We start from the raw sequence: 115,343 nt of genomic DNA, 5'->3' as shown, positions 1-115,343 counted from the left end.
TCGCCCTCGCTGGCCTCCAACAGTAAATAGCCCTTCTTTTGAAGTGCGCTCACGACCGTATGAACCGTCTGTTTTTGCATACCGAAATTCTCTGCGATCTGCTTTTGCGTCAGTTCTCCCATGGATTCCAGCGCATACAGCACCATCATTTCCGGGTATCCGATGCCAAGTACTGAAGCTGCTTTTGTATATAGCGCAGTGCTTTTCTCCCACGCAACGTTAAAATGATTGTTTTCCATAAGTCCTCCTCTTACAAATAGTATTTACAAATACTATTATAGTATATTGTAAGGACTATTGTCAAGGGCGTATGGAGCAAAAAATTCTTATTTGTCATAATCATTCTACCATACCGTTATGAATAAATCATCTCTTGCAAAATAATTTCTTCTGCCCGGTTGTGAATGTTATTGCAACGCCGCACCCATTCCATTTGTTGGGTTCGTTTCAATTCCTCGGTCACGCCCTCGGCATCTTTCATCTGCTCCATGATGGTGTCTAACCGTTCCTGTGCCTGTTCGTTCAGGTCTGCAAGGTATGTCCATAACTCCCCTGTCAAGGTCAAGGTGTTCAATTTGGCTGGGTGGACTTCTCTTAAATACTCCCGGTGCATCCGTCCGTACTTTCCGATAGGGCGATGTTCCTCCGGCAGCTTCAAATCTGGGATATAGTAATCTCCGACAAGGATATAATCAATTCCGTTTTCCGTTATTCTTGGTTTCAATTCGCTCATGCTCCTTACCTCCTGTGGAAGCAGGCTCGTCTGATACTAACTCAATCACATCGGTAATCTCACAATTCAGCGTTTCGCAGATACGGGCTAATGTGTCCATGCTGATGTGCTTTCCCTCTTTGCTCATGTTGGCAATCATATTCGTTGTCATACCGGCGGCAAGCCTTAAATCTTCTTTTCTCATATCACGCTCTAACAGTGTATGCCAGAGTGGTTTATAGCTGATGTGCATATTGCTTTCCTGCCTTTCTATCCATACCACCGGGGCGGCTGCCCCGGCAGGAACTTTTCTCTTATTATAGCACCAATCTTGTGAAATCACAATTTATTCTTGTAGCCTGCCGCTGATACCGTCTGGATTGTGCTTTTCCTTTCTTTTTGTTCCCTTTAATTAGCCATAAACTGCTTGATTCCCTGTGATTTTGCACCTGGATTATCATTTCCGTAACCTTCCAATAAGTTGATTACGCCCCATACTGCCACACCTGCTCCGATTGCGGTTACGACTGTTTTTAATCCGGTTACTGCTGTTGTAAAAAATGACATATTGTTTACCTCTTTCTTTCCTAAGATATAATTTTGTGCAAAAAATAAGGAGCATTGTATTCTCCCTACAAAACTCCCGTATTTCTGGACATCGTGTCCAAATGTTCCTATTCAGTTGTATCCGGGGAAAGTTCCCCGCAGTCAAAGGCTTCGTCCACCTTTGTCTTTTCCGTGACCTTCATGTGGTGCAGATGCTTCACATACTGCTCCATATCAAAGGCATTTTTCTTGTCATAGTCGGACAGCTCCTTGTACCGCTTGTGCTTCGTTATATCGAATTTGTCCGAGAAAAATGGCCTGACACCTCTAAGCTGCATAATACATTTCCCACCATCCATGACAGCAATCTCATCTTGGCTCATCAGTTCCTTTCCGGTCTTTTGGTAATTCAGACCGTAGGACTGGCTCGTTCCCCTCGTATCCGAGGTGTTGTACAGGTCAATGGTTTCTTTCCCCAATACCTCTGCTAATTCCTTTAAGGTGGTCTTTTCCTTTCCTCCGAGAAACAGCGTAGTGTCACAGTTGCCCTCTATGGTATCGGCATTGTCCCTGTAAATCGCTTTGAGCTGTGATTTTGACTGCAAAATAATAGAAGCTGATATTTCCCGGCTACGGATTGTAGCAATCAGCTTCTCAAACTGTGGAATCTGCCCGATGTTCGCAAACTCATCAAGGAGCATACGCACATGAACCGGGAGCCTTCCGTTATAAACATCATCTGCCTTGTCGCAAAGCAGGTTAAAGAGCTGTGAATACATGATAGATACCACAAAATTAAAGGTAGCATCTGTATCAGAGATAATAACGAACAACGCTGTTTTTTCCTCGCCCAGCGTGTCAAGTTCCAGTTCATCATATTCCATCAGGTCACGCAGCTCTTTGATGTCAAATGGTGCTAACCTTGCACCGCAGCTAATCAGAATCGACTTCGCTGTTTTTCCTGCCGCAAGCTTATATTTCTTATACTGCCTTACAGCAAAATGGTTCGGGTCTTTTTCCTCCAGCTCCTCAAAGAGCAGATCAACAGCATTTTTGAAGTTTTCATCGTCCTCTCTTGCTTCACTTGCATCAATCATATCAATCAGCATGGCGAAATTCTGTTCTTCCTCCGGTGCTTCGTACCAGATGTATGCAATCAATGCTGTATAATAGAGTTTTTCTGCTTATAGTGATAGGTAATCCTTTGAAGTTATCGCCGGATTTTCCCCCACTCCACACCGGACGTGCGACTTTCACCGCATCCGGCGTTCCATCGGTTGTTTTCACAAGCATTTAATCAATCACCAAATGAAATGTTAGTTTTCTATTGCGGACAAACCAGCCTGCTGGCGCAGACTGTTCACTTTTAACATCAGTTCCTTTGTTGCCTTGAGCGTGTCGGCTATCTCTTTTAGCTCATTCTTAGGACACTCTTGCAGGAGTGGAAGAAATCTATTATGGAACAAAATCATATTTCGATAGCGTTCCTTGCCGCCCAATTCTGCCGGTGTTTTCAGCCAGCATACTATGTCAGCCGCATTTTCAAAGAGTTCCCCACTTAGCGCACATTTTCCACGTTGAGCCGAGAATAGTGAAATCCTGCTGTCAGTAAGTTCTGTGCTTCGCCCCATAGACGGTTGATTCCTCAAACCTGATAGAACAGATGAGTTCATACTTAGGTTCGTGTGTATCAATGCCCGTCCCTCTACCGTGTAACTGCAAACCGCCGCTTTCTTTGCCATCGGTATCTTGTTCTTGATGTATGCGATAGGGTAGATAGGTTGGTCGATTCCAGATACATACCGTATCATTGCCGACTTTCCAAACCGTTCTTTTTCGCTCTCGGTCATTGCGCCGCCCTCTCGAACAAGTCTGCACCCGGTTTCTGTATTGAGCCGATTTGTTAAAACTGTCATGACCTGTCTGTGGATTTTCCTGCAATCAATGCTGATGCAGGTGGCAAGTTGAAAATAATTCTGTATTCCCAGAACCATTGAATTGTACAGCCGTATTTCGTCCAAAGGTCTTTTTCCCTCTGAAGGTCGGGCAATTCGTTTCGCCTGTTCCACCAGTTTTTGCCTTTCCAGTTCCAACTTTTTGTCACAGATATGAGATTGCACGATGTACTTCCTGCTTTTCGGTCTGACTCGTATCTTAAACCCAAGAAACTCTGAATAGCGTTTTCTAACATTGACTATCCTTGTTTTCTCTGGCGATACCTCCAACCTCAGCCTCTCGGTTATCCATGCCGTTACAGCCTCTTTCGTTCTCAAAGCGTCCTCTTTATTCCGGCAGAAAATTCTGAAATCATCTGCATATCTCACGATATACATTTCTTTCAACCCTGTTTTCCTCATTTTGAGGAATGCCTTGCTCCGGTCAAAAGTAATCGAGTTTCTGATTTTCCTCTCATACCCGTATTCCTTTACAAGAGGGTGGTTCTGCCATTGGCTCTCAACCCATTTGTCCAGTTCATTCAGCACGATATTGGCAAGCAACGGTGAAATGATACCGCCTTGCGGAGTGCCTTTGTCTGGAATGAGTGTAGTGCCGTCTGGCATTCTAATCGGTGCTTTCAGAATCCGCTTGATAATAAAAATCAACTGTTTGTCGTGTATTCCCATTGCCCATATTTGCCGCATTAGCTTGCTGTGATTTACGTTGTCGAAAAATCCTTTTATATCAAACTCAATCACATAATGCAGGTTCATGCGTTGAAGCATGGTGTAAGTTTTCTGCACGGCGTGTTCCACGGAACGGTTCGGGCGAAAGCCGTAACTGTTGTCGCTGAATTTCGCTTCGCAGATTGGCTCTATGACCTGTTTGATACATTGCTGTACCAGCCTGTCCCAGATACAGGGAATACCTAACGGTCTGGTTTTTCCGTTTGGTTTCGGAATGTCTTTGCGTCTTACCGGCTTTGGGCGGTATCCGTGCTGACTTCCTGTGACAATAAACCTCACTTTCTCTGCAACTGTTTCGGGCGGTAAACACCCGATGTCACTGATGTTTTTGTTGTCTGTTCCTGCTGTGTAGCTTCCTCCGTTTGCTTTGATGTTCCGATATGCCAGAAGAATGTTGTCCCGGCTCAGAATTAAATCCATAAGGTCGGTAAAATTTTCTCCCTCCAAACTTCGATGATAGAGTTCATCAAAAACTGGCTGCATACCGTAATACTCGGCATGACGTAAGTCATCTACACATAGAGTTTTGTTTTTCTTTGGCATAAGGCATCACCTCCTTTTTGCGAAAGTGACCCTTTTGGTCTTACTCGAATCCTTATGTTGGATTGAATAATGCCTGCTTATCTCAACCGACTTGTGGCCATTCCTCCGTAGCTCACATAACGCAAGCACATCATAGGTTCGACCACTACTTTTCAGCAGCAGTTCGTCTGCTTATTGTTTTTCGTCAGACTATTCCTTACGGAATCTGCTGCCTTTCCTCGTTCCGATAGTTCTATCTGTTCATACATACCCATAGGTTCCTGCTATAGACCTGTCGGCTTGCCTGTGCCTGTAACACAGCATGGTCGTTCGTAGGATCAATTTCTACTAAACCACACCGACTGCGCATTAACGCACCCACACATTTCTGCGTGGTCTTCTTTTAGACCTGTACATTCGCAGGTTCGTCAGTCCGCCCGCCAAAGCGAACATTCTAACCATAGGTATCTTATAGACTCTCGGCTTATAGGTAACACAGTCTGCCTCCAGACCGCTTTCGACCACTTTAGGCAGTGGTTACGGTTACTCTCAGCCTTTGTCATGGGGCTTCGTACACCAGCCATTACAGCTAATGCACGCCCATCAAGGGTAGGCGTTTCAGGGCGTTACCCCGTCATTCCACCTATCAAACTACCAGTTCTCCGAACAACGGAAAACCGTTGCTCGTGCGCAGACTTTTTACCGTCTGCGAACGAGTCGCACTGACCCAAAAGTCCTCACCGGATTGCTGCCCCTCTCCTTTTGTGTTGACTATGATTGTGTTGACGAGTTTCAAAATGTCCTTTTCGCTCCGCAGATAAGCAAATGGATTATAATGCATGGATTTTGCAAAGTTTATGGTGTTGAGGACTTTAATCTTATACTTGCCCCGCTTCAGCATCTTCCCACATTCCACTAAGATTGTGCCTTTCGGGTCAGTGACGCAATAGGACGAGTGCATCTGCATCAGGTTCGGCTTCACGAAAAATCTTGTTTTACCGGAGCCGGAACCGCCAATCACAAGAATATTTTTATTTCTTGCATACTTCGGTTCTTTCGGTCTGCCGGACATCATCAGACGCTCCGTAGCGGTCAGAAGAATATTATTTTCAAATACAGAATCCATATATGGCTCTATATCTTTGGCATTCCCCCACCGTGCAGAACCGTATTCCACACCCTGCCGGAATTTCTTGGCATTCTTCGCCTTATAATAAACAATGAATTTTAAGGCAACGCCTCCGGCGATTCCAATCAGCAAATCACTCAGAAAAAAACTGGGGAACGGATTGGAAAACATCCTGTCCATTTGGCTCATTACTACCATCATCTTGTCAGACGCATTACTGCCCTCTGCCACTCTCCATAAAAATGCTGCCTTATTACAGAAGTACCCGGCAAGCACATAGGGAAGATTCAGCAGTATCAGCTTTTTAACATCTGCACTTTTTGCTTTTTCCTTCAGCTTTTTGGGGACAGCTTTTAAATCTTTGGTAATGCCTGCTATGATATTACTCATAGGCTCTGCCCCCTGTCCTTATTCTTTTCCCGGCTCCGTTCTTTGTTCTGATCCTTTGATACCACATCCCGGAAATGCTTTAATTTCTGCCTTACAGAAGTCCTACTGTTCTTTTTCTCATTTCCATAAACAAATTCCTTAAATGCCTGTGCCACAGCATCGGCATCCCTGCCCTTGAAAAATACCAGGTACTTCGGTGGCTCGGTGGTCTTATCCTTTTTCACAGCAAAATCAACATTGTATTTACGAGCTACCCGCTCAAAGGATTTGATATTGCCATCTGTGATTTCAATGGATGAAGCACCTGCACCCTCGCCCACCAATTCCTTAACCGACACTTTACCATGCGTTTTCTGTGCCTGTTTTCTGCGATGATTTAGATACATTCTCATAGCAGACTTTAGAATATTGGCATCCAGCTTTGCAGCCTTAATCACAAGAGCGATTGTTTTCTGCGTTACTTCTTCCTGCATCTGTACCTCCTTCTTTCCTTTTTACTGCTGTTCCTTCAGGGCGGAACAAGCAGCCGATGTAGTAAATATTTCATGTTCTCTCCGTTCCGCTTCTGGACATCGTGTCCAAAAGCAATAAAAAAAGGGCAGCTACAAATCTTTCGACTCATAACTGCCCTGACGCTGTATATGTATTTTATTACTCAATTTTATGCCTGCTACAATCTATATTTTTCAAATTAAACCTCATACATTTCAAGCAATTCATTTAACGTAATATGAATCCCAACCTTTTCCAAATAAGAATGCCTTTCAAGATATAATTTTTTTAACAATACATCTGCACCTTTTCCATAATGAAGCTGATTATGACAGTTACTACACAAACATACAATATTCTCCTCCACATCTAATGAAATATCTGGAAATTTATAAGAATATGAGAGCGGAACCAAATGATGACATTCCATATATTTCTTTTCCGAATTTTTTCTTATAAATGACGGATGTTCCTTATTGATTTCGCACAGAAAACCTGCATGTAATAAGGCATTTAATGCAATTTGTCTATCTCTGTTATAAACTAATACACCATTTACCAGTTTTGGTTTCTGCCTCTTTCTAGCCTTTCCCAAATATTCATAATTTGTTTTATCAATATTAAGATAATTTATTTCATGTAGCATCTCTTGATCCGCTATTGCATTTTGTAATTTTTCTTCATTCTGTTTAATTTTCTGCAATTCTTTATAATCTCTACCATAAGGAATCCAATACTTTTTATCCATTTGATATTTCAGTACTGGTAAAAGCGGAAATATCCATACATACCACCTATCTCCATTCTCATCATCTTCCTCAATTTGGTAAGGCTCATCATGCTGAATCATTGTATAACCATATTTAAATTCATTATTTTTTTCTGCCCAAAAAAGATGCACCCTTTTTTCATCCCTATCAAGATAAAAAAGTTTATAGTCTATCTCATTTAATTTTGAAATATCAAATCTTTCTTTATACTTTCCTGATCCCCTAAGATGCAAAATATTTCCCTCTTCCCACAGGTCAAACTCCCTAATTCCCTGTGAGTAATCCAAAAACACTACCAATTCTTCCAAATTAACAATTCTATCTTCAGAATAAGGTTGCAAATAATAATCCAATATTTCTTTTCGCTGAGCCTGTTTCTTAGGACCTAAATATGTATCTTTATAAGGGTTAAACCTCATATCATTCTCATAATAAAAAATTGCATCTTCAAAACTCAAATTTTCCTCTTCATCAAAATAATTATATGAAGTTCCCTTTTCATAGTATGGTGTTTTATCATCTTTTTCATTAAATAAATATATTTCCTCATCTTCGATATTGGTATCGTAATTTATCCTCACTGTCACTAACTCCCTCTCCATTTATCTGGATAGTATTCTTCATATTATGATTTTTCTTGTATAATTTTGTTCCAAATTCATTTCTATTATACATCCTATTTATGCTATTTTCTACCCCAACAGCATGACCGTACACATATCTGCACGAAACATACCGTTTTCCATTGATACATTATCCAGCAGCAATGCCTGAAACAGCACATCACGCACATTTTCAAGCCGGAGTATCTTCTGTTCCTCCTCTGCCAGATATTCATATTCCACACCAGACTCCACCACAGACTTCCTTGCAGCTTCACAATGAGTAAATAAACCGAGGATATATTTATTCGACATGGGAAAAGCGTAGGTTTCCTGTCCCTCATATTGTATTTTCCATTTCTCCGCTTCTTCCTCCGGCAGACGGAACACGCACTGTACTGTTTCCATACAAACCCTGCCTGCATAATCCGGCTTTAATTTATTTTTGTATCTTTGGATTTTCCGGTATATCTCGCTTCGTTCAACACCAGTACGGGTACGCTTAAACTGGATTTTCCTGCACATCATATCCAAATCCATATACACGTTGTTTCCCACAAGATGCACCGTATACCCGCTATATTCTCCCAACCGAAGCAGATAGAAAAGCACCTCATTCAGCCATTCTTCCGATTCAATAAAATGAAACGGTTTTTCTCCAAATTCCAGCCACTCAAACTGCAATGGGCAGCTCCCTTTCTCTATCTCCCGTTCCATAACTCTTTTTACATCTCGTAATGATTCCATTTTGCTCCTTTCCGCTTCTGGACATCGTGTCCAAAAGCAATAAAAAAAGGGCAGCTACAAATCTTTCAATTCATAACTACCCTGACGCTGTTTTATTTCAGTTCTATTTCTGCCATTTTTGCAAATACTGCTTTTTGCTCTAAAAGCTCTTTCTGTTTTTCCTCCGGCAGACATTTGAAGATTTCCTCATATCCCATTTCCAGCATCGGCGTTCCCTTTGCGAAGAGATAGAGCCGGGTATCAAGCCATTCCTGCCATAAGTCCTCAAACATACTCTCACTGTCTGTATAGGTTATAACATCATTAAATCCATACTCCGGTGTGTAATATTGCAGCTTCACAAAACCGTACCGTCCTACATCCAATACCAAAATGCTTTCCAGCTCATACAGTTCTGCATAGGCTGCGGCAACCTTTTTGCACCGTTCCCGTTCTATGTCTGTAATGTAACTTTTCTCCACAGTTGCAAACCTCCTGTTTCGAGGCATCGTGCTGCCTCTTATTCAATCTTCCGTGTTTCTATTTCAAAAACACTTCCGTCCCTTGTTTTTATTGTAAAAATATTTGCGGCATCAGAGGTATCTATATCCTCAATCCCTAAAGCCACATCATTTTCATCTAATACTTCGTATAGCTGATCCTTAAACTCATTATGTTCCATAACTTTTTTACTCTCCTTGTATGTTTTATGGTGTGTACACGCACCATATTATTATATGTTTCATGCACTTAGAATACAAGTGTGGAAAGGAGCTTTCAGTATGATTAAATACGACCCGCTTTGGCGTACGCTAAAGGAAAAAGGAATCAGCCAGTACCAGCTTATCAAAGATTATGGCATTGATAAAGCACAGCTTCAGCGGCTTCGGCAGAACCTTGTTGTAAAAACGCTTATTTTAAACAGGCTTTGCCAGATACTTAACTGCCGGATTGAAGAGATTATGGAATACGTCCCGGATGATAATTAAAGGTGTTGTTCTGATTGATGAACAATGCCTTTTTCATTTTCGCTTTTCATCTGCACCTTTGGACATCGTGTCCAGAAGTATCACTGATTATCTTTATTATCTCCATCAGCACCATAACCATTCTCAGAATTACAACCACACCGCCAATCAGACCACCTACAATACAGTTCAGTGCCAGTATTCCTATACTTCCTGCAATTCCGAAATTTTTTGGTATGAGAATCATACACATTTTTCTGATCCCATAAGGACAGCCGACCAGTACCCAATACAGGAAAAAATCAAATCCTTCTGCTTTTCTGCAAATCGGATAACAGGTTATCATCCAAACTGCCAGCAACGATACCGGAAGCACAATTTTAACCAATATTCTTTTCATTCCAGCCACCTCCGTACATATCATGCTGTACCTCCTGCTGATAATAATGATTCATCGTTGAGGGTGCATTATAAAGAGCTGTTACCATATATGCCTTGATATTTGCAATTTTCGTAGTTGTTTCCTGCATACATCCTATCACATATTCCAAATGGGAGCTATTCAGTTTGAGGAACTTTGATTTTACAAGCTCATATGGATAATCATTTCCACCGATTTTAACAGTCTTATGCTTCACACATACAATCTCACAGATTACCTCATATAATTCCTCATACAGCCCTTTGTCCTGCCATCTGCCATATTTCATGTGATGTTCGTACTCAATATTCTCTTTGATAATTTCCATATAAGCATTGACATCTTCCATCACATCAATCTCCCGTTCCGGCTCACTTCCGGATTGATTGATAGGATTGATATAATTCCTATCAGTATTACTCTGATTAGTATGATTATAGTTAGTATAATTAGGGTCTGCTTTTTGAACTTCCGCAGGTTCAGTTATTGTACTTCTTGAAGTAAAATTTTTAGACTTCTGGAAGTCTGCTTTTTGAACCTCTTGAAGTTCAATTTCTGAACTTCTGGAAGTATAACTTTTAGAACTCTTGAAGTTCAAATCCTGAACTTCTATGGAAACATCAGTATTTGCAGGCGTTTCTTCCTCTGCTTCTCCTATTGTGGCAAAATTTTTCACATAAATAATATCTGGTTTGCCAAGTCCCCTGCGTTTTTTCTCGATCAATCCTATTCCATTATCGCTGTCCAGTTCTTTCATAATCTTAACACAGGTTGCCTTTGCACATCCTAAATCCTCCATGATGTTATCAATCGTATAAATGATATACGCCCGGTTCTCACTGTCAAGCCATCCGTTTTTCATGGACAAAGACAGCCTGTCAAGCATCAGACCGTACAGGAGCTTGGCATCGCTGCTAAGCCCCTTGAAACGCTCGTCTTTAATCAGCAACCGAGGAACACGATAAAAGGAAAACTGTTCTGCTTCAATCCCATAGTAATAATCAAACTGTATCTGTTTACCCATTTTACCGCACCCCCTTTACTGTTTCTTCTGCCATTCCTCCAATAATTGCAGGATAATCCCCTCAATCTCTTCGCTGGAGTATTCCTCTGAAAAAAACTGGCTGATTTTTTCAGACTTGATTGTAACTTTCCTCTCTTTCGGCTTTTCCTCGGTCAGTATCAGACGCACCATCGGCAGCGTCAGTTCGCCGCTTTTCCCATATTCCTTCAGCTTGGCAGACTGTACTGTGGAAATATTTGCTCCGCTTTCCTCAAGGATTACCAGCACCCACTGTTGTGCATCTTCCGACAGAAAGGAAATGTCAACACCCTGTACCAGACCGATTTTCTTTCTGTCAACCAACTCTAGCAGCTCATCGGACAGCCTTGCAAGCCAGATATACCTTTGCACCGTCTTTCCGCTTTCTCCGGCAGCTTCTCCTACCTCGTCAAGCGTATTTCCGTTTCCTTTTCTGCCCTGATGCTTCATAGCCTCGTATTTCATGGCATAAGCTTTCGCCTTCTCACTTGGCAGAATGTCCTCACGCTGAATGTTGGAATCCACCATGATAATCGTAGCTTCATCGTCTGTATAATTGCGGACTATCACAGGCATATCCTCTTTTCCTGCCCGTTCTGAACCTCGTTTTCTGCGGTGTCCGGCTATGATTTCATAGCCACCCTCTGCCCTCGGTCTTGCAATTCCCGGTACGAGCACCCCATACTTACTGATGCTTTCCGTTGTTTCTTCCATTTTTTCATCGTCCAGTACACGGAACGGATGATTTCTAAACTCATGCAAATCCGTGAGCTTGGCTCTGATAATCTGCTCTTCGCTCCCTGTCTTTTCTTCTGCATTTCCAAATAAATCATCATAACTGCTTAATTTTACCTTTGCGGCACTTCCTGCTTTACTCATTCCCAAGCACCTCCTCCGTCAAAGACTGATAAGCAGCGGCTACTTTGCCTTTCGGATCATGTTCGTAGATACTGACACCCTCTGCGGAAATCTCTGCCGCACGGACGGAAATGGGAATACTGTTTTCAAATATCCGCACCTTGCTACCGTAATTCTCCACCAGTAATGCAGTAATGTCCTTTGCATAATTGGTTCTGGCATCCACCATTGTCAGCAGAATCCCCTCAATCGTCAGCTTTGGGTTAATCTGCCTCCTGACCTTTCCAATCGTCTTAATAAGCTGCTGTAATCCTTTTGCCGGAAGATATGCCGCCTGTACCGGAATCAGGATACTGTCCGCACAGGCAAAGGCGTTTATGGTAATCATGCCGAGGGAGGGCATACAGTCAATCAAAATATAATCATAATTATCCTTTACCAGCTCTATGTAGGAACGCATCACAAGCTCCCTGCTCATCACATTTACAAGTGATACTTCCAGACCGGAAAGCTCAATGTTTCCCGGCATCAGGTCAATTCCCTCTTTGTGTTTCAGGATACCATAATCCGCTTCCATATCTTCATCATTGATGATATTGCCAAGTGCTGTTGCAAGTGTTTCCTCTAGCTTGTCCGGCTCTGTGAAGCCAAGACTGTCTGTCAGACTGCCCTGTGCATCGGCATCAATCAGCAGGACTTTCTTGCCATGTTTTGCCAGTCCTATACCTAAATTACTGGTTGTGGTGGTCTTACCCACACCACCTTTTTGGTTTGCGATTGCGATTATTTTACACATGATAGATTCTCCTTTGTTTTCTGCTATTTTTCTGCTACGTTTCTTTTCTTTACTTCTACATACGCCCTGTAAAATTTCTTCGTTCCCTTATTCGGATACATCTCGGAAAACTCCGTTACTTCCACTTTCGGATTCCTCTGCAAAATCTTTCCGAACCACTTAATATCATTCTTTGTTCCCATCAATCTGACTTTTAACATTAGTCTGTTCCTCCCAATAAGGCATACAGCTTATGGTTGTATGTGGCATATTCCGGATACCGAATCTGAATTGCCTGCCAGAAATATGGTGCATAAGCACAGCAGAATATTTCCTCCACCGTGTACTGCCTGCACTCGTCCACCTGTTCTTCTGCATCTTCATAATCGGAAACACTTGGTGTTCCATTGCAATACAGATTGAATGCCATTCTGACCACTCTCACACTTCCACTGGTCTGCCAGCCTTCGTGTAAACACTCTGTTATTACGCATCCTGTTTTGAAATCATAAATTCTGTAAACATTTCTTCTGGTATCATCGCTGATCCCAAGACAATAGCAGAGTGCCTTGTGGTAAACATCCTGATACCGGACTTCCTTTAACTTCTCGTAGTAGAATTTCTCATGTGCATCGCTGATAAAAATAATCTTTTCTTCCTTTTTGGTTTCTGCTCCTAACGCTGTACTTGTCATAATAGAACCCTCCTTGTGTTATTTTGATTTTGTTTTGACCATAACAACAGAAAAAGGACACTCTCCGTTTTATTGGAAAATGTCCTTTTAATAGCATTCAACTATTAAGTTTTGAAAGGTTCTGATTTCTAAAACATCCCTTTTCAGTCCATATTAGTCCACCGAATGACACAAATTTGATGTCAATTTGATGTCAAACACTCGATAAACTCATAAAAGTCTATGGATTTTCTGATTCTTAGTACAGCTTCGCACCTGCCGGAATCCGGTCATTCACCATGAGAAGATTTAATCCCTCATGTCCATCTTCCTCGTGTACTGCTGAAATCAGCATACCCTCGGAATCAATGCCCATCATCTTTCTCGGAGGCAAATTTACGATTGCAATCGCTGTCTTGCCAATCAGATCTTCTGGCTCGTAATACTCGTGAATACCACTTAAAATCGTGCGTTTCCGGTCTGTTCCGTCATCCAGAGTGAACTTTAAAAGCTTCTTTGACTTCGGTACTGCCTCACATTCCAGAATCTTTACTGCACGGTAATCAGCCTTTGCAAAGGTATCGAAATCAATCATTTCTTCAAACAATGGTTCGATTTTTACGTTGGAGAAATCAATCTTTTCTGCAACCTTTTCCTCTGCCACAGCAGCATTTTCTACTGCCTTTTCAGCCTTCCCTTCGCCCTTCTTAGCGTCTAAGGACTTCATTGTCGGGAACAGGAGCACGTCACGAATTGCCAGACTATCTGTAAGCAGCATAACCAGACGGTCGATTCCGTATCCGATACCGCCTGTCGGAGGCATACCAATCTCCAGTGCATTCAGGAAGTCTTCGTCTGTGTGGTTTGCTTCCTCATCACCAGCATCAGCAAGAGCATCCTGTGCTTTGAAACGCTCTCTCTGATCGATCGGGTCATTCAGCTCAGAGTAAGCATTACACATTTCCCATGTATTGATGAACAGCTCGAAACGCTCTACCTTATTCGGATCAGAAGGTTTCTTCTTAGTCAGCGGAGAAATCTCAATCGGATGATCCATAATAAAGGTCGGCTGGATCAGCTCTTTCTCACAATATTCCTCAAAGAACAGATTGATGATATCGCCCTTCTTATGGCGCTCTTCATATTCAATATGATGCTCAGCTGCAAGCTTCTTAGCAGCCTCATCATCTGCAACTTCATCAAAATCAATGCCTGCATATTTCTTGATCGCATCATTCATGGTCAGACGCTCAAATGGCTTTCCAAGATCAATCTCGATACCATTGTAAGAAATCTTGGTGGAACCGCAGACCTTCTCCGCCAGATAGCGGAACATGGATTCCGTAAGTTCCATCATTCCTTCATAATCTGTATATGCCTGGTAAAGCTCCATCAGTGTAAATTCTGGATTGTGACGGGTATCAACACCCTCATTACGGAATACACGGCCAATCTCGTAGACTCTTTCAAGTCCACCAACGATTAGTCGTTTCAGATAAAGTTCCAGTGAAATACGAAGCTTAACATCTTCGTTCAGTGCATTGTAATGTGTCTCAAATGGTCTGGCAGCTGCACCACCAGCATTGGAAACCAGCATCGGAGTCTCTACTTCCATGAAGTCACGGCCAGCAAGGAAGTTTCGGATCTCTTTAATGACCTGGGAGCGCTTGATAAATACGTTCTTGCTCTCCTGGTTCATGATCAGGTCTACATATCTCTGACGATAACGCATATCTGTATCTGTCAGTCCGTGGAATTTCTCCGGAAGGATCTGCAGGCTCTTTGATAAAAGAGTCATTTTCTCTGCATGAATAGAAATCTCACCGGTTCTGGTTCTGAATGCAAAACCTTCCAGGCCGAAGATATCGCCGATATCAGATTTCTTAAAGTCTGCATAAGAATCTGCTCCGATAGCGTCTCTTGCAACATATACCTGAATGTTTCCCTGTAAATCCTGGATATTGCAGAAAGAAGCTTTTCCCATGACTCTCTTGAACATCATACGTCCAGCGATTGCCACATGGATCGGGCTGGCATCCATAATACTTCTTCTCTCTTCGTAGTCGTTCTTCTGAACTTCCTTCGCCTGCTCTTCATCAAGACCTGTTACATCCGGCTCTGTGCGATCCTTCAGCAGCTCTGCTTCATGTGCCTCATAAAGGTTCTTTACTTCCAGTGAATGATGGGTCTGATTAAATTTTGTTATCTGAAATGGATCCTTGCCATTCGCCTGAAGCTCTGCCAGTTTATCACGGCGGATTTTCAGAAGCTGATTCAGATCCTGATTCTTCTGTTCTGCCACTTTTGTGCCTCCTTAAATATTACGCTGGATTTCCAGCACTTTATACTTCATGATACCGGATGGCAGCTCTACTTCTACAATATCACCTGTGTGTGCGCCCATAAGAGCCTTTCCTACAGGAGATTCATTAGAAATCTTGCCTTCCAGGCTGTTTGCCTCTGTGGAGCCAACCAGCTTCAGTTCTATATCTTCGTCAAACTCGAAGTCATGTACTCTTACTTTACATCCTACACTGATCTTGTCAAGATCGACTTCGTCCTCAACTACAACCTCAGCGTTCTTCAGGATTTTCTCAATTTCTTCAATACGCGCTTCGATATCTCTCTGCTCATCTTTAGCTGCATCGTACTCTGCATTCTCGGACAGGTCTCCCTGCTCTCTTGCCTCTTTGATCTTACCTGCTACTTCTTTTCTTTTTACTACCTTTAAATCATGCAGCTCTTCTTCCAGTTTTTTAAGTCCTGCATAGGTTAGTAAGTTCTTCTTTTCTTCCATTATAGCCTTACTCCCTTTCATTCCGGCGGCTTGTCGCCCCGTATCATACATTTCTTATATGCTGTTTCTCCCGGAAAATTCCATTACTATAAAAGTCCTGAACAAAAAGCAGCAGAAATATACCAACGACAGATAATATTCATGCGCCAAACAGTCCACTTTTATAATTGGTAATGCCTGCAGAAGCAGACATTTCATTACCCAAAAGGGTACAAATTCACTAGGATATTCACAGTTTCACCATTATAGCTAAATCAACAGGCATTGTCAAGACAGAAAAATAGCGAACAAATGTAAAAAAAGATGCCACAGAACCACCATTTTCCGTGATTCTGCGGCATCTTACTTCTTAATTATGCTATTCTCTCAGAATGTGCTTCTGAAAGGGGAAAAGTTATCCTTCGATGGCAATGTGTTTCTTCTCTTCCACTGCTGGTTTCGCTTCTTTCTTCGGAACAAACAGTTTCAGAATGCCATGTTTAAACTCAGCCTTAATATCCTCCTGCTGAACGTCCTCGCCTACATAAAAGCTTCTGCTGCAGGCTCCTGCGTAACGCTCCCTGCGGATGTAATGACCGGATTCTTTCTCCTGCTCATCTTTGTCCAGACCCTTCTCAGCGCTGATGGTCAGATAGCCATTCTCCAGGGAAGCCTTAATCTCATCTTTGGTAAATCCTGGAAGATCAACTACCAGCTGATAACCGTTATCCATTTCCTTAATATCAGTCTTCATAACGTGGCTGGCTCTCTTGCCATAAAGCTTCTTCTCGGTATCTTTCATTGCTTTATCATCATAATAGAATGGAAAATCATTAAAGAAATCATCAAATAAGTTCTCTCCAAAAATACTAGGCATTAACATAAGTCATCTCTCCTTTTTATATATGCTGTTTACCTTGTTTCTTGGAACTCGGGTGGTAGGGAATTCATAAAGCCTTTTGCTTTTGCTTTCTTTTTATCCCCTTCCTTTGTTCTAGTTGTAATATAGCACTTGTTATTAGCACTGTCAATAGGTGAGTGCTAATTTCACATTTTTTTCACATTTTCCTACAGCATTTCCCTCAGCTGATAATTTGTATACACCTGTTCATAATCATATTCCGAATCATACCTGGTAAGTGTCACCATAGGATCTGCACCCGGAATGATCTGGTAGCTATAGGAAACTTCGTAATCCTCATCTATAAATTTCACAGCACCCTGGTTTTCAGAGCCTTCTGTGATTTCTGTCCTGTAGGCTGTGAAAACACGTCCGCTGTTTATGTCGTTTGCCATAGCTGTCATAACTTCGGACAGATTTCCAAGATCTTCATTTATCGTAAACTGGTTCCAGCGGTCTACCAGAACCGCACCATAGCATTTATCGCCATACTCACTGGTGGCCTCTCTCCAGCAAATGTTGATATAGTTATCATCCGTTATTCGGTAGCTTCCAACATAGTCCCTGGGATCATAATATTCATCTCCTGCCCAATGAGCTGTAAAGGTTCCATTGTCTTCATCCACGGAAACTTCATAACCTTTTTCCAAATTCGCAGCCCCAAGATAGCGGGCAATGATCTCCTCCGGATTGTCTGTTTCCGGATGATAAATGTAGGGATTCTCCTTTGGAATCTTAGCTTTTTCACTATCTTCCAGATCGTCCAGATTATCCAGGCTCTGAGCTTCTCCTGTCTGCACCAGTTCACGTCCAAAAATCACCTGGGTATCCTCATCTAAGCTCCCCACAAACTCTCCGTCCACTGTATCAAGATAAATGTCTCCTTCCTCCAGGGAAACAAGTATTTTCCCGCCCTCCAGCTTCCATGAGACCTTCAGAATTTCTGCCGAGTCTGACTCCTCACTATTGTAGGACATTTCCATGTAAGCACTTCCGTCTTCCATCAGCCTCATTTCCAAGTATTGGTTCAAATATTCCGCTACATTGTGGCGTTCGCTGCTTTCGTCGGAATATATTACATAATTGGCATACCAGATGCCCATATAGTCCTCCGGATTTTCGATTTCTGCATGGGCAATAGCAGGAAACAATGCGGCGGTTAACATTCCGGTAAATACTGCAGCAATTATTTTTCTTTTCATAAGCACCCTCCCTGAATCATATAATTTTTCTGAAAAATATAGTTTTAACTTTGCAGCCAGATACAAAACAGTAACCAGAAATTTTTTCTACAACTGTATCATTCTGCTGTAACTATATTATAAGAAATTTACCCAGGAAAAAGCACTATACTCTGGTTAGTATTTTTCTCATTGCTTATATAAAAAGAATCCAGCTTGCAGGATTCTCCGCCTGCGACAGGTCACCCCGAGCGACAGCTACCCTTTCCGACGTAACGCGTTCCTATCCAGTAGGTTTTTTCATGTAATAGGCAATTCCAACAGAATTTCCTATTACATAAAAAAGGCGTTCCCTGCAAGCTGAACCACTTACAAGAACGCCCTATACATCGAATATTAAGTAACTGCCATATTAACTTGTCTGATTTTTCAGACACACTCTACCGCTCTATACCATATTCTATCTCTCTAAAAGCTTCCCAATCAGGCTTGTCACCAGAAACGCCGCAATATCTACAGCCACAATAGTAGACCCTACCGGCGTTCCGCCCAGGATGGAAACAATAATTCCAAGAAATGCACACAACACAGATAAAATCGCCGAACAGATAATTACTGCGCTGAATCGTTTATAGATTCTCATTGCCGACAGTGCCGGGAAAATGATCAGAGCTGAGATCAACAGGGACCCCACCAGATTCATAGCCAGTACAATGATCACTGCTGTGATCACCGCAATCAGAAGATTGTACATATCTGTCCTGGTTCCAGTAGCTTTTGCAAAATTTTCATCAAAGGTAACCGCAAATATCTTATGATAAAATACTGTAAACAGTGCCACAACAATAACAGACACCACTACGCACAGCCACACCTCAGATGTGGTCAGGGTCAGGATTGACGTAGAACCAAACAGGCTGCTGCACACATCTCCGGAAATATTAGAACCTGTGGAAAAAACATTCATCAGCAGATAGCCAACTGCCAGGGCTCCAACCGAAATCATAGCGATTGCCGCATCTCCTTTGATCTTTGTACTCTGTCCTGTACGAAGAAGCAGCACCGCACAGATCACAGTTACCGGCATAACGAACAGCATATTGTTGCTGAAATTCAGCACCGACGCAACGGCCATAGCGCCGAATGCCACATGGGACAGTCCATCCCCAATAAAGGAAAACCGCTTCAGCACCAGCGTTACCCCCAGAAGAGAGGAGCAAAGTGCAATAAGCACGCCTACGATCAAAGCATACCACACAAATGGATACTGGAAATAAAATGCCAGTTTTTCAAAAATTCCGCTCATGCTTTTCCCTCCTCTCCAGCATCCACAAGCCGCTTTCCAATCTTGCTTTCCAGATATTCCTCTTTTGTTCCGAAGAAAACCTTCTGCCCAATATGCAGCACATGACTTGCATAAGTTGCTACTTCACCGATATCGTGAGAAATCATGATGATGGTTACTCGATCTTCTTTATTTAATTCGTTGATAATCTGGTACATATCCGCAGTTGCAACCGGATCCAGGCCAGAAACAGGCTCATCCAGAAGGAGGATTTTCCTTGTGGCGCAGAGAGCTCTGGTCAGAAGCACTCTCTGCTGCTGCCCGCCGGACAACTGGCGATAACAACGGTCAGCCAGATCCGTGATCCTGGTTTTCTCCATCAATTCGTAGGCTTCTTTTTTCTCTGCTTTATTGTAAAAAGGACGAAGCCCCATTCTTCCCAGGAAACCAGACATCACAATTTCATCTACCGAAGCAGGGAAGTCTCTCTGAAGCGCAGTCTGCTGTGGCAGATAGCCAATCTCGTTGATTTTTAAATCGTCTCCCAGAATGATGCTGCCGCTCATAGGGCTCTGAAGATGAAGAAGGGTTTTCATCAGTGTGGATTTCCCAGAGCCGTTTTCTCCTACGATACAAAGGTAATCACCGGAATTTACGCTGAAATTCAGCCCGGACAAAATCGCTTTTCCTTCATATCCCAATGTAAGGTTCTCACAAGTAATCAGACTCATAATGCCTCCTTCAGAATCTGGAGATTATTTTCCATGATGGAAAGGTATGTGGTTCCCTCTTCCACATCCTTTGTTGTTACGGACTGCATGGAATTTAATGTCAAAATCTTCTGATCCTTAGTGTTTGTATTTTCAATCACTGCTTTCGCCACTTTCTGATCGGAATTCTCGATAGTGAGAACAGCCGGAAGGTTCAGCTCATCCAGCTTGCCAGCCAGAAATGTAATGGTCTCGAAGCTGGCATCTGTTTCTGCGGAACAGCCGGCAAATGCAGCGTAGTAAGTAAGATTATAATCGTCAATTAAATAGCGGAACGGGAAACGATCCGCAAAAAGCAGGGTTTTGGACTGGGATTTCTCCACTGATGTCTGGTATTCCTGATCGAGAGCTGCCAGTTTTTCTTCGTAAGCCTCGGCGTTCTGCTGATAAAGCCGGGAATGCTCCGGATCAGCATCAGCAAGACTACTGGCAATGGTGTCGCAGAATAGAGACGCATTTTTCAAAGACAGCCAGACATGCTCATCGTATTCCAGCTCATCATCGTGGGTATGCTCTTCTTCGTGAGTGTGACCATCTTCATCCTGCATCCCCTCTACAATCTCTTCCTCCTTCACCTGGTCTCCCAACACGTCCATCAGGTTGATTGCTTTTCGGTCTGGGTTTCCGGCGCCCTTCAATGCATCGGCAACCCAGGAATCAGACTCACCGCCTACATAAATAAACAGGTCACAGGTGGATACTTTCAAAATATCTTCCATGGTAGGCTGGAAACTATGCATGTCTGTTCCGTTACCCAAAAGCAGGGTAAGATCAACATTATCAGCCTGGTCGCCCAGGATTTCCTTTACCCAGTCGTATTCTGGAAAAATAGTGGCTACAATCTGAAGCTTCTGACTATCTGAGCTGGCATTTTCCTGTTCGCTGCCATTTACCCCGCTCTGGCTTTCTGTTACACTGGAATTGTCAGTTCCTGCTGCCGCACCTGCACCGCAGCCTGCAAGAAGGCAGGCAGTACCTATTGTGGCAGCTGACATAAATAGCCTTTTGAATTTATTTTTTAATTTGTGCATGTTCAACCTCATTATTTTCCTCTACACTCCTCACAGATTCCATAAAACACCGTCCTGGTAAAATCCCACTGAAATCCATGGTCTGCCAGCATATGCTCGCCCAGATGTGTCATTTCCCCGCATTCCAGATGAATCACCTTTCCACACTTCTCGCATTTGCAATGAAAGCATATATGCTTATGACAATGCTCATCATGTCCCAGATACTCGAAGCATGCACTGCTGGTGCCGTCTACCACATATTTGGCAACCAGTCCCTGCTCCACCATCCGATCAAGCTGGCGGTACACCGTTGTGGTTCCGATAGAAATCCCCTGACTTTTAAAGTATTTGCATATATCGCTGACTGTAACATGTTTTCCTTCCATAGAGCACAGATAATTCTCCAGCTCTGTAATCTGTCTGGTACGATATTGTGCTTTTTCGCTCATTTCCCGCGCCTCCAATTTGAAAATCATTTTCATATTATAGCAGATTCTTTTTCAAAGTCAATATGAAAATCGTTTTCATTTTTGTCACTCCGTATTTTTTACAGTGCAATTAAAAATTCTCTTGTTTCTGCAGCACACAAGTGCTATTCTTATTCACAAAACAGACATGTCGTCTATCGGTGACATCACTATATATGAAAGTTTACATTTCTAAAGGAGCCTGACATCATGGAAAATATAAGTTATGGAAAAATTGTTCTGATCGGCGCAGGTCATGTGGGATCTGCAATTCTGGACTCTCTTCTGCGAATGAATCTTGCAGATGAGATCGTTGTCATAAACAGAAATCAAAAAAAAGCATTGGGAGTCGTACTGGATGCCAGCCACACCACCGCCTTTGCATACAGTGCCAACGCAAACATCCGGGTGGGTACCTACGAGGACTGTAAAGACGCCCAAATTATCATCAACACCGCAGGTCCCAGCATTCAGCCAGGTAACTCCCGTGACCGCATGGTGCTACTGCAGACCAATGTACAGGTGATGAAGGAGATCATGACACAGATCACCACTTACACCCGTTCTGCCATTATTATCAATGTTTCAAATCCAATGGACATTCTTACTTATATTGCACAGAAGGAATTCAACTATCCCCGAAATCTTCTGATCGGTACCGGTACTCTTCTGGACACCGCCCGCTTCAATAAAATGCTTGCCGACCTGTGCGGTGTAGATGCAAAAAATGTCACCGGATTCGTTCTGGGCGAACACGGCGGCACAAGCTTTATTCCATGGAATGCGGTTAATATTGTAGGAATTCCTTTCCATGATTTTCAGAAACAGTTTGGTCTGAAAGAGCCTGTTGACTGTGAAAAGCTGCTTCACGAGGTGAAGGTCAGCGGTCTGGACATTGTAGAATTGAAGGGCTACACAAGCTCCGGCATCGCCCTCAGCGTCTGCCGTCTTGTAGGAGCCATTATGCGAAATGAACGTGCCGTTGTACCGGCTTCCGTTGTTCTGGAAGGGGAATACGGATTAGAAGGAATCGCAATGAGCCTTCCATGCGTTATTTCACGAAATGGCGTGGAACGCACACTGCAGATTCCGCTGGATAAAGAGGGTGAGAAAAATCTTAAGATCTGCTACAATTATCTCCGTAATGTAATCGAGAGTATTTCCTGACACCATAAACAATAAAAGCTTACTACAACTTAGACATTTATTTTTTCAATGTCTAAATCGCAGTAAGCTTTTTTACTTATAAAACATACATAAAGTTAATCCCCATAAAAATGGTAAAAACATTCCTGTTATCTCTTGCACCCACTCGCAATGGCGTGTACCGGACATGCCTGCTTACACCGTCCGCAACGGATACATTCCGGACTGTTGGGGTTTTCCACAGGGTTGACCACCATCTGGCAAGCCTTTGCACATTTTCCACAGTGAACGCATTTTTCCATATCTACACGGTAGCGGTAAATGGAAACCTTATTGAATACGGAATAAAATGCGCCAAGCGGACAAATATAACGGCAAAATGGTCTGTAAATGATAATGGAAAGAACAATTGTCACGATCAGAATTGTATTTTTCCATATGTACAGCCATCCAATGGCACCGCGCATAGCCTTGTTCAAAAGTACCAGCGGCAGTCCACCTTCCAAAGTTCCGGCCGGACAGATCAGCTTACAGAAATAGGGAGCTCCCTGACCCATTATATCTGTGAGAAACAGGGGAAGCAGAATTACAAACACCAGAAAAATCACATATTTCAGCTTTCGAAGAAGTTTGTCTCCTTTGAAAGTACGGATTTTCTTTGGAAAAGGAATCTTATTCAGCAGATCCTGGATCAGTCCAAACGGACAGAGAAAACCACACACCAGCCTTCCCAGGATCGCACCTACAAAAATCAGAAATCCGATTACGTAGTAGGCAAATTTAAAGTTCCAGCTTCCAACCACAGCCTGTAAGGAACCAATGGGACAGGCTCCTGCTGCCCCGGGACATGAATAGCAGTTCAGTCCCGGAACACAGGCATTTTTCAGCTTTCCTGTATATATTTTTCCAGTTACAAATCCGGATATATGGGAATTTGTAAGTGCCGCCCAGAGTGCCTGTATGGTATGTCTGGGCCAGTTTTTTATGTTCATTTTCTTATCATCCAATTCCAATACACTCCATACAGATATTTACAGCTTTTGTAAAAACAACTTCCATTTCACCCCGGTAAATACCAAAGGCCATCATCAGAATCCCCACCGCTGCAAGGGCGATTCCTGTCCATTTGGACTGAGTGATTTTATTTATATAATTTTTCATCCTACATTCCCTAACCACTTTTTATTTTTCGGAATTAATTTTTTCCAGTGCATCCTCTACAGCTGTTTTCCAGTCTTCCAGATTTCTGCTGCCCATGATCGGATCTCCTACAATGTTTCCATCTTTATCTACAAAGAAGGATTCCGGGAAGCTGCTGAGACCGCTGATACGTCCATTCATGTTTCCTGCATCCGGAATCAGAAGAGGATAGGTAACTCCTGTTTTTTCCTTGAGAATCTGCGCTTTTTTCACAGTATCTTCATCTGTAGTTCCGTCCTCGCCTACAGAATCGATAACCATTCCAACTACGCCCACACCCTTTTCCTTCATCTCCTGATAAAGCTTGTCAAGGTCTGGCATTTCATTTACACACGGAGAGCACCAGGTTGTAAAGCAGTTTACAAGAGTCAGGTCATAGTCACTGAATACTTTTTCTGTATAGGCATTTCCATCAATATCCGTTGTCTCAAATGCGCCTACATTTCCTGCATCCGGGTTGGCATTTTCTGCAGGCATATCAAATACAGATTTGCTTGGATCAAAAGCTGTCATTTCTGTGATCGTAGTCTCAATTTTTTCGATCTCGTCTGTCAGGTCAGACTCTGCATCTTTATTAATGCTGAGATAGTACTTATAATTTCCATCCTCGCTTGTTCCCAGCTCTTTGTGCTCGTTACAGCCAGTGATAGAATCCAGATCATCAATCACGTCCTTGCTGTAAACACCAAGTGTACCAACTCTTTCGATGCTCTTGAGCCAGTCCTCATAGCCGGTTCCAAGAAGGTTTACATCTTCGTTTTTCTGCTCCTCAGTAAGCTTATTCCAGTGAAAAAAGGCATACTTGAAGCCAGTACTGTCATCATTCCATTCTTCCTCTGTGATCATAAGCATATCGGAGTTTTCGATCTGTTTCTTCAGTTCTTCCGGAAGGACTGCCTTTAAGCCAAGGAATGGGAAATCGTAGGAATCCTGCACCTTCATATTGATATCTGCTGCTTTTACTGTTTTTTTCACAGGTGTGCCATCTTCAGAGAAAACAGCTGTCTCAGAACCGTCACCGGCTACCACTGCGCCGGCTTCGTCTGCTGATACTGCTGCGCCGGCCTCATCTGCTGAAACTGCTGCGCCAGCTGCATCCGCAGGTACGCTCATGCCTGCTGCATCTGCAGGAACTGCCATGCCAGCTTCTTCTGCTGATACGCTTTCAGCCTTGATCATAGCCGGATTGAAAGATGTTGCTGTCAGAACTCCTGCTGCCAGAATTGCCATAAGTCTTTTTTTATTCATCATTTTTAATTTTCCTTTCAGCGTTTTTTATTTGTCTGAACGTATTTTAACATCTTTCCTATAAAATCTGTGTTAAGATTTTTATTTTTTTCAAAATATGATAATATTTAAATTATAAATACTCTCTTTTTTGCGAGTATCTGATCTGCGCAAAATCATATTACGAAAGGAGCAGTTATGCACATTTTAATTATAGAAGACGAAGAACAGCTCTGCCGCTCTGTTGCGGAGGGACTTCGCATAGATGGTTATGAAACAGATATCTGTTTCGATGGAGACGAAGGGCTTTGCCTGTGTATGACAGAAAATTATGACCTGATTCTGCTGGATCTGAATCTTCCCGGCACGGACGGGCTGGAAATTCTCCGCCAGTTCCGGGAACACAATACGAATACCCCGGTTCTGATCCTGTCTGCCCGGGATCAGATTGAAGATAAAGTAAACGGTCTGGATCTGGGCGCCAATGATTATCTTACCAAACCCTTTCACTTCCAGGAGCTGGAAGCCAGAATCCGAAGCCTTACCCGGCGGAAATTTGTTCAGGAGGATGTATGCCTGAAATGGAATCAGCTTACCTTTGATACCAGAACAAGAGAAGCTTCTGTAAATGGAGTGCCGCTTTCCCTTACCAGAAAAGAAAGCAGCCTTCTGGAATATTTCCTGCTCCATCAGAACCGGGTGATTTCACCGGAAGAAATGATTGAACATATTTGGGATGGAAGTGTAAATACCTTCAGCAATTCCATCCGTGTGCACATTTCATCTCTGAGAAAAAAACTAAAGGCTGCAATTGGATTTGACCCTATTCAGAATAAAATTGGCCAGGGCTATATATTGGAGGAATACAGATGACAAAAAAACGTTTCCACACCTCACTTCAGCTGAAACTCACTTTATTGCTGTCCTTACTGATGATTGTCTCCTGTGTTCTTATGTACTTCTTCATCAGCCATTCTGCCGTATCGGGAATGGACGGATTGCAGAATTATATGATCAAGGTGGATCCACAGGATGGAGATTCACCCATTACCTTTAATGTAGATCCCAAAGCTCTTTTTCCTCAGTTTGAACAGGAAATTCAGGAAACCAAGGAGGATTTTCTTCTCCGAAGTGTTATTGCCACCACGATCATTATTCTTCTTTCCAGCGTGTGTACTTATTTTCTTACAAAAAAGACCCTTACGCCGCTGCAGAAGCTAACCAGTGAAGTCAGTCAGATCCAGGCGCAGAACCTTTCCACCCAGCTGGCAGTTCCCAATTCAAAGGATGAAATTGCACAGCTGACCAGCTCTTTCAATGAAATGCTGGCCAGGCTGGACAATGCCTTCAGTACACAGAAACAGTTTTCTGCAAATGCAGCTCATGAGCTGCGGACACCACTTGCAGTATTGCAGACCAACCTGGAAGTTTTTGAGAAAAAGCAGGAACCGGAAATGGTTGAATACCGACAGCTTTTCACCATGATTAAAGAACAGACAGCAAGGCTTTCCCAGCTGGTGGGAACCCTTCTTGACATGACGAATCTGAAATCTGTTCCACGAACAGATCAGGTTACACTGGAAGAGCTTGTTGATGAAGTTTTCTGCGATCTGGACCCAGTTGCAGAAAAAGCAGGGATTTCAATTCATTTTGATGACAGCGCCAGTCAGGATTGGCATACTGATGTCCACACGCCTGATGCATCTGCACTTAATAACAATATTCGCAATATCACCGGCAGCTATGTACTTCTTTATCGTGCAGTCTACAATCTTGTAGAAAATGCCATTAAATATAACCGTCCCAATGGCTCTGTCACAGTTTCAGTGAAGGAAAAAAACAGCCAGGTCATGATCCTGGTAAAGGACACCGGCATCGGCATTTCACCTGAAAATCAGAAAAAAATCTTTGATCCTTTTTTCCGTGTAGACAAGTCCCGCAGCCGGGCTATGGGCGGTGCCGGACTGGGACTGGCACTGGTTGACTCCATTGCGCGGGAACACGGTGGCTCAGTAAAAGTATTAGAAAGTAATGAAAAAGGCAGCATAATTGCACTTATGCTGCCCGTTAGTAGTTCAAAAAATTAAATTTCATAATCCGAAAACGGCGCCGGATCCGTAGATACATCATAAAAATGCCACCATTCGCACTCATATGCCTGGAAGCCTACGGATTCCATTACTTGTTTCAAATACTCGCCGTTTCTTCTTCCGGTTTCGGAATGACCGGAAGAATTCAAAGCAGCGCGTTCGTCCATAGTGTCAAATGGAGATGGCATTTCGATTTCGTTGCCTTCTTTATCAGTCAGTGTGACGTCAACACACATTCCGTTCATATGAGTAGGACGGAATTTCTTAATTTTCGTCATATCCGGCGGACGGGCAATAAAGTCATCATTTGGCATTATCTCCCAGAACCGCTTCTGTGCACGAATGGGACGATAAGCGTCCCATATTTTCACCCGATAGCCATCTTTTTCGAAAATTTCCTTCGCTTTTATCAGAATCTGCGCAGTGTGCTCATCCAGCCAGCAGTCCGCTGACTGGTACACCTGCACGCCGGTGAAATTATCCGGCGTGGCATATTTCAGATCAATGATAAAATCTGAGGACAGGTCTGTAAGTTTAATAAGATTTCCTTTTCTTTCCATTAGATATACCATTTCTAAAAATCAAACACTCTCTAGAACCCAATTCCAGTTGCAATTCCCAACAAAATCGCCTGTGTCACAAACAAGATCAGAAACAGCGGTGTAAACCACTTATACCATTTCTGCAGGGAAATTCCACCCAGGCCACAGATGATAACGATATCTGCCGTCGGCCAGAAAATATTGGAAAGTCCGTCGCCAAACTGGAATGCAAGAACTGCTGTCTGTCTGCTCACACCAATAATATCTGCCAGCTGTGCCATGATCGGCATGGTTGCAGAAGCCTGACCGGTTGCAGACGGAATGAAGAAGTTGATCAGCGTCTGTACTACAAGCATTACCTGTGCAGAAACTGCATGAGGCGCATTTTTCAGCACGTTTGATAGGCCGTAGATAACAGTATCCATAATCTGCGCGTCCTGCATAACAACTGTGATAGCTTTCGCAATACCCGTCAGGATACATCCCCACATTGCAGTCTTGGCGCTGTCAATAAACTCACTGCACCATTTATTCGGAGACCACTTACAGATTGCTGCAGCAATCATGGACATAAGAAGGAACAAGCCACAAAGCTGCGGGAAATCCCATCCCCATTTGATCAGCCCCAGCATAAGAACAACCAGCACTACCAGAACATCCAGAAGAACCAGACCGTCTTTTAAGGTAAAGCTGTATTCATTTAACTCATCTCTGTCAAAGGCATGAATGTTTTTTTCACCAAATACAACGGATGCACCTGGATTTTTCTTAATTTTCCGCCCGTAAATCATTACATAGATAATGGAAATTGCCATGAAGATCACGAAGCAGATCGCACGGTATCCGGTTCCGGAATAAAGCTCTACACCTGAAATTGTCTGGGCAATTCCTACAGAATATGGATTCAATGTCGCTCCCATAAATCCAACAAACTCTCCAACTGCAATAATGGCAAATCCGAACATTGCATCATATCCAAGAGCAACTCCCAGACCTACGATCAATGGATAAAATCCATAGAATTCACTTGCCATACCAAACACAGAACCGCCCAGTCCGAAGATCATCATAATGATTGGAACAAGCAGAATTTCTTTTCCCTTCAGTTTCTTTAAAATGGTTCCGATTCCTGCATGGAAAGCACCTGTTTTCACCACAACACCGAAAGTTCCGCAGCAGCAGAGGATCATGAAGATTACATCAGCAGCCTCCACGCAGCCTCGATACAGTACACTGAAAAATCCAAGGAATCCGGTTGTGGTAACTTCGGATTTATCAATTGTGTGATAAGTTCCATCAATGGCTACGTTTCGAATTCTTCCATTGATGTTCATTTCCTGATAATCGTAGGTTCCGGATGGAATGATCCATGAAAGAATCGCCACCAGAAGTACAACGGATGCTACGATGATCAGGGTGTCTGGCATTGCCAGTTTTCTTTTTCTCTTTCCCGTCATAAATGACTCCCCCTTTAGATAGATGGATTATAAAAACTATTCGCTTTGCCTGAAGAGTTTTACACTTTTTTCTTATGCATACCCCATACATTTATCCACTCCGCAAACAGCAATTATAAATTCATAATACACTGCATATACTATGGAGTCAATCAAAATTAACGTGTTAAAGCGTTATTTTTCAGACTAAGTTGACATATTGTTTCAAATTTATAGACAAATTTCACTAACATTCCAGTCAACACTGTAACAAGATTAGTATTTCAAATAATCAAAATGCCCCGCCGGGGAAATGATGAAGCTTCCCTTTGACGAGGCATTTAAAACCTTATATTGAACTTCTGGTTCACGTGTCTTTCTCTTCCTTTAAGACTACCGGATTATGTTTGAAACAGGCTCTATGTTATTATTTTAGTGTAATCGCGTTATCCTTCAGATTATACCCGATCACATCATCCCAGTTTCTCCGAAGGGCAATCTCTGCGGTGAGATTGGTATCATCATAAACAATAGACCACTGGGTATTACTGGTAACTTCCTCCTCTGACGGCTCCTGTGATGCGGCCTTCAAAGCCTCCCATGCAACATCACTGTTGTAAACTTCCTCATAGTCAAAAATAGCTTCCATTTTGTCATACCGCTCTTTTCCGTGACCGTAAATGCCATTCTTCTGATTCGGAAGGACTTTATCCTCATAGAGTCCAAAGAAATTCGTAATGGAGCGAATTGATGTGGCAACCAATTCTCTGGTTTCACTTTCACAGTCATACTCCACTACTCTGCCATCACCGGAAGCATCTGTGATATAAAAATGATAATCTCTGCCGCTTGTAGCAAACATGTCATACTGATTCAGAAGCTCTACGGCTTCTTCTGTAGTTGCCGCACGGTCCAGAATCAAACGGATCACAAGCGTAGTTCCGATCACCGGCTTGCCTGTATTCTGGTGAACCGGTTCGCTGTCCAAAGTAAGGACTGCAATAGATACCCCTTTTTCATTCATGCCATCCAGGCAGATAAATGGTGCTGTTAATGTGGCAAGCTTTTTCTTCATACTCACATCCGGAATATTTGCAGAGATATTATCCAATGCTGCGAAAGCCACGGATTTGTAACCACCCTTCGGTTCACAGTAAACCAGCATTGCGGAAGTATCCCGTTTGAAATCATAGTTTCTGCCCATCAGCACATTTCCGTCTGCTTCCTGCAGGGTAAAAGCACTGCAGCCAAAATCCGGTGCTTTAATATGTACTGGCAAGATAGGAAGTGCCTCTTTCACAATGGCATCAACAAAGCTCTGGTTATCTGTTATGCCGTATTCGATCAGTCGATCCAGATCATAATCATATTTCACATCCATGCGATACAGATTATACTCGTCGTAATCTGTCACTTTCTGTATACTGCTTATGGTTTGAAAACGCCCCTCATACACTGAAATAAAACCACCCGCAGCCACTATCAGAAGCAAAAGAATCACCAGTAAAACCGTACGGATTATCTTATGTTTCTTCGATTGTGTCCTCATCTGCATACCCCCCTCCTGTAATATTTTTGATATAATCATTATACTGGATTAAATAATAGGTATGCAAGACAATTATTGGATATGACTTGTTTTTCTGTTGAATTAACCTGTTTTATTCATAACCTAACCCCTAACCATGGCGCGTTTAAAAACTGAAATCAAACGCGTTCTATGAATTTGGCTCACTACCTTATAAACAACAAAGAGCCGGATTTCTCCGACTCTTCGTTTAACTATTTCTAATTTATTTAATTTCATATTTTCAAAAACATTTTCCTGTTTCATTCCAAAACTTCATAAACTATTGTCTCATACGGTTTCATGCAGATTTCACCATTTGCAATTACATTATCATATAAGGACCGCATCTGCTTTTTCAGCACAATTTTTTGTTCTGAACCCATATAGTTCAGGACAAAGAAGTATTTCTTATTTCCTTTCACACGCTGAATGACTTCCACCTCCTGTGGAGCTTCAAGCATAGCCTGGAATGGTTCCAGAATTCCTGTGTATTCTAACAGCACCTTCATGCTTTCTCTGGAAAAAGTACTGCCAAAATGAATTGCATATCCCTTTCCTGTATTCTTTCTGATTACGGCTGGTTTTCCTGCGTAATAGCTATTGTCGTAGAAAGCCAGAGTTTCTCCCTCCTCTACAGGCTCCATAATGTCGTTAAATATTGGCATGTCAATCGTCTGACCGTCCCAGTTGGCGGTGACAGACGGCTCTGCTGGACTTGTGAATGTAAAATCTCTCACATCTGAACCAGTAATTTTCTGCAAAAGTCCGGGCTGCGGAAGCATAACACATTTGCCATTTTCCTGCTTATATCCGGAACGGCAGCCTATGATCAGGATTCCGCCATTTGCTACATATTCTTTAAGTAAAGCAGCTCTTTTTCCCGTCATAATAACAGGATGTGCATAGATGAGCACTGGATATTTCTGCAATTCCTTTATATCTGTATCCTCGCTCAGATATAACGTATTATATGGGGTGTGATAAATTTCAGAAGCAATGAAGATTTCTTCTGAGCTCTGCGCTTCCACCCTTCTATGCCATACATCCACATTCGTATCCCACATATTGTCGTAGTCTTTTAATACTCCAAATGCAGCTGTATAATCCGCTCCGCAAACTTCATCCAGACACTTTAATTTATTATAAAAGTCTTTTACCTCTGCCAGCTTACGGTTATCGCGATTGTCATAATCCAAAATTCCATGCCAGTACATTTCTGTACTAAAAGTACAGGTTCTCCACCTGAAAAAAGAAATATAATCTGCGCCATGGGCTACACTCTGCATTGCCCAAAGTGTAAGCTGACCAGGTCTTGGTGCCGGACCTTCCATTCTTGTAGTCCATCCACCTGCCCCAGACTGCTGTTCCATAATACCAAAATGAGGACATATGGAACGTACTTCCGTTAGATTTTTACTCCAATGACGGTCATTCAGGTCTTTCGCGGTCTTCGGATCTCTGTTCAACCCAAATGCAAAACTTGGATAGGAATCATATGTATAAACATCCAGGCATTCCTCTGCCATCTTGTGATTATCCAGATTCCAGAACATACCATTTGTGGTGATATAGTCTCCGTCTTTCTTATATTTCGAGATTATTTCTGCCTGCATTTTACAGAAAGAAATTGTACTTTCTGAAATAAAGCGGTAATAATCCAGCCTGAGATGTGGATTGCAACCATTATTTAACACCGGTCGCGGAACATAAATCTGCTCCCAGTCTGTATAGGTCTGATTCCAGAAAACAGTTCCCCATGCTTCGTTGAGGTTATCCAGAGTTTTATACTTTTCTTTCACAAAATTACGAAAGGCAACAGAATCTGCCTCTGAATAAAATTCATCCACCTCACAATTCAGTTCATTGTCAATCTGCCATCCCACAATTGCCGGATGTTTGCCGTAATGCTGCGCCAGCTTTTCTACGATCCTTGCAGATAATTCTCTATATTTTGGTGAATTGTAATTGTAATGTCTTCTGGCTCCATGACGATATGGAACTCCATCTTGACGGCAATTTAAAACTTCCGGGTATTTTTCCGTAAGCCATGCCGGCGGTGTAGCTGTAGGTGTTCCAAAAATCACCTGCATTTCTTCCAGTTTACATAATTTCAGAAATTCATCCCAGAAATCAAATACAAAAACATTCTCCTCCGGCTCCACTTTGTTCCAGGCAAACTCTGCCACGCGGATCACAGTAATCCCTGCCGCCTTCATTCTCTGTAAATCATCCTGCCATAATTCTCTGCTCCAATGCTCCGGATAATAACAGGTTCCCATGGTTATTTCTTTCCATTGAAAATTTTGTGGTTTTCTCATATTCTGCTCCTTTTTAATTCATTTCTTTTGAAACAAAGAGTCGGAATTCTCCGACTCTTCGCTTCGCTTAATTCACTTTATTTTATTCCATATTCATCCATCAGTTTTTCACGATATCCAGGATCGTCCAACGCCAGTTGCAAGTCAGCCATTCTATCAGCTTCCAAAAGCTTCTTGGTTAATGATGCCATTCTATCACTTCCTTCTATTCTTCCTTCACTTTTTCCAGCTTTTAATCCATCATCGTACAACATCTGACCTAATCTTGTCATCGCTACAACCTCCTTTATCTCTTCCAAATCACTTCCCTGCAAAAACTTATCCGCCATTGTATATAATATCGCTACGGTCTTTTCTGCGGTTACTCTGGTATCCTGTTTTGCAAGCAATATCGCTGTTTTTATTGTATCTTTCTTACCTTGTCCGCTGCTCATTAATGGGGTTAATGACAGCTTCGCATAGTCCTCATCTGTAAAGCCTTCTCCCTTTTTGCTCTTCTCCTGCAAATAGTGAAAAACTTCATCCGCGCTCTTCTGTGTCAAAAATATAGGAGATATTTTGTATGAGTAAGTTCCACAATCCAGTGTATCTCTGGCATTTTTAATGCCGCCAGAGTAAATCACATATGTAAGCACCTTTTTCCCTGTTTCATGAGAAAAAACAGCTTCATATGCATGGAATCTTCTCAGATCATCTTTCCCGGAATCTGTGGTCTGAAACTCCACATGGATATAAAAATCTTCTGTCGTCAGAAACGTAAAATCCATAAACATGGAATGAATGGTTAATTCCACAAGCTCTGTAGGTCCGATATCTACATAGTCGTAATCAATTCCCAGCATCTTCAGTATCTGATCACGAAAATACCGAAAACCCATTTTCATAATCGCATCTTCATGTTTTGTGTTTGACATGAGCATTTCCCTTCTTTAGATTCAGTATAGTCATCTCATGTACTTTATTATTTCTTCTGACTGTATTTTTATTTCTGAAAAAAGTCTTTTCATTTTTATCTTATGTGTGAAGTAAACTTCAGTCCACGTCACCCTCTTTCTGCCTTTATTTCTTATAGTTTATCAAAACACTCGTAAAATTACTATACTAATTTCCATTTTTATAAACTTTTCATCTATTTATGCAACAAAACAAAGAGCCGGATCACTCCGACTCTTTACAAAAACATTTATTCACAATAATTATGCACAAAAATTGCTTTATCATGGCAGATCATTTCCTGCTGCCAGGTATATCTCGTACCACTCTTTTTTACTCAACCTAACTTCCGTTGCTTTTGCTGCTTCACGAACACGAGTCGATTTTGTAGTGCCGATTACAGCCTGAGTTGCTCCAGGGTAGCGGAGAATCCAGGCAAGGGCAACAGCCATAGGAGTGACCACCTTTTCAGAAGCAATTCTGTTGAGCACAGTGTTCAATTCCCGATAATTATCAGATCCAAGAAAAGTTCCCTGAAAATATCCATACTGAAGGGAAGACCACGCCTGAACCGGGATCTTTTTCATACGGCAGTATTCCAGTACTCCACCGCCATCTCGCATGATTCCCTTATCACACTGCATATCCATGTGAAAACCAGCGTCAAAAACCTGGGTAACGGCACAGCTAAGCTGAATCTGGTTTGCACAAATTGGGAACTGTATTTCCCTGTTTAGCATTTCCATCATCATAGGCGTCATGTTGCTAACCCCAAAATTCCGTACTTTTCCAGCTTTATAAAGGCGGTCAAAAGCCTCTGCAATTTCATCTGGTTCCATAAGCGCATCTGGTCTGTGAAGAAGCAGGCTATCCAGATGATCTGTATGAAGTCTGGACAGAATTCCATCTACAGCCTCCAAAATATAATCTCTGGAAAAATCGAAATAGGTAAAATCCGGATCACAACGGATTCCGCATTTTGACTGAATAAAAAATTCAGTACGCAAAGAAGGATTCTCTGTAAACACTTTTCCTATCACTTCTTCTGATTTTCCGCCACCATAAATGTCTGCGAGATCCAGAAAATTAATCCCCTCTTCAAGACCAGTCTCAATCAAATCCAAGACCTCACCAGTGGACATCTCTGAAATCCTCATCAATCCCATAACAATTTCAGATACCTTATCTTTATCTTTTCCAAATTCAATATACTGCATACGATTTTCTCCTCTTGTACCAAACAGCTTCTTGTCCAGAAACCGCAATATTATATCTTATTTTGCAGAAAGCCTTTTTCAGACACGCTTTAGTTTATCACACTGTTAATAGCCTTGCAAGATTCCGCTTTTTCGCCATTAAACAGTTTTTCAATTTCATTTGTTGTAGTACAAAACAAAGAGCCGGATCACTCCGACTCTTCGCTCGTTTCAGCATATAAAATTTTTACAACCGCTTATTTCTCCAGCATATAATCCTTAATCACATCATGGTCTCTCAGCACCTTCTCCACCAAGGTTCCCTTGATTGCTTTCAGCAAAGGTTTTTTCACCAGATTCAGCGGTCCAGGAAGCTCAATTTCAAGTGGTGATCTGCCATCCATGAGTTTTACGCTGGCGTCAAGGAGTTCTCGTACATCGTAAACGCTGCCCCATACTTCCGGAACGCCACGGTCTACGCCCATAAGTCCGTATACAGCTTCCATTGCAGTACGTACGGAGTACTCTGTGGTGAAAATAGTGTCTCTTGGAGTCTCAGCGAACTGTCCAAGGAATGCGAAGTTCACGCAGCCGTCCGGGATAACGTCCGGTCTGTCGCCTTTGGCTCTTGGCATGAAGAATGCAGTGATGTAAGGCATCATGGTCGGTACGCAGACTGCGCTGTTTTCAGCCAGATCCTCGATCTGATCAGTCGGTACGCCCATATGGTACAGCCACTCTTCCGTGATTTCTTTACCGGTACACTCTTTCATCGGTTTCTTTACATAATCGCCAGGTACATCTGTGAAGAGACCATATACCCAGACACAAACCTTATCTTTATCCTGATCCTTGAACTGGCCCTGACGGTTGATGGTCCAGCTTAACAGCCAGCTGGAATCCTGGCAGCTTACAATACCGCCGGTGACAACCTTTCCGCTCTTCGGATCTCGCTTGCAGATGTCGGTAATATAAGGAATGATCTTGTCATCCAGTGTAGTAACAGTTGCAGATTCCCAGTTGGTCTTCGCAATGTCGGAGCAGAATTTCTCCGGATGTCCGAAAGACGGATCCTGTTTTGCAATATTTTTCCAAAGGCTCCAGCAACCGCTTGTACGAACCTCAGCATCTCCGTTTGGAGCGTGGTTCTGGTCACCGTAGATAGTTCCCTCTGTACAGCTTCCGTTGGTAACAAATACGTAGTCGTTCTCAGTAAGAAGGATTCCCTTCTCAACACCCTTTACCTTGCACTCAATAGCAGTTGCCACTTTTTTACCATCGTGAATATCGAAGATTACATTGGTAACCTCTGTGTTGAACTGGAAGTCAACACCTGCATCCTCCAGATATTTCTTCATTGGAAGGATCAGGGACTCATACTGATTGTATTTGGTGAATTTCAGAGCACTGAAATCCGGAAGTCCGCCGATATGATGGATAAAACGCTGGATGTAAAGCTTCATCTCCAGTGCGCTGTGCCAGTTTTCGAACGCAAACATGGTTCTCCAGTATAACCAGAATGTGGAATTCAGAACCTCATCATCAAATACATCCTCGATGGTCTTGTCGTAAAGATCCTCGTCCTTTGTGAAAAACAGCTTCATGATCTCCATACAGCCCTTCTGGCTCAGATTGAATTTTCCATCTGTGTGAGCATCTTTGCCCTGATTTACAGTAGCACGGCAAAGGGAATAGTTTGGATCATGTTTGTTCAGCCAGTAGTACTCGTCCAGAACGGAGGCACCTGGTTTTTCCAGAGATGGAATACTGTGGAAAAGATCCCAGAGGCACTCGAAATGGTTTTCCATCTCACGGCCGCCTCGCATGACGTATCCTCGCATCGGATCAAAAATACCGTCGCATGCACCGCCTGCAATGTCCATCGCTTCCAGGATGTGAATGTGGTCGCCAGGCATCTGTGCGTCTCTTACAAGGAAGCAAGCTGCTGCCAGAGAAGCAAGTCCGCTTCCTACCAGATATGCATGCTTGTCATCTACGCCTTCCGGTTTCTCTGGGCGGGCAAATGCTTCGTAGTTACCGTTTGTATAATAAATGCCCTTGCTGTTTTTCTCATTTTTGCCGCGCTCTGTATTGCGGTAATTCGGGTCTACGTGTGCTTCTGTGATCTGTTTCTCTTCGCGGCTCTTGTTTGCCAGAACTGCTGCTCCTGCACCTGCTGCAGCAAGTGCTGCCATACCTAATACGGAATGTTTTTTCTTTGACATAAAAATTACCACCTTTCTGAAATTTGCCGTTACATTATTTCCGGCTATCTGTGTTTATTCTTGTTTTAACTTTTCGAATCAGCTTCTAAGCTTTCTCAGTTTTGTTTCCTAACCTTCAGATAAAAAGCTTTTATTTGACTAATTCGAAATTCTGCTGCCTTTTATTTAGTATTTCCTGTTTCTGAGTGTATTCTACGTCAAAAAATAATTTTCCTCAATTTACAAAACAAGACGGATGACAAAAAACTTATCATCCGCCTTACTTTGTAAAGTTGATTTCGAAAACTTTATGTCCCGCCCTTTCAGGATTAAAGCTGCTATGCCATAGTTATCCCTTATTTTCCGGATAAACTTAATCTTTATTGCCCTTCCTTCTCCATATTCCGCAGGGAATTCCCAACATTTCCATGCATGGTCACGCAGACCATATTCGCGATTTCTTCCGGGGCTTCCTTCATTCCTCTCTTGATCCAGTCAAGCATGACACCTACGAAACTGTATTTGTAAAAATCCGCAATAAATTTCTTCTGTTCCTCTGTAACCATCAGATTCTTGCTCTGCTCTTCTACCACTCCTTCGATCAGCTGATAGGTCAGGCTGTACAGATAATTTTCCACCTGCTCTCGTTTCACAGAGCGATACACGTTCAAAATAAATGGTTTATTTTCCAAAACAGCCTCAAAAATCTGCTGAAGCCCTTCCTGCCAGGTGTCGTAAGTCTTTTTTCCCTGCAAAGCCCGGGAAGCGTCCTCAATACAGGACCATTCTACCAGGTCATAAATGTCTTTAAAATGATAGTAAAAAGCCATTCGGCTAATTCCGCAATCTGTAGTCAGGTCGCTGATGGTGATCTTGTCCAGAGGCTTCTGAAGGAGAAATTTTTTCAAAGACTCTTCCAGTGCATTTTTTGTGATATTGTTCATTCAGATGTGCTCCTCCTGATAATATTTATTTTGCAGTATGGCATCATGCAATACATGAGGTCTGTACAATTTCTAAATCATTCCCATAATCTGCAGGCTCTAAGGATTTTATAAAGCCTTTTTGAATTTTTGTCAACAGGAGCGCTATGGAAAAAAGCAGATATCCGCCTCCGAACTTATATATGCACATATTTTCTGAAATATTCATCGCTATTCTGGAATGTATTTGCTACGAAAATAAAAATCGCAGCCAAGACTTGAACCTTGACAACAAATGTTTTCAACAATTATGAAAGCATCACTATAAAGCAGTCATAATAATGGCTGCCAGCAGTGAAATATGATTTGTACAAAAGATGGATTATACTTGAGCTTCAACCGTATAGCCATGTTTTTCTAATTCTCGTATATAACGGGAAAGTTGTTTTTGCTCACAGTTTTTGCGCCTGACTTCAAAACAGTTTTCATCAAAATTAGTGCCTTGTTTTAGCATTGTATAAATGATAACAAGTAATTTACGAGCAAGAGCAACAATGGCTTTTCTGGCTCCTTTTTTCTGCTTGATTCTCCAATACCAGGCTGAAAGATATGTGTTTCGTTTGCCGGCAATTACCCAGGCAATCTCACAAAGCATACTTTTTATATAAGGATTGCCTTTTGTGATAGAGGTACTTTTTCTTTTTCCGGCACTCTCGTTATTGCCGGGACACAGACCGGCCCATGAACAGATGTGTTCTGCAGTTTTAAATGGTTTCATATCTGTACCGATTTCGGCAATGATTGCACAGGAAGCAGTTGTACTTATTCCATAGATAGTATTTAACTGTTCAATTTGTAAAGCGAATGGAAGCATATCTTCCTGAAGATGAGTTTCAATTTCAATAAGATGCTCTTTCATGGAATCATAATGACACATGAGGATTTTTAAGAAAGATTTTTGATGTTCTGAAAGAGTCCCATTTACAGACATGAGGATTTCATCAATGCGTTTTCTGGTTTTTGTTTTGAGATAAGAATCCAAAGATATTTTATCAATCTGTCCATGTTCCATCAAATGTAGAATAATGTTTCTGCCGGAAGCACCAAAAATATCAGAAATAAAAGAAGACAGACGAAAATCGGAACTCTGCAGGAATTTTTCAACCCTGTTTTTCTGGGAAGTAATATCGCGGATAATACTCTTGCGATAACGGTTTAAATCACGAAATTCACGAATCCTTTTTTCTGGAATAAAACTTGCATTAAGGAGTCCTGCACGTAGTAATGTAGAAATCCATTCAGAATCACGCATATCAGTTTTTTTGCCAGGAACGTTCTTCATATGGCGGGCATTAACAACTAATAAAGTGATATCTCCAGAGAAAGCATCTTCTAATATTTCGTAAATTGGAATCCAATAAATGCCAGTGCTTTCCATTGCAATATGATGGCAATTCTCTGAAATGATCCAGTCTCGTAAAGCAAGCATATCAGGAATTAAAGTGGTAAATTCACGAATTTCAGAGTGAGTAGGTTTACCTAATGGACCAGTTAGGATACATGCAACAATTTTTTCTTTGTGGATATCCAAACCACAGGAAATTTCTAAAAGATCTTTCATACAGACAGCCTCCTTTATAATAGAATTGACAGGAGATTTGCCCGAGATAATATGGACTTTGCTACTCGTGCTATCTGTAAAAGATGCGACAATATGCTGTACTCAAGGGCAAAACATTTACGTTGAAAAACGGGGTGAAAATCCTCCAAGGTACAATCAAACTTAATCCTGTCAATAACTATTGTAAAACAAGGCAGGAAGTAAAAAAAGTAGTGGAGGTCAATCCTCTATTTTCATTATAGGCTGTGATAAGCTTTCATGATTCGTTGAAAAATGTTTTCTAAAAGATGTGCATCACAATTTGTGGGAGAACATCCTCCACTTTACAAGAAAAACTCTCAATGCTACAATATTCCCCAGATATTTGACAAAAAAGACCCTGTGGGGGAATACATAAGGAGAACACCATGGAATTAAAGCTTGAAAACGGACGTCCCGCAGATACCACGGGCAGACTTGAAAAAGAGATACGTACTTATGATTTTCTTGATGCACTTCAGGTGCCTTATCAGAGGATTGACCATGAAACTCTGATGACCATTGAAGCTTGTAAAGATGTGGATAAAGTGCTTGATGCAGTAATCTGCAAAAACCTGTTTCTCTGCAACCGCCAGGAAACGAACTTCTATCTGCTGCTCCTGCCAGGCGACAAGAAGTTTAAGACAAAGGAAGTATCTTCCCAGCTTGGCGTTGCCAGACTTTCCTTCGGCAATGAAACTTATATGGAGAAATTCCTTGATATTACACCTGGTTCTGTCAGTATACTTGGACTTATGAACGATAAGGAAAATCACGTGCAGCTGCTTATTGATGAAGACCTCCTGAAGGAACCTTACATCGGCTGTCACCCTTGTATTAACACCTCCAGCCTGAAAATTAATATGAAAGATATGATGGAAAAAATTATTCCGGCTATGAAACATGAACCGATTTTTGTGAAATTGGGACAGGAAGAATAAAATTGCAATTAACTAATTTGTATGTTACCCTTTCTTCCATTATGCCCAAAATAAAACAGACAGATACACATTTCAATCATGTACCCGCCTGTCTCATTTCATTCTTTATTCAATTTTTATTTGCTCTTCCGCTCCTTTACCAGTGCAAATACACTCTGAAGTACAATGAAGAAGCACAGCAGGATTGCTGTTACAATGTTGGACCAGGAGCTGATCAGTTTTCCATTGGTTTTAACCAAAGTAGAAATCGTACCATTGATCAATACACCAAACAAGGAACCAAGTACATTTCCTACACCACCGGTAAGAAGTGTACCACCGATGACTGCGGAGGAAATAGCGTCCATTTCAAGGCCGGTTGCCTGGGTGGTAGTACCTGCCATGGTATTCAGACAGTAGCAGATTCCGCCGATGGAAGTAAGGAAACTGGAAAGAATATATGCTTTCATCTGTGTTTTCTTAACATCAAGTCCCATCAGGGTTGCAGACTGCTGATTGCCGCCTACTGCGTAAATACTGCGGCCGAAGCGTGTGTATTTCAGCATCAGATAAATAGCAAGAATTACGATCAATGCAACTACAACAGTTACACGAAGGTATGGAAACTGCATGATTCCCTTTTTGTTCAGATACCCTCCAAATGGAAGGGAAATCTTAAAGCTGGAAAGAGTGGTAAAAATCTTGTCAGAAACAATACTTACCTGCTCTTTACAGATCACGGCTGTCATACCTCTGGCAAAGAACATTCCTGCCATAGTAACGATGAAAGGCTGGATTTCCAGATAGGAAATACAGAAGCCCTGAACAATACCAAATATAATACCAATTGCAAGAATCAGAAGCATAAGTACCGGGCTGGACCATCCCCACTGCTCGATTCCCACTGCCAGGATCATACAGTCCATAGCAACCAGGGAACCTACGGAAATATCAATACCGCCAGTAAGCATAACGCATGTCATACCAGCTGTGATGCAGATCAGACCTGCATTGTTGATCAGGATGTTCAGAAATGTCTGGAAACGGGTAAAGCCTTTGTCCGCATATACGATACATCCTGCAGCATACATTACAAAGAATAATACAATGGTGATCAGCAGCAACAGGTTATTGCTGTTTATTTTTTTCTTTTTCATGCCCGAGCTGCCTCCTTTCCGGATTTCTTTGTCAGCTTCTTAAAGAAGGCTTTGGCTGGCTCAGCCTGAATTACTACGATGATAATAACTACGATTGCCTTAAATACCGGTGCCTGTGCAGAAGAAACACCAAGTGCATACAGAGTTGTGGTAATCGCCTGGATGGTGTACGCTCCGATGATGGAACCTGCCGGGGAAAACTTACCGCCGCCAAGGCTGTTGCCGCCAAGTGCTACAGAAAGAATTGCATCCAGCTCCATGTTCAGACCAATGTTATTGGTATCTGCTGAATAGATTCTGGAGGTTGCAACCATACCTGCAAGACCTGCACAAAGACCGCAGATTGCATAGCACATAAGGATGATCTTTGCGGAATTAAAGCCTGCGATACGGGAAGCTTTTTTGTTAATACCAACACTCTGGATGTAAGTTCCTAGTGCTGTGTAGCGAAGTACAATAGAAGCAATTGCCACACACACAGCTGCCACAATGATCGGTGTTGGAATGATTCCGCAGTAAGCACCAAGCTTTTGGAAGGACGGAACACGCACATAAACGATCTGGCTGTTGCAAAGAAGAAGTCCCACTGCACGTCCCGCCGACCATAGGATCAGGGTGGCGACCATAGGCTGAATATTCATATAAGCAACCAGAAATCCGTTAAAAACGCCACAGATCAAAGTGACAAGAAGTCCGGCTCCAATGCCAACCAGCAGCGGATGCGCATATTCCTGCACATTTACATTTCCGTATCCTGCAAGGATCATACAGCAGACACCTGCGTAAAGACTCATTACAGAACCAACGGAAATATCAGTACCGCCGGAAGCAGATACAACAAGTGTCATACCGATTGCCAGGATGGCGATTTCACTTCCACGGTTCAGGATGTCGATCAGACGTCCGTAAAGTACACCATTCTTAATGGAAATCATAAAGAAGGAAAGCGGTGCACTTCCTGTTGCAATATCATATACTACGTTGATCAGCATGACCAGGATCATACTGAAAACCGGAAGGAACAGACGTTTCTGCGCCAGTTTTTTGAAATTACCCATTACTGCTCACCTCCTGCGATTGCTTTCATTACGTTCATCTGGTTCATATCTGCCTCATCAATCTCTCCAACCTTCTGACCGTCACGGAGAACTGCCATACGGTTGCAGGTACGGAGCATTTCCTCGATCTCAGAGGAAATGAAGATCAGACTCTTTCCTTCATCTGCAAGCTTCAGAACCAGCTTCTGGATTTCTGTCTTGGTACCGATATCGATTCCTCTTGTAGGCTCGTCCAGGATCAGGAAATCCGGGTTTGTTGCAAGCCATCTTGCAAGGATAACCTTCTGCTGGTTTCCACCGGAAAGCTGTTTGATCAGAGTCTCACGGCTTGCGCATTTGATCTGGAGAAGATCGATATACTTGTCTGCAATCTCACACTGTTTTGCCATAGGGATCTTTTTCAGAATTCCCTGTTTTGCCTGAATTGCAAGGATGATATTTTCTCTTACGGACAAATCTGCAACAATTCCCTCCGCTTTACGGTCATCAGGAAGAAGTCCCATTCCAAGATGCATGGCATCAATAGGATTTTTCACCTTAACTTCCTTGCCTTTTACTTTCAAAATACCAGTCTGGGCGCGGTCAGCACCGTAAATAGCACGTGCCAGTTCGCTTCGTCCGCTTCCAAGAAGTCCGGTAAGACCGATAACCTCTCCTTTGTGGATATCAAGGTCAAATGGTTTGATGGTTCCTGCGTGGCTTAAGCCACGGGCTTCGATTACCATCGGCTCTTTTCTCTTATCTCCTGTGCTCTCCGGTTTAATGGAAGCAAGATCGTCGAAATCTTTTCCCATCATAGCTGCTACCAGCTTCACTCTCGGAAGATCTGCGATCTCATACTCGCCAACCAGCTGACCATTTCGAAGAACGGTAATTCCGTCACATACTGCATAAACCTGTTCCAGGAAATGGGTAACAAATATGATTCCTACACCTTTCTCCTTCAGTCTGCGCATCATGGTAAAAAGCTTTTCTACTTCACGATCATCCAGTGAAGATGTGGGCTCATCCAGAATGAGCACCTTACAGTCCATATCTACAGCACGGGCAATTGCGATCATCTGCTGCAATGCCAGTGAATATTCTTCAAGATTACGTGTTACATCAACGTCAAGCTCCAGCTGTTTCATAAGGGCAGCTGCCTGACGGTTCATTGCCTTTCGGTTGACCGTTCCAAGCTTTGTCAGCGGCTCGCGGCCTATGTAAAGATTCTCTGCCACCGAAAGGTTTGGACAGAGGTTTACTTCCTGATATACAGTAGAAATGCCCTTCTTCTGGGCGTCCATGGTATCTTTATTTACGATGGGATGATCAAATCCTTCCAGATAAATCTCTCCAGCCTCAAATTTATTTACGCCGGTCAGGCACTTGATCAATGTGGATTTACCCGCGCCATTCTCTCCCATCAGCGCGCGGATTTCACCTTTTTTCAATGTCAGATCCACGCCTTCCAGTGCTTTTACACCTGGGAATGTCATGCAGATTCCCTGCATTTTCAATACTACTCCTGCTTCCAACGCGATTCCTCCCTTCCCGTTATCAACTTCATTTTTCATTCTCCTCGTTGCTCGCGAAAATTAAGGGGAAGAAAATCCGCCTTGGGACTTTCCTCCCCTATTTGTTCATCTTTATCGTTTTTCAGCTGCTTGCTGATAACCAATTTCGATGTTTACGGATTGTTTCACAGCTCTGCTGTTTTCACACTCTCCGATTGATTTTTCTGATTAGTAAGCACGTCCAGCCAGAACTTCATCAGTCATAGTTGTTGCATATTCGCTCTCGATTCCAGGTGCTACGAATGCCTGATCCTCAACAAGTGTTGTCTTCTCAAATTCTTCGCCTGCCTGCATTTTCTCGATTACGCCCTTAACAACTTCAGCCTGGATCGGGTTACACTCAACATCACAGTTGATCTTTCCATCTAATGTATACTGAAGTCCATCATGTGTTGCATCGAAGGAAATAAGAGTTACATCGCCATCAACACCGTAGGTGATACCTGCTGCATCCATTGCATCCATTGCGCCGTATGCTTCGTTATCGTTCTGGCAGACAACTACATTGAACTGTCCCTCATAGGATTTGATGAAGGATTCCATAACTTCCTGACCACCAGCCTGTGTAAAATCACCGGACTGAGAATCAAGAATCTTCCAGTTATCATGCTCGCCAGCTACCTGATTGAATCCTTCTGTACGTCCAAGTGCTGCGGAAGCTCCTACGGAACCTTCGATTACAAGAATGTTAGCGTCTTTATCGCCAAGGTACTCAGCTAACCAGTTACCAGCTGTAATACCTTCGTTTGTTGTGTTTGTTCCAACCCATGCATCATATAAATCGTCGCTTGCTTCGATTTCACGGTCTGCGATGATTACAGGGATTCCAGCATCCTGTGCTTCCTGAAGGACGGTGTCCCAGCCAGCGGACTGGATCGGAGCGATTACGATGTAATCCATATCTTTACTAATGAATGTACGAACTGCTTCAAGCTGTGCAGCATTGTCATTGTCGCAGTCTACAAGATCAAGGCTGTATCCGGCATCTTCTGAGAAAACATCCTGATAGTTCTGGGTGTTTGCTGTACGCCAGTCTGATTCATGTCCAACCTGAGCGTATCCAACTGTTACCAGATCGTCAGCGTAAACCGGCATAGCCATCATGCTGAGTGTTGCTGCTGCGAGTGCCATAACTGCTAATTTCTTTTTCATAGTGATTATTCCTCTCTTTCTTTTAGAAAAAATACTTTTGCAGGTCGCGCCTGCCATTGGTTTCTCGTTCAACACTGATCCGTTTGCTGTCTTAGCTTTCCGTCCGTTCTTTGAATCCGTGTTCTTCTTGATGTCTATAATTTAGCGAAAATCAACATAAATTTCAATATTGTTTTCCCGTCTTTTGGTTGTTTCGTCAGTTCAAACAATACAAATTTGTTGGTTTTCATAGTGAAATACAGACAAATTTATATTATAATGAATTTCAGGCAGGAAAAGGGGTGATATTTTATGATTTCTCATTTAGAAAGTTTGTTTTCTTATGATTTTGTGAAAAATATTACACCTTTTTCTATGTTTTTCGATTTGGCAAACTGTCTAAGCTGGAAAAAAAAGGTTTGATCATTTGAAAAAAGGTATAATATTTTGGGTTTTAGAAGTGAAAAAGCAGAAGATTTATTGGGAAATCATAAATAATTCATGTGAAAATTTTATGAAATAACTATCCCAGCAAAATAAAAAAACCAGAGTGGCGCGACAGATTGCGGGAATACTTTTTCAAACACGCTCTAACCTAAGAAAGAGGAACTAAAATATATGGCGATCAAATATAAATGGCTGGTTGAACAGCTAAGAGAAATCATTTCAGATTCTATTCAAAAGGGAATCAACAAGCTTCCCACCGAACAGGAGCTGGCTGTCAGATACCGTGTCAGCCGACAAACGGTCCGGGCTGCGCTGGCGGTTCTTGAAGATGAGCGGGAAATCCGCCGCATTAAAGGGAGCGGAGCTTACATTACCGGACTTTCCAGCCTGGAAGACCGGAATATAGTTGGAATTCTGATTCCCGATGAACAGCAATATGAATATCCTGCACTGATAAATGATATTCGTGTGGCGCTGGCTGCGGAGGGATTTTCCTGCAAGGTTTACCCCACTCACAATCATGTGGACCAGGAACGGCAAATCCTTCAGTTTCTTTTGAAAAGTCCGCTGCGGGCACTTATTGTGGAGCCTGTAAAAAGCGCCTTACCATCACCTAATACAGAGCTTTATCAAAGGCTGATACAAAGGGGAACTTCCATTTTGTTCCTGGAATGTGCTTATCCCCAGTTGTCTCAGATTCCAGTAATCTATGAAGATAATCTATATGGGGCTGGTCTTCTGGTGCAAAGTCTTGTGGAAAAAGGCCACTCTTCTATCGCCGGTATTTTCCAGATGGACGATCAGCGGGGACTTGAACGCTACCAGGGATTTCTGGATGCTATGCAAAATCAGGGGCTGACTGTACCAGACCGCAACATCTGCTGGTACACCACACAGGAACTGGATGATTTCCGTCAGAGCCAGGATATCAGCTTCCTAAAAAAATTTCTAGAACGGATCACCCCCGACTGCACTGCGTTTATTTGTGAGGATGACTTTATTGCATGGCTGTTATGGGAAGAGCTGTCGCTTGGACAGGAGAAAAAGATAGCAACTCATGCTTCCCTTTCATCCTCTCTTCAAAGCACTGGATTCAAGACTACTTCCGCCGACCATAGTTTCGAAACCACAATAGCACTAGCCGCCTTCAATACCAGCTACCTTACCACATCTGGTCTGCTCCGCGCCACAACACTGACACACCAGACACACCAGCCTGGTACTCTGGCCGCCCAAATGAGCATAAACAAATTAAAAGGACTCCCTGTCTCTTCACAGGAAGTCCCATGGCAGTTGTCACTGCCGAAATCGCATAATTAATTTTGAACATCATGCAGTCCCCTTACTCCGATATTCCCTTGGACTGCACCCGGATTTTTTCTTAAACACATAACTGAAATAATGAGGATCCTTATATCCCACCTCCTGTGCGATCTCTCCGGACGACTTGTCCGTCTCGCGCAGGAGTTTTTTCGCTCTGTCAACACGTTTGCAGGTAATATACTCTACAAACGTCTTCTGCATATTCTGGCTGAAAATTGCGCTTAAATAGTTGGCACTCATATTCACCGCATCCGCTACTTCATTCAGGGAAATGGTCTCTTTATAGCAATTCTCATCAATATAATCCAGCACTTTCCTCATGGCGCTGTTGCCCTGAGACTCATTCTTCTCATCCCTGATATCAATGGCACTCTGAAGAATGTCCACACAATACCCTGCCACCTGTGATGCCTTGATGCTGGTATCCTGATATTTTCCCTCGATCCGTTCTGTATAACCCTCTTTTTCCACACCAATGGATTCCAGATACATAATAGTTGTAAACCGAATATGAAGCACCACATAATCCCGGAACATTCTGGACTCCAATGCCTTACTCATTCCACCCAGATATCCCTGAACGAACTCCTGGATCTCACTGCTGCTTCCTTTTGTGAGAAAATCCTTGATGATCTCAGGATTCAGCTGTGAAGAATCCACTGCTGCCAGCCGGTTCTCCCCCTGCGAGTTTACATAACTTTCCAAAGTTTCTTCTGTAAGCACATGAAGCCCCGGCACCATAAAACGATATGCAAAATAATGATTCACGCTCTGATAACACTGGGAAAGCAGGCTCAATCTCTCCACTGGTTTTCCTACCGCCACATACCAGTCCATCTGCTCTTCCCCTTCGCAGGCCCGTTTCACATACTCCACGCAATTATCTGTCAGCTCTGGAAGCCGGGACAATTCCCCCTTTACCAGAACTCCATAACTGTTTACATTCCAGCGGAAAAGCAGATACTGGGGATAGCGGAGAAAATAATGAAGCACTTCATCCTGTTTCCGAAGAAAACCTGCCATCTTGTCCTTATTTTTCTCCTGTAAATACAGGAAAAGCAGATTATATCCTGCTGCCGTAATTTCTATGGACTGACGCTCTGCCTCATCATAAATCTCCTTAACCGACAGCTCGCCCTCCAGAATTTTCTCCATAAAACGCCGTCTGGAAAACTGCTCATACTCCTGGATCTCATTCTGGAACTGGGTGCGGTAGTCCTCCTGCTCCTGATCCTGCTCGATCTTATCTTTCAGTTCAAGAAGTACATTTTTCAGCTTCATTCTGGTAACCGGCTTCAGAAGATACTGGTCAACACCAACTTCAATTGCCTGTCTCGCATATTCAAAATCATCATAACCACTGATAATAATAATCTTCATCCGCGGAAATTCTTTGCTCACAATTTTACTTAAGGAAAGCCCATCCATAAAAGGCATTTTAATATCCGTGATCAATACATCCGGCTTCGTCTTACGGATCAGAGGCAAAGCCATTTCCCCATCTGCTGCTTCCCCTACAAAACGGTATCCAAACTGATCCCAGGGAATTCTGTCCCTAAGCCCTTCCCGGATCACCGTCTCATCTTCAACCAGAAATACCTTCCGTAACATTTTCTTCCTCCCCAACGTTCTCCTGGGTATACACCCGCTCCGGAACATAATATGCTTTCTCTATTTCTTTGCCAGCTTCCATATCCTGAATGATCTGCTCCACGTATTTTCCCTGGTCAGGATTGCACTGGACATCAATGTTGATCTCACCGTTTCGCACCAGCTCCACGCCCGCATCCACTGCATCAAAGGAAATTACTGTAATATCGCCGTTCACTCCGGCAGTTTTTCCTGCTTCTCTGATAGCTTCAAGTGCTCCAAAAGTCATGTCATCGTTCTGTGAAACCACCACATCTATGTCCTCATACTGATCCAGAAGCCTTGCCATCTCTTCTTTTCCCTTGGCTGTGGTAAATTCTCCGTCTACCTGCTGCAAAATGTTCCAATTGCGCTGCACCTTTGCCACTTCATTGAATCCACGGGTTCTGCCGATGGTCGCGGAGGCGCCTTTGGTTCCTTTCAGCACTACGATGTTAACTTCGTCATCTTCCCTGCCCTGCTTTTTCATGTAATCCTCAAGCCAGTAACCGGCATCCTGTCCTTCGCAGACAAAATCGGAACCAACCCAGGAAGCATAGAGGGAGTCATCATCCACAGAAACCTTACGGTCTATGAGAATTACCGGAATCCCGGCATCCTTCGCCTCCTGAAGCACAGTGTCCCAGCCAGATTCCTCAATAGGAGAAAGTACGATATAATCCACCTGCTGGGAAATAAAGCTTCGGATGGCCTTGATCTGATTGGCCTGTTTCTGTCTGGCATTGTCAAAAATCAGCATGTAGCCGTTTTCCCTGGTGAAAGCGTCCTGAATGGACTGAGTGTGGGCACTTCGCCATACAGATTCGCTTCCCACCTGGGAAACACCTACTACGATCAGATTGTCGTCCTCCGCAGGAGTTTCCTGCACTTTACTGCTGCTCAAAGGACTTCCCAGAAGAACCAGTGCCACAAGCACAAACACAACCGGTGCTACAGCCCAGATGTTTTTTCTTATAAACTGTCTCATACGCCTGTCTCCTCCTGCTGTGGCCGTCCACCCTCAATTATCTTATTGGCATTCTGCTGTTTCGGATTACTTTTTATTTTTTTATTTGCGTCAGAATTCACGCTGTTGCCGACTTCAACTACTTTTGCTGTATCATTCCCTGTTTTCTCAACCGGAGCTTCCAGAAGAGCCGGAATTACAATCTCCACTGTAGTTCCCTTACCCTTCTGTGACTGGATCTTCATTCCATACTCCGGTCCGAAATACATGTGGATACGCTCATTTACATTTGCCAGGCCAAAGCCCTTCTCCGTCTCCTGGCAGGGCTTCTCGATCTGCTGACGAAGCTGTTCAAGCTCATCCTCATCCATGCCCACACCATCATCCCGGACAGTCAGACGGATAATATCTCCCTCTTTTTCCCCATGAATGTGAATACATCCCTTAGCACGTTTATACTTGATTCCATGGTAAAGTGCATTCTCCACCACCGGCTGAAGAGTCAGCTTCAGAATCTGATATTTATAAATTACCTGATCCAGCTGAATGTCATATTCCAGAATATCCCGGTAACGCATTTCTTGGATCTGGAGATAACTGCTGATATGCTTCTCTTCTTCCTTAATGGAGATAAATTCCTTCCCTTTGCTGAGGATCTCACGGAAAAAGTCCGACAGTGTAACAACCATGGTCACCGCTTCGTCCGGCTCATTGGACTCAATCAGCCACACAATGGTGTCCAGCGTATTATAAAGAAAATGAGGCTGGATCTGCTCCTGAAGAAGGCGCAGATCTGCTTTTCGCATTTTCCGCTCGTCTTCCTTCACCTTATCGATCAGAGACTGCATGCTTCCTGCCATTTTGTTAAAGCTCACTGCAAGCTCAGCCACCTCATCCTCGGAATCCGCCTGGGCTCTGGCATTAAAATCACCCTGAGCGATTTTCTCCGTAGCCTGGTTCAGCTGACTGATAGGCTGTATAATACCGGAAACGATCATCACCGCGCTGACTGCAACCACAATGATCAGCACGCCGATCAGCACACTGCACACCACCATAAACCGCCTGATCTGATCCTGCAGGGTATCCGTGACCTTGTCCATATAACGTGTCTGATAATAAATATAATACTGAATATCGTCCTGGATCAATTCCGTCAGAATGTAAATATTGTTGTCCAGTTTCTCAATATTCTCATTATATCTGCCGCCGGCAGAAATGCTGTCCACAATATCGTCCACCCTTTTTTCCAGGGTATCGATATTGCGAAGAAGGCTCTCCAGCCACAGCTTGCTCTCAGATTCTGTGGTAATGGCTGTCAGTCTGGTAAACTCGCTGCGTAATTCATCTATTAAAGTATATGGATTCTTAAGACTTTTGTCTGTTTCGATGGTATCCAGAGTGACATAGCCAACAACCAGCTTATACAGGCTCTCGTCCATCTCTTCTTTGAAATTCAGATTGTAATTGTTCGCTACAGTCATGTTGCTTACGATCTCATCGTAGGTATTGCTGTAGCTTGCCATCGAGGCAAGAAGATACATCACAAGAAGAATAAACGGCAGTGTTACCACTGCCGCCAGTGTAAGAATTTTCTTTTTCATAAAGTAAAACTTACCCCCACTCCCGCAGGTCCCCCGACCTGCAAATGCTCCTGTTCACGCTCTTTACCAAAAACACTTCGCCAAACAATACCGCAATATATTACATTATAATAATCCCTGCCTACTGCACCGTCTCAATCATCTTCCCCACATAAGAATTCTGCACACGCATAGGCTGCTCTGCGGCTCTCTTCATTTCCACCTGGATATTGCCCTGAATATCCTGCAAACACTCCAGAAGCAGCGGATTGAAGGTTCCGCACTCACCAGCCAGGATCATCTCCATAGCCTTCTCATGGGAAAATGCTTTCTTATATACACGCTCACTTGTCAGTGCATCATATACATCCGCAACGGAAACCACCTGGGCTGCAATCGGAATTTCTTCCCCCTTCAGACCATCCGGATAGCCCTTGCCGTCATAGCGCTCATGATGCCATCTGCAAATCTGATAAGCAACCTTCACAAGCTCTTCATTCTGATAAACGCCAAGACTCTTCAGCATGGAAGCACCGATCAGGGTATGCTTTTTCATTTCCTCAAACTCTTCATTTGTCAGTCTGCCTGGTTTATTCAAAATCTTCTCGTCGATTCCCACTTTACCAATATCGTGAAGGGCAGATGCTATTGTGATCATGTACTGATCAGACCATTTCAGATCATATTTGTCTGTTTTCTGCATCAGTCTGTCCAGCAGAAATCCGGTCAACATCTTTATGTGCTGAACGTGCTGACCGCTCTCTCCATTACGAAATTCTACGATATGGCTGAGAATATCTATCAAAATTTGACTATTTTTTTCTTTTTCTCGAATTTGATCCGTTACAAGTGTGATTAGGTGCCTCTGTTTTGCGTATAATTTAATAGTATTATATACACGCCGGTAAACAACCCTGGCATCAAACGGGCGGCTGATATAGTCTGAAACTCCCATTTCATACGCCCGGCGTATATATGATTCTGTCTCCTCACTGGAGATCATGATGACCGGAATGTCCTCGATCCAATGATTCCGGTTCATCTCCTCAAGAACTGCAAAGCCGTCCATGCCAGGCATTACAATATCAAGCAACACCAGTGAGATTCCTGCACCATACTCCCGAAGCACGGAGAGACATTCCTCCCCATTGCTTACTTCCATAGTCTTAAAATCATGGTGCAGAATCTCCGCAAGAATATCACGGTTCAGCTCAGCATCATCCACGATCAGAATCTGCTGTTTCAGCTCATCACGATTAACCTCTGCGCCATCTGCATTTCCATCTTTTATCTCATTAGACTCGGTTACCACCAGATTCTTACGGGTTTTCGCCTGGTACATAAAGCGGTCAGCTCTTCCTACCACACTTCCCAGCGTTTCATCGACCCCGGCAATTGTTCCTCCAATACTCACAGAAAGCTGAATCCCGGCATATCCCGGCACAGTAGCCAGATGGATCTTATCATGGATTTCCTGCAGTCTTCCGGCAAATTTCACTTCTGTTACTCCGGGAAGCACCAGAAGAAACTCATCCCCTCCATAGCGGATCAGAATATCATCCTTGCGGATATGCTTGCATATGGTTTCTGCAACAACAGTCAGTGCCATATCCCCGGCATTATGTCCATATGTGTCGTTATAAAGCTTAAAATCGTCCAGATCGATCATGGCAATTCCAGCCGGTCCCATCTTGGACTTCAATTCTTCTTCATAATAACGTCTGTTGTATGCCTTCGTAAGAACATCCTGATACAGTCTCTCGTTATATCCGGTAAGGCTGCTGATCAGGCGCTCATGATCTTTCCGGTCGATCAGGCTGCTTTTGTCCATTTTCTTCAAAAGCTCCATTACATAAGGATTACCGTCAATTTCCAGATATTTAGCCATGATCTGATAAATGTCATCTCCAATAAATTCCAGCTTGCACAGCTCTGCCTTCCGTAAAAAGGCTTCCATTGCCACACAGCCCTGGCAAAAATGTCCTATGCACAAATCTGCTTTTTTTGTCTGTCCGCCCTCTGCTGCCAACAGACCTTCTGCATTCAATTTCTCCAGTTTTTCCTGGTCAAGAAGCCTTACAAAGTTAAAAACCCTACGGTAACAGACCATCTCGTATTCTGCCTGCTCCATGGTGATTTTGTAATCTGATACCATACTTTATCCATCCTTCTTCGTTGTAAAGCATATTTGGACAATAAGCTTTCTCAACTCTTCCTCTGTATATGCAATATAATCTGGTTTTTCCATACCTTCCGGAACCGTATAACGGTGATGGTTCATCCAGATGGTCTTCCATCCGGCATTTTTTGCACCTGCAATGTCATTCTCCAGAGAATCCCCGATCATAAAAGTATTCTCCGGCTTCATTCCCCATTTTTCTTCTGCCATGCGGAATATCTTCACATCCGGCTTGACCACGCCCACACCTGCAGACACGATCAGCTGATCCTCTGTAAACCATTTATCAAGTCCCAGTGTGTGAAACTTCTGAACCTGATGGGAAAAAGGTCCGTTGGTGATCACGCCCATTTTCACTCCGGCAGCTTCGCATTCGTCCAGCAGTTGTGTCATTACCCCTGAAACATGAAGATGGGACTGATTCTCTTTATATCTCTTCTGGAAGAGCTCTGCCTGCTCTCTGGTAAAGGGAATTCCCAGGTCTTTCATAGTATTTTCAATTCTGTAAATCCGGGATTCATGAATGGAAACCTGTCCACTCTCGCTGAACAGAAACATTTCAGCGCTTCTTTTCCCGAAGATCCGGTAAAACAGCTCCGGATCCGGAAGCTTCCTGCCCAGACTGAACTCACAGGCTGTAAGCAACGGCTCCATCTGGCTATATAAGGTATCATCTATATCGAAAACCAGAAATCTTTCGTTGTTCATTTTACTGACTCTTTTCCTTGTTCGTATAATTCTTAAAAATATTATGCCGCAGTCTGCCGACAATAAAATAATTATACCTTTTTAATGTAGGTTACGCAATCTGTTATTCAATTTTCTATGTGTTTTCTAACTATTTCAAAGCATAGTATGTTTGAAAATCAGTTTCTCAATCGGCACGCCCCGCTTTGTGGGAGAGTTTGCCCGAAAAAAAGAGGTCCACCTTTTTTACAGATGAACCTCTCTCATTCTATTATTTACATTTCCGTGGCTGAATCAATCCCGGTTCTCCTGCCTTAGAGCGTGTCTAAAAAGCATTCCGGCAATCTGTATGCCTTACTAGAGCGTATTCGCCCAAGTGTTTAATTCCAGCCCTCGCCGTACTGGAGACCTGAGCCGCCTTCGTTATTCTCCCAGTCTTCCAGAAGATTATCATCCTGGCTGCTTCCCTGACCGTCACCGTTGTCCTTGGAATCCGTACTCTGTGTATTTGTGTTCTTACCAAGAGTTACAGTTACCGTCTCTTCTTTGTAACCTTTTCCATTCGGAACTTCAAGGGTAAGCTCTACATCCTCACCGGGCTCGTAGTAGGAAAGGAAATCAATCAGCTGTTCCTTGGTTGTAACAACCTTGCCTGCAAATTTTGTAATGATGGATTTTGCTTCAATGCCAGCCTTATCAGCTGCACCGCCTTCTGTTACGTCTCTTACAAGAACGCCTTCCGGAACACCATATGCTTCACTTACTTCACTGTCAACACTCCGAACTGTGATTCCCAGAACACCGTGGTTATCAACTTTATCTCTGGTCTCCTCATTCATCAGGCTCTCCAGCGTATCTGTTACATCAGAAATTGCAATTGCATAACCGATACCCTCAACCTCTGTGGAAGCAAGCTTTGCAGAGTTGATACCAACAACCTCACCGTTCATGTTCAGAAGAGCACCGCCGCTGTTGCCTGGGTTGATTGCTGCATCTGTCTGGATCAGGTTTGTAGCGGAATTGCTGTCGCTGTCATAATCGCCGACTGTATCATCAGAATTCAGCTGACGGTTCTTGGCACTTACAATACCAGTTGTTACGGACTGACCATAACCAAGTGCATTACCAATTGCAACAACCTGTGCACCAACCTTCAGGTCATCGGAATTACCGATGGTTGCGATCGTAATGGCATCCATTGTATCGCTGTCAATATCATCCAGGGAAACTGCTACAACAGCAAGATCCTTCTCGCTGTCATAACCTTTTACCTTAGCCTCACATGCTGTGCTGTCACAGAAGCCAACAGATAAGGTCTCCGCACCTTCTACTACATGATAGTTGGTTGCGATCAGAAGCTCGGAATCATTCTTACCAATGATAATACCGGAACCGCTTCCCTGAACCTCCTGTTCCTGGGATGGTGAATAAGCACCGTACTGACCAAACATTCCGTAGTAGCTCTGAACCTCTTCTACAGATTTGGTTGTAATGGAAACGATGCTTGGCATTGCCGCTTCTACAATATCAGATACATCAAGGCTGCCCTTTGCTGTACTCTCATCTTTGCTGTCATCCTTGGAATCATCCGATTTCTTCTCGGATTTCAGCAGCTCAACCTTATCTTCGCTTGCTGCCTGTACGCTCTGCTCATAGCCTGTCAGATAGTTAACTCCTGTATATGTTCCTGCTGCAAGACCACCTGCCAGTACAGCACAAAGACTAATGCTTGCTGCCTTTTTAAGTTTTCTCTTTAATTCTTCATTTCTATTCTTCATGATAAAAGCCTCCTTTAGAAACTCCTTTATGTTCTTTTCATTTGATAGTTCACAGTATATAGACAATTTGTGTTCTCTTTGTGGGAAAAATGTGTTTAAATTGTTAAATTCCGCCTTTTAATATTAGAGCGTGTTTGAAAAATCATTCCCGCAATCTGCACGCCCCACTTTGCGGGAGATTTCACCCGAATTCGGTTGCCGTAGCCCGCTACGGCGCCCTCATCCGAGCGAAATCTCCCACAAATTGTGACGCACATCTTGCAGAAAGCCTTTTTCAAACACGCTCTAGCATTAAAAAACCCGGACTGCAAGGCAATCCGGGTAAAGAACAATCATCTTTATTTGTTCGGCATGATCCAGAATTTCATGGTCGGGTAGCTGAGAACTACCTGAACCAGAATGTTCAGAACATTTGCGAGTGTAGGTGCAAGTGCTTCGGAAATACCGATGTTTACGAAAAAGCTCTGGCTGTAAGCCGGAAGTGCTGCGGATACAAGCACCAGCACAACTGCAAGTACAATGTATTTCGGTACAGCCTTCTCAAACGCTGCATTGGATTTGAAAACCAGATTCTTCTGTACAAAGAAGTTTACGGTCTGAGCTGCTGCAGTTGCAACCAAAAAGCTTAAAAATCCACATAAACCAAGATTGGACTCGATATTATCTGCGTAATTGAACACCAGAAACTTAAATGGTGTATTTGCAAAGCTTTTGAAAATAAAACCGGTGCACAGCCACATGATAATGAAGTTTGTAATAGTTGCGCAGTTGGATAATACGTTAAATTTAATAAACTCCCAGATGTTTGGGTGATCTTCGATTAACTGTTTGATTTTTCCCATAATGATACTCCTCCTATTTCTGCTCTTCCAGATCTTTCTCATACTGCTTGTTCAGCTTCTGGTTTCTGAAAAATCCGCTGATTACTTTTCCAAGTCCGCTGAAATGACCGTTTACAACCTTTAGAAGTCCCTCTACCATTTCCATGGAAACCATACCGCCTGTCATCTTAGCGATTGCACGGAATGGCATGTTATACTGGAACAAGGTGTTGAGATCCGGAATTCCCGCTGCCTCGCTCTTTTTCAACTTTTCACCCAGCTTCTTACAGATGAAGCGGGCAATTCCGCTCTTTGCGTAATACATCTGGCAAAGGGCATCGTTCATGCCAAGCTCGCCGCTCCAACTTCCGTCCGGAATGGAATGTCCCAGGATCGTCTCGTACTCCTCATTTACGACCTGCTGGATTTTTCCCTCCACGTAAGAAGAAATGCGGTTAGTATAGTATGGCATTACCTCAGTGGTTCCGATAATGGCAAGAGAATCCTGAAGACGGATATCCGCACAGCTTGCACCGATCATAATGCTGTAAACGCCGCCTTCTACTTCCCATTTATTTGTCTTCATATTCCAGTAACGGAATGTCTTGTCGTCGAACTTAATGGTAACGGTTTTCTCCTCGCCTGCCTTTAAGAACACCTTGGAAAAGCCTTTCAGCTCCTTGACCGGGCGGAAAACTTTTGCTCCCGGAAGTCCTACATAAAGCTGGGCAATCTCTGCACCATCATACTTTCCGGTGTTGCGAAGGGTAAACGTCGCCCCATCCGGCTTCACCTGAAGATTGTCATATTCAAATGTAGTGTAGGAAAGACCATATCCAAATGGATAGTTTACCGGCACACCTGCGGTGTCGAAGTAGCGGTATCCTACGTAAATTCCCTCTCTGTACTCAGAGTTCCGCTCCTGTGACGGATAGTAATTGTAAGAAGGAGTATCCTCATATTTCTTAATGTAAGTTTCAGCAAGCTTTCCGGATGGGTTGACTTTACCGGAAAGAATATCAAGCACTGCACCTGCACCTGCCTGACCCATGAGAGCGGTGTGAAGCAGGGCTTTGAAATGATGGTGCCATGGCATTTCAATAACAGAACCTGCACTGATGATACCAATCATGTTTGCGTTGGCTTTTGCCAGCTCCTGGATCAGGTTGATCTGGTTCTGCGGAATGCGGAGATGCTTGCGGTCAAGACCTTCTGTCTCGCTTTTCTCGTTCAATCCGAAGAAAAACAGAACCACATCAGAACGGCGGGCAAGATCTACGGCCTCTTTTTTCATAGCTTCGTCTTCCTTGCCATCGCGCTGATAACCGCGTACAATTCCAGTCACAGAGATTCCGCTGGTCTCCAGCATGTCCTTGATGGAATCTACTTTTGTGGAGTTTACCATGGAAGAACCTGCGCCCTGGTATCTTGGATCAAAAGCAAAGTCACCGATTACGGCTGCCTGAACCTTCGCTCCAACCGGAAGGATTCCGTCCTCATTTTTCAGAAGTACTGCGCTGTTCTCGCAGGCAAGACGTGCCAGCTTGTGGTGCTCCTCATGAAGGGCTTTCTTGTCTGCCACTTTTTTATAATGCTTTGCATTCTCGGTGGTGGTAAGTACCAGATCAAGAAGCTCGTCTACGCGCTCGTCAATGTCCTTCTCGCTGATCTTGCCGCTTTCTACGCTGGCAAGAAGCTCTCTCGCTGCATCAAGTCCCGGAGTCGGCATTTCCAGGGTAGAACCGTTCTTTACACCGAGAGAATGGTCGTTAGAAGCACCCCAGTCAGTGATAACAGAGCCTTCGAAGCCCCACTCGTCACGGAGAATGTCTTTCAGCAGATGCTCGTTTTCGTTGGCGTAAACACCGTTTACCTCGTTGTAGCTGCTCATAACCGTTTTCGCGCCACCCTCTTTGATGGCAATCTCAAAACCGGTGAGGTAGATCTCACGGAGAGTTCTCTCATCTACCACTGCGTTCATTGCCATACGGCGAAGCTCCTGGCTGTTTACAGCGAAATGCTTTGCGCAGGCTGCTGCTCCTGTGCTCTGCACACCGCGGATAAAAGCAGCTGCCATTTTTCCGGAAAGATAAGGATCCTCGGAAAAATACTCGAAGTTACGTCCACAGAGAGGATTTCTCTTAATGTTCAGTCCAGGTCCAAGAAGAACGTTTACGTCTTCTTCCATGGATTCTTCACCAAGGGCAACGCCTACCCTCTGCTCCAGCTCTTCATCCCAGCTGTTTGCCATAGCTGCCGCTGTAGGAAAACAGGTTGCCGGTACTGCTGGATTGATTCCCAGATGATCTCCTGCTCCAGCCTGTTTACGCACACCATTCGGTCCGTCTGAACAGAAAATCGCCGGGATATCCAGACGCGGGAAATCTCTTGTCTGCCACTCGCTTTTTCCGCTGAGGAATGCGGCTTTTTCCTTCAGGGTCATGTTATCTATGATATTCTGATATTTCATGCTTGTGATCGCTCCCTTCTATATTGCCATAAATATAACATAACCCCGTCTGTAAAAGACGGGGTTATCACAAACTGTCAATATATTGCACAAGATGCATTAAAAAACCATTTATTTTTATCCCAGCACTTTCTGCAGCGTTTTCTCCAGCACCTGCAGATTCACAGGCTTGGAAAGATGTCCGTTCATACCGCTTGCCAGGGAACGTTTCACATCCTCGTCGAAAGCGTTGGCGCTCATTGCGTAAATCGGAATCTTTTTGCAATCCTCACGATCCAGATTCCGGATGGTCCGGGTTGCTTCCAGTCCGTCCATTTCCGGCATCATAATATCCATAAAGATCATATCGTAATATCCGGGAACGGATTCTTCCATGCGCCGCACAGCTTCTTTTCCGTTAACTGCCTGCTCGGTTTTAATTCCGTAATTTTCAAGAATCGTACAGATAATTTCCATATTCAGCTCATTATCCTCAACCACCAGGATTCTTTTTCCCGGGAAGCTGATCTCCTCCGGCTGGCTGGTGACCGTAGTCTTCTCTCCGCTTACCGGCTGAAGCTTCACGTTAAAGCTGAAGCTGCTTCCCTTACCAGGCTCACTTTCCAACTTAATATCGGAATCCATCATCCGCACAATTCTTCTGCTGATGGCAAGACCAAGACCAGTGCCCTGTTTTCTTGCATTTTCAGAATTATCCGCCTGCTCAAACTGCCGGAAAATAAGCTGCTGTTTCTCAGGTGCAATTCCAATTCCATCATCCCTGACTTGAAAATACAGATTGGAAAAGCCTTTCTCTTCTTCCGTCTCGCGAACGGTCAGCCACACATGTCCATCTGGCTTGGAATACTTCAGCGCATTTCCCAGAAGATTTACCAGAACCTGGTTCAGCCTTAGGGAGTCAGCCAGAAACCAATGGTTTTTCAGCTGGATATCTGCTATATACTGAATGTTATTTTCGTTCAGCTTCGCTTCCAGCAAAGGATGAAGTCCCTGTATCATTTCCATAAGATTACATTTTTCTTCGATCAGCCTCATCTTTCCGCTCTCGATCTTGGACATATCCAGAATATCGTTGATAAGCCCAAGCAGATATTCCGAGGAGTGCTCGATTTTTCTCAGACAGTCGATCCGCCGCTCCTCAGTCTGTCCATCCTTCAATGCAATCTCCGTCATACCGATAATACCGTTCATAGGAGTACGGATCTCATGAGACATACGGGCCAGGAAATCCGATTTCGCCTTGGCAGAAAGATCATGACGCTCCAGATTCAACCGGTTCTGAATAATTGCGCTGATTTCTTCCAAACACTTACACTCTTCTTTTTTCTCCAGAACCTCCTGGTCAATGTCCTGGAATACAATACTTCCGGAATACTGTCCGTTGTCTGTCATATGGAATACAATATCGTTTCTGCCTGAAGCAAAAGGCTGAATCAGCGGCTCTTTCAGTATGCTTTCCCCGGAAGTCAAAATCTGCTGCATTTCCTGTGTCTCCACAAAATGCTGGTATTGCTTCTCAGAACAGTGGACCATACCGTCCCATCCATCCTTTTTCTCCCAGGTTTTCCAGCAGTACAGCAGGTTATTTACCATATATTCTCCATTGAAATGAGTGATCACAATGTCTGCCAGATGGTACTTTTCCTGCAGCTTCAACGCCAGAATATCAAGAACCACAGAAGTATCACCATCTCTGTCAAACAGGTTCAGAGCTATGGAGGAAAGTGTCATTTCCTTCAGACGTTCCAGAGAAGCCACCTCCGCAAATGCCACATCAGCAGCACAGGCTTTTTCCTCCGCTGAAAGCTCCTCATAGAACATGATTTCCCGCTTTCCATGACGTGCAGCTGTAAGAGCAATCTTCGTCTGTTCAAGTGCCTCAGACAGCGAATTTCTGCTTCCTGTAACTGCGATTCCGCATTTCAGGGAAAGGGACAGATACTTCTCATCTGTAAGCGCCCCAAAATCCTTTTCCAGTCTCTGCACACTACTCACGATCGGTCCGGTCGTACATACCGGCAGCCATACCAGCATCTGGTCTGCACCAGCCCTGATATAAATACCACCGTTTAAACCGTCCTCCTGGAAGCGCTTCGCCAGCAGACCGGCAAACTGCTCCAGGATAATATCTCCGAAGATCAGGCCATAACGCTCATCTATTTTGGAAAACTGCTGGATTTCCAGGAGTACCAGTACTCCCTCCGGGTCATCCCGACACAGTGTTTCCACAACCTCCAGTCCACTTCCAAGGCGGTAAAAAGAAGTAATGGAGTCATAAATCTGCTTTCTTTTCTGCGCCTGCTCCAGAAGCTTGTGCTGATGTACATTGTGAATGCAGCCAACGATCCTGCTGCGCTCTTTATTCTCGTCAAAAGTAATGCTTCCGGATAGATTTACCCACTGAAATTCTCCATTGCCATGCTGCAGACGAAAATCAACATCCAGAACTCCTCCTGAGCTTTTTACCGCGTTTATCAGTTTTGCCTTATCTGCCGGATGGATACTGTCATTATCAAGAAATTCCGGATGCTTTCCGCAGTCCCATACACCGTCATTGCCTTTACTGTTAACTATTTCCAGCAGTTTTTCCTTACATTTGTAGGTAAAAAAGGCATCCTGGGAACTTTCTACCGCAATTCGATAGCGCTCCTTTTCCTCCAGAAGCTGATTCTCTGTCTGCATCTGAGCATCCGTCAGATTCTCTATCACTTTGTGGAGCTCATCAAGCTCCTGAATACCTGACTCCTGAAAACTGTGAATTCCCTTCACTCCGCCTCGTACACTCTCCACCAGATGGTAAACCGGTTCCGTCGCATACTGGACAAGAAAATAAACCAGAATAACTGCCATCAGGGCACTTCCCAGAATCGCTCCCAGGATTCTCTCATAAACATCGGAAATCAATCCATACACAGAATCCTCTGCAACAAAACCGCACAATGCCCACTGTGTATCTTCATACGGCACATTTCTGCTGTACAACTCCAGATTGCTCACAAGTCCGTAAATCTTCTGTTTCCCAATGGCAGCTCCTTGTACCAGCCTCAGATTCCCCTGCACCGGCTCCGCCAGAACAAAGTCACTTCCGTCCCGGGAGGCCGCATCATACAGCGCACCTTCACCGGCAATTCCCTCATAATTTCCATCTCCATGGTCTACCACAAGGGCAAATCCTGCATTCAGATCAGAATCCAGGTCTTTTACCGGAAAATATTTGGTCAGATCATTCACTCCCACTTCAATTCCAAGCACACCGTAAACTGTTTTACCATAAACAAGAGGTACCGAATAGGTGATCATCTTATGATTATCCATATAGAAATCTTCCAGAATAAACGGCTTTGACCAGTACCCCAGGTTTGCCATACTGGTGCGGGAATCAACGTAGTTTGCTGCTGTTATATATGGCTGGTAAAAAAAGTCATCCGCATCTCTTTTCCCATTGCCCTGGAAGCGGAAATCTGTATGCCAGGAAGTATCCAGTGAAATGGACATGTTCTGTGACAGGACCTTACTTCCACGCTCCATCAGCAGATCCGTGCGGGAAGCCGTTTTGGTCTGGGGATCTGAGTCTCTCACCCAGAAGCCTTTATATTCCCCTTCCGAATCTGTATCGCTGTCATTTCCCAGAACCAGAAAAATTCCAGAAGTGGAATTGTACTGCAAAACCTCCACCATATCGTAAAAAACTGTTTCCAGATATTCCTCCTGGACTCTCCCTGAGCCCATGAAGCCCTGCATGTCCATCTGATGATTGCTCAATACCTTTGTCAGCGCCGAGGAAAGATTATCACTTTCTTTGTTCACGCTACTCCACTGCTCGATCATATCGTTCTCCAGGACTACCTTACGGTTCTCCACCGTATGACTGTCCAGACCGATAACTGCATTCTCCATGTTTGAGCGGATTCCGCTGAAAATCAATGTCAGGAATGGGACTGCACCCTGTACAAACACAATGATCAGTATAGGAATCAGAAATATGTTCCAAAGAGATTTCTTTTTCTTCACAGTCCTCCGCACCTCCTTATGTCCAGAATCTGTCTAAAAAACCACTTTGAATGTTTTTTCAAATACACTCCAGGCTATGGCAGAATTCTGTATACCAGCTCTGGAAATTCTCATCTGTCAGATACTGTGCAAGAGCCTCTTCCCGGCTCTCTCCGTCTGCGATTGCATCGTCCATGGCATCTTTATCAGCCTTTGCCTTGTCAGCCAGAGAATAATCCAGGATCTTACGGGCACTGTAGCTATTGTCAAAGGCTCCAATTGTATAGAAACTTGTTTTATCAAAGTCTTCCATTTCCGTTGTAAAACAATCGTAAACCTTCTGGTTGACTTCTATATTATTCTCTTTAATAACGGAATCCAGTGCGTCTACGCTGTTGGCTTCTTTCAGAACCGGCATATAGGAGGATTCGCATACAAAGCGCAGGTTCTGGTTCTTCTGTGTGAACCATTTCAGGAATACACTTGCAGCATACTCATGTTCCTCATCAGACTTGGTCACTGCCATTCCGGCACCTTGCTGAACTTTTATGTTCTCGCCGCCCTCCATAACCGGAGAATCACATACGATGTAATCAATCGGATAGCTTTTATTCCCTATTTCCACGGTATCCGGGAAGTATACGGCAGAAGATGTGGAGCCCGTGTATGCAAGAATATCTCCTGTCTTCACATCATCGGAACGGAATTTTCCAAGAGATGCGAAATAGCCCTTCATATATGGTACATAGTAATTATCCCAAAGGCGGCGGATCAGATCTTCGTCTGTGTTTAAGGTCATTTTTCCATCTTTCACCTGGAAAATTTCCTTTCCCATCTGCTTCATGCCAATGATAAAATAGTTGGACATGGAGTCTCTGCCGTAGAATGCTTTTCCATCGTCCGGCACATCCGGGGTCTGCTCATCCGTCCACTCATAGTAGCGCTGTGCAACCTCTGCAATACCTTCTGTAGTGGCAAGTTCCTCCACTGTAGTTCCAGTGGCTTCTGCAAAAGGCTCCCAGTCAGTCTTATTGATCATGGTGATCTCTGTGGATTTGGCAACTGGGAAAAGATATAAAGCGCCATCCTGGTTAAAATAGCCCTCCTGGATGTAGGAATCTACATACCTGGACAACTCATCTTCTGTAAAATACACGGAAAGGTCTGCCAGCTTATCCTGCTGCTGTACTGCGTAAGCAGTATCAGAATAGGAAGAAAAAATATCCGGCAGTTCTTCTGCTCCTACTTCTCCGTTCAAAGAGCTGTTGACTGCTTCCTCAAGGTCGGATACGGAACCCTGACTGTAGCTCTCCACGTAGATACCCTCCTCTTTTCCAACGGAGGCATTAAATTCCTTTACAAGGGTGTCAAACATTGCCTGTTGGGCACCGTTGTAATAATGCCAGATCGTCAGGGACACCGGGTGATCCGAATCCAGCTTTACAGATTTACCGCTTCCGTCCTTGCTGCTTCCACAGCCAGCTAAAGATGCGGTCATTATTGCGATTAACATCATTGCCACACATTTTTTCTTCATACTCTTTTACTCCCTCACGGCACCTGATACCGCAGCTTAACTCAATATATACTTCTGTCTGCAACACTGTCCAAAGACCTGCTGCCATGGCAGACCAGAGCGTGTTTGAAATCCCAAATCTTCAAAACAAAAAGCCCCTGCAACAGGTAAAATGCATCGCTGACTTCTACGGGATACAATATCCTTTCCGGCGTTTTTACATGTCACATGGGTAAATTTATAACACATAGGCTTATTATAGGAAATGTGAGAAAAAGAATCAATAAATATTCATGAAAAAGGACAGAAAATATTTCATTCCTGTCCTTTCAAAATATACGTTATTTCACAGTCACCTTACACTTAACTGTTTTCTTCCCTGCTTTCACCGTAATTACGGCTGTTCCTTTTTTCTTTGCAGTAATTCTGCCCTTGGAATCTACCTTTACCACCTTGGAGGAGCTGGATTTGTAGGTGATTTTTTCTTTGCTTGTTACTGGTTTTAAAACCGGTTTCAGGGAATATTTCTGATTTTTCTTTAATTTCAGTGTTTTCGGCACACCTTTGATCTTTGTGGTTTTTACAGCGGTTTTCTGGACTTTTACGGTAACAGACTTTTCATATCCGCTGTTCAGGTATATGTGAATACGGGTTTTGCCTGTAGTTTTACCGGCGGTAATGTTACAGGTTCCATCTGAACTAACAGATACATCTGCAATACTCCAGTTATCCGTACTCCAGGTGGAAATGAAATCTCCCTTTGCAAGCCCGGTTACTTTCAGACACTTCGTCTTCTGTCCGGTCTTCAGCACAATACTGGACTGATTCAATTTCATTGTTGGCTGCAGTCTGTCCCGGGTAATTTTTGTTTCCTGCTCACCGCATGCACTGCAGGTACGTGTCTGGACTTCTTCCTCATCCACAGTTGCTTCCTGTGTTACTGCCCATGCAGAAAATTTATGTCCGGTTGCTTTTATTGTAGTTCTCTTTTCCGTATCGCAATATCTGCAGGTGTATTCATCGACTCCGTCATCTGTACAGGTTGCATCTTCATGCCATGACCTTACCCAGCTATGTCCGGTTGCTGGAATTGTCTCTTTCTTTTTGTCACCACATCTTCTGCAGGTATAAGTTTTTTCTCCGTCACTTTCACAGGAAGCATCTTCTGTTGTTTCCCCACGGTTCCAGTCATGACCAAGTGCCGGTGTTTCTTTTGTATAGTAATCACCGCAAAATTCACAGATTTCTTCTTCAGATCCCGAATAGGTACAGCCACTCATTTTTATCACATGTGACTTGTAGGAATGGGTATGGTTCGGATTGTAGCTGTAATATACGGTTGTATTTAAATCACAAATGTATCTGGGCTGCCACGTGCTGCTATTTGCATAGCAGCGGATACTTCTCAGCTTGGCACAGTTTTTAAACGCATCATTTCCTATAGATGTCAAACTTGCCGGGATTTCTATGGTTTCCAACGCATTACATCTGCCAAAAGTCTGATCTCCAATTCTGGTCAGGCCTTCTGAAAGCTTTACACTTGTCAAGCTGGTACAGCCCTGGAATACACCGCTTCCGATGCTCGTTACGCTTGCAGGAATAGTTATGCTTGTCAAACTGCTGCAGTTCCAGAATGCCTGAACTTCTATTGAGGTTACCGTTCCCGGAATGGTTACACTTGTCAGACTGGTACAATTGCCAAATGTCATACCATCTATGGTTGTTACGCCTTCTGGAATTGTCACACTTGTCAGATTGGTGCAGCCGGTAAATGCACCGGAACCAATGCCGGTCACTCCTTCAGAGATAACCACGCTTGTTATTTTAGTGTTGCCAGCAAATGCATCATCTGCGATGCTTCCAGTTCCGGAAATTACCAGTTTCCCATCATCTGACAAGGTGTAGGTAATTCCTGTGTCTTCTCCATCTGAAAAAACCAGGGCTTCGTCTGCTGTTGCCGCTTCCTCATTCTGCCATTCTGCAGCTGCTTCCATGCCAGACGCATCTGAGAATGAATCCTCGGATGACTGATCCTCCACCTGATCCATCTCCGGAGTCTGAACCTGTTCCTGAACCTCATCCTGATTGTCCAGACCCTCATTCTCCACTTCGTCAAAAACTGCTTCCGCTACTTCCTCAGAAGAAAAATCAGCTCCACTTACTGCCAGTGCTGCTCCGTCTGCACTTGTGATTGCCAGCAGCAATGCTGCAGCCAGTGCCAGTCGTCTGTTTCTCATACGCTTTACCTCGCTATTCTTTTTTTCGTCCTTTCAAACACACTCCAGAGGCAAAGATTTTTCCATTGATATCTGCTGTATAACACTAAACGCTTCCCCAAAATGGATAACCTGCTATTCTGCAAATGAGCCCGCAGCATACTCCCTCCCAAAATTTGTCAGACGATTGATTTAATGATAAAGCAAAACAGCATTTAAAACAATTAACTAACAGCATAGTATAGACGATAATTCATAAGTCGAAAACTATTTCTTCAATGTCTCATTCATACTTCCCATTCGGTATCCCTGAAGATCCATGGTCACGTATGTGAAGCCGTATTCTTTGAATGCTTTCACGATCTGGTTGCGGTTCTCCAGGACTTTCTGGAGTTCATCTGGCAATACTTCAATTCGTGCCAATGTACCATGAATACGCACACGAAGCTGATGAAATCCCAGATCCAGAAGAAGCTGTTCTGCCTTGTCTACCATACCAAGTTTCTCCTTCGTGATAGTCTCACCGTATACAAAACGGGAAGAAAGACAGGCGAAGGATTGTTTCTCCCAGGTGGGAAGGCCAAGATCTTTGGACAGGGCACGGATGTCCGCTTTATACAATTCGCTTTGGCGCAGCGGGCTCTTCACCCCCAGCTCTGCAACAGCCTGTAAACCAGGTCTGTAATCACCATTGTCGTCCATGTTGGAACCCTCTGCCACTGCATTCAATCCCTCTTTTGTGGCAATGTCCCAGATTTTCTCAAATAATTCTTTCTTGCAGATATAGCAACGGTTAGTCGGGTTCTGGCAGAAGCCCTCAATTTCCAGTTCTTCAGACTCTACTGTAATGTGGCGGATTCCTTCCTTCTCACAGAAGGTCTTCGCCTCTTCCAGTTCTCTCTTCGGGAAAGAACAGGACATGGCAGTAATCGCGATACATTTATCCCCCAGCACATCGTGTGCTGTTTTCAAAAGAAACGTAGAGTCCACCCCGCTTGAAAAAGCCACAGCCACACTTCCCAGACTGCGTAAGTATTCTTTTAAAGCTTCGTATTTATTCTGCTGCTCTTTGGTTGCAGTGATTTCGCTCATATGATTATCCTCCTGCGGCGGTAAATTTAGTCTCTCCCCAGCTCCATCTTTCCTTTCAGACAAAAAATATCCTTCGCGCAAAGAGCTGGGACGATTTTGATTTATGTTACTATAAAGTATCCTAGTATGTCAATAGGATTAGTTGTAGTCAGCTTTAAGTATACCGCCGCACATCTTTCCATAAAAGCAGAAAGAACGCCAGGTTCATTCCCCCTGGCGTTCTTTCAGTCTCTGTTCAGCTGCGATCCGCTTGGGATGCTCCGGCGGATAGCATTCCCGGAAGCCTTCAACGGCGGCTTTCAGATATATATCTTCTTTTTCTTCATCTCCAAGTGCACGGTAAACGCGTGCCAGATTCCAGGTAGGCTCTGCAACTGCCGAACCTACAAGTCCATTTTCCTTCGTAAGCTCCAGCGCCTCTGTCAGATATGGGATCGCTTCTTCCGGTCTTCCCAAGTCCAGGTAGACTACACTCATATTGTTGTCCACCATCAGAAGTATAGAGCCCTCACGATAGCCATTCTTAAGCAGCTGATTGCGAACCGCAAGATGACATGCCAACGACTCTTCCCTTCGTCCGGCGGCATTGTACATTCGTGCCAGTTCCTCTGACATGGCAGAATATATCTGATTTTTCTCACCACAGTACATTTTGCACCTTTCCGTTGCTTGTTCCATACAATAGGCGGCTTCTTCCATATTCTGATCCATAGCTGCAAGCTGACCACGAAGCTGCCATATTGCAAACTCACTCTCACCCTGACGCTTTCTTTGTATCTGTTGTATCTGCTCTATTTTTTCCAGACAATCTGCCAGCTTTTCTTTTTCCTGAAGAAACATATGACATTCTGCTTTTTGATAAAGAAAATCCAGTATTCTCTGGCTATGCCCCCATTGTACACACATAAGGATTCCACGTTCTGCCCACATTTCAGCCTTTTTCACATTAAGCTTCAACATCTGCATATTCGTCTGCAAAAGCACATATCCAATTTTATAATCAATATTATCCTTCTGTTGAAAAATTAAATCACAGATCTCCCGGTAACACTCATAATTACTGCTCTGCTCCAACCCATTGCAAAAATCACTTATAGCAAACAACATCCATTCCGATGATAGCGTTCTCTTTTTCAGCTGTTCGCGGAAGAGTTCTATATATTCTTCGTTTTGTTCAGGTTTTGTCTCTGTCAGACACGCTACCATAAACTTCGTCTCATTGGAAATCTGTGCACATCTTTTTTCCAGTTTCCGGATTTTCTCGCACATAGGAACAGGCAGCTCCAGATATCGGGCAGCCTCTGACGCCAGTGCCACAAGCTGGTCACTGACCGCTCCCTGCACTCTGGAAATTCCCTGGAAGACAAGCCACGCAATTTCCTCCATACGAGGATCCTCATCTTTCGGTGCCTGTTTCGGGAAAAAGCACTTCTGTGCCCGCTCCCAGAATGACTGAAACTCTGCTTCTGAAAAATCCTTTGTACACAGACTCTCTGCAATTACAGGATGCATACGGTAACCATTTCCCGTATCTTCCAGCCAGCCGAATTTCACCAGTCTGCCAAGCGCCTCTCCCAGAGTTTCGTTTTTCTTCAAAAATCCCTGGAAAAACATCACAGTAAAATTCCGGTCAATTTCCTGATAAGGCAGAAGCGCGAACATCCTTGCCAGCTGGCTTCCTGTTTCTCCAATATCAGCCAGTTTGTACAGCCCACGGTACATATCAATGAGTCCGGACTCTTCTGCAACATCATTCCAGTTATTCTGCAGCTCTTCTTCCAGATAATCCCAATTTCCGAAATAGTAGGTTCCCGCTTTTCCAAGAAGCTTCAATGTCAGAGGATGCTGAAAAATCTCTTTTTCCAGCAAACGACTCAGCCGGTTTTTTTCCTCTCTGGAAAGTATTTTGTTGTAATTGTCACGAAAAATCAAACTTAAGGCACTCTTTTGCGGTGCCTTTATGCCAAATGTAGTAAACCCATCCAGATGTTTCTGACGTGAAGTAACAAATATGGTGCACGGCAGATCTTTCAGTTCTGACAGGTAAGGATCTTCCTCTTCCGTATGGTTCATATTATCCAGAAAAAGCACTGTTTTTTCCTGATGCTCTTCTGACAGGTGATAGATACTTTCGTGAAATCTTTCTTCCACGCTCTCACCAGTAAGATTCAGAAAACTTCTGGAAAAGCTGACCGCCAGATTCTCCTCATACTGAACAGCTGCGATCCGGCACTTCACTTCTTCCTGCTCCATCCAGCTCACAAGCTGACGCATAAGTTCTGTTTTTCCAATTCCTCCAATTCCGGAAATCAGATACTTTCCGGAATTGAAGAACATCTCTTTCAAGTCATATAACTCTTCTTCTCTGCCAAAGAAATGGCTGGCTTTCACAGATTTCCGGAACAATTCACAGTTTCGCAAGGTGAGAAAACTCTGCCTGGTTTCCACGGATTCCTGATAAATACAGCTCCAGATATATTCCGGCTTTAAGTCTTCACGGTTTCTTACCAGTTCCATTTTTGCCCCGGATATTTCCGGCCCCGCCATCGCGTGCAGACTAAGCAGGGTAAACAACCAGGCATCCCCAAAGGACTGGGAAAAATCCTTCTGTTTTTTCTCTATGTAACCGATCCAGAAGATCAGCTTTTCCCCACACTCTCTGGACAGCCATGGATCTGACTCCATGACCATGCCCAGAAATTTTCTCAGCTTCTGCACAAACACAGAATGATTATAATTTTTTTCTTTCAGGAACTTTTCAAAAATCAATACCTGGCTGCCAAATGTCTCCGCATTCAGACCTTCCAGCACTTCCTCTATGTATATATGATACAAGGGAAAGCTTTCCTTGCGATTACAAAATTCCGAATGATAACGGTTCTGGCTTCCATCCTTTCGAAAAATCATTTTTCCGTGTCTGGTGCTTTTCCACTCATAGAGAAGATATTCATCCCAGAATCTGACCAGAGTCAGACCTTTTTTACTTTTTTCTCCCAGAATTCCGGTAGAATAGACCGGATAATCTTTCACGGTAAACAACCGATATAAGTTTTTCAGCGAAAGCAACACATTTGTCTGCTCATCTTTTTTCATGTCACGTTCTCTCCGGTTGTAAACACAGTTCCTTTTTTATTACTGTCTGCTGGTCACCTGACCAGCAGCACTTTTTGCAGGTAACTAAATACAACAACTGATTTCTTATTTTTTGATTGTAATCTTAGCTTTCTTTGCGTACACGCCAAACACCTTCTGTTTCTGCTTGTTCAGCTTATATGCACACGCACGTATATAATAGGTATGTCCCTTCGTCAGGTTCTTCACAGTTACCGTATTCTTTTTGGATTCCTTGATGTCCACAATATCGTAAAGATTGGAATCTGCGGTAACCACAAACGCATATCCGGCAGCACCTTTTACCTTGGACGCCGTAATGGTGATCGTGCCCTTCTTGTTATTCTTTACACTGATCTTCTTTACCTTCGGCACAACATAAGTTGTAAACTTAACAGCCTTGCTATACTTTCCAGTAACCTTCTTGCCGCCGCCCTGTGCGACTGCTCTTACTTTTACATAATAGGTCTTTCCAGATTTCAAACCGTAGATCAGTTCATTGTTTTTATTTTCCTCAACAATGTAATTCTTTACATTTTTCTTGAATTTCTTGTCAGTGGAAATTGTGATCTGATATCCGGTTGCTCTTGCAATCCGCTTCCAGGAAATCTTGGCACCATCGGTAAGTACATTGGTGGCCTTGGTTCCGGTAAGCTTCGGAAGCTTGGATGGAATTACAGTGTTCTGATTATTATCAGAAGCGTTCGGAGTCTTCGTCGGTTCCGGAGCAGATGGAGCCTTGGTCGGCTCTGCATTCGGAGCTTTTGTCGGCTCTGCCGCCGGGGTTTTCGTCGGTTCTGGTGCCTTGGTAGGATCTGGGTTCTTTTTCCAGTTTGCAGTCAGTTTAACACCGCTTACCAGTTCACCCATTGATGGTGTGTAAGAACCGGAAGAATTTACTTCTTCATCCGCATCTACTGTCGTCCATCCGGTAAAGGTATAACCGCTTCGTGTAGGCGCTTTCAGCTCAATACTGTTTCCACCTGTGAAAGTGGATGGGTTGGAGCTGTCATTTGTTCCGCCAGCCAGATCATAACTGATTGGAAGCACATCACCATTTTCATAATAAAAATGATAACGTGTATTAAAGTAATTGTCCACATAAGAATTTTTTACAACGTATAATTTACAGCTGTCTTTGATAGAATCAAAGGCATAATATGTGTTCGTATCTCCTATAGAAGCCATAGAGTCATAATCCAGATCCAGTACACGGGCCGGAATGTGAATCTCTGTAAATTTACAGGAATCAAATGCAAAACCGCCTAACAATACTACATCTGACGGAAGTGTATAGCTTCCTGCCCAGCTTTTTCCTGCAGGATAGGTGAAAATACTGCTGCCAGCCACTTCCCCTCCGCTGCTTTTATAAACCTTACTGTAAAGCACACCGTCCTGGGAAGAAAGGTACGGATGTCCTGCGTCAACTGTGATTTCTTTTAAGCTTGTGCAGCCCTTGAACATTGCACCAACTGTATATTTTACATCAGCACCAATGCGGATACTTACAATTCCACTGTCGGTGAACTGATATTTCAGGCTGTCAGTTCCATGAATATATACATTTTCAAGATGGAGGTTCTTGCAGCCCATAAATGCACCTTCTCCGATACCTCCGCTTACGCTTGCCGGAAGAGAAGTAAATCCTGTAAGCGCTGTACAGCCTGCAAAAGCATAACTTCCAATAGTGGTTAAGCCCTCCGGGAGATTGATGTAAGTAAGGTTCTTGTTATCCTTAAATGCGTCCCAGCCAATTTCCTTCAGTGTGGAGGGCAACGTTACTTTTTTCAGTGTTTTAATGTTTTCTCCCCGTCCACTCGAGGGACTTCCATCCTCATTCCATTCATAAGCTACAATAGTCGAAATTCCATCGACATATGTAAGTCCTTCTGCAAAAGAAACCTCCTCAACATCGGCACAATACTGATCCCAGCCCAGTTCCAGCTCGGATGGGGCATTGTAAATTCTTTTCAGGTTACATTCTCCATAACTGTAAAAAGCTTCTTTATCAATCTCGTTATAAGCCCCTGTTGGCGGCAATGTTATCTCTTCCAGTTTCGGACAGTTACCAAATGCCTGCTTCTCGATTTTTACAGGCTGTGCACCGCCTACTGCGTCATTAAAATGCACGATTTGAAGATTCTTATCCCCATAAAACGCACTTTCTCCAATTACAAGCCGTGGATTCTGCGGCAGCTGAACGGCTGCCAGTCCGTCAAACCAGCTGCCACTTGTTGAAAATGCATTGGGCATCACATAGCAGAGTGTATCCGGAAGAATCAACTTATACAGCGTTCCGTTGCCATACTTTCCATCGTAATAGAAACAGCTAAACCGGTCCCATGTGTTATCATATTCTGAATCCGGAAAATACTTACCGATTCCAATTACCTTCTTCGCCACACCATCCTTATACACATATGACGGAACCTGCAGTTCCATAACAGCCTCGGTTACTGCGCTGATAATAGCTTCTCCATTTGTTCCATATTCATGGGCATACCAGATCTGCCCCTGACTGTCTGTCCAGGAAAATTCTTCCTTGTTCCACTTTTCGCCGTCGAACTGGAAAAACTGTCCTGAGCCTTCTGCATGCACGCTAAGCGCCATACCCAGGCACATGATAATGCCAAGGAACAGCATTTTCACACATTTTGAAATTTGTTTTTTCACTCTTTCATTCCCCCTTATTTTTTCGGCAATTATAACTGTTCAAAAATCCATTTGGGTTACTGTTTACTCCGTTCACAGCAACACGCTTCGTGGCTCTGAATAGCACCAGCAAATTTTCAAAAGCTGGAAAAGTGCTCTTTTTTTCTCATAAAAAGAATATCATAATTGAATTTTTGAGACAATAATGGTGGGAAAGGTTACGGTTTTTATGCACAAGATTGCTTTTTTTATGCACAGCACAACCTGTTTGACAACTATCCAGAAGGCAGTGTGAAGATACTAAACAGTTATCCTGTTTGAAAAAAACTGCCGTGTTCAATATGTTTCTTAAACATATCAGACACGGCAGTTTATCAGAGGCATCATACATCCTGTAACATTGGCAGTTCTAAAGTCTGCCCCTTAATCATTCTTACAATCTGCACGTCCCGCTTTACGGTATATTTTATCTTCTTTCAGTAGGCGTATCCCGCTTCGCGCTCTTGCAGCTTACCACACTTTGACTGTAATAACCACCTTTTTTCTGCCGGAGCGTACCGTAACTTTTGCAGTACCTTTTTTCTTCGCTGTAATTACACCACCTTTTGTCACAGTGCAGACTTTCTTGTTAGATGTGGTGTAGGTCACTTTCTGCTGGGTTGTGATCGGTGCCAGAACCGGTGCCAGGGTCTGTTTCTTCCCTTTCTTTAAGGTGATTTTCTTCGGTACACCTGAAATTTTGGTGGTTTTCACAGTTCCCTTCTGGATGGTAACATTCACAGTTTTTACTGCACCGCCAGCCAGAGTCACTGTAAGTTTCGTCTTTCCTGTTTTCTTCTGAGCCTTCAGCGTAACTGCACCGTCTTTGGTGTAGGAGCTTACTTTCAGAAGCTTACTGTTGCCTGAAACCACAGATGCTACATAGTCCCCACTCTCCATGCCGGAAATCTTGAGCACTTTTGTGGTCTGTTTTATTTTCATTTTCAAGCTGGAGGCTGTAAGTATCATTTTGGAAGTCAGCGGATTTCCATTGTCTCTTTCTTCTGTGGTCTGGCAGATCTTACAGATTCTTTTCTCTTTCTGAGCTGCAAATACGGTAGCATCTGATGTCTTTTCCCATTCTCCCCAGGTATGTTCTGTCTTCGCGATTGTTTCACCGCCGCTTAATCTGGTTCCGCAGGTCTTACAATAAGTGTCGCCTGTATAGCCTTCACTTGCACAGGTTGCTGCTTTTTTCCCTCTGACCTCTGTTTCCCCATGTCCCTTCGCGGGCAGCTTCTCGGTTCTGGTCTGTCTGCAGTTCACACAGGTAAAGGTTCTGATACCTTCCTCAGTACAGGTGGCTTCCTTTGTCACATTTCCGTTATCCCAGCTGTGGGCGTCCGGATTCACCGGTAAAACCTCTGTTCTGGTAATATGGCAGTCCGTGCACTCATAGCTGATAATTCCTGTGGAAGTACAAGTCGCTGCTATGACTACCGTTCCGTTATCCCAGCTGTGCTCTACCGACGGTTTTGTCTGCGATACCATACCGATATTCACTTCGGTTCGAAGAGGCGGAACGGTCATCCAGTCACTCCATGTAGTTTCATATCCCTCTTTCTCGTATTTTACTCTCCACCAGCCTTCCGGAACATCCCATGCATATTTTCCGTCTGCATTTGTCTGAAGAGGATTGTACTGGTTATACTCCCCCGCATTCCATTTCGTTCCATACTCGGATGGGGACGGCGTTTTATTCCAGAAATCATCAGATTCATCATATGGAATCCAGTAAGCTGTTACGGTAACATCCTCAATTCTCTCTCCTGTGGAAAGATCAAACACATAGCCGCTTGGATCTACTACAAAACGAAGCTTGAATTTTTCCCCTTTAATATCTGCTTTTCTGATATCCCAGAATAATGAGGAAGCTGCTGTAATCGTTCCCAATATGGCAGTCAGCGCAATTACCGGGCCTGCGCCCATCGCTCCTCCTGCTACGACCAGTGGAATCATCGCTGTCATGATCATAAACATTTTCTGGTCACTCTCCAGATTATCCACAGCTTTCAATTTCTCCTTTAATTCCTGGTCAGAATAGTGACCGCCGGAAGCCAGTACATCTTTTCTCAGCTCATCCATGTCTTTCTCAATCTGATAGTTCTGATATAACATGGACGCTCCCTTATTTATTGTTGACAGGTGGGAGGAAATCTGGGAAAGTGTCCAGTACTGATCCAGATTCCCGGCATTTTCAGTAGCAGTGTCCAGCATAAATCCAATGTATTTATTTCCGGTAACATCCTTTACCAGCATATACCAGGTGCCTTTGTCGGAATAATCCAGGTTGCAGATATACTTGCTGTCATCATACCCCGGGATCAGATAACCCATATCTTTATTGGCTTCGTCGATCAATCCCTTCCATGTTCCCATACTGGAACCGTTGCTCTCGTCAAACACGCTGATGGTGACATCCAGTCCTACATCTTTCAGATCCTCCCCGAATTTACTGAGATCAATGGTTGCGTCATAATCGGTTGCTGTATTTTTCCTTACCGTAATATCCTTTTCTGCACCTTCCGGAAGTCCTTTCTGCAAAGCCTCCCAGTCAAAATCCTGTCCCATTTTTACTTCTGGAACTGTTTTGTTATATTCATAGCTGATCACGCCAGGAACATAGTTGTGATCCGATTCATCGAAATATCCGTCTGTTACAAATGCATTTTTTTCTGGTTCATAGGTTGCTTTCAGATATTTGGTCTGGTTGTTTCTGGTGCTTGTAACATACAGAGTCTTTATCTGTTCCGGGTTTTCAAAGGTAAGCTCATAGTCAAATTTGCTTTTCGGAAGATAATACACCAAAGGTGTTACTCCGTCTGTCTTTGTCAGATCGTAGGATTTTATTTTGTCATGCTCATTATAGTACATTTTGAAGGACTCGATTGAGGGTTCTCCTTCATTATAGGTGACTGCGACAGTCCTTGTTTCTGTTGTACCATCTGCCTGTGTGCAAAGTGCTTTGATCTTATATGTCTCATAGTTGGAAGGATTTTCCAGTGTAAGAACGGCAGACCATAAGCCGGCCTTTGATACCTGGACTGTCTGCTGTTCTTTCTCATTCACAAGCAGGGTAACAGTTCCACCGGCATTTGCCATACCGGAAACATTTACGGTTGGCTTTGATACAACATCTGGTGCATCTATGGTGAACAGATTAATGCTTTCATTCAGTACACCGATGATTTCCTGGCTGGAGTTTCTGTTCTTTTTGTAGTTCAAAATAGCGTAGCTGCGTGCTGCCGACTGACTCTGTGCTTTGATACTGAAACGGATAATTCCAGAGGTACCGCTCACAGGAATGGTCAGTGTCCTGTCCTTTAAATTATAGTTCTGGCATAACTCCCCATCCACCTTTAATGTGGATTCGTCAAGCTCTCCGTTGGAAGGAAGAACCAGCTTCACATTCAGGTCGCTTACTGCGGATTTCCATGTGTCTTTTATGTTATAGCGTACTGTCATGGCCACATATCCATTGGCTGTGGCACTTCCGAAGTCTCCGTAATAGCTGGTGTCTGAACGATCCAGGACGGTTTCGGCGCTGTCCGTATAAGTTCCTATTTGCTCAAATGGAATATTATTTTCAATGGCATATATGGTTGCCATAGAATAATAACTGCAATGTATCGTCAGCTGTGGGCAGTTTTCGAATACAGCTTTCCTGATATCAGTAGTGGAATCTGGAATGTAAATGTCCTTTAAACCTGCGCAGTCGGCAAATGCATAATCTCTTATCGTCTTGGTATTGGAAGGAAACGTTACTTCTGTAAGACCGGTTGCTCCTGCGAATGCGTATGCACCGATTTCGGTCAGGCTTGATGGCAACGTTACACTGGTTAGTGTGGTTAAGTTTGCAAAACTGTGGGGCGCGATTACCTTTACTCCTTCTGGAATCTCTATCTCGGTCAGTTTCGGACAGCCGGAAAATACATTTCCATATTCATAGCTGTTCGATCCGTTTCCACTGGGACTGTTTACCCAGTTTACCGGATAATTGGCACTCTCAAGATTGCTGCATCCTCCAAAGACTTTATAGCCCATCGTGGTAATGCTGTCTGGCAGGTGTATGCTGGTGATACTGGTACATTTTTCAAATGCATAGGCGTATATTAAGACCTTCTGACAGATTGATCTGGGTAAGGTTTGTACAGTCTGCAAATGCATAAGCATATATGGTAGTCAGGCCATCGGGAAGCTCCATACTTTCCAGCACTGTATTTCCCTGGAATGCTCTCGCTCCGATCACCTGAACCGCATAACCACCTATGGTAGACGGAACCTGAACGATGGTGGCACTTCCGGAATATCTGGTAATACGCGCATAACTGTTATTTACAATTACATAGGAAAAATCACCTTCTGTCATCTCTGCCGATTCAGAAAGAGCCTCTTCCAATTCATTTGTTTCTCCAGTTTCCTCTACGTTTTCTTCCACGTCTCCCGAAACAAAAGCTGCAGCATCTCGCTTTACCGCCTCATCTCCCGCTTCTGCTCCATCCATTTCCGCAGATTCCCATCCACCAGAACCATTTGCTGAAGATTCAACTGTTTCTGATTCTCCAGACCAGAATCCATCCTCGTCAGTAACCGTTTCCTCCGATGTGGTCGCTGAATTACTCTCTTCCAACGTATACGCTTCCGATATGCCGGTTGTCGCATCGGCTTTCGTGTTGGTTTCTGTATTAGATTCCGTGTTAGTTTCCGCGTTGGTTTCCGCGTCGCCTTCATTCAAACTCTGGTTTTCAATAGAATCTTCTGCGAAGAAGTCCGCTGCAGCTGAAGTCCCAATTTCTTCTGCAGCATAAATCGGAATGCTTTGTGCACACATTGCAACACTCAGCGAAATTGCAAGTATCCGGCTGATTGCCTTCCTTTTCATAATTCTTTTCTCTCCCTTAAATTCATTTGTAACTGGTCAGAATCAAATGACGAAATACAAAGCATTTTGAAAATTAGCACTGAACAATTACATTTATTTTTGATAATTGACTAAATCCATTTTAGCATAGCTATTTTCCCTTACAATCACAAACGGCGCCGGAAAAGTTAGTTGTCGTTTTTATGTATAAGCATGCAATTTTTATGTACATTCTCGAATTCAATCCGACCGATAATTGTACTATCAATGCTGACGGTACAATTGCTAGCCAAATAAAATAATAGCGTAATATTACGCAAAAAAGCCTCACCGATCTGATAACAACTCTGTATAAGCGATATCAGATAGTGAGGCTTCTTATTTGGTAAACTATAACTGCGCAATGCCTTCACAGTTACCGTATGTTTACTATGTATCTTTATTCAGTGAACAGTGGTGTAGAATAATATCTGTCACCAGTATCCGGAAGAAGGGCTACAATCACTTTGCCCTTATTCTCAGGCTTCTTTGCATAGTCAATTGCGGCTTTTAACGCAGCTCCGGAAGAAATTCCAACCAGGATTCCTTCTTTGTGTGCAAGAAGCTTCGCTGTGGCAAATGCCTCATCAGCCTCTGCTTTATAAATCTCATCATAAACTTTGGTATTCAGAACATCCGGAACAAATCCGGCACCGATTCCCTGGATCTTGTGCGGACCTGCTTTTCCCTCAGATAATACCGGGGAGGTAGAAGGCTCAAGTGCTACAATTTTCACATTCGGGTTCTGCTCTTTCAGATATTCACCTGTTCCGGTAAGGGTTCCGCCTGTACCAACACCTGCGATGAAGATATCAACCTTTCCCTCAGTGTCCTTCCAGATCTCCGGACCTGTAGTCGCCTTGTGCACTGCCGGGTTCGCCGGGTTCACAAACTGTCCTGGGATGAAGCTGTTCGGAATCTCCTCTGCCAGTTCGTTGGCCCTGGCAATGGCACCTTTCATTCCCTTGGTTCCATCGGTAAGAACAAGCTCTGCGCCGTATGCTTTCAAAATGTTTCGACGCTCAACACTCATGGTCTCTGGCATGGTGAGGATGATTCTGTATCCCTTAGCTGCTGCGATAGATGCCAGACCGATTCCGGTATTTCCAGAAGTTGGCTCAATGATTACGGAACCTTCCTTCAGAATTCCTTTCTGCTCTGCGTCCTCGATCATAGCCTTGGCAATTCTGTCCTTAACGCTTCCTGCCGGGTTAAAGTATTCCAGCTTCACAAGAACAGTAGCTTCCAGTCCAAGCTCCTTCTCAATATTTGTAACCTCTACAAGTGGGGTGTTTCCGATCAATCCAAGTGTTCCCTTATAGTATGCCATATCCATTCCTTTCCCGGCGCCTGCGGCCGCTTTACATTTATTCGAGGTGATGTCGCCGTATGGCGGCCCGCCTGTTATGTCTGTATCTGCCCCCAGTAACTGCCAGCTTGCTTCTTCGGCAATAATTGTCGATATTCCGTATTGATTTACTGGGTTATTTATTCGTTAAATGGATATTACCACTATTAACCCACTATGTCAATAGGTTTTTGGGATTTTATATGAGAAAATAGATTGGAGCGTTACTGTTCACTGGTAACATTCCGCGAGGTGTTTTTTGTGAACAAAGTTCACAGTAACATTAGAGCCGTCGCGTAGCGACGCTTGTACGATTTCTATACACTACAAAATCTCCACAATATACAAGAAAAGTACACCCAGTACTAATTAACACGTTGTGTTGTTTCGTGTTTTTAGCTGAATGTACCTTATTTTAAATAAATTATCACTCCTCTTCCTCAGCAACTTCACAGACCATCTCATATGCATCTTCCAGCGCGTCCAGAGCCTCAGTCAGTGTATCGACTTTCCTTACATCTGCGCCATCATCCTCATACTCCTGGATCAAATCTGAAAACTGGTCTTTCAGTTCCTCCATGTAATCTACTACCTGCTGTAATTTCTCTTCTTTTTCCAGTACTGCTGATAAATTAATAATTTTTCCCATAGTATGATGTCCTCCGCTTTCAAAAAAATGTTTTCTAAAGGTTTTTCATATTTTCCAAATCATAACATGTCCGAAACGTTCTCTCAATATTTCGTTTCAAGTTTCTCCTGCAGATTATAACGTATATTTTACAGAAAACCTTTTTTCAAACACGCTATAAAGTTTTTTCCTTTTATAATTATAACGTAGTCTGTAAATTCTTTTACAGGATTCCGCCCCGCATGCGCCGTCTCGTACTTCGCCAGCTATAATTTGCAAAAGCATCCTGGATTTCCTTTCGCTTAAGACGACTGATGGGGATTTCTGTCTTATCCGACAGCTTCAGAATATCCGTAGGCATAGCCACGATTTCCCTCATGGAAACCAGCGCCCACCGGATCGGGCGGCAAAACTCATTGGCTGGCAGAACCTTTTCCAGATCTGCCATAGACATGGAAGCATCTATCACGCCCTTTTTCGTGTGAATTTTCGCTCGTTTTCCATCTGCTTCTGCATACAGAATATCGGAAATGTAAATGCTCTCCTCCAGCCGTCCCACTTTCACGTTCACAGTCCGCAGGGAGTAGACACTGTCAAAAAAGCGATCCAGAATGTGAAACAGCTTCTCTTTTCTCACTGGCTTCACCATGTAATGAAGCGCCTCAATATCAAAGGCCTCTGCTGCAAACTCCGTACTGGTGCTCCCGAACACGATCTGCACCCGGCTGTTTCTTGAAATCAGCTTCTTCGCCGTCTCCATACCGTTCATCCCACTCATAAAAATATCCATAAAAACCAGTGAATAAACGGATGTATCTGAGGATAAAAATGCCTCCCCGGAAGAAAATTCTTCTATTTTCACATATAGGTTATTTTTGTCTGTGTATTCCGAAAGCAGCCGGGTGATATTCTCCCTGTCTTCCGCAAGGTCATCACAAACCGCTATTTTTATCTCCTGGTTCATGTGTAATTCCTCCCATAGAATCTGTCTGAGGTCTGTTTCTGAATCTGCCATCCCTCATATTTCTGCATAATAAATGCCGCATTCTCCGGGTAAAAATCTGTCTTTTATGATTCGCTCAGTTTTTGAAACATTTCCAGATATTCCTGCTCTACTTCAACAAACGGCCGCACTGTATAATCCAGCTCAAAGTGCAGCTTCGGTGCATCCCCCGGTTGTTTCTCTTCCAGAAGAACCTCTAAATCATACCAGAGAAGATCATCATCAATTTCTTTCAGACGCTGCGCTTCTTCATCAGTCAGACTGCTTCCCAGAAATTTCTTATAAATCACCTGAAGCAGCTGCTCTTCCACCTCACGGTATCTGGGCATCTCCTGCTTCAGCGGACGGGGCACATCTGACATATAGCACTCGCTGGCATCATGCAAAAGACAAGCCAGCGCCTGACGATTGGAATACCCTCGCCCAAGAGCCTCCTTCGCACAGCAAATACAATGCTCCCCAACAGACCAAAAGGTGCTTACATGTCCATTTCCCCGGCAGATCAATGGCAATGCATGTGCAATATCCTGAATGCAGATTCGCTCCGGGTCCGGATGAACCGGGTCGAAATGCTTTCTTGTGTATGTAGTTATGTAACTCATAGGACTCCTCCTTTTTTCATCCCAGCTACCTTATCTGAAACACGTTTCAAAAATCTTTTCCTGTAATCTGCACATCCCACTTTATAGCGCACATTTATTTTGGAGTTTTCTTCATGCTCTATTGCTCTTTTCTCTTTCTGAAAAGGTACTCATCCAGTTCTTTTTTAATCTTCTCAGGAATCTCCCGCGCAACCGGGCATACAACCGCATTTGCAAAGTGCTGTGTAAACTTCACCAGAAAATCAATATCTCTCTGCAGCTGCTCCATAGACATAACTTCTTTAACATCATAACGGCAGTGAATTGGTGTTACATTCGGACTGGAAATTCTGGCAAAGGACAGCGCCGGAACACCGCCATCTGCAAACGGCGTGGAATCACTGGAATAAACACCGCTCTTAGCTTCTACAGGAAAGCCGGTTTCTGCCGCCATATAGGAAATATAGTGAACCAGCTTATCCTCTGCGGAAACACAGGCAATAAACTTGCCCAGGTAGGTTCCGATCATATCCAAGTTAATATTCAACACTATTTTCTCTAATTCCTCTTTATGATCACGTACATAAGCCTTGGAACCCAGAAGTCCACGTTCCTCACTTCCACAGAACACGAGACGAAGCCCATAGTTCAGCTCCTTTCCTTTCAGCTGCTCCATAATTCCAAGCAGTCCTGCACAGCCGCTCATATTGTCATATGCGCCATGAGATAAAGAAGTGGTATCGTAATGAGCTGTTAATACAATAAACTCGTCACGCTTACCGGGAAGCTCTGCGACTACATTGTGTGACTGGCCGTCATACTCTTTCTGGAATACCTCTAAACGGATATTCTTTACTTTGTTTTTCACCAGCTCTACAGCCTGGCTGGAATGAATCATAGCACAAAGTACCTTACGCTCTTCCCCTACAACAGCCTCTCGCAGATCCCTCTGATCTATATCTGTATTTGGGAAGTGTACATTTCCATACTGGAAAATAATCCCCTTTGCTCCTGCCTTCATCAGATCCTGATATCCGAAAAATCCAATTCCCTGAGTATCCAGAAGCACGATCTTATCTTTAGCACCAGCCACAGAGACCGGATCCGTTCCCGGCATATAATAAAGTTCCCCTTCTACAACGCCACTGCCGCAACAGTTAAATGCCTTACAGGGAATTTCTTTCCCATCTGCAAAAAGATGGGATTCCTCAATATTCCCCATAGCAACCCGAAAAGCCTCTATCTTCGCCGTCACTCCCAGTTCCTCGCACTGTCCTTTCAAAAATTCCGCAACCTGTAGTTCTTCCTTCGTGCCACTGGCGTGAACAAAATCAGTGGATTCAAAAATGTTGGTTAAATTCATGATGGTTTTCTCCTTAGTAAATACGTTATACCCCATAACAAAATTCAGTTGATAGCCATAAATTTTTTCTATATTTTATATTCTGAAGCATGTTAAACCAATAGTACATGTGGTATATTCTCTAATTTTCCACATTTTTTACACAGAAATATTTTTCTTCTGTAAAAAGTTTTCTCAAACCGGATGGTACATTGCTTAATACAAATTCCATACTTACATGTTTAACTGTCTTTTGCCCAAAAATGTTACTAATTTGTTGTAATGAATCTTTATTTGCACATACTCTAAATAAAGTTTCAAAAAATTGAGGAATAGATCCTATAACTCTGTCCCTAAGCATGTTATCTAAGTGAAATTGCATTGTATTTTGATACGACAAAACATTATCCTTTAATTCCACTAATAATAGTTCACTTTCTCCTGAATATTGCCATTTTGAATAATGTTCTAAATTTTGAATAAATGAGACAAACATTTCATTGCTAAAAGACCATTCAACTCCGTTTATTCTTGTTACAACTATCCCATCAGGATAATCATATTTTGTCCAGTACGCACCATAACCGGGTAAATAAAAATTAACAGATTTTCCTGTTCGAAAATGAAAATATTCTAAGCTGTTCATAATTTGTTTTCCGGTCGGCAGATCCGGCCTTGTGATCAAAATACCAATAGTATCATTTATAATACCGTTCTTTCTTGCATTTTCGTTAATATCACTAAGCATATCCTGATAAGTCATTGCCTCTAGCATTGTTTCATTTCTCCTAAATTTTGTAATTATTCCATTATTTAATCATTTACTTCCATTTTGATATCAAATACTGTTTCTTCTATAACCCTTACACACTCATCTGTGTTTTTCATTATCTCCTTTCCCCAAAAGCGAATTACAGTCCAGCCCATAAACAATAGTTTTTTATTAACTTCATCATCTCGTCTTCTATTGTTCGTAATTTTTTTCACCCAAAAATCTCCATGCACTCCTTTTTCCAACCGCGGTTTTAGAACTTCCCAATCCTTTCCGTGAAAAAATTCACTGTCGCAAAATATTGCAATTTTATATTTTGTAATCACTATGTCTGGCTTTCCGGGTAAAGTTTTTACATTTTTGCGGTATCTATATCCTTTCTTCCATAATGCTTTTCGTAAACAAAGCTCAATTGACGTATCTTTCTGGTGGATATTTTGCATATTTCTTCTTCGCTGCTCTGGCGTAAGTACATCCGTCATTTTAGTTTCTCCTCAGATTATCTTCAAATTTTAGGAATTTATTTTTCTAAATAATCTGCTACTTTTTTAGTAACATGCCAAAACATTACCGGAGGTACTGCATTACCAATTTGTCGGTATGCATCAGTTTCACTACCTGCAAAATTAAACTCATCGGGAAATGACTGTATACGTGCGGCTTCTCTCGGCGTAAAACGACGATATAACTCTTTTTCAGGATCAACTAAAAGAACTGGATCTCGGGAATTTAAACTTACTTTTGCCAGATGACTTGTAACCGTCAGACACGGTTCATCTAAATGTTGCCATAAACCTCTCTTCATATTTGGTTTTGCATTTTTCATTCCTAAAACAGCTCTTTTTGAAAAATAATATTTTTGTTCATCAATTGCAAGTTTTTGCACTGCAACAGAAAGTGGTACCCAGTTATTCTTATTTGTTTCCTCTGGAAACTCAAATTTTATTCCTAAATCATTTCTAAACCCAACCATAATCATCCGCTCTCGCTTCTGCGGAACGCCATAATCTGCCGCATTTAATAAACGATAAGATAACGTATATCCAGCATCTTCAAAAGCTTTATATATTCTTTTAAAAATCTCTCCTTTATGTAATGTCATAAGGCCTTTCACATTTTCTGCAATAAATACTTGTGGCTGTTTATCCTTAACAATTCGTACCATTTGTTTGTACAAATTTGCTCTTTCATCAAACGGATCCTTCGTTGGATTCACCGTACTAAATGACTGGCAGGGAAACCCTCCAATAATAACATCACAATCCGGAATTTCGGATGATTCCACATCGCATACATCCGCACATTTTATTATACTGTCCCTAAAATTCAGCATATGGGTATTTAATGCTTTTTGGTCAATATCCATTGCATACGTAAGTTCAAACGGAAGTCGTTCATATCTTTTTTGATTAAACACAAAATCTCCTGTTATACCCTGATCACAACCTCCACAGCCAGCAAACAACGAAACTACTTTGTACATTAACTTTCCTCATTTCTAATTGGTATCTCTTTATCTACACTGCTATTGGAAAAATCAACTCTATATGTCATAGGTGTTACCTGTATTCTTCCATCTTTAATCTTTTCAGCCACATTATTTATCACAAAAACAGTAGCCCCCTCTCGTGTAAAAAACACTCTGTATATTGCATAATACTCTTTATGCTGCTGCGCAGCTATCCATTCATTTCTTGTAATATTTAACGAATCTACCCATAGCGGATCTGATAAGTCCGGACTGGTTAAACGCTTAGTCGATTTTACTTCAATATATTTTACAAACTCAGCCTCATCCCCTGGTTCAGCAATGACAGACTGAATATCATAACCAATACCTCTTGTTTTCCCAAGTGAAAGAACTTTATTTGCTAATCTTGTATTATACGCTGCAACTCTCGACTTTTCGTAATTATATACAAGTGTTTCCCCTTCATCTCCAAACTCTGTAAGATTAACTCGTGATTTTTTAGTTTCTTCTATAGACTTTTTTTCTTCAAACAATAAAGCTACAGAACTAGTCTTAAAATTTTGAGCATATTGAGATAAGCGAGCATAATATGCATCCCATTTAAATTGAAATTCTTTTCTAATTTCAGCATTTCCCAAATCATATTCATAAACATCAAATTCTGGTTTATCTTTATAAACTGATGTAAAAAGACTAATTGCTTCGCTTTCATTGGGATTTAAAATCACACGTTTATCTTCTGTTACTCTAATTAAATTAGCTAATTCCAAATAATTTATCTGTTCATTTATATGTTGATGCGTATACGAAGACGCTTTTCCAGGAACACTTATGTCGTGTTCAATCCCATCTTTCTGGTCCTTTACTATCGCTTCTAGCACTTCATACGGATTAGCATGTCCTTGTAATACATCTAATGAATTTAAAACATAATAGCCTAACGCTTTCTTTGTAATAGTCACACCTGCTGTTTGAGCAATTTGTAACAATTTTAAAACAAATGCGTTTGGTCGAACACTAATCTCATCTTCAACTCTTTTAGCGACAGTAGTTGACACCTTTTGCATGCCATTAGGAAATTGCATTTTGAAACATATATCCTTAAAAAAAGCAGGCTGGTCATTATCTTCAAGATACTTTTGAGTTCGTTCAGACTCGTATACCATTCCATCTTCTGCGAAATAGTACATTCCAAATAATTTCCCGGAAATTTCTGTCCTATGATTATCCAAAGTTTTCTTTATGCGTTCAGATTCTGGAAGGTATCGCTTAAAAGCTTCATTAAACAGTGTCTCAAAATCCTGATGACTGCATGGACAGATTTCGTCTATGACCTTTGCATATGCGGGCAAAAGATCATCCATTTCTTTTTGTGATTTTCCTCGGATTATTGTGCATCTATACTGTTTACTTGGATCATACATATAGTCACCCCTCTTCTAAAATACTTTCAAGACTTCTAGCAATTGCTTTGGCAAGCAAAGGCGGAACAGCATTTCCTACCTGCTTCAACTGACTTGTTTTTATCCCTATGAATTCAAAAGAATCCGGAAATGATTGTATTCTTGCCGATTCACGCACAGTCGGAACACGATTTTCTTTATAATGGAAATGATGATTATGTCCTGTATCTATAGTAAAGCATGGCTTGTTACTATTCATCCTTGTCCACGCAATATGCACTTTCCTTGTATTCTGTAAATTCTCTGGTAAATCTTTATAGTTTCCCCCATCCGGAACCATAGATATAATTTCTTTTGTTCTTTCTGTATGCAAGGTTATTGAATGATTTAATACGCTTTTACTACCTTCTCGCATTACTTTTTGATATTCGTTTTCTGCTGGCAATACATATTCTATCTCTTCCCCTAACACACGATCATCTGGGACAAAATCGAGATCGCTGATAGCGTCTTTGCACGTCCACGAATTTATTCCTGTTCCCTCTCCCATAATTGGCTCTGGATAAAAATACTTTATACCTTTTTCCGATAAATCTTTTCGTATTCCTACAAAAAACACCCTTTTTCTTTGCTGTGGTACACCATAATTGTCCGCAGATAATATTTTCATTTGAACAGAATATCCAATATTTGTAAAATCCTCTTTAACCTGTTCTGCAACTTTTCCTTTGAAAAGCCTTACAAGTCCAGGCACATTTTCCATTACAAAAGCCTTCGGTTTAATAATTGATACAATATTTACATACGATTTATACAACCTGTTCCTTTCATCATCAATCATTCTTTTTCCAGACACAGAGAACCCCTGACACGGTGGTCCTCCAATTATTACGTCAACTTCAGTGGCCTGTAAACTGCACATTTTCAAAATGTCCTCTCCTGAAATTTTTGTAATGTCCTCATTTAACACAACCGCATTGGAAAAATTATGCTGATAAGTAACTGTGGCATCTTTCCACATATCAATTCCAAAACAAATATTAAATCCAGCTTCTTCAAAACCTTTTGAAAACCCTCCACATCCACAAAAAAGATCTATCACATTAAATTTCTTCATCATGACTCTCCGCCTTTCTTCTTTTATCGCTTGGTTTAGGTGTATTCATTGGAATTGCCCAATTTTCACCTAATTTAAAAACTCCTTTAATTCTATTCTGCGCACAAAGAATTTGAACTCTTCTTTGTGATATTTTCCATTTTTCTGCAGCTTGACTAGCAGTCATGTATTTCATCTTGCACCTCCAAAAGCTTCGTACCTTAATTATTATATTCGACGGGGCGAATAATATCAAGCTACTCGTAGGGACTATATATTTTAAATATTTATTCTATTGTTATAGTATTTTTCAGTAATTTAAATTTTCACTTGCAGAAAATTTCCTATTGTTATAATATATATATAAAATGGGTTTGTTACCATACAGCTATTGCTCAAGCGAGGTGCTCGTTTCTTTTTTTACTCTATTCTCAATCTCTGCCCGATACTTAAGCAAACGTAAGAGATAATCTGGCAGTTCACGCTTTTCAGCCTCCCAATCTTGAACTGTACGATAAGGAATTCCATAGTACTCACTAAATTCCCTCCGATTCATTCCCATTTTTTCACGTAATTCCTTTACCTCTTTTCCTCTACTCATCTGATCTACCTTCCTACCCCCTAAAAAACAGACGCGTTGCGTTAATTCATAGTAACATCTATACTATTTTTTGTCAATCGCATTTATAGTATAAAATGGCCATGCGAGCCCCCTCGCACAGCCATCTATATCTCTTACCATATTCCCTTTTTCTCAAACAAACGGATTATAAAATCTCCCCCACCGTATCGTCACCGTCATGCTGACTACCAGCAGTACCACGCCAACTCCAATTGCCACGAAGTCCCTTTTCTCAAAAGGTCTCTTCATATACCACGTTCTCTTCTTATCCTTTCCGAACCCACGCAGTTCCATGGCATTGGAAATGGTATCAATCCGATTCAGGCTGGTCAGGATCAGCGGCAGAAGAATATTCACCGAATTCTTCAGCCGGGCAAAAAAGTGCTCGTTTTTTCCAAGCTCTACGCCCCTTGCCTGCTGAGCCTGGCTGATGCTGTGGTAGTCACGCTGAATGTCTGGAATGTATCGAAGCGCAATCGCCACAGAATAACCCACTTTATAGGAAATTCCAATACTGTTCAGGCTAGCAGCAAACTCACTTGGGTTCGTTGCAGAAATAAACAAGATCGCAACCGGCAGCGCAACAAAATATTTCAGAGAAATATTCACCATATAAAACAGCTGCTCTGCAGTCAGATCATACCGCCAGAACAGGTGGCAAAGCACATGTCTGGTGCCATACAGCGTCGTTCCCTGGTTAGGATCAAACAGGAAAATAAACAGATTATTCAGCACCAGAAATACCAGCATAAAAATCATCATAAACCGCACTTCGCGGAACTTAATCTTACTCAGCTTAAACGCCGCCAGGCTCACCGCAAACAGCCCAAGCAGTACCCACGTATTATAAGTGATCATACTTGCAAAAGTAAAAAGCAGGAAAAGCGCCAGTTTGGTGGTACCTGTCAGCTTGTGTATCACACTTTCCCTTGGCAGATAATTCAACACTGTCTTAGCGGCCATGGCTTCGCACCTCCCTGTCCTCCTCAATAAAACGCTGCACAAACTCTTCCGCCGGACTGATTCCCAGCTGGTTCGCCAAGGTAAAAAGACTGGTCTCCTTCAGTGCCGCCTGACGGATCAGCTGTGGGTCACAAAGAGCTGCTGCCGCGCTTCTGTCCGCGATCAGCCTGCCGTCAGCAAAGACCAGTGCCCGAGGCGTATATTCCAGCATCAAATGCATATCATGGGTAATCATCACAACTGTTACCCCTTTTTCATTCAGCCCACGAAGGAACTCCATAATCTCTGTATAATGGCGAAAATCCTGTCCCGCAGTCGGCTCATCCAGAATGATCAGTTCCGGATCCTGCACCAGCACACTGGCAATGGTCACACGCTTCTTCTGCCCGAAGCTAAGCGCTGAAACCGGCCAGTTCCGAAATGGGAAAAGTCCACAGACCTCCAAAGTTTCCTCCACTTTTTCCCGGATCTCTTCCTCGCTTTTTCCCATATTACGAAGGCCAAGTGCCACCTCATCGAAAATCATAGTCTTGGAAATCATCTGGTTTGGATTCTGCATCACATAACCAATATGTTTGGCTCTGTGGCGGATATTTTCCTGCAGAAGATCCCTTCCCTGGAAAAGGATTTCACCCTGATCCGGTATTTCAAAGCCGCAGACCAGTTTGGAAAAAGTAGATTTTCCGGCACCGTTTTTCCCCACAATGCTGACCATTTCACCCTTGTGGATTGTGAGAGAAACATCACGTAAAGTCTGCCTGCCTCTCTCATAACCAAAGGTAAGATTTCTTACTTCAAGCAGCGGCTCATGTTCCTTCTCAGCCTCTGCTGCCGGACGAGACCAGAACCAGTCTGTCATTTTCTTCCGGTCCGCCTCATTTATCACAACAGAATCAACATGTGCCGGTTTCTTCGCCGGAACCAGTTCCACGCCTGCATAACGCAGCGCAGTAAGATAAAGGGGCTCTCGGATTCCGTTTTCTTCCAGAAGTCTGGTGGACAAAAGCTCATCCGGGTGAAGATCTGCCAGAATTTTTCCATCGCCCATAAGAACAATACGGTCCACATCTCGCCACAAAACATCCTCCAGACGGTGCTCAATGATCACCACCGTAATATCTGTTTTTTCCTGAATCTCGTCGATCAGCTCAATAGTCTGCTTACCTGTAGCCGGATCCAGATTGGCCAATGGCTCGTCGAACAACAGGATTTTCACCTGATCCACCATTACCCCCGCCAGGCTGACGCGCTGCTTCTGCCCTCCGGAAAGCTCGTGGGGCGCGTAATCCAGATGATCCTGAATTCCGACCAGCTCTGCCGCGTGACGGGTGATCTCATGCATTTCATCCTGCGGCATGCAGCTGTTTTCCAATGCAAAGGCAATATCCTCGCCAACCGTCAGCCCGATAAACTGACCATCCGGATCCTGCAGCACTGTGCCCACATGTGCAGAGAGCTGAAAAATGCTGCTCTTCGGCGCATCCACACCATCCACAATAAGTTCCCCGCTGCATTCTCCTGGATTGGAAAAAGGATTCAGGCCATTGATGCAGCCTGCCAGAGTACTTTTTCCACAGCCGGAAGGACCTGCGATCAACACCCGCTCGCCAGGATAAATGTCCAGATTAATTTCCTTCAGCGTAGGCTTTTTCTGTGCCCGGTACTGGAAAGAAAAGTTTTTGAAAGAAATAATAGGAGATTTTTTCTCTGTCATATAGTACCTCAAAATCAAATATCCTGAAGCGAATCCATCGTCAATTTGTAAACAATGTGACTGCTTCAGAACCACTTAACAATTTGCATCTCTATAAGTGTACACCTTACACCATCTCAAAAGGATAACACGAATTTCTTAAATCCACAATAAAATTTCTTACCAAAGTTTATCTTATTTTGCATAAATCTTGCGAAATTTACTTTTTGGATCCAATAAAATTATGCATCAAAAAAGACCCTGCCACAAGTTTCCCCATAGCAAGGTCTTTTACAAATTTCCCTTTCAACTTATTCCTGATCCAGGGAGCCTTTCTTTGCAATTGTTTTTGTATAAGCCAGGATCAGAAGACCGCCGACTACAACACCTGTGATGGTGTTTGAAACAGCGGCGAATGCACCCTGTGCAAATACTTTGTTTGCCGGTTCAGCATAGATTACAATGTCAAGTACAGGTGCAACAACTACCCATCCTACAACATGTGCGATCACGTTTGCAACTGTGAAAACGGCAACTTTGCTTTTTCCGAAATCGCCTTCCTGAACCTGAAGCTTCTTGGCGAACAGACCGATCACAACACCTACAAATGCAGATGTGATAACCCAGCTCCACCATGGGCTTCCACCCCAGGACAGGTCGATCAGTGTATGTCCGATGAAACCAATGAGTCCGCCTGCAACCGGGCCATACATTGCTGCAAGAAGTCCAAGTACTGCGTACTGAAGACTGATGTTTGTGTTCGGAACCGGACTAGGGATCGCCACAAAGCGTCCCAGCACAAAGAACAGTGCTGCACCGATACCGATAGCAACTACGGTTTTGATACTATTGTTGTTTTTCATAGCTCTTTCCTCCTACTATGTGTCTTACTAGAGCGTGTTTGATAAAGGCTTTCTGCAAGATGTGCGTCACAATTTGCGGGAATGTTTTTTCAAGCAGGCTCTAACACGCTATAGTATACGCTTTATTAAGAGCTTGTCAATCTGAATCCACAGTATTTCAGCCTTTCACCGGAATCTTAAACACAATTTTCGTTGCGGGCTGGGCTTCTGTTACGGCGATGCAGGGCATATGACCGTCTTCAGGAGCGTAGAAGCCGAACATTCCAGCCTCCAGAAGAGTGTATCCCTGCTCCGGACCACTTTTATAGAAAATAATGTCAGCTTCCGGGGTGCGGTCATCCTCTACGGTAAGCTTGCGAAGAGATGCCCAGTAAATTTTCTCAGTGCCTTCTACAATGTACTGAAGGTCGCAGTATTTCTTATGGGATTCCATCTGTGCACCATCCAGGGACTTCGTGGTATATTTCTGAACCAAGGCAAAAATGCCGTTTTTTAGGTCGTATCTGCCTTCTGGAAGGTTCTCCTCTTTCTGTTTTTTGATAAACTGCTGAACCATGTCAGCGTAATCTTTAAATTCCTCATATGTATTCAGTTTGTCTGCGTAATCTGCAATCATGATAAATCCTCCTGTTATTTTTTACTGTTCTTCATACTCACAAATATAACTCTGCCCCATCATACCGTAAGGCTTCAGCACCTTCCCATCCGTATGGAACATTCCCTCGGTGCGGAAATCAGCCCAGCTGATCCGGCTGCAGCCGGTGTAGGACTGGTGGAATGGGCCGAACATGTTTCTTGGACTTCCGGAAACTTCAATTTCCAGAGTATTCTCTTCTTTTTCGAAAAGACCAGTTACATCTGTGACACAGTTCTTCTTTTCGAAATGAAAACCAGCTTCCTTACCATTTACTCTGACTTTCAGAAGGGTACCTCTCCACTCACCCAAATGAAGAAGAACCTGCTTATCGGAAATCAACTGTGGCACCTTGTACTGGTAAATCATACCGCCAGGATAGTTTACATAACCTTGCATGCTCCAATCACCAGTATGCAGAATTTCTTTTTCCCTGGAAATATTGCCAGACATATCTACGGCGAAATTTCCAATTACGAATACATTTTCCAGTTCCCGCTTTTGGTCGTAACTGCCTTTTATGGTAATCCGATGCACCCCCTTACTCAAAGCAGGAAGTCCGAAGCAACGCATGTCTTTGTCAATAAACCATTTGCCGGTCTGCGCACATTTCACGCCATCGAAGTAAACTTCCAGACCATAAGGCTTCTCAATTACAAAACTGCATTCACTGGAAATGTCTTCTGCAACATTAAACCGGAAATGCATGGTAAATGGTGTTCCATCTGCCGGATGTGGCTGATCCACCCAGGTATATCGCTGAGGTGCACCGTTATAGTAAACCTGCTGCATGCGCAATTTCTCACGAATTTCCTTCTGCGCCTGCCAGATTTCCATCTCTGCGGACTCACAGACGCTTCCTGCTTCTGACAGTCCGCTGCCATGTCTGAATTCTGATACCTGCTCTACAATTGCGTCAAGATCTTTATCTTCCACCATAGCATTTCCGTCACAAATTTTATTTGCTGAAGCAACCCCCAGCTCATAAGTACATTTATCTATCGTCAGCACATTCTCCATAGTTCTTCTTAATTTCGCGTCCGGACCGAATGTAGCTAATACGGGATCTGTGTAATGCGGATGTCTGTATGGGAATGTGGCAGCTTTGCTCACTGTCATTTCATGCACCGCATTTACGCCATCAGAAACAGCGGCCAAGTCCACAACGGTAGTATCTTCCTCAATTCCACATTTGTCTTCAACACTATTTATCTCTTTAATAATCTGTCCAGCCCCTATTATTTTCTTCACAAAATAAATTCGGCTCATCCCCGTCTCGAATGTCCTGGTAAAGCAAACGCCCTCTCCATCCGCAACAGTTTCCACCTCACAAACTTCTCCGGTCAGCGGGTCAAGCTCTTCCACAGCGTTCCCGCAGTCAAGTTTTATGTAAACCTGATGTGCATTGTTCCGATCGTGATTTGTCAGGAAAAGAATATGTCCATCTTCTGTCTTTCTCAGCATGGAAAGAATCTCACCATCCTCTGCGCCGCTGGCATTTCGCACAGTAAAATCTTTTCCGGTGCATTTCGCCACAGCTTCCGTCAGCTCCCATTCATGCTCAACCGTATGAACAAATGCTTTCTCATCTAAAACATCCCGGATATCACCATATTTTCCACACACTTCCCTGCTGTCAGATTTCTCTTCATTTACATCTTCACTATCTATTTTTTTATCCCATCTCTTAGCAACGCAGATCTGCTTACTACCAATCCGTTCTCCTTCAATCATCACCGGATACGGCTTCAGCCAGATCACCATTCCACCAGCTGCAAGAAATTCCTTCAACAGCTTCACCGTGTTTGCAAACAGATTGCTCACTCCCGGAACCACAACCACCTGATAGCTGCACTTTCCTGCCACAAACATTCCATCCTCAACCTTGCCGTCCTGCTCCAACAGGATCTCATCTCCAAAATCAAAATCCACATGCCCTGCAGTCAGCGCTTTTGCGATCCGGTTATAATACTCACCTTTTCGATTTAAAGAAGTAATATGCTCATCCAGCCATCCCATATTCATTTCCAGATGATTGAAATCCTCCGCCCGGTCACTGCGGCACTCGGTCCAGATGCTGGAAATCGGATGGATCATCAGCACCTTCCGCACCGGCTCACCCTGAGAAAGACACAGCGCCAGACGACCAAAATAATTCTCCATCTTATCATTGTCATCCCACCAGGTATTCTGATAGTTGAAAACCGGCGGATAGTCCCTCTTCCTGCAGCCAGTAATGGAATACAGGGCAAGATGCTGACAACGTCTCGTAATTCCAAGCGCGAACTGCCAGTCTCCCAGCCATTTCTGAGTAGAAAAATCCAGCTCCCAGCCAGTGCAGCCGTAAGCCTCACTGATGGTCATGGAACGTTCATACTGATGTGCCACGCTTGCACACTGTTTCACAGTCAGATACTCATCCGTCTGTGCGCCAAGAAGATCAATGCCCGGATTATGCAGATAACGAAGCTGAGGCATCGCCGCACCGCACACACGAGTCTGATAGCCCAGGTCGTTCTCATATAAAATATGTCCCGTAGTACGAAGTCCCCGTTTATCACACCACTCATAAACCTGTTTCATATAACTTTCTTCGAAACGCTGTGCCACCGTCTTCCAATAATCATGACGGATCTTCTCCGCCCCTTCCCCATCAAAAAACAGATAAGGCAGCTTCTCCTGCGGATCATATCCTCTCTTTTCAATAAAATACTCTGTAAATCCAATACTCCACGGAATCCACGGTCTGCCTTCATGGAAAACGCTGAAGAAATCACAGCAGTTTGGTTCATCTGTGAAAAATCCTTTCACCTCTTTTGGAAAACTTCCGCCAAACACTTCCTCATAATGCTCATGGGTCAACTTCAAAAATGTCTTCACGCTCTCTGGATTCAGATTATCTGGCGGCATCAAGCCGTTGTACCACTCGCTCTTACCAGAAATCTCCTGGCGCAGAAGCAGAATCTCTTCATCAACACCGCAAGCTCCAGCAGCTTCCTCATAAGTCAGATATTCTTTCATCCTCTTAATAAATCTGCCGTCCGCCGCCGTCTGAATCACATAAACACCCTGAAGAAACTCTGTCTCCATAGTTTCTTCCACTGCCAAATCTTCACTGCCGTTCCTGCCAGACATGGAATTTTCGTCCACGCTTCGATTCCCGCCGCACATTATCGAATCCGAGTCCCCGGTAACTATCCTTTCTTCCTCGGTACTTAGCTTCGCCGGTACCGCCAGCTCCCCGGCTTTCCCGCACTCCATCGTCAGCGCCCTGGCCGTAAACTCCGCTGGATTTACCTTGCTGACCATACCTCCCGCAGCCCCCGACGGCCATTTATCCTCATCATATATCCACAGCTCCAGATCATTTTCTCGGGCTTTATCCACACAGAACTTCACATCCTCCATCCACTCTGTGGAAAGATACTCCGTCTCCAGCCCTTCACGGGAATGAATAAAAAATCCCCCCATCCCCGCCTTCTTAAATCCCTCTATCTGCTCTCCCAGATTCTCCCTCTGAAGCCTGTCATTCCACCCCCAGAAAGGAGCACTTCGATACTCCTTCGGCGGATTCTTAATCAATCCCTTTACCTCATCCAATGTGCCCATCCTCATGTCCTCCTCTTATAGTCCCACATTACATTATTGTTCTAAATTCCCTATTCCATCATCACCAGCACCGTCGCTTTTATTGTATCCATTCGTTACCAATACACAGCGTTTTCGCAACTGATATTCCTAAGCGGGGCATTTCCAGGTGCGCCCTTAACGGAGGCGAGATCCACTGCTTACGAAGACTTAATCGTGAAGGCTCTCCTGAACGATTTAGTCGTAGTTAACAGTTAGCTCGCCGCAGTGTTGCACCGCCCCGCGTGGAATATCAGCTGCGAAAGTGCGTCCGGGTAACCGCGCCTCCCGATACAACAAAAGGGACTGCAAAACAGTCCCTTTTCCAACTACCCAAGTTCATATTTTACATGAAGTTGTTAGGTATAAACATAATAATATCCGGTACATAAGTAACCAGGAACAACAGCCCGATCATAATAAGTACCATCGGCAAAATCTCCCGTATGACACCCTTGATCTTCGTTTTTCCAAGTCCCGAAACAATAAACAACAGCATACCAAATGGCGGTGTGGAAAGACCGATCATCATGTTCAGGCAGATTACAACGCCGAAATGAACAAGGTCAATACCCATAGCCTGTACCAACGGAAGAACCATTGGTACGAATACCAGCTGGATAGTACTTACATCAAGTACACAGCCAAGAAGCAGGAATACGATGTTTACATAAACAGGAAAATGTATTTGTTATCTGTGATTCCCATAACCAGGCTTGCAACAACTCTCGGAACCTGCTCCAGAGAGATGATGTAAGAGAACAGCATGGAAGTTCCGCAAAGGAGAGCCAGTGTAGCTGTGTTGGCAGCGGATTTCTTGATGATACCCCAAAGCTTTTTCCATCCCAGTGTTTTGTAAATCAGGGCAGAAATGATCAGTGCGTATGCAGAGGCAACAGCACCAGCCTCTGTAGGAGTACAGATACCGGAATAAATTCCACCAAGAAGAATAACAACTGTAAACAGTGCCGGAAGAGCCTGCAATGTAGCTTTCAGGAACTCTCTCTTACTCATGACCACACCAGCCGGATAATTTCTCTTATGAGAAATAAACGCAACATAGATCATAAGAAGAATGGCAAGTAAAACGCCAGGAACCATACCTCCCATAAACAGCTTACCAATGGAAGCACCGGATAACATAGCGTAAATAACCATTGGAATACTTGGCGGGAAAATCGGTCCTACCGTTGCAGAAGCGGCTGTAATGGCACAGCTGAACTCTGCATCATATCCCTCTTTTTTCATCTGGTCGATCTCCATCAGACCAATACCGGAAGCATCTGCGATAGCAGAACCGGTCATACCTGAGAAAATAAGGGAAATAAATACGTTAACCTGTGCTGTACCACCTTTTAATCTTCCAAGAAGACCATTACAGAAAGAGAACAGCTTGTCCGTTACCTCACCTTCATTCAGCACATTTGCCATGAAAATAAACAGCGGCGCTGCAAGCATGGTATAGTTTGCAAACATGTTACCAGTGATAACGGTAAATACCTGGCCCAGTTTGTCCGGAGCTGCAAGCAGAAAATATGTAATAGAAGCTGCAAGCATGGAGAAAGAAACAGGCATACGGATTATGAAGCAGATAGCCATAACCACAAACAACATAATAATCGGCATACTCATGATTCTTTTCCTCCTTCCTTGTATTCTTTAAATGCATTTCTGATATTGATACAGGTTCTGACAATGATCTCAGCCAGCATATACATAAATGGTGCAAAAACAACTGTATATGGAAGCTTCAGAACTCCTGTCACCATTTTCTTTCCAACCATGGACTGGAAACACGGTACAAAACAGGTTACCAGCAGGATTAAAAGAAATGTATTGTAAACTACTTTAAAAATAAACTGGGTACGAGGTTTTACAGCATCGTAAACCAGACCAAATACTACGTGTTCATCAGCCTCCATTGCCTTACCAACGCCGAAGAACATGGTCCACATGTAACCCAGAACAGATACCTCATAACTCCATGTTACAGGGGTTTTGAAAAAATATCTGGATACGATCGTTACCATAAAGGTAAGGAAAATTACCAAAAACGTAATGTTTGGGATAAAAACGCCAAGAAAATCGACGATCTTTTTCCCGATCTTTTTGAAATTATCCACAGTTTCCTCTCCTCTCAGATTCACTTTTCTGCCATCGGTTTGTTCCCATTTGCAGCCACTACTGCAAAATGTATCACCTGTGCAGACAGGCCAAAAATCTGTGCTTTATTCAAAAGCCCAGGCCGTACACACAGCCTGGGACTTTTCTTTGTTATAAGTCAGACAGATGTCTCAAGTTTTGCTGTCAATTCATAGCTGATCACTATGTCTTGCCTGTTGTCACGACAATTCGTTTTACTCTTCTGCGGTTGTTGTATCAGCCATAGCCTGGATTTCGTTGTAAAGATCCATATCCCAGTCTTTGATCATATCTTCGTTTTCCATGTACTTAGCCTGAACTTTTTCTTTAAACTCGTTGATGTCAGGATATGTAACAGTAAGTCCCTTCTCCTCAAAGAATTTGATCAGTTCAGCTTCTCTGTCAAGTCTTGCTGTATCGTTTACGTCTCTTGCATATTCCATAGCCTCAGTAACAGCTTCCTGCTGAGCCTCTGTCATGCTGTTCCATGTGTCACCGTTGATACATGGCATGATGGAGTCAACAACGTGGTTTGTGATTGCGATGTATTTTGTTACTTCATAGAATTTTGCACTCTCGATACTTGGAAGCGGGTTATCCTGTGCATCTACGGCGCCAGTCTGAAGTGCAGTATACAGCTCACTGAAGGAAAGTGGTGTCGGGTTTGCACCAAGTGCCTCACCAAGGAACAGCCATGCTTCGGAGTTCGGCATACGGAGAAGTAATCCGTTCATGTCATCGTAGCTGTTGATTTCTTTCTCTCTTGTGTTGATTACACGGCTTCCAAGATAGAAGCTGGAAAGAGGTTTGATGTTCAGTGTCTCTTCAATCTGTGGACGGATCTTGTTAAGTCCGATGTCACCGTTGAGAACGCTTGTCATATGCTCATAGGAGCTGAACAGATATCCGGAAGCAAACATACTGTAGGACGGAATCTGTGTTGCAATTGTCGGGAAGGAAATATATGCCAGATCTGCATCTCCGTTAAGAAGAGCATCAAACTCGTTCTCGGAAGAGAACAGAGAACCGTTGTCGTAGCATTTACATGTTACGGAACCACCGGATAATTCCTCAACTTTATCTGCAAACTCATACATAGCCTCTGTATGGGAGTCACCGCTTACAGATACTGATGTAAAGATCAGCTCTACTGCCGGGTCATTTGCTGCTGCAGCATCTGCTGCCTGTACACTGATGCTTCCTGTTAACAGCATTGTTGCTGCCATAGCTGTTGATAATACTGCTGCCATTAATCTTTTTTTCATTCTCTCATCCTCCTGATTTTTACACACTATGTGTTTTTGTTTCCCTTTTTTCACGTATATTTGTAACCCCAATTACAAATCTTAAGAAATACCTTTCAGCCGGCCTCACGGTCCCCACCGTTCCGGCAGTTATCTCTGATTACTTTCCAAAAAAGCTCTTGCGGAAGGTCTCTGTGATCGCACAGAACTCTTCGATCTCTAATTTCTTGCTTCCTGTAAGAAGCTTATAATCCTGTCTTCTTGACTGAAGTGTCATCGGCACACCTACCAGATTCATATGGTATTTGCTGTTTACCGGATATACCTGGCACTCAACCATGGAAGCAGCGCCAAGGAAGTTCATAAGCTCCTGTGCTTTCTCCGGCTGCTCTTTATAGTTCTTGCAAAGCCATACATAAAGATCCGGATGGAAGTTTGCCATAACTCCTGAGTATCCTGCACATCCCATTTCCATGCTGCGAAGAAGTGTTGCTGCATTTGCATTGAAGATCTTTAATCCGGTGCCCTCAACTGCTTTGCATTTTGCTTCCAGCTGATCAAGATCACAGCAGGTGTCTTTCAGGAATGCAAATTTCTCAGTCTCTGCACACCATTTGAGAAGCTCTGGTGAAAGAAGTCTCTTGTATGGTGCCGGGCACTCATAAACACCGAACATATCTCCATCAATGTGATCCAGAAGATATTCAATATTTTTCTTAGCTACATCTTCGCTCTCGTTCTCTTTTGCAAACTGATTGGAAATGAAAACATATGCATCTACACCAGCATCGATTACAGTCTGAGCTTCGCGGATCTGATCCTCTACCTTCTCAGCGCAATGTCCGGAAGCAATTACTCCCATGTGCTTTGGTGTATTATTGATAATAAATTTTGCAAGCTCCACTCTCTCCTGTGGGCTCAGCTCAAACATTTCACTGGACTGACATACTGCGAAGATTCCGTCAACACCGTTCTTGTCATACCACTCAATGATTCGAAGGACTGCATCATAGTCGATCCTGTTGTCCTCTGTAAAAGGTGTGATCATAACCGGCCATACGCCGCCTGCAATTGTTTTTTTCATGCTCTTCTCCCTCTTGATGTTTACTTGTTGCTGTTCACCGGTAACGTTCCGCGATGTGTTTTTATGAACGGAATGAACAACAACATTTACTATCCACTGCAACCGCGCAATTGCTTTTCAACTGTGACTATAGTATAATATAAATAATTTAAAATTGCTTTCAGCAAAATATTTAGTACTATTTTATAACTTTGTACGAAAAAGAATACAAACCAGCAAAACATAGTGCGGTAAACAAAACAGAGTTACGGTTCACTTCGTTCACAGTAACACACTTCGCGGAACGTTACCAGTGAACAGTAGTAAAACAGACTGCAACACAATAATTCACGGACATAAGAAGAGGCGACTTGAATGGAACAGGAAATATTTGACGATTACATATGGAACGAACATAAAAAAATATTAACAGCAGATAAACATAAGATCCCGGGGCTTAGAAATCTTTCTCATTTTACACCTATGGCACCTGGCGTTCCGGTTCCTCTGCATTATCACTCTGATATCATTGAGCTTCATTTCATGGTGAAAGGCCAGCGCAAGACTTACGTTATGAAAGGCGGCGTCCGCACCAGCTACTGTGCTACCGGAAATAACCTTTTTATCACCAGACCTTATGAGCTTCATACTACAGGACATATTGCCCAGAACCGCTGCGAATTTTTTGCAATGCAGCTGGATCTGAAGGAGCACGATAATTTCCTTGGTCTGAACCAGCATTACAGCAATATTTTGTGCCATCGGCTTCTGAATATGGATCAGCACCTGTACCATGTAGGCAGTTCCCAGATTTCCATGCTGCGCACTGCTTTTAACCTGATTTCTTACGGAACAGAAGGCGACTCCATTGCCGGTGTCCAGTATCTGACCTGTGTACTTGCCAGCCTGAACTACCTGACTGCAGTTCCAGCCCAGGAAGAGATCAATGAACAGCTGAACAGTGACATCGGACATGCGCTGAAATACATTGAACAGAATATTGAAAGCCCCATTACACTTCAGGAGCTTGCCCAGGCATCCAACTATTCTCTTTCCCGTTTTAAAGCCAAATTTAAAGAAGAACTGGGAATTACTCCTGCTGAATACATTACCCTCCAGAAAATGGATCGGGCACAGATGCTTCTGAAGACTACAGATGATTCCATTACAGATATTGCTTACCAGCTGGGCTTTTCTTCCAGCAATTACTTCTGCTCTGTTTTCAAAAAGACTCTGAGCTACAGCCCGGCGGCATACCGCAAAAGTTTTTCCCAGTCATAGAAAATGCTGCAAAATCATTGCAAAAATGATTTTGCAGCATTTTTTCCGCGTCCAGAGCGTGTTTGAAAATCATTCCCGCAATCTGCGCCCTGCTTTGCTGTATATTTTTCCCGGATTCAGCTGCGGCAGCTGAATCCGTGAAAAATACCCTTACTATTCTGGCTTTGCAATATCACCTGTTTAATTGATTGCAAAGGTCTGCTGTGTATCATAAAATCCGTCCTGATACATAACGTAGATTTCATAATTATCTGCATTCATTCCCTGAAGCGGCACCGGGATATTTTCATAGAAATCCAGAAATGTTTCCATATGCAGACGAACCTCTGTTGTATCATAAACATAGGTATTCTTCGCCCCTTTGAAAATGACCTGGGAAATCTGATGATCATAGGTCCCTATATAGAGCACTTTTCCAGTGATGTTATATGTCAGGGTATCTGCCGGAAGCACCTGTTCCGGCTTCTTGTTCCACAGCCATTTCCAGGTCTTCACCGGCTGCCATAATTCTCCTTTGATATAATTTTCATCCAGCTCCATAGGACTTGCAAGATCGTTGTAATCAATCCGCATTTCCTCTGCACGGTAAAAGGTTTTCTTAAGACAGTACTGATTCAGAACCTTCTCTGTATCATAGTCAAACTCGTAGGTCATTCCCTTCCAGCCGTTTTCTGCATTTGCCACATGTCCGCACATTCCAAAGAAATGATTGCTGTCAGCATCATAAATGGCTGCGGATGTGATCTTGGACCATACTGTAGGAATCTTCTTAATCTGCTTCACAGTACCTTCTGCCTCATTTACAGAATATACCAGCAGGTAGGATTCCTCCGTCTTGTCATAATAGTCGATGTCTTTCTTCCTTCTCCACAGGAAATGGTTATCAAACATGGTGATTTCTATAGTCTGGTCATCGCCATCCAGATCTGTATCAATCTGATATGCTGTATGCTGCTGGAACTGATAAATGAAATCGCCATCTGCTTTCAGCACATATTTTTCATAGTCTGTGCCTTCCCAGAATCTTGGATCGCAAAGAATCCACTGGATTTCCTTGGTTGTCCAGTTTACCTTGATCACAGATTCCAGATTGCGGACACTGAGCAGAATAGTATCTGTCTCCGGCTGATAGGAAACCGTATTAATATGAGCCCAGTCAACCAGATTCTCGTATTTGCATTTAATAATATCTTGAAGTTTCAGTTCATTTACCACCGCACCTGTCTGCCGGTCGATTTCCTCAACTTTATCTTCACAATGGCTCTGCATGGAGCTTGTAAGCACCAGAAGATTTCCGCCTGGCTCCTTCTCAATTACCTCATGATGACTTCCCCCGGAAAGATAATACATGTTGTAAGCTCTTCCCAGATAATCCAGCTCATAAAGATTGGTAGACTGAGGCTTCTCCAGGTTCGGAACATATCCGGCAGTATCCTGCCAGATCATTCTGCAGTTGGAAAGCATGTAAAGGCCATAATTTCCAGTCTCTTTGTTCATATACCAGCGAATATCTCCCATGCAGTCATATGCAAAAGGAAGATGAGTGCGCTGTCCGTAAACCATGGTCAGATCATATGCAGATTCTCCACTGGTCTCCACAGGTTCGATCACATCCGTAAGAGACTCTGGCAAAGCTTCTGTTGTAATGGTGATCTCCTGGGAATCCTTCACTCTGCCGGAATCATCCAGAAGTTCCAGTACTACTGTATTATCCTCTCCCGGATAAAGACCGATAATGGGCACTCTGTGTGAACTGGCCGCATCTATCTCTCCGCTGATGTCTGCTGCTGCAGTTTTTCCTTTCACAGTAAAGCGCACTCCATACTCTTCTTCTGTGTCAAAAAGTACTACTGCAGTTAATGGGGAAATCTGATATGGGTTGAGAATAACCATGGGATCATCCCATGTATATCCATTTTCCTGCTCTGCCTGCAGCTGTTGGTCAATCTCATAGGAGGTTGCCACCAATGTTTTCGTCTGAGGGATTTCTGTCTGGATATCATTCGCGGAATCATCGTTTTCCTGAATGGAAATCGTGTCATCCACATCCATGGTAACATTCAGCTTTTGACCGTAATAGCCATATTTTTTCTTTCGTTTTTCTTTTACAGAATAGGGAATTTCCTGATTGGTAAGTTTCATGTAAGTATTATAAATTCCCCGCCGCTTTTTCCAGCAAAGGCATGCAAACAATGCAAGCAGCACCAGAAACAGAAGCAGAATGGTGATTTTTTTCTTTTTGCTCCATTTTTTCATACTGTAAGCTCCTCAAATTTTTGTCGTTATGTCCGTACAGGCTGCAAAGCCTGTAACGTCAAAATGGGTTCAAGGCTCTTGAACCCATTTTGACAAATTATATACTTATGCCTGACTGTACATATATCCCGTATTATAAAGAACACCGTCCAGTTCCAGGTAAATATCCCATTCCTGACCTTCCAGCCCGTCAACTGCCGTCCAGCCCTTAACTGTAACATTTGTTCCGTCATCTCCTTCAGAAGGAGTCTGTGTCAGCTGATAAGCTCTCTGGGACTCACCGCTTATCAGGATCATCTTTCCAGCCAGCAGATCTGCTGCTGCGGTCTGGGTCTGGAAGCTTCCGTTCACACTGATCTTGCTTCCATCCAGCAGGAAATTCCAGCCATCTGGCAAAGCCTCTGCAGTACTCACATCAATGCTGCTTTCCTCATAACTTGTCTCTCCAAGAGAACCAAGCACCTCCGGAACTGCGGATGGATCATATTTTCCTTCTGTATAAAGGGGCATGCGGAAAGAACGATAGGTCAGCGCATTATAAGTGTCACCGGAGATCGTCAGTTCAAAGCTCAGCTCTCCATTATCTACCTGATCGATATGTGTGGTCTTGGTCAGTCCCTGTACAAACATATCTTTCGGATAATAATCACTGCGGTTTTCTTCATCGCTATGCAGGTGGGAGCCAGCTGTGATCCACAGATGATCCTGTGTTCCATCCAGGGAAACCACACCGGAAATCCAGTCCGAATACCAGTCGGCGCCTCGCTCTTTACCATACTCAGTTACCTGGGAAACGGTCATGTTCTCTGTATCAATCTGATAAACAACCGCACGGGAATATACGTTATCACCACTTACACGGTTATCGCCATCCACACGTTTTACCTTGGCAGTACCATTGTCAAAAAGAGCAATATCTCCATTATCCAGAATGGAAACATTATGCTGTGCATAGAACCATTCGAAATCTTCTCCCTCCGGAGTAAAGAAGTAAGACTGATCCACACCATCCCAGCCTGTAGGATCTCCAAGGATCCATGCCAGGGATTTGTCCTCTTTATTTACTGCTACAATGGCATCTTTGTGTCTTGCAGAAAGAAGAACCAGATCATTCTCTGCATCATAGGCAAGACCATTATTATGGAACCAGTCAGCTTCCTCACTTCCGTCTGAATCCATAGAAGCAGACTGTCCATCTTCCTGGCTGATGAGATCTTTCATGTCAAGCTCCCATACAACAGCACCGGTCTCTCGGTCAATTTCTACCACGTAGTCCTCAACTGTGCTTAAGTCCGGGCTGTCAGAAGCCACCAGGAGATTGCCATCCGGAAGCTCCACGAAATCGTGATGCTGGCCACCAGGAATCATGTATTCGCGGTAAATCTTTCCCAGAAGGTCGACTTCGATCATTCCTTCTTTATAATAGCTGCTCTTCAGCACATAGGATGCAGGCATGAGAAGATGCCCGTTCTCCAGCTGGTGAACTCCGAGAGTTCCGCCAATATTGGTAAAGAATCTGATATCTCCGGCCGCATCTACTCCATACAGGGTTCCCATAGTGGAGCAGACAAAAGTCAGGTTCGAATAATCGTAACTTGCCTCGCTTTTCATCTCTGTCTGGATTGTACCGTAATCAACACCTATATCTTCTGTGGTTACTTCAAAGGTAGCAGAAGTCCCATCATCCAGAGTGATTACAACCTCTGTGGTATCATTGTTGTAAAGACCATAAATCGGGACGATATGCTCCGTTGCCTCCTCAAAAGTCCCCGTCACATCGTTCTCTGCGGATTTCCCTTTCACAGTAACAGTTCCGCCGCAGGCTTTCTCTGTGGAAAAAACGGCAACTGCACTTAAAGGGGACATTCCATATGGATTGACTACAATCAGGGCCTCATCAAGACTGTAGCCGTTTGACGCCTCTTGAAGGAGCGCTTCGTCAACAGCAGTCTGCTGTGCAAACCGGTCTGTTACTTCCAGGGCTGTCGCCTGGGACTGGGTATCTGTTGCTTCTGCTGCCTCGGAATCTGCATCCTCTGCAGTTTCTGTTTCCGTCTCATCTGTTTCTGTCTCTGCTGTAGTTTCTTCCTCTGCTGTAGTTTCTGTTTCTGCTGCAACTGTAGTAATAGAACCCACTGTCATTGTCATCATTACAAGTATTGCAGCCAGTTCCCGATATCTTTTATTCTTCATGCCAGCCTCCTGTGCAATTTTATGATTTCTCAAACACGATCTAATACAAAATCCGCATTTTCATACCACCGTCATGGCAGCTGACGGATTGTCTGCATTTTTTATCACCCTTATAATGCGCAGTGATATTCCTCTGCCTCAAATGGATAGCTAAGCTCCAGACCCTCTGCATTCTCGTCAATCTCAAATGCGATCCAGCCCTCGTTAGAACCGAAATTCAAAGTGGTTCCTGCCATACGTGTCATACCAAGCTCTGAAATGAACTCATCATCCATTCTGCTGTATTCATTTCCTTCACTGTCAGTCAGCTTCAGATTCGCCCAGTCCAAAGTCTCCTTGCTGCCGTCTTTCTCGATCTTCAGCTTAATCATACAGAAAGTCTTGCCTGCGTCAGCTTCTTTCTTGTAGTCGCTTGTCTCCACACCTGTATAGCCAAGTTCTACGCTTACATTCTCAAGAGAGGAATTGATCTCCACATCTTCTACTGTAATATTCCATCCTGCTGCAGAAACAACCTCGCCGTATGAATCACTGTTTGCAGTCTGGGCTGCTGTACCAGCAGAACTTCCTGCTGCTTCTGTCTCCTTGCTGTCGGCCACCTCTGCACTGTCTGCTTCTGTTGAATCACTACTTGCCGAATCCTCACCTGTACTCTCTGCTTCTGCAGCTGTGTCATCTGCCTCTGCACTGTCTTCTTCAGCGGAATCAGTACTTGCAGAATCTTCACTTGTATCTTCTGCTTCCGTGCTGTCAGTCTCTTCCTTGGCATCAGCATTGTCTGCGGCAGCTTCTGTCTTGGTATTCTCTTCCGTCTTTGTATCATTTGTGCCACCACAACCAGCCATTAAACCAGCCACCAGAACGGCTCCCATTACCTGTAATAAAACTTTTTTCTTCATTTTTTTTACTCCCTTTATTTTTCTGGTATAACTTCATTTACCTGGAGCATGTTTGAAATAAATATTCTGCCGAATGTGCCGGAATCATTTTTCAAACACGCTCTGGTCGTGTTATCAACTATTATAGCATAGTTCCGCAATAAAGCAGAAACACTTTCTTAATATTGCCTGTAAAAATTTAAAGTTTTACTATTTCCACCATTCACAGCAACACACTTCGCAGAATGTTACCAGTGAACAGCAGCATTAAATCACTTAATTTTTATATTTTGTTCCAAATCATAAAATTCGTTCTGATATACAACATAAATCTCATAATCATCCGCTTCCATTCCCTGCAGCGGTACCGGAATGTTCTCATAGAACTTCAGGTAAGATTTCGTATGAAGACGGATGTCTGTAGTGTCATACACATAAGTATTTTTCTTTCCATGAAAAATAATCTGGGAAATCTGGTGATCATAAGCGCCTGCATAAAGCACCTGCCCGGTAAGATGTAATGTAATCTCGCCTTCTTCCAGTACCTGTTCTGGCTTCTTCTGCCAGAAGAACCAGGGCGCTTTTACAGGCTGATATAATTCTCCCATAATATAGTTGTCTTTTATTTCCATGACTGCTGCCAGATCATTCCAGTCAATTCTCATCTCTGATGCGCGGTAATAATAGCTTTTGATGCTGAACTGATTGATCAGCTCTTCTGTATCATAGTCAAACTCATAGTTCATTCCTCTTCGTTTATCTTCAGAATCCTTCACATGACCGCACATGCCGAAAATATGATTACTGTCAGCATCATAAATAGCAGAAGAAGTAATGGTAGACCATACAGTAGGAATCTTTTTAATCTGCTTTACTGTCTTTTCTGCTTCATTTACAGCATAAACCAACAGATAAGATTCTTTTTCACCATCAAAGTATTGCAATACATCGGACTTTCGTACTTTTACATAATGATTATCAAACATACTGACTTCTATTGTCTGGTCATCTCCATCCAGATCTGTTTCCATCTGGTAGGCAGTATGCTGCTGGAACTGATAAACAAAATCTCCTTCCGGCTGAAGCACATATTTCTCATATTCTGTGCCTTCCCAGAATCTCGGATCGCAGAGTATCCACTGGATTTCCTTTGTCGTCCAGTTCAATTTGACCACAGATTCCAGATTTCGGGGACTGATCACAATGGTATCTGTCTCCGACTGATAAGACACAGTGTTTAAATGGGTCCAGTCAACCCGATCCTCATATTTCCCTCCAAAAATGTCTTCCATTATCAATTCATTTACAACTTCACCGGTCTGTCTGTCAATTTCCTGGATTTTGTCCTCAATGTGTCCTTCCAGAGAACTGGTCAGAACCAGAAGATTTCCGTCCGGCTCTTTTTCGATTACTTCATGGTGATTTCCACCCGCCACATAGTACATGGTGTAGGCGCGTCCCAGATAATCCATCTCATAGAGATTGGTTGTCTGCGGTTTGGCCTGGGATGGCATAAAAGCTTCATTGGAGGCAACTATCATCCTGCTATTTGACAGCATATAAATTCCAGAAGTAAATTCTCCGCTCATGTACCAACGGATATCTCCCATACAGTCATAAGCAAATGGGAAGGTTGTCCGCTGTCCATATACCATAGTCAGTTCAAATGCAGATTCACCGCTTGTTTTCACCGGTTTCACAGCATCATCCAGTTTATCCGGAAGTTCATCCGTTGTAATAGTGATTTCCTGGGAATCTGTAACCTTGCCTGATTTATCCAGAAGCTCCAGAACAACTGTATTTTCCATTGCCGGGTAAAGACCGATCACCGGGATTCTGTGTGAAGCAGCAGATTCCACTTCTCCGCTGATATCTGCGGCTTCCGTTTTTCCCTTGACCGTAAAACGCACCGCACACTCTTCTTTTGTGTCGAAAATAATCACCGCTGTCAATGGAGAAACCTGATAAGGATTCTGGATCACCATAGGCTCCTCCCAGCTGTATCCATTCTCCAGCTCAGCCTGCAGCTGCTGGTCGATTTCATAAGAGGATGCTATACGTGTGGTTTCTTTTGGAATGTCTGTTTCGATCTCATTTGCAGAACCGTCATTCTCAGTTATGTAAACCGGATTCTCCAGATTCATGGAAGCATTCAATTCCTGGTCATAATATCCATATTTTTTCCTTCTTTTTTCCTGAACAGAATACGGAATCTCCTGACCAGTAAGCTTCATATATGTATTATAGATTCCACGGCGTTTTTTCCAGCATAGAGCGGCAAACAGCACAGCTAAAATTAAAAATATAATAAATACTGCAATTTTTGTTTTTTTATTCCACTTTCTCATTTTCCCAAATCCCTGATTTCCGGAAGTTGAAGCCAGAACAGCACTCCGTTCTCCATATTTTTAGCTCCGCAGCTTCCTTTATGTTTATCCACGATCTTTCGGACCACAAAAAGTCCAAGACCAATGTTACGTACTTCATTCTCAGATGTGACTGGTTTCTTCTTCTGGGAAGTTGTGTAAAAGCTGTCCCAGATATGCTCCATCTGCTCTTCTTTAATCTGCTCTCCATCGTTGTAGACTTCCATGCGTATCTGCTTTTTCTCTTTCTTCAGAGTAATCCGGATCCGCTTTCCCTGCTCTGTATGCTGAAACGCATTCATCAGATAATTGTTTACTGCTCTTTCCAGATACATGCGGTTTCCGTATGCGAAACAGTTCTTTTCGATTTCCTGTTCCACTTTGATCTCGTTTTTGCGGAACATAGCATCATATCGAAGAAGCAGATATTCTATCATTTCTGATACATTTACACGGCTCATTTCCATGGAACTCATCTGATTGTCCAACATGGAAAAATCAAGGAGTTCTCCTACCATTCTGGACATTTTGTCCAGCTCCTCGTGAATGGAAGAATAATAGTAGGAACGATCAATCTTATCTCCTGCGATTTCCAGCATTTCCACCTGGCTGGACACTACTGCAAGAGGTGTTTTTAATTCATGGGAAATATTCGCCACAAATTCTCTCTGGCTTTCCAGAAGCTGATAGTCAGACTGCTTTGCTTTTTTCTCGGTACTTGCTTTACTCATTTTTTCCTGGAAATAGCTTAATCCCACCATCAGAAGCAAAACAACCGCCAGATATAATCTGGTTCCCTCAATCACTTCCAGAACTGACTGAACATCTTTTCGCAGGTAAACATAGAATGTATGTCCATCCTGTATAATCTTCCCACGAAACATCAGAATATGCCTGGATTCCATGCGACGCTGTTCCAGGGTTCCTTCTTCTGTGTACTGGGCAATTTTGTTTTCTATGTACTTACGGGCATGCGTGGTCTTCAGAGATGATCTGGACGTATAAATCTGCTCATAATTTTCATTCGCAATTACAGTCTCAAATTTTTCTTTCTGATAATCACCAAGTGTCTCTTCGTCGTCCTCGCTAAGTTCCTCAAGATCCATGTCATGGATATCTTCATACAGCTGACGCATGATTCTGGCCTTTGATGAAGTATATATGGGATAACAGCACACGCTATACAGCATGACTGCCACCGCAAAGGCAATAATCTGAATCCACAGAGCTTTCCCAGCTCTCCAGAAATTTTTTTTAATTTTCATGGATGTCCTCCCCGAAGATGTAGCCCACGCCGTAAACAGTCCGGATATAATTGCAGCCTTCTCCCATTTTTTTCCGCAGCTGCTTCACCAGAGTATCAATGGTCCGCACATCACCTGTATAATCGTATTCCCACACCGCATTCAGTATGGTATCTCTTGGCAGAACAATTCCCGGATGCTCCATGAAGTAAATCATCAGATCAAATTCCTTCCTGGTGGTGGGGATATGCTGCTCTTTGTAAAATAAAAGCTGTGCATTTACATCTGCCTGCAGATCGTTGTATTCCACCATAGTCCGCAGCTTCCCGGCACGCTTCAGCACCGCCTCAATGTGCATTTTCACAAGTGCCAGAGTAAAGGGCTTGGTGATATAATCATCCGCACCTTTCTCAAATCCGCTCATCTGGTCTGCCACTGCCGACCTTGCAGACAAAATAATAACCGGAACCTCCGATATTTTCCTGATTTCTTTCAATACGGTATATCCGGAAATATCCGGCAGCATAAGATCCAGAAGGATCAGATCCACCTTCTGCTTATTCTGGCAAAAATATTCCAGGGCTTTGTTCCCGGTCAGTGCTGTCTCTACTTCATAGTTCTGAATCCTCAGAAAGTCAGAAATCGTCTGTGCTAATTTCGGTTCATCCTCTACAACAAGAATCTCTATTTTTTTCACGGCTCTTTCCTCTCTCTTAAAGCCTGTCGCTAGAACGTGTTTGAAAAAGGCTTTCTGTATTTCAAACAGGCTTCAATGCTCTGTAAATCGTTGCGGTTTCCTATCAGACAGAAGCCACAATTTACTTTAATATAGTATCATGTGATTTTGATGGAAATATGAGAAAATAAGTTTTCTTTCGGCGCAGAAAAATAAAAATACCACAAAATCACCATTTCCCGTGACTTTGCGGCATTTTTTTAAGCAACCACTTCCAAAATCCGTTTTCTCATGACTCCTAAAGAACCTCTATCTGGCAGGCTTTCATCGCTTCCAGCGCCCGCTCATGGCTCTCCGGCGTCACTCCGGCGCAGCAAAGAGAGTCTACCATGATCGGTACCTCCGGCAAAAATGCTTTCAGCAGCATGGCATTGGAAATCACACAGATATCTGTGCAAAGCCCTACCAGTGTAATACTGTCAATGGTCTCTGATTTATTAAATTCTTTCAGAACTTTTCCCAGGGTTTCGCTGCCAAAGGTTGGCTTGTCAATGGGTCCGGACTCCAGAAGCTCTGCGATCTCCTCCCGGATCTCCCAGCCGTAGGTGCCGCGGATGCAGTGCTCTACAGGAAGCATTCTGCCCTCCTGGGTCTGCAGATAATCCCCACTGTGAGTATCCCTGGTCGCCAGCACAAGACCATTGAAATTCTTCACTCTGTCCACCACATTAGGCACAATTGCTTCCGCCTCCGGTGTACCAAGCGCTCCGTCAATAAAATCATTCTGCATATCGATCACAACTAAAATATCCATATTTTCCCCCGTACTTCATATGTTTTCTGACACAATTTTTCTCAACTCAACCCAAACGCCACATGTTTTTGTAAAGCTTATTTAGATTAACTATACCACTTTATTGGAATTTCGTATACCGAAACGGTCAGATTTCTAAAAGATTTTAAAAATTTTTCCAACCATTATGAATAATAATGTTTTGATGAATCTTTTCATATATAGTATAATACAATTGACAATCACAAAAATTTAACACCACTCACATACAAGGAGAATTACCATGACCAAGGAGAAATTCCCTGCCCGCCAGGGACCAAGATACATTTTCTATTTTCTGATGCTCGCCATTCTTGGATGGTTCATTTTCATGCAGTTTTTCGGTGCTGATGAAAGAACTGTCAGTGGAAACTCTCCGTCCCTCCTCTATCCCGGAACCTTTACCTGGGAAAAATCTGACGGCACCACTGAAGAAATCACAGTTCCCGGTTCCTATGATGTTCCCGCAGGCGAAACCATGGTCATCACATCTACCCTTCCGGCAGATTTTGATGCCTCATCTATAGCGATTCGTTCCTCCCTGCAGGACGTAAACATATACATAAACGGCACCTTAAGAGAGCAGTACAGCACCAGTAAAACCCGTCTGATTGGGAAAAATTCCGCCAGCCGTTTCATTTTTTGCTCCACCTCCCATGAAGATGCCGGAAAGGAGCTCCGCATCGAACTGATCACCTACACCTCCAACTATTCCGGTGTTGTGAACCAGATTTTCTGTGGAGATAAAGCGGACATCTGGCAGCTGATCTTCAACCATTACGGACTGGCCACTTACATCGCATTTTTCACCCTGTTTGCAGGACTGACCACCATCCTTTTCAGCCTTACCCTTGGTTTTGTGTACCACACAAGCTTTGAGATGGAATATCTTGGCTGGTGTATGATAATGGGAGCAACCTGGATGCTGGGCGAGTCCAAAATCCGCCAGCTGCTGATTCCAAACTCATCTGCCCTGGCTTCCTTGTGCTTCGTTATGATCCTCCTTGGACCGATTCCCCTTCTGCTTTATGCAGACAATGTACAGCACGGACTTCACCGCAGGCTTTATCATATTGTGATCGGAATCTCCCTGCTGAATTTTACAGTCTGCTCTATTCTGGCCATAGCAAATATTGCAGACTACATTGAAACCCTCCCCCCTGGGGCAGATCATACTGATAGGTACATTCCTGATGGTGTTTATCCATCTCTGCCTCTACATCCGCCACAGAAAAAAAGCCTCAGACCATCTTCTGCTCCTGGCTCATTTGCTCGTTTTGCTTTGCGTTGCTGCTGAATGTGTCTCTGTATATTTTGTCACATCCCTGTCCGGTCTTTTTATCGGCATTGGAATGCTCATTCTGCTGTTTGTCAACATTGTCCGGACTCTTCGAAGCATCCAGCATATAGAGAATGAGCGCCAGCAACAGGAACTGGAACGCAAACAGAAGCAGACAGAGCTCCTTTCCCTGCAAATGATGCAGACTTTGTCCACCACCATCGAGGCTAAGGACGAGTACACCCGCGGACATTCCTACCGGGTTGCAGAATATGCCGCACTTATTGCAGCCGAGCTTGGATGGTCTTCAGAGGAAATCCAGCAGTTAAAGCATGCCGCTTACCTTCACGATATTGGAAAAATTGGTATTCCGGATCTGATCTTAAACAAGCCCTCCAGACTTACAGATGACGAGTATAATCTGATAAAAAAACATACCGTCATCGGTGCAGAAATATTGAAGGATATTACCTTTGTCCCTCATATTGTTGAAG

Annotated in this window: 94 protein-coding genes and 3 pseudogenes (2 of these 97 only partly in view); 9 read left to right on the top strand and 88 right to left on the bottom strand. The window is 43.3% G+C overall.

The annotated features are described in order from the left end of the window. The 12 genes and pseudogenes from LIZ66_RS02900 to LIZ66_RS02845 form a co-directional block, all read right to left on the bottom strand. Positions 1-239, bottom strand: the 5' portion of a protein-coding gene (locus tag LIZ66_RS02900) for a MarR family winged helix-turn-helix transcriptional regulator (RefSeq protein ID WP_227083177.1). The gene continues 196 nt to the left of window position 1, outside the view; only the first 239 of its 435 coding nucleotides appear in the window; it begins with the start codon at positions 237-239; its stop codon lies off the left edge, out of view. 116 nt (positions 240-355) lie between these two features. Continuing rightward, a complete protein-coding gene (locus tag LIZ66_RS02895; RefSeq protein WP_009274452.1) occupies positions 356-733 on the bottom strand; it encodes a TnpV protein in 378 nt (125 codons plus the stop codon). Further along, a complete protein-coding gene (locus LIZ66_RS02890) occupies positions 693-965 on the bottom strand; it encodes a helix-turn-helix domain-containing protein (protein ID WP_009274451.1) in 273 nt (90 codons plus the stop codon). Before LIZ66_RS02890 ends, LIZ66_RS02895 begins: the two co-directional genes overlap by 41 nt. A 155-nt stretch (positions 966-1,120) precedes the next feature. Beyond that, positions 1,121-1,279: a Maff2 family mobile element protein gene (locus LIZ66_RS02885; RefSeq protein WP_227064562.1), complete on the bottom strand. Its 159-nt coding sequence runs from the start codon at positions 1,277-1,279 to the stop codon at positions 1,121-1,123. A 107-nt stretch (positions 1,280-1,386) separates the two neighbouring features. Then, a pseudogene (locus LIZ66_RS02880) lies at positions 1,387-2,442 on the bottom strand (VirD4-like conjugal transfer protein, CD1115 family); the annotation flags it as partial. A 132-nt stretch (positions 2,443-2,574) separates the two neighbouring features. Continuing rightward, positions 2,575-4,485: a group II intron reverse transcriptase/maturase gene (gene ltrA, locus LIZ66_RS02875; RefSeq protein ID WP_009005801.1), complete on the bottom strand. Its 1,911-nt coding sequence runs from the start codon at positions 4,483-4,485 to the stop codon at positions 2,575-2,577. A gap of 691 nt (positions 4,486-5,176) precedes the next feature. Next, a pseudogene (locus tag LIZ66_RS02870) lies at positions 5,177-5,983 on the bottom strand (type IV secretory system conjugative DNA transfer family protein); the annotation flags it as partial. Continuing rightward, positions 5,980-6,456 carry a PcfB family protein gene (locus tag LIZ66_RS02865; RefSeq protein ID WP_227200069.1) on the bottom strand — a complete coding sequence of 159 codons (477 nt, stop codon included), beginning with the start codon at positions 6,454-6,456 and terminating at the stop codon, positions 5,980-5,982. The pseudogene LIZ66_RS02870 and the gene LIZ66_RS02865, both read right to left, overlap by 4 nt. Before the next feature lie 218 nt (positions 6,457-6,674). Beyond that, a complete protein-coding gene (locus LIZ66_RS18710) occupies positions 6,675-7,832 on the bottom strand; it encodes an HNH endonuclease (protein ID WP_227200070.1) in 1,158 nt (385 codons plus the stop codon). 105 nt (positions 7,833-7,937) lie between these two features. Next, the gene (locus LIZ66_RS02855) at positions 7,938-8,594 is read right to left on the bottom strand and encodes a hypothetical protein (protein ID WP_227200072.1); all 657 of its coding nucleotides are present in this window, start codon (positions 8,592-8,594) and stop codon (positions 7,938-7,940) included. Positions 8,595-8,686: 92 nt separating this feature from the next. Further along, positions 8,687-9,055, bottom strand: coding sequence for a hypothetical protein (locus LIZ66_RS02850; protein WP_014081156.1), 369 nt, complete (start codon positions 9,053-9,055; stop codon positions 8,687-8,689). Positions 9,056-9,093: 38 nt separating this feature from the next. After that, on the bottom strand, positions 9,094-9,255 hold the full coding sequence (locus LIZ66_RS02845) for a hypothetical protein (RefSeq protein ID WP_002596306.1): 162 nt from the start codon (positions 9,253-9,255) through the stop codon (positions 9,094-9,096). Between the two features lie 100 nt (positions 9,256-9,355). Here LIZ66_RS02845 and LIZ66_RS02840 point away from each other — a divergent pair, with 100 nt between their 5' ends. Next, positions 9,356-9,562 carry a helix-turn-helix domain-containing protein gene (locus LIZ66_RS02840; RefSeq protein ID WP_002596305.1) on the top strand — a complete coding sequence of 69 codons (207 nt, stop codon included), beginning with the start codon at positions 9,356-9,358 and terminating at the stop codon, positions 9,560-9,562. Between the two features lie 46 nt (positions 9,563-9,608). Here the strand turns inward: LIZ66_RS02840 and LIZ66_RS02835 are convergent, their stop codons facing one another. The 14 genes from LIZ66_RS02835 to LIZ66_RS02770 form a co-directional block, all read right to left on the bottom strand. Further along, complete coding sequence (locus LIZ66_RS02835) at positions 9,609-9,941, bottom strand: DUF6050 family protein (protein WP_038259775.1); 333 nt, start codon at positions 9,939-9,941, stop codon at positions 9,609-9,611. Then, positions 9,922-10,986, bottom strand: a complete 1,065-nt coding sequence (locus tag LIZ66_RS02830) for a DUF6017 domain-containing protein (protein WP_227200074.1) — start codon at positions 10,984-10,986, stop codon at positions 9,922-9,924. The genes LIZ66_RS02835 and LIZ66_RS02830 overlap by 20 nt, the downstream gene beginning before the upstream one ends. Before the next feature lie 15 nt (positions 10,987-11,001). Further along, positions 11,002-11,883 carry a ParB/RepB/Spo0J family partition protein gene (locus LIZ66_RS02825; RefSeq protein ID WP_002596302.1) on the bottom strand — a complete coding sequence of 294 codons (882 nt, stop codon included), beginning with the start codon at positions 11,881-11,883 and terminating at the stop codon, positions 11,002-11,004. Beyond that, complete coding sequence (locus LIZ66_RS02820; protein WP_227200081.1) at positions 11,876-12,658, bottom strand: ParA family protein; 783 nt, start codon at positions 12,656-12,658, stop codon at positions 11,876-11,878. Before LIZ66_RS02820 ends, LIZ66_RS02825 begins: the two co-directional genes overlap by 8 nt. Before the next feature lie 23 nt (positions 12,659-12,681). After that, entirely contained in the window at positions 12,682-12,858 is a 177-nt protein-coding gene (locus LIZ66_RS02815; protein WP_002596300.1) for a hypothetical protein, read from the bottom strand. Beyond that, positions 12,858-13,331: a DUF6075 family protein gene (locus LIZ66_RS02810; RefSeq protein WP_227200083.1), complete on the bottom strand. Its 474-nt coding sequence runs from the start codon at positions 13,329-13,331 to the stop codon at positions 12,858-12,860. Before LIZ66_RS02810 ends, LIZ66_RS02815 begins: the two co-directional genes overlap by 1 nt. A gap of 238 nt (positions 13,332-13,569) precedes the next feature. Beyond that, positions 13,570-15,612 (bottom strand): lysine--tRNA ligase, encoded by a 2,043-nt coding sequence (gene lysS, locus LIZ66_RS02805; protein WP_227200085.1) that lies wholly within the window; start codon positions 15,610-15,612, stop codon positions 13,570-13,572. 12 nt (positions 15,613-15,624) lie between these two features. After that, positions 15,625-16,107 (bottom strand): transcription elongation factor GreA, encoded by a 483-nt coding sequence (gene greA, locus LIZ66_RS02800; RefSeq protein WP_148461413.1) that lies wholly within the window; start codon positions 16,105-16,107, stop codon positions 15,625-15,627. A gap of 394 nt (positions 16,108-16,501) precedes the next feature. After that, complete coding sequence (locus LIZ66_RS02795; protein WP_148461412.1) at positions 16,502-16,969, bottom strand: Hsp20/alpha crystallin family protein; 468 nt, start codon at positions 16,967-16,969, stop codon at positions 16,502-16,504. Between the two features lie 185 nt (positions 16,970-17,154). Next, positions 17,155-18,189, bottom strand: a complete 1,035-nt coding sequence (locus LIZ66_RS02790; protein ID WP_227200086.1) for a hypothetical protein — start codon at positions 18,187-18,189, stop codon at positions 17,155-17,157. Between the two features lie 439 nt (positions 18,190-18,628). After that, entirely contained in the window at positions 18,629-19,474 is an 846-nt protein-coding gene (locus tag LIZ66_RS02785) for a metal ABC transporter permease (RefSeq protein ID WP_187565310.1), read from the bottom strand. Further along, positions 19,471-20,184, bottom strand: a complete 714-nt coding sequence (locus LIZ66_RS02780) for a metal ABC transporter ATP-binding protein (protein WP_227200088.1) — start codon at positions 20,182-20,184, stop codon at positions 19,471-19,473. Before LIZ66_RS02780 ends, LIZ66_RS02785 begins: the two co-directional genes overlap by 4 nt. After that, positions 20,181-21,254, bottom strand: a complete 1,074-nt coding sequence (locus LIZ66_RS02775; RefSeq protein WP_227200090.1) for a metal ABC transporter substrate-binding protein — start codon at positions 21,252-21,254, stop codon at positions 20,181-20,183. Before LIZ66_RS02775 ends, LIZ66_RS02780 begins: the two co-directional genes overlap by 4 nt. An 11-nt stretch (positions 21,255-21,265) precedes the next feature. Beyond that, the gene (locus LIZ66_RS02770) at positions 21,266-21,685 is read right to left on the bottom strand and encodes a Fur family transcriptional regulator (RefSeq protein WP_173716476.1); all 420 of its coding nucleotides are present in this window, start codon (positions 21,683-21,685) and stop codon (positions 21,266-21,268) included. A 228-nt stretch (positions 21,686-21,913) separates the two neighbouring features. On the opposite strand from LIZ66_RS02770, the gene LIZ66_RS02765 reads away from it, so the two are divergent. Beyond that, positions 21,914-22,870: an L-lactate dehydrogenase gene (locus tag LIZ66_RS02765; protein ID WP_227200093.1), complete on the top strand. Its 957-nt coding sequence runs from the start codon at positions 21,914-21,916 to the stop codon at positions 22,868-22,870. A 128-nt stretch (positions 22,871-22,998) separates the two neighbouring features. Here LIZ66_RS02765 and LIZ66_RS02760 read toward each other — a convergent pair whose 3' ends face one another. The 3 genes from LIZ66_RS02760 to LIZ66_RS02750 are packed head-to-tail and all read right to left on the bottom strand — an operon-like array spanning position 22,999 to position 25,300. Next, complete coding sequence (locus LIZ66_RS02760) at positions 22,999-23,841, bottom strand: 4Fe-4S binding protein (protein WP_118577806.1); 843 nt, start codon at positions 23,839-23,841, stop codon at positions 22,999-23,001. A gap of 7 nt (positions 23,842-23,848) precedes the next feature. Then, positions 23,849-24,010, bottom strand: coding sequence for a CD1871A family CXXC motif-containing protein (locus LIZ66_RS02755; protein ID WP_148461398.1), 162 nt, complete (start codon positions 24,008-24,010; stop codon positions 23,849-23,851). 21 nt (positions 24,011-24,031) lie between these two features. After that, positions 24,032-25,300 carry a TlpA family protein disulfide reductase gene (locus LIZ66_RS02750; protein WP_173716474.1) on the bottom strand — a complete coding sequence of 423 codons (1,269 nt, stop codon included), beginning with the start codon at positions 25,298-25,300 and terminating at the stop codon, positions 24,032-24,034. A 174-nt stretch (positions 25,301-25,474) separates the two neighbouring features. On the opposite strand from LIZ66_RS02750, the gene LIZ66_RS02745 reads away from it, so the two are divergent. Together LIZ66_RS02745 and LIZ66_RS02740 are read left to right on the top strand one after the other, a co-directional pair. Beyond that, entirely contained in the window at positions 25,475-26,149 is a 675-nt protein-coding gene (locus tag LIZ66_RS02745; RefSeq protein ID WP_173716471.1) for a response regulator transcription factor, read from the top strand. Further along, entirely contained in the window at positions 26,146-27,363 is a 1,218-nt protein-coding gene (locus tag LIZ66_RS02740; RefSeq protein WP_227200096.1) for a HAMP domain-containing sensor histidine kinase, read from the top strand. Before LIZ66_RS02745 ends, LIZ66_RS02740 begins: the two co-directional genes overlap by 4 nt. Here LIZ66_RS02740 and LIZ66_RS02735 read toward each other — a convergent pair. The 9 genes from LIZ66_RS02735 to LIZ66_RS02695 form a co-directional block, all read right to left on the bottom strand. Further along, the gene (locus LIZ66_RS02735) at positions 27,360-27,926 is read right to left on the bottom strand and encodes a M15 family metallopeptidase (protein ID WP_118577703.1); all 567 of its coding nucleotides are present in this window, start codon (positions 27,924-27,926) and stop codon (positions 27,360-27,362) included. The genes LIZ66_RS02740 and LIZ66_RS02735 overlap by 4 nt on opposite strands. Before the next feature lie 32 nt (positions 27,927-27,958). Beyond that, complete coding sequence (locus LIZ66_RS02730; RefSeq protein WP_195699265.1) at positions 27,959-29,365, bottom strand: YfcC family protein; 1,407 nt, start codon at positions 29,363-29,365, stop codon at positions 27,959-27,961. Between the two features lie 406 nt (positions 29,366-29,771). After that, a complete protein-coding gene (locus tag LIZ66_RS02725) occupies positions 29,772-30,899 on the bottom strand; it encodes a linear amide C-N hydrolase (protein ID WP_227200098.1) in 1,128 nt (375 codons plus the stop codon). Positions 30,900-31,174: 275 nt separating this feature from the next. Beyond that, complete coding sequence (locus LIZ66_RS02720; RefSeq protein WP_227200100.1) at positions 31,175-33,232, bottom strand: beta-galactosidase; 2,058 nt, start codon at positions 33,230-33,232, stop codon at positions 31,175-31,177. Positions 33,233-33,309: 77 nt separating this feature from the next. After that, positions 33,310-34,146 (bottom strand): RpnC/YadD family protein, encoded by an 837-nt coding sequence (locus tag LIZ66_RS02715; RefSeq protein ID WP_173769133.1) that lies wholly within the window; start codon positions 34,144-34,146, stop codon positions 33,310-33,312. 303 nt (positions 34,147-34,449) lie between these two features. Beyond that, complete coding sequence (locus LIZ66_RS02710; RefSeq protein ID WP_173769134.1) at positions 34,450-35,382, bottom strand: aldo/keto reductase; 933 nt, start codon at positions 35,380-35,382, stop codon at positions 34,450-34,452. A gap of 236 nt (positions 35,383-35,618) precedes the next feature. Continuing rightward, positions 35,619-37,586 (bottom strand): oleate hydratase, encoded by a 1,968-nt coding sequence (locus tag LIZ66_RS02705; RefSeq protein WP_173769135.1) that lies wholly within the window; start codon positions 37,584-37,586, stop codon positions 35,619-35,621. A gap of 359 nt (positions 37,587-37,945) precedes the next feature. Then, positions 37,946-38,509, bottom strand: a complete 564-nt coding sequence (locus LIZ66_RS02700) for a TetR/AcrR family transcriptional regulator (RefSeq protein ID WP_173769136.1) — start codon at positions 38,507-38,509, stop codon at positions 37,946-37,948. Positions 38,510-38,870: 361 nt separating this feature from the next. Next, the gene (locus LIZ66_RS02695) at positions 38,871-40,109 is read right to left on the bottom strand and encodes an IS110 family RNA-guided transposase (protein WP_227200102.1); all 1,239 of its coding nucleotides are present in this window, start codon (positions 40,107-40,109) and stop codon (positions 38,871-38,873) included. Between the two features lie 407 nt (positions 40,110-40,516). Here LIZ66_RS02695 and LIZ66_RS02690 point away from each other — a divergent pair, with 407 nt between their 5' ends. After that, positions 40,517-41,068: a prolyl-tRNA synthetase associated domain-containing protein gene (locus LIZ66_RS02690; RefSeq protein ID WP_118577811.1), complete on the top strand. Its 552-nt coding sequence runs from the start codon at positions 40,517-40,519 to the stop codon at positions 41,066-41,068. A gap of 116 nt (positions 41,069-41,184) precedes the next feature. On the opposite strand, the gene LIZ66_RS02685 is transcribed toward LIZ66_RS02690, so the two are convergent. The 4 genes from LIZ66_RS02685 to LIZ66_RS02670 form a co-directional block, all read right to left on the bottom strand. Further along, positions 41,185-42,204, bottom strand: a complete 1,020-nt coding sequence (locus LIZ66_RS02685) for an ABC transporter permease subunit (RefSeq protein ID WP_148461387.1) — start codon at positions 42,202-42,204, stop codon at positions 41,185-41,187. Beyond that, a complete protein-coding gene (locus LIZ66_RS02680) occupies positions 42,201-43,262 on the bottom strand; it encodes an ABC transporter permease (protein ID WP_227200105.1) in 1,062 nt (353 codons plus the stop codon). The genes LIZ66_RS02685 and LIZ66_RS02680 overlap by 4 nt, the downstream gene beginning before the upstream one ends. Further along, on the bottom strand, positions 43,262-44,779 hold the full coding sequence (locus LIZ66_RS02675; protein WP_173769172.1) for a sugar ABC transporter ATP-binding protein: 1,518 nt from the start codon (positions 44,777-44,779) through the stop codon (positions 43,262-43,264). Before LIZ66_RS02675 ends, LIZ66_RS02680 begins: the two co-directional genes overlap by 1 nt. Positions 44,780-44,986: 207 nt before the next feature. Next, positions 44,987-45,970, bottom strand: coding sequence for an ABC transporter substrate-binding protein (locus LIZ66_RS02670; protein WP_148461385.1), 984 nt, complete (start codon positions 45,968-45,970; stop codon positions 44,987-44,989). 597 nt (positions 45,971-46,567) lie between these two features. On the opposite strand from LIZ66_RS02670, the gene LIZ66_RS02665 reads away from it, so the two are divergent. After that, a complete protein-coding gene (locus LIZ66_RS02665) occupies positions 46,568-47,716 on the top strand; it encodes a GntR family transcriptional regulator (protein ID WP_227200107.1) in 1,149 nt (382 codons plus the stop codon). Positions 47,717-47,725: 9 nt separating this feature from the next. On the opposite strand, the gene LIZ66_RS02660 is transcribed toward LIZ66_RS02665, so the two are convergent. The 39 genes and pseudogenes from LIZ66_RS02660 to LIZ66_RS02480 form a co-directional block, all read right to left on the bottom strand. Beyond that, on the bottom strand, positions 47,726-49,330 hold the full coding sequence (locus tag LIZ66_RS02660) for a response regulator transcription factor (protein WP_227200109.1): 1,605 nt from the start codon (positions 49,328-49,330) through the stop codon (positions 47,726-47,728). Continuing rightward, positions 49,305-50,336 (bottom strand): ABC transporter substrate-binding protein, encoded by a 1,032-nt coding sequence (locus LIZ66_RS02655; RefSeq protein ID WP_227200111.1) that lies wholly within the window; start codon positions 50,334-50,336, stop codon positions 49,305-49,307. Before LIZ66_RS02655 ends, LIZ66_RS02660 begins: the two co-directional genes overlap by 26 nt. Next, the gene (locus LIZ66_RS02650; protein WP_148461381.1) at positions 50,333-51,919 is read right to left on the bottom strand and encodes a sensor histidine kinase; all 1,587 of its coding nucleotides are present in this window, start codon (positions 51,917-51,919) and stop codon (positions 50,333-50,335) included. The genes LIZ66_RS02655 and LIZ66_RS02650 overlap by 4 nt, the downstream gene beginning before the upstream one ends. 121 nt (positions 51,920-52,040) lie before the next feature. Further along, positions 52,041-54,053: a diguanylate cyclase gene (locus tag LIZ66_RS02645; protein WP_227200113.1), complete on the bottom strand. Its 2,013-nt coding sequence runs from the start codon at positions 54,051-54,053 to the stop codon at positions 52,041-52,043. Positions 54,054-54,056: 3 nt separating this feature from the next. Then, on the bottom strand, positions 54,057-54,785 hold the full coding sequence (locus LIZ66_RS02640; protein WP_118577735.1) for an HAD family hydrolase: 729 nt from the start codon (positions 54,783-54,785) through the stop codon (positions 54,057-54,059). Positions 54,786-55,144: 359 nt separating this feature from the next. Then, on the bottom strand, positions 55,145-56,542 hold the full coding sequence (locus LIZ66_RS02635) for a S1C family serine protease (protein WP_227200115.1): 1,398 nt from the start codon (positions 56,540-56,542) through the stop codon (positions 55,145-55,147). A gap of 95 nt (positions 56,543-56,637) precedes the next feature. Further along, positions 56,638-56,799, bottom strand: coding sequence for a DUF6783 domain-containing protein (locus LIZ66_RS18955; protein WP_306467751.1), 162 nt, complete (start codon positions 56,797-56,799; stop codon positions 56,638-56,640). Between the two features lie 81 nt (positions 56,800-56,880). Continuing rightward, complete coding sequence (locus tag LIZ66_RS02630; protein WP_118577927.1) at positions 56,881-57,384, bottom strand: GtrA family protein; 504 nt, start codon at positions 57,382-57,384, stop codon at positions 56,881-56,883. A gap of 13 nt (positions 57,385-57,397) precedes the next feature. Further along, a complete protein-coding gene (locus LIZ66_RS02625; RefSeq protein WP_227200117.1) occupies positions 57,398-59,833 on the bottom strand; it encodes a glycoside hydrolase family 3 C-terminal domain-containing protein in 2,436 nt (811 codons plus the stop codon). Between the two features lie 117 nt (positions 59,834-59,950). Continuing rightward, positions 59,951-63,844, bottom strand: coding sequence for an ATP-binding protein (locus LIZ66_RS02620; RefSeq protein ID WP_227200119.1), 3,894 nt, complete (start codon positions 63,842-63,844; stop codon positions 59,951-59,953). Between the two features lie 58 nt (positions 63,845-63,902). Further along, positions 63,903-65,360: an ABC transporter substrate-binding protein gene (locus LIZ66_RS02615; RefSeq protein ID WP_227200121.1), complete on the bottom strand. Its 1,458-nt coding sequence runs from the start codon at positions 65,358-65,360 to the stop codon at positions 63,903-63,905. A gap of 320 nt (positions 65,361-65,680) precedes the next feature. Then, complete coding sequence (locus LIZ66_RS02610) at positions 65,681-67,576, bottom strand: leucine-rich repeat domain-containing protein (RefSeq protein ID WP_227200123.1); 1,896 nt, start codon at positions 67,574-67,576, stop codon at positions 65,681-65,683. A 246-nt stretch (positions 67,577-67,822) separates the two neighbouring features. Then, positions 67,823-68,647, bottom strand: coding sequence for an ATP-dependent sacrificial sulfur transferase LarE (larE, locus tag LIZ66_RS02605; RefSeq protein WP_227200125.1), 825 nt, complete (start codon positions 68,645-68,647; stop codon positions 67,823-67,825). A 204-nt stretch (positions 68,648-68,851) separates the two neighbouring features. After that, the gene (locus LIZ66_RS02600) at positions 68,852-71,740 is read right to left on the bottom strand and encodes a tetratricopeptide repeat protein (protein WP_227200127.1); all 2,889 of its coding nucleotides are present in this window, start codon (positions 71,738-71,740) and stop codon (positions 68,852-68,854) included. 105 nt (positions 71,741-71,845) lie between these two features. After that, a complete protein-coding gene (locus LIZ66_RS02595) occupies positions 71,846-74,431 on the bottom strand; it encodes a leucine-rich repeat protein (protein ID WP_227200129.1) in 2,586 nt (861 codons plus the stop codon). Positions 74,432-74,920: 489 nt separating this feature from the next. After that, positions 74,921-78,493 (bottom strand): leucine-rich repeat protein, encoded by a 3,573-nt coding sequence (locus LIZ66_RS02590; RefSeq protein WP_264467142.1) that lies wholly within the window; start codon positions 78,491-78,493, stop codon positions 74,921-74,923. A gap of 49 nt (positions 78,494-78,542) precedes the next feature. Continuing rightward, positions 78,543-79,331, bottom strand: a complete 789-nt coding sequence (locus tag LIZ66_RS02585) for a leucine-rich repeat protein (protein ID WP_173769151.1) — start codon at positions 79,329-79,331, stop codon at positions 78,543-78,545. Positions 79,332-79,749: 418 nt separating this feature from the next. Next, the gene (cysK, locus tag LIZ66_RS02580; protein ID WP_148461361.1) at positions 79,750-80,679 is read right to left on the bottom strand and encodes a cysteine synthase A; all 930 of its coding nucleotides are present in this window, start codon (positions 80,677-80,679) and stop codon (positions 79,750-79,752) included. 445 nt (positions 80,680-81,124) lie between these two features. Continuing rightward, complete coding sequence (locus tag LIZ66_RS02575; protein WP_118577908.1) at positions 81,125-81,346, bottom strand: hypothetical protein; 222 nt, start codon at positions 81,344-81,346, stop codon at positions 81,125-81,127. Between the two features lie 202 nt (positions 81,347-81,548). Further along, on the bottom strand, positions 81,549-82,289 hold the full coding sequence (locus LIZ66_RS02570; RefSeq protein ID WP_173769152.1) for a LytR/AlgR family response regulator transcription factor: 741 nt from the start codon (positions 82,287-82,289) through the stop codon (positions 81,549-81,551). A gap of 104 nt (positions 82,290-82,393) precedes the next feature. Continuing rightward, a complete protein-coding gene (locus LIZ66_RS02565; protein ID WP_173769153.1) occupies positions 82,394-82,930 on the bottom strand; it encodes a hypothetical protein in 537 nt (178 codons plus the stop codon). 118 nt (positions 82,931-83,048) lie between these two features. Then, positions 83,049-84,272: a M28 family metallopeptidase gene (locus tag LIZ66_RS02560; protein ID WP_173769154.1), complete on the bottom strand. Its 1,224-nt coding sequence runs from the start codon at positions 84,270-84,272 to the stop codon at positions 83,049-83,051. A 121-nt stretch (positions 84,273-84,393) separates the two neighbouring features. Further along, positions 84,394-85,026, bottom strand: a complete 633-nt coding sequence (locus LIZ66_RS02555) for a hypothetical protein (RefSeq protein ID WP_173769155.1) — start codon at positions 85,024-85,026, stop codon at positions 84,394-84,396. Positions 85,027-85,064: 38 nt separating this feature from the next. After that, on the bottom strand, positions 85,065-85,505 hold the full coding sequence (locus tag LIZ66_RS02550; protein WP_173769156.1) for a very short patch repair endonuclease: 441 nt from the start codon (positions 85,503-85,505) through the stop codon (positions 85,065-85,067). 38 nt (positions 85,506-85,543) lie between these two features. Continuing rightward, positions 85,544-86,506 (bottom strand): DNA cytosine methyltransferase, encoded by a 963-nt coding sequence (locus LIZ66_RS02545; RefSeq protein ID WP_173769157.1) that lies wholly within the window; start codon positions 86,504-86,506, stop codon positions 85,544-85,546. After that, positions 86,506-87,918, bottom strand: coding sequence for a protein NO VEIN domain-containing protein (locus tag LIZ66_RS02540; protein ID WP_173769158.1), 1,413 nt, complete (start codon positions 87,916-87,918; stop codon positions 86,506-86,508). Before LIZ66_RS02540 ends, LIZ66_RS02545 begins: the two co-directional genes overlap by 1 nt. Before the next feature lie 4 nt (positions 87,919-87,922). Further along, a complete protein-coding gene (locus LIZ66_RS02535) occupies positions 87,923-89,017 on the bottom strand; it encodes a DNA cytosine methyltransferase (RefSeq protein WP_226836836.1) in 1,095 nt (364 codons plus the stop codon). After that, entirely contained in the window at positions 89,001-89,189 is a 189-nt protein-coding gene (locus LIZ66_RS02530) for a MerR family transcriptional regulator (protein ID WP_173769159.1), read from the bottom strand. The genes LIZ66_RS02535 and LIZ66_RS02530 overlap by 17 nt, the downstream gene beginning before the upstream one ends. A 192-nt stretch (positions 89,190-89,381) precedes the next feature. Continuing rightward, positions 89,382-89,594: a helix-turn-helix domain-containing protein gene (locus tag LIZ66_RS02525; RefSeq protein ID WP_173769160.1), complete on the bottom strand. Its 213-nt coding sequence runs from the start codon at positions 89,592-89,594 to the stop codon at positions 89,382-89,384. Positions 89,595-89,747: 153 nt separating this feature from the next. Then, complete coding sequence (locus tag LIZ66_RS02520; protein ID WP_227200131.1) at positions 89,748-90,578, bottom strand: energy-coupling factor transporter transmembrane component T family protein; 831 nt, start codon at positions 90,576-90,578, stop codon at positions 89,748-89,750. Continuing rightward, the gene (locus LIZ66_RS02515) at positions 90,568-92,292 is read right to left on the bottom strand and encodes an ABC transporter ATP-binding protein (protein WP_227200133.1); all 1,725 of its coding nucleotides are present in this window, start codon (positions 92,290-92,292) and stop codon (positions 90,568-90,570) included. The genes LIZ66_RS02520 and LIZ66_RS02515 overlap by 11 nt, the downstream gene beginning before the upstream one ends. 290 nt (positions 92,293-92,582) lie before the next feature. Further along, positions 92,583-93,134: an ECF-type riboflavin transporter substrate-binding protein gene (locus LIZ66_RS02510; protein ID WP_118577901.1), complete on the bottom strand. Its 552-nt coding sequence runs from the start codon at positions 93,132-93,134 to the stop codon at positions 92,583-92,585. After that, entirely contained in the window at positions 93,131-93,217 is an 87-nt protein-coding gene (locus LIZ66_RS19760) for a DUF6783 domain-containing protein (protein ID WP_368356822.1), read from the bottom strand. The genes LIZ66_RS02510 and LIZ66_RS19760 overlap by 4 nt, the downstream gene beginning before the upstream one ends. A gap of 74 nt (positions 93,218-93,291) precedes the next feature. After that, complete coding sequence (locus LIZ66_RS02505) at positions 93,292-93,750, bottom strand: NanQ anomerase/TabA/YiaL family protein (protein WP_118577900.1); 459 nt, start codon at positions 93,748-93,750, stop codon at positions 93,292-93,294. A 21-nt stretch (positions 93,751-93,771) separates the two neighbouring features. After that, positions 93,772-97,377, bottom strand: a complete 3,606-nt coding sequence (locus LIZ66_RS02500) for a glycosyl hydrolase (RefSeq protein ID WP_227200135.1) — start codon at positions 97,375-97,377, stop codon at positions 93,772-93,774. 364 nt (positions 97,378-97,741) lie between these two features. Continuing rightward, positions 97,742-98,952: pseudogene (locus LIZ66_RS02495) on the bottom strand (TRAP transporter large permease). A gap of 71 nt (positions 98,953-99,023) precedes the next feature. Then, complete coding sequence (locus LIZ66_RS02490) at positions 99,024-99,518, bottom strand: TRAP transporter small permease (RefSeq protein WP_118577898.1); 495 nt, start codon at positions 99,516-99,518, stop codon at positions 99,024-99,026. A gap of 234 nt (positions 99,519-99,752) precedes the next feature. Beyond that, a complete protein-coding gene (locus LIZ66_RS02485) occupies positions 99,753-100,802 on the bottom strand; it encodes a sialic acid TRAP transporter substrate-binding protein SiaP (RefSeq protein ID WP_173717183.1) in 1,050 nt (349 codons plus the stop codon). Between the two features lie 139 nt (positions 100,803-100,941). Continuing rightward, on the bottom strand, positions 100,942-101,865 hold the full coding sequence (locus tag LIZ66_RS02480) for a dihydrodipicolinate synthase family protein (RefSeq protein ID WP_118577896.1): 924 nt from the start codon (positions 101,863-101,865) through the stop codon (positions 100,942-100,944). A gap of 354 nt (positions 101,866-102,219) precedes the next feature. On the opposite strand from LIZ66_RS02480, the gene LIZ66_RS02475 reads away from it, so the two are divergent. Next, a complete protein-coding gene (locus LIZ66_RS02475) occupies positions 102,220-103,125 on the top strand; it encodes an AraC family transcriptional regulator (RefSeq protein WP_148461349.1) in 906 nt (301 codons plus the stop codon). A gap of 180 nt (positions 103,126-103,305) precedes the next feature. Here the strand turns inward: LIZ66_RS02475 and LIZ66_RS02470 are convergent, their stop codons facing one another. From LIZ66_RS02470 to LIZ66_RS02440, 7 genes are all read right to left on the bottom strand, one after another. After that, entirely contained in the window at positions 103,306-105,381 is a 2,076-nt protein-coding gene (locus LIZ66_RS02470) for an aryl-sulfate sulfotransferase (protein ID WP_227200137.1), read from the bottom strand. A gap of 105 nt (positions 105,382-105,486) precedes the next feature. Further along, positions 105,487-107,574 carry an aryl-sulfate sulfotransferase gene (locus LIZ66_RS02465; RefSeq protein WP_227200139.1) on the bottom strand — a complete coding sequence of 696 codons (2,088 nt, stop codon included), beginning with the start codon at positions 107,572-107,574 and terminating at the stop codon, positions 105,487-105,489. 110 nt (positions 107,575-107,684) lie between these two features. Further along, a complete protein-coding gene (locus LIZ66_RS02460; RefSeq protein WP_204454136.1) occupies positions 107,685-108,473 on the bottom strand; it encodes a DUF4352 domain-containing protein in 789 nt (262 codons plus the stop codon). 251 nt (positions 108,474-108,724) lie between these two features. After that, positions 108,725-110,800 (bottom strand): aryl-sulfate sulfotransferase, encoded by a 2,076-nt coding sequence (locus LIZ66_RS02455; RefSeq protein ID WP_227200141.1) that lies wholly within the window; start codon positions 110,798-110,800, stop codon positions 108,725-108,727. Beyond that, the gene (locus LIZ66_RS02450; protein ID WP_227200142.1) at positions 110,797-112,083 is read right to left on the bottom strand and encodes a sensor histidine kinase; all 1,287 of its coding nucleotides are present in this window, start codon (positions 112,081-112,083) and stop codon (positions 110,797-110,799) included. Before LIZ66_RS02450 ends, LIZ66_RS02455 begins: the two co-directional genes overlap by 4 nt. Then, positions 112,073-112,759 (bottom strand): response regulator transcription factor, encoded by a 687-nt coding sequence (locus LIZ66_RS02445; RefSeq protein WP_173770230.1) that lies wholly within the window; start codon positions 112,757-112,759, stop codon positions 112,073-112,075. Before LIZ66_RS02445 ends, LIZ66_RS02450 begins: the two co-directional genes overlap by 11 nt. Positions 112,760-113,036: 277 nt before the next feature. Next, positions 113,037-113,552, bottom strand: coding sequence for a cysteine hydrolase family protein (locus tag LIZ66_RS02440; protein ID WP_148461342.1), 516 nt, complete (start codon positions 113,550-113,552; stop codon positions 113,037-113,039). A gap of 262 nt (positions 113,553-113,814) precedes the next feature. Here LIZ66_RS02440 and LIZ66_RS02435 point away from each other — a divergent pair, with 262 nt between their 5' ends. Together LIZ66_RS02435 and LIZ66_RS02430 are read left to right on the top strand one after the other, a co-directional pair. Beyond that, entirely contained in the window at positions 113,815-114,867 is a 1,053-nt protein-coding gene (locus LIZ66_RS02435; protein ID WP_227200144.1) for a hypothetical protein, read from the top strand. Beyond that, on the top strand, positions 114,764-115,343 hold the start of the coding sequence (locus LIZ66_RS02430; RefSeq protein WP_227200159.1) for an HD domain-containing phosphohydrolase. The gene runs 1,301 nt beyond the window's last position; only the first 580 of its 1,881 coding nucleotides appear in the window; its start codon is at positions 114,764-114,766; its stop codon lies off the right edge, out of view. Before LIZ66_RS02435 ends, LIZ66_RS02430 begins: the two co-directional genes overlap by 104 nt.

The sequence above is a fragment of the Blautia faecis genome (assembly GCF_020554845.1).
GTDB classification, from domain to species: Bacteria; Bacillota; Clostridia; order Lachnospirales; family Lachnospiraceae; genus Blautia_A; species Blautia_A faecis.
Note: the sequence above shows the minus strand (reverse complement) of the source record. Positions and strands in the feature narration are given on the sequence as shown.

Excerpts from the sequence above, each read along its gene's own strand:
- LIZ66_RS02640 (WP_118577735.1), bottom strand. The coding sequence starts at position 54,785 with ATGAACAACGAAAGATTTCTGGTTTTCGATATAGATGATACCTTATAT.
- LIZ66_RS02745 (WP_173716471.1), top strand. The coding sequence starts at position 25,475 with ATGCACATTTTAATTATAGAAGACGAAGAACAGCTCTGCCGCTCTGTT.
- larE (WP_227200125.1), bottom strand. The coding sequence starts at position 68,647 with ATGAGCGAAATCACTGCAACCAAAGAGCAGCAGAATAAATACGAAGCT.
- LIZ66_RS02665 (WP_227200107.1), top strand. The coding sequence starts at position 46,568 with ATGGCGATCAAATATAAATGGCTGGTTGAACAGCTAAGAGAAATCATT.
- LIZ66_RS02480 (WP_118577896.1), bottom strand. The coding sequence starts at position 101,865 with ATGAAAAAAACAATTGCAGGCGGCGTATGGCCGGTTATGATCACACCT.
- LIZ66_RS02705 (WP_173769135.1), bottom strand. The coding sequence starts at position 37,586 with ATGTCAAAGAAAAAACATTCCGTATTAGGTATGGCAGCACTTGCTGCA.
- LIZ66_RS02815 (WP_002596300.1), bottom strand. The coding sequence starts at position 12,858 with ATGTTAAAAGTCAGATTGATGGGAACAAAGAATGATATTAAGTGGTTC.
- LIZ66_RS02670 (WP_148461385.1), bottom strand. The coding sequence starts at position 45,970 with ATGAAAAAGAAATTAGCAGTTATGGCACTCGCAGCAGCAACACTCAGC.
- LIZ66_RS02720 (WP_227200100.1), bottom strand. The coding sequence starts at position 33,232 with ATGAGAAAACCACAAAATTTTCAATGGAAAGAAATAACCATGGGAACC.
- LIZ66_RS02560 (WP_173769154.1), bottom strand. The coding sequence starts at position 84,272 with ATGAATTTAACCAACATTTTTGAATCCACTGATTTTGTTCACGCCAGT.
- LIZ66_RS02545 (WP_173769157.1), bottom strand. The coding sequence starts at position 86,506 with ATGTACAAAGTAGTTTCGTTGTTTGCTGGCTGTGGAGGTTGTGATCAG.
- LIZ66_RS02635 (WP_227200115.1), bottom strand. The coding sequence starts at position 56,542 with ATGAAGAATAGAAATGAAGAATTAAAGAGAAAACTTAAAAAGGCAGCA.
- LIZ66_RS02825 (WP_002596302.1), bottom strand. The coding sequence starts at position 11,883 with ATGAGTAAAGCAGGAAGTGCCGCAAAGGTAAAATTAAGCAGTTATGAT.
- LIZ66_RS02695 (WP_227200102.1), bottom strand. The coding sequence starts at position 40,109 with ATGAAAGATCTTTTAGAAATTTCCTGTGGTTTGGATATCCACAAAGAA.
- LIZ66_RS02830 (WP_227200074.1), bottom strand. The coding sequence starts at position 10,986 with ATGGGTAAACAGATACAGTTTGATTATTACTATGGGATTGAAGCAGAA.
- LIZ66_RS02575 (WP_118577908.1), bottom strand. The coding sequence starts at position 81,346 with ATGGGAAAAATTATTAATTTATCAGCAGTACTGGAAAAAGAAGAGAAA.
- LIZ66_RS02725 (WP_227200098.1), bottom strand. The coding sequence starts at position 30,899 with ATGCAGATGAGGACACAATCGAAGAAACATAAGATAATCCGTACGGTT.
- LIZ66_RS02780 (WP_227200088.1), bottom strand. The coding sequence starts at position 20,184 with ATGAGTCTGATTACTTGTGAGAACCTTACATTGGGATATGAAGGAAAA.
- LIZ66_RS02470 (WP_227200137.1), bottom strand. The coding sequence starts at position 105,381 with ATGAAAAAATGGAGCAAAAAGAAAAAAATCACCATTCTGCTTCTGTTT.
- LIZ66_RS02890 (WP_009274451.1), bottom strand. The coding sequence starts at position 965 with ATGCACATCAGCTATAAACCACTCTGGCATACACTGTTAGAGCGTGAT.
- LIZ66_RS02795 (WP_148461412.1), bottom strand. The coding sequence starts at position 16,969 with ATGTTAATGCCTAGTATTTTTGGAGAGAACTTATTTGATGATTTCTTT.
- LIZ66_RS02615 (WP_227200121.1), bottom strand. The coding sequence starts at position 65,360 with ATGAAGAAAAAATGTGTGGCAATGATGTTAATCGCAATAATGACCGCA.
- LIZ66_RS02535 (WP_226836836.1), bottom strand. The coding sequence starts at position 89,017 with ATGATGAAGAAATTTAATGTGATAGATCTTTTTTGTGGATGTGGAGGG.
- LIZ66_RS02540 (WP_173769158.1), bottom strand. The coding sequence starts at position 87,918 with ATGTATGATCCAAGTAAACAGTATAGATGCACAATAATCCGAGGAAAA.
- LIZ66_RS02810 (WP_227200083.1), bottom strand. The coding sequence starts at position 13,331 with ATGACAAGTACAGCGTTAGGAGCAGAAACCAAAAAGGAAGAAAAGATT.
- LIZ66_RS02835 (WP_038259775.1), bottom strand. The coding sequence starts at position 9,941 with ATGAAAAGAATATTGGTTAAAATTGTGCTTCCGGTATCGTTGCTGGCA.
- LIZ66_RS02650 (WP_148461381.1), bottom strand. The coding sequence starts at position 51,919 with ATGAAAAAGAAAATTCTTACACTGGCGGCAGTGGTAACACTGCCGTTT.
- LIZ66_RS02690 (WP_118577811.1), top strand. The coding sequence starts at position 40,517 with ATGGAATTAAAGCTTGAAAACGGACGTCCCGCAGATACCACGGGCAGA.
- LIZ66_RS02505 (WP_118577900.1), bottom strand. The coding sequence starts at position 93,750 with ATGATTGCAGATTACGCAGACAAACTGAATACATATGAGGAATTTAAA.
- LIZ66_RS02845 (WP_002596306.1), bottom strand. The coding sequence starts at position 9,255 with ATGGAACATAATGAGTTTAAGGATCAGCTATACGAAGTATTAGATGAA.
- LIZ66_RS02680 (WP_227200105.1), bottom strand. The coding sequence starts at position 43,262 with ATGGGTAATTTCAAAAAACTGGCGCAGAAACGTCTGTTCCTTCCGGTT.
- LIZ66_RS02610 (WP_227200123.1), bottom strand. The coding sequence starts at position 67,576 with ATGAGAAACAGACGACTGGCACTGGCTGCAGCATTGCTGCTGGCAATC.
- LIZ66_RS02435 (WP_227200144.1), top strand. The coding sequence starts at position 113,815 with ATGACCAAGGAGAAATTCCCTGCCCGCCAGGGACCAAGATACATTTTC.
- LIZ66_RS02660 (WP_227200109.1), bottom strand. The coding sequence starts at position 49,330 with ATGTTACGGAAGGTATTTCTGGTTGAAGATGAGACGGTGATCCGGGAA.
- LIZ66_RS02645 (WP_227200113.1), bottom strand. The coding sequence starts at position 54,053 with ATGGTATCAGATTACAAAATCACCATGGAGCAGGCAGAATACGAGATG.
- LIZ66_RS02715 (WP_173769133.1), bottom strand. The coding sequence starts at position 34,146 with ATGTCAAACACAAAACATGAAGATGCGATTATGAAAATGGGTTTTCGG.
- LIZ66_RS02525 (WP_173769160.1), bottom strand. The coding sequence starts at position 89,594 with ATGAGTAGAGGAAAAGAGGTAAAGGAATTACGTGAAAAAATGGGAATG.
- LIZ66_RS02500 (WP_227200135.1), bottom strand. The coding sequence starts at position 97,377 with ATGGGCACATTGGATGAGGTAAAGGGATTGATTAAGAATCCGCCGAAG.
- LIZ66_RS02755 (WP_148461398.1), bottom strand. The coding sequence starts at position 24,010 with ATGAAAAATTATATAAATAAAATCACTCAGTCCAAATGGACAGGAATC.
- LIZ66_RS02570 (WP_173769152.1), bottom strand. The coding sequence starts at position 82,289 with ATGAACCAGGAGATAAAAATAGCGGTTTGTGATGACCTTGCGGAAGAC.
- LIZ66_RS02440 (WP_148461342.1), bottom strand. The coding sequence starts at position 113,552 with ATGGATATTTTAGTTGTGATCGATATGCAGAATGATTTTATTGACGGA.
- LIZ66_RS02625 (WP_227200117.1), bottom strand. The coding sequence starts at position 59,833 with ATGAAATATCAGAATATCATAGATAACATGACCCTGAAGGAAAAAGCC.
- LIZ66_RS02475 (WP_148461349.1), top strand. The coding sequence starts at position 102,220 with ATGGAACAGGAAATATTTGACGATTACATATGGAACGAACATAAAAAA.
- LIZ66_RS02655 (WP_227200111.1), bottom strand. The coding sequence starts at position 50,336 with ATGAGACAGTTTATAAGAAAAAACATCTGGGCTGTAGCACCGGTTGTG.
- LIZ66_RS02550 (WP_173769156.1), bottom strand. The coding sequence starts at position 85,505 with ATGACGGATGTACTTACGCCAGAGCAGCGAAGAAGAAATATGCAAAAT.
- LIZ66_RS02895 (WP_009274452.1), bottom strand. The coding sequence starts at position 733 with ATGAGCGAATTGAAACCAAGAATAACGGAAAACGGAATTGATTATATC.
- LIZ66_RS02750 (WP_173716474.1), bottom strand. The coding sequence starts at position 25,300 with ATGATGAATAAAAAAAGACTTATGGCAATTCTGGCAGCAGGAGTTCTG.
- LIZ66_RS02600 (WP_227200127.1), bottom strand. The coding sequence starts at position 71,740 with ATGAAAAAAGATGAGCAGACAAATGTGTTGCTTTCGCTGAAAAACTTA.
- LIZ66_RS02465 (WP_227200139.1), bottom strand. The coding sequence starts at position 107,574 with ATGAAGAATAAAAGATATCGGGAACTGGCTGCAATACTTGTAATGATG.
- LIZ66_RS02585 (WP_173769151.1), bottom strand. The coding sequence starts at position 79,331 with ATGAAAAGGAAGGCAATCAGCCGGATACTTGCAATTTCGCTGAGTGTT.
- LIZ66_RS02775 (WP_227200090.1), bottom strand. The coding sequence starts at position 21,254 with ATGCACAAATTAAAAAATAAATTCAAAAGGCTATTTATGTCAGCTGCC.
- LIZ66_RS02455 (WP_227200141.1), bottom strand. The coding sequence starts at position 110,800 with ATGAGAAAGTGGAATAAAAAAACAAAAATTGCAGTATTTATTATATTT.
- LIZ66_RS02785 (WP_187565310.1), bottom strand. The coding sequence starts at position 19,474 with ATGAGCGGAATTTTTGAAAAACTGGCATTTTATTTCCAGTATCCATTT.
- LIZ66_RS02820 (WP_227200081.1), bottom strand. The coding sequence starts at position 12,658 with ATGTGTAAAATAATCGCAATCGCAAACCAAAAAGGTGGTGTGGGTAAG.
- LIZ66_RS02710 (WP_173769134.1), bottom strand. The coding sequence starts at position 35,382 with ATGCAGTATATTGAATTTGGAAAAGATAAAGATAAGGTATCTGAAATT.
- LIZ66_RS02770 (WP_173716476.1), bottom strand. The coding sequence starts at position 21,685 with ATGAGCGAAAAAGCACAATATCGTACCAGACAGATTACAGAGCTGGAG.
- LIZ66_RS02515 (WP_227200133.1), bottom strand. The coding sequence starts at position 92,292 with ATGACAGAGAAAAAATCTCCTATTATTTCTTTCAAAAACTTTTCTTTC.
- LIZ66_RS02700 (WP_173769136.1), bottom strand. The coding sequence starts at position 38,509 with ATGAACAATATCACAAAAAATGCACTGGAAGAGTCTTTGAAAAAATTT.
- LIZ66_RS02565 (WP_173769153.1), bottom strand. The coding sequence starts at position 82,930 with ATGAGTTACATAACTACATACACAAGAAAGCATTTCGACCCGGTTCAT.
- LIZ66_RS02740 (WP_227200096.1), top strand. The coding sequence starts at position 26,146 with ATGACAAAAAAACGTTTCCACACCTCACTTCAGCTGAAACTCACTTTA.
- LIZ66_RS02630 (WP_118577927.1), bottom strand. The coding sequence starts at position 57,384 with ATGGGAAAAATCAAACAGTTAATCGAAGATCACCCAAACATCTGGGAG.
- LIZ66_RS02790 (WP_227200086.1), bottom strand. The coding sequence starts at position 18,189 with ATGAAAAGAAAAATAATTGCTGCAGTATTTACCGGAATGTTAACCGCC.
- LIZ66_RS02555 (WP_173769155.1), bottom strand. The coding sequence starts at position 85,026 with ATGCTAGAGGCAATGACTTATCAGGATATGCTTAGTGATATTAACGAA.
- LIZ66_RS02735 (WP_118577703.1), bottom strand. The coding sequence starts at position 27,926 with ATGGAAAGAAAAGGAAATCTTATTAAACTTACAGACCTGTCCTCAGAT.
- LIZ66_RS02760 (WP_118577806.1), bottom strand. The coding sequence starts at position 23,841 with ATGAACATAAAAAACTGGCCCAGACATACCATACAGGCACTCTGGGCG.
- LIZ66_RS02460 (WP_204454136.1), bottom strand. The coding sequence starts at position 108,473 with ATGAAGAAAAAAGTTTTATTACAGGTAATGGGAGCCGTTCTGGTGGCT.
- LIZ66_RS02730 (WP_195699265.1), bottom strand. The coding sequence starts at position 29,365 with ATGACGGGAAAGAGAAAAAGAAAACTGGCAATGCCAGACACCCTGATC.
- LIZ66_RS02855 (WP_227200072.1), bottom strand. The coding sequence starts at position 8,594 with ATGGAATCATTACGAGATGTAAAAAGAGTTATGGAACGGGAGATAGAG.
- LIZ66_RS02765 (WP_227200093.1), top strand. The coding sequence starts at position 21,914 with ATGGAAAATATAAGTTATGGAAAAATTGTTCTGATCGGCGCAGGTCAT.
- LIZ66_RS02865 (WP_227200069.1), bottom strand. The coding sequence starts at position 6,456 with ATGCAGGAAGAAGTAACGCAGAAAACAATCGCTCTTGTGATTAAGGCT.
- LIZ66_RS02520 (WP_227200131.1), bottom strand. The coding sequence starts at position 90,578 with ATGGCCGCTAAGACAGTGTTGAATTATCTGCCAAGGGAAAGTGTGATA.
- LIZ66_RS18955 (WP_306467751.1), bottom strand. The coding sequence starts at position 56,799 with ATGTGCGTCACAATTTGTGGGAGATTTCGCTCGGATGAGGGCGCCGTA.
- LIZ66_RS02485 (WP_173717183.1), bottom strand. The coding sequence starts at position 100,802 with ATGAAAAAAAGATTAATGGCAGCAGTATTATCAACAGCTATGGCAGCA.
- LIZ66_RS02840 (WP_002596305.1), top strand. The coding sequence starts at position 9,356 with ATGATTAAATACGACCCGCTTTGGCGTACGCTAAAGGAAAAAGGAATC.
- LIZ66_RS02685 (WP_148461387.1), bottom strand. The coding sequence starts at position 42,204 with ATGAAAAAGAAAAAAATAAACAGCAATAACCTGTTGCTGCTGATCACC.
- LIZ66_RS02590 (WP_264467142.1), bottom strand. The coding sequence starts at position 78,493 with ATGGGCTATAAAGTCTTTGGAGGATGCAGCAATCTTGAGAGTGCCAAT.
- ltrA (WP_009005801.1), bottom strand. The coding sequence starts at position 4,485 with ATGCCAAAGAAAAACAAAACTCTATGTGTAGATGACTTACGTCATGCC.
- greA (WP_148461413.1), bottom strand. The coding sequence starts at position 16,107 with ATGGAAGAAAAGAAGAACTTACTAACCTATGCAGGACTTAAAAAACTG.
- cysK (WP_148461361.1), bottom strand. The coding sequence starts at position 80,679 with ATGGCATACTATAAGGGAACACTTGGATTGATCGGAAACACCCCACTT.
- LIZ66_RS02510 (WP_118577901.1), bottom strand. The coding sequence starts at position 93,134 with ATGAAAAACAACAATAGTATCAAAACCGTAGTTGCTATCGGTATCGGT.
- LIZ66_RS02885 (WP_227064562.1), bottom strand. The coding sequence starts at position 1,279 with ATGTCATTTTTTACAACAGCAGTAACCGGATTAAAAACAGTCGTAACC.
- LIZ66_RS02530 (WP_173769159.1), bottom strand. The coding sequence starts at position 89,189 with ATGAAATACATGACTGCTAGTCAAGCTGCAGAAAAATGGAAAATATCA.
- LIZ66_RS02450 (WP_227200142.1), bottom strand. The coding sequence starts at position 112,083 with ATGAAAATTAAAAAAAATTTCTGGAGAGCTGGGAAAGCTCTGTGGATT.